Source organism: Tritonibacter mobilis, from assembly GCF_001681715.1.
Taxonomy (GTDB): Bacteria; Pseudomonadota; Alphaproteobacteria; order Rhodobacterales; family Rhodobacteraceae; genus Epibacterium; species Epibacterium mobile.
The window spans coordinates 284,586-397,546 of sequence record NZ_LNWY01000012.1 but is presented as its reverse complement, the minus strand read 5'-3'; the positions used below and the strand labels follow the sequence as shown (position 1 = coordinate 397,546).

The 112,961-nt window shown below is 60.8% G+C and carries 107 protein-coding genes and 1 tRNA gene (1 of these 108 only partly in view); 59 read left to right on the top strand and 49 right to left on the bottom strand.

Translation table 11 applies throughout. From position 1 onward, the window contains the following. The first annotated feature begins 78 nt into the window (after positions 1-78). Entirely contained in the window at positions 79-708 is a 630-nt protein-coding gene (locus UB90_RS13135) for a LysE/ArgO family amino acid transporter (RefSeq protein ID WP_081285581.1), read from the top strand. A gap of 93 nt (positions 709-801) precedes the next feature. Then, positions 802-1,743, top strand: a complete 942-nt coding sequence (locus tag UB90_RS13130) for a pirin family protein (RefSeq protein WP_065326090.1) — start codon at positions 802-804, stop codon at positions 1,741-1,743. Here the strand turns inward: UB90_RS13130 and UB90_RS13125 are convergent. After that, a complete protein-coding gene (locus UB90_RS13125; RefSeq protein ID WP_065326089.1) occupies positions 1,740-3,329 on the bottom strand; it encodes an ABC-F family ATP-binding cassette domain-containing protein in 1,590 nt (529 codons plus the stop codon). The two genes, UB90_RS13130 and UB90_RS13125, sit on opposite strands and share 4 nt — an antisense overlap. A 217-nt stretch (positions 3,330-3,546) precedes the next feature. Here UB90_RS13125 and UB90_RS13120 point away from each other — a divergent pair, with 217 nt between their 5' ends. The 3 genes from UB90_RS13120 (at position 3,547) to UB90_RS13110 (ending at position 6,233) form a co-directional block, all read left to right on the top strand. Then, positions 3,547-4,005 carry a DUF2267 domain-containing protein gene (locus UB90_RS13120; RefSeq protein WP_065326088.1) on the top strand — a complete coding sequence of 153 codons (459 nt, stop codon included), beginning with the start codon at positions 3,547-3,549 and terminating at the stop codon, positions 4,003-4,005. 113 nt (positions 4,006-4,118) lie between these two features. Continuing rightward, a complete protein-coding gene (locus UB90_RS13115; RefSeq protein ID WP_081285585.1) occupies positions 4,119-5,060 on the top strand; it encodes a DMT family transporter in 942 nt (313 codons plus the stop codon). Between the two features lie 165 nt (positions 5,061-5,225). Next, positions 5,226-6,233: a DUF1036 domain-containing protein gene (locus UB90_RS13110; RefSeq protein WP_065326087.1), complete on the top strand. Its 1,008-nt coding sequence runs from the start codon at positions 5,226-5,228 to the stop codon at positions 6,231-6,233. A 79-nt stretch (positions 6,234-6,312) separates the two neighbouring features. On the opposite strand, the gene betI is transcribed toward UB90_RS13110, so the two are convergent. After that, positions 6,313-6,903: a choline-binding transcriptional repressor BetI gene (betI, locus tag UB90_RS13105; protein WP_005615171.1), complete on the bottom strand. Its 591-nt coding sequence runs from the start codon at positions 6,901-6,903 to the stop codon at positions 6,313-6,315. Between the two features lie 194 nt (positions 6,904-7,097). Between betI and UB90_RS13100 the strand changes: the two genes are divergently transcribed. The 5 genes from UB90_RS13100 (at position 7,098) to UB90_RS13080 (ending at position 13,010) form a co-directional block, all read left to right on the top strand. Beyond that, positions 7,098-8,306, top strand: a complete 1,209-nt coding sequence (locus UB90_RS13100) for a BCCT family transporter (protein WP_065326086.1) — start codon at positions 7,098-7,100, stop codon at positions 8,304-8,306. Between the two features lie 199 nt (positions 8,307-8,505). Continuing rightward, positions 8,506-9,963: a betaine-aldehyde dehydrogenase gene (betB, locus tag UB90_RS13095; protein WP_065326117.1), complete on the top strand. Its 1,458-nt coding sequence runs from the start codon at positions 8,506-8,508 to the stop codon at positions 9,961-9,963. Between the two features lie 145 nt (positions 9,964-10,108). Next, the gene (betA, locus tag UB90_RS13090; RefSeq protein WP_065326116.1) at positions 10,109-11,764 is read left to right on the top strand and encodes a choline dehydrogenase; all 1,656 of its coding nucleotides are present in this window, start codon (positions 10,109-10,111) and stop codon (positions 11,762-11,764) included. A 162-nt stretch (positions 11,765-11,926) separates the two neighbouring features. Then, positions 11,927-12,406: a hypothetical protein gene (locus UB90_RS13085; RefSeq protein WP_065331981.1), complete on the top strand. Its 480-nt coding sequence runs from the start codon at positions 11,927-11,929 to the stop codon at positions 12,404-12,406. 364 nt (positions 12,407-12,770) lie between these two features. Next, on the top strand, positions 12,771-13,010 hold the full coding sequence (locus UB90_RS13080; protein ID WP_065326084.1) for a YdcH family protein: 240 nt from the start codon (positions 12,771-12,773) through the stop codon (positions 13,008-13,010). Between the two features lie 54 nt (positions 13,011-13,064). Here the strand turns inward: UB90_RS13080 and UB90_RS13075 are convergent, their stop codons facing one another. Then, positions 13,065-14,453, bottom strand: a complete 1,389-nt coding sequence (locus tag UB90_RS13075; RefSeq protein ID WP_009177268.1) for a helix-turn-helix domain-containing protein — start codon at positions 14,451-14,453, stop codon at positions 13,065-13,067. Between the two features lie 245 nt (positions 14,454-14,698). Continuing rightward, positions 14,699-15,892, bottom strand: coding sequence for a multidrug effflux MFS transporter (locus tag UB90_RS13070; RefSeq protein ID WP_065326083.1), 1,194 nt, complete (start codon positions 15,890-15,892; stop codon positions 14,699-14,701). 346 nt (positions 15,893-16,238) lie between these two features. Between UB90_RS13070 and UB90_RS13065 the strand changes: the two genes are divergently transcribed. The 9 genes from UB90_RS13065 to UB90_RS13020 all read left to right on the top strand — a co-directional run bounded on the left by UB90_RS13065 (position 16,239) and on the right by UB90_RS13020 (position 23,838). Continuing rightward, the gene (locus tag UB90_RS13065; protein WP_005619654.1) at positions 16,239-17,771 is read left to right on the top strand and encodes an acyl-CoA carboxylase subunit beta; all 1,533 of its coding nucleotides are present in this window, start codon (positions 16,239-16,241) and stop codon (positions 17,769-17,771) included. Continuing rightward, a complete protein-coding gene (locus tag UB90_RS13060) occupies positions 17,741-18,256 on the top strand; it encodes a hypothetical protein (RefSeq protein WP_157888766.1) in 516 nt (171 codons plus the stop codon). The genes UB90_RS13065 and UB90_RS13060 overlap by 31 nt, the downstream gene beginning before the upstream one ends. Continuing rightward, the gene (locus UB90_RS13055) at positions 18,253-18,606 is read left to right on the top strand and encodes a hypothetical protein (RefSeq protein WP_065326081.1); all 354 of its coding nucleotides are present in this window, start codon (positions 18,253-18,255) and stop codon (positions 18,604-18,606) included. Before UB90_RS13060 ends, UB90_RS13055 begins: the two co-directional genes overlap by 4 nt. Positions 18,607-18,878: 272 nt before the next feature. Continuing rightward, entirely contained in the window at positions 18,879-19,361 is a 483-nt protein-coding gene (locus tag UB90_RS13050; RefSeq protein WP_227512094.1) for a DUF6497 family protein, read from the top strand. A gap of 214 nt (positions 19,362-19,575) precedes the next feature. Next, the gene (locus UB90_RS22935) at positions 19,576-19,719 is read left to right on the top strand and encodes a hypothetical protein (RefSeq protein ID WP_005619648.1); all 144 of its coding nucleotides are present in this window, start codon (positions 19,576-19,578) and stop codon (positions 19,717-19,719) included. A 69-nt stretch (positions 19,720-19,788) separates the two neighbouring features. Continuing rightward, positions 19,789-20,136, top strand: coding sequence for a hypothetical protein (locus tag UB90_RS13045; protein WP_005619646.1), 348 nt, complete (start codon positions 19,789-19,791; stop codon positions 20,134-20,136). A gap of 572 nt (positions 20,137-20,708) precedes the next feature. After that, a complete protein-coding gene (locus UB90_RS13030) occupies positions 20,709-20,912 on the top strand; it encodes a hypothetical protein (RefSeq protein ID WP_009176242.1) in 204 nt (67 codons plus the stop codon). Between the two features lie 143 nt (positions 20,913-21,055). Further along, entirely contained in the window at positions 21,056-23,086 is a 2,031-nt protein-coding gene (locus UB90_RS13025) for an acetyl-CoA carboxylase biotin carboxylase subunit (protein ID WP_065326079.1), read from the top strand. Positions 23,087-23,310: 224 nt separating this feature from the next. After that, positions 23,311-23,838, top strand: a complete 528-nt coding sequence (locus UB90_RS13020) for a hypothetical protein (protein ID WP_227513962.1) — start codon at positions 23,311-23,313, stop codon at positions 23,836-23,838. A gap of 25 nt (positions 23,839-23,863) precedes the next feature. On the opposite strand, the gene UB90_RS13015 is transcribed toward UB90_RS13020, so the two are convergent. Next, complete coding sequence (locus UB90_RS13015; RefSeq protein ID WP_065326077.1) at positions 23,864-24,388, bottom strand: DUF4174 domain-containing protein; 525 nt, start codon at positions 24,386-24,388, stop codon at positions 23,864-23,866. Between the two features lie 157 nt (positions 24,389-24,545). Between UB90_RS13015 and UB90_RS13010 the strand changes: the two genes are divergently transcribed. The 3 genes from UB90_RS13010 to UB90_RS13000 are packed head-to-tail and all read left to right on the top strand — an operon-like array spanning position 24,546 to position 27,903. After that, positions 24,546-25,499, top strand: a complete 954-nt coding sequence (locus tag UB90_RS13010; protein WP_065326076.1) for a hypothetical protein — start codon at positions 24,546-24,548, stop codon at positions 25,497-25,499. Further along, positions 25,462-27,591, top strand: coding sequence for a methylmalonyl-CoA mutase (scpA, locus tag UB90_RS13005; protein WP_065326075.1), 2,130 nt, complete (start codon positions 25,462-25,464; stop codon positions 27,589-27,591). The genes UB90_RS13010 and scpA overlap by 38 nt, the downstream gene beginning before the upstream one ends. A gap of 15 nt (positions 27,592-27,606) precedes the next feature. Beyond that, a complete protein-coding gene (locus UB90_RS13000; RefSeq protein ID WP_065326074.1) occupies positions 27,607-27,903 on the top strand; it encodes a putative quinol monooxygenase in 297 nt (98 codons plus the stop codon). 156 nt (positions 27,904-28,059) lie between these two features. Here the strand turns inward: UB90_RS13000 and UB90_RS12995 are convergent, their stop codons facing one another. Continuing rightward, positions 28,060-28,548, bottom strand: a complete 489-nt coding sequence (locus UB90_RS12995; RefSeq protein ID WP_081285583.1) for a VOC family protein — start codon at positions 28,546-28,548, stop codon at positions 28,060-28,062. A 216-nt stretch (positions 28,549-28,764) separates the two neighbouring features. On the opposite strand from UB90_RS12995, the gene UB90_RS12990 reads away from it, so the two are divergent. The 4 genes from UB90_RS12990 to UB90_RS12975 are packed head-to-tail and all read left to right on the top strand — an operon-like array spanning position 28,765 to position 31,608. Beyond that, positions 28,765-29,367 carry a VOC family protein gene (locus tag UB90_RS12990; protein ID WP_065326073.1) on the top strand — a complete coding sequence of 201 codons (603 nt, stop codon included), beginning with the start codon at positions 28,765-28,767 and terminating at the stop codon, positions 29,365-29,367. After that, positions 29,364-29,909 (top strand): GNAT family N-acetyltransferase, encoded by a 546-nt coding sequence (locus tag UB90_RS12985; protein ID WP_065326072.1) that lies wholly within the window; start codon positions 29,364-29,366, stop codon positions 29,907-29,909. The genes UB90_RS12990 and UB90_RS12985 overlap by 4 nt, the downstream gene beginning before the upstream one ends. Positions 29,910-29,918: 9 nt before the next feature. After that, complete coding sequence (locus UB90_RS12980; RefSeq protein ID WP_065326071.1) at positions 29,919-30,626, top strand: molecular chaperone DjiA; 708 nt, start codon at positions 29,919-29,921, stop codon at positions 30,624-30,626. Continuing rightward, entirely contained in the window at positions 30,607-31,608 is a 1,002-nt protein-coding gene (locus UB90_RS12975) for an endonuclease/exonuclease/phosphatase family protein (protein ID WP_065326070.1), read from the top strand. Before UB90_RS12980 ends, UB90_RS12975 begins: the two co-directional genes overlap by 20 nt. Here UB90_RS12975 and UB90_RS12970 read toward each other — a convergent pair. Next, on the bottom strand, positions 31,605-32,504 hold the full coding sequence (locus UB90_RS12970) for a LysR family transcriptional regulator (protein ID WP_065331980.1): 900 nt from the start codon (positions 32,502-32,504) through the stop codon (positions 31,605-31,607). The two genes, UB90_RS12975 and UB90_RS12970, sit on opposite strands and share 4 nt — an antisense overlap. Positions 32,505-32,599: 95 nt before the next feature. Here UB90_RS12970 and UB90_RS12965 point away from each other — a divergent pair, with 95 nt between their 5' ends. Genes UB90_RS12965 through UB90_RS12955 form a run of 3 tightly spaced genes read left to right on the top strand, consistent with a single transcriptional unit; the run spans position 32,600 to position 33,711 of the window. Continuing rightward, positions 32,600-32,818 carry a DUF1127 domain-containing protein gene (locus UB90_RS12965; protein ID WP_065326068.1) on the top strand — a complete coding sequence of 73 codons (219 nt, stop codon included), beginning with the start codon at positions 32,600-32,602 and terminating at the stop codon, positions 32,816-32,818. Positions 32,819-32,873: 55 nt separating this feature from the next. Further along, on the top strand, positions 32,874-33,272 hold the full coding sequence (locus tag UB90_RS12960) for a hypothetical protein (RefSeq protein ID WP_227431679.1): 399 nt from the start codon (positions 32,874-32,876) through the stop codon (positions 33,270-33,272). A 22-nt stretch (positions 33,273-33,294) separates the two neighbouring features. Beyond that, positions 33,295-33,711, top strand: a complete 417-nt coding sequence (locus UB90_RS12955; RefSeq protein ID WP_009176244.1) for a VOC family protein — start codon at positions 33,295-33,297, stop codon at positions 33,709-33,711. A gap of 3 nt (positions 33,712-33,714) precedes the next feature. On the opposite strand, the gene UB90_RS12950 is transcribed toward UB90_RS12955, so the two are convergent. The 4 genes from UB90_RS12950 to UB90_RS12930 form a co-directional block, all read right to left on the bottom strand. After that, positions 33,715-35,361, bottom strand: coding sequence for a Ppx/GppA family phosphatase (locus UB90_RS12950; protein ID WP_065326067.1), 1,647 nt, complete (start codon positions 35,359-35,361; stop codon positions 33,715-33,717). A gap of 222 nt (positions 35,362-35,583) precedes the next feature. After that, positions 35,584-36,261, bottom strand: a complete 678-nt coding sequence (locus UB90_RS12940) for a P-loop NTPase family protein (RefSeq protein WP_009177103.1) — start codon at positions 36,259-36,261, stop codon at positions 35,584-35,586. 52 nt (positions 36,262-36,313) lie between these two features. Further along, complete coding sequence (locus UB90_RS12935) at positions 36,314-37,456, bottom strand: AI-2E family transporter (protein ID WP_065326065.1); 1,143 nt, start codon at positions 37,454-37,456, stop codon at positions 36,314-36,316. Between the two features lie 121 nt (positions 37,457-37,577). After that, entirely contained in the window at positions 37,578-39,275 is a 1,698-nt protein-coding gene (locus UB90_RS12930; protein ID WP_227512093.1) for a GAF domain-containing hybrid sensor histidine kinase/response regulator, read from the bottom strand. Between the two features lie 758 nt (positions 39,276-40,033). Between UB90_RS12930 and proS the strand changes: the two genes are divergently transcribed. Together proS and UB90_RS12920 are read left to right on the top strand one after the other, a co-directional pair. After that, positions 40,034-41,389 (top strand): proline--tRNA ligase, encoded by a 1,356-nt coding sequence (gene proS, locus UB90_RS12925; protein ID WP_005658481.1) that lies wholly within the window; start codon positions 40,034-40,036, stop codon positions 41,387-41,389. 254 nt (positions 41,390-41,643) lie between these two features. Further along, complete coding sequence (locus UB90_RS12920; protein ID WP_065326113.1) at positions 41,644-42,435, top strand: abortive infection family protein; 792 nt, start codon at positions 41,644-41,646, stop codon at positions 42,433-42,435. A gap of 286 nt (positions 42,436-42,721) precedes the next feature. Here UB90_RS12920 and UB90_RS12915 read toward each other — a convergent pair whose 3' ends face one another. Then, positions 42,722-43,993 carry a calcium-binding protein gene (locus UB90_RS12915; RefSeq protein WP_065326063.1) on the bottom strand — a complete coding sequence of 424 codons (1,272 nt, stop codon included), beginning with the start codon at positions 43,991-43,993 and terminating at the stop codon, positions 42,722-42,724. A 439-nt stretch (positions 43,994-44,432) separates the two neighbouring features. Here UB90_RS12915 and UB90_RS12910 point away from each other — a divergent pair, with 439 nt between their 5' ends. From UB90_RS12910 to UB90_RS12900, 3 genes are all read left to right on the top strand, one after another. Further along, positions 44,433-44,951, top strand: a complete 519-nt coding sequence (locus tag UB90_RS12910) for a DUF2937 family protein (protein WP_227512092.1) — start codon at positions 44,433-44,435, stop codon at positions 44,949-44,951. A gap of 88 nt (positions 44,952-45,039) precedes the next feature. After that, a complete protein-coding gene (locus tag UB90_RS12905) occupies positions 45,040-46,323 on the top strand; it encodes a lipoprotein-releasing ABC transporter permease subunit (RefSeq protein WP_065326062.1) in 1,284 nt (427 codons plus the stop codon). Then, a complete protein-coding gene (locus UB90_RS12900; RefSeq protein WP_065326061.1) occupies positions 46,316-46,999 on the top strand; it encodes an ABC transporter ATP-binding protein in 684 nt (227 codons plus the stop codon). The genes UB90_RS12905 and UB90_RS12900 overlap by 8 nt, the downstream gene beginning before the upstream one ends. A gap of 157 nt (positions 47,000-47,156) precedes the next feature. On the opposite strand, the gene UB90_RS12895 is transcribed toward UB90_RS12900, so the two are convergent. Further along, positions 47,157-47,903 carry a hypothetical protein gene (locus UB90_RS12895; RefSeq protein WP_406707386.1) on the bottom strand — a complete coding sequence of 249 codons (747 nt, stop codon included), beginning with the start codon at positions 47,901-47,903 and terminating at the stop codon, positions 47,157-47,159. A gap of 650 nt (positions 47,904-48,553) precedes the next feature. Between UB90_RS12895 and UB90_RS12890 the strand changes: the two genes are divergently transcribed. Next, positions 48,554-50,179: an ankyrin repeat domain-containing protein gene (locus UB90_RS12890; protein WP_065326059.1), complete on the top strand. Its 1,626-nt coding sequence runs from the start codon at positions 48,554-48,556 to the stop codon at positions 50,177-50,179. A 10-nt stretch (positions 50,180-50,189) separates the two neighbouring features. On the opposite strand, the gene prpB is transcribed toward UB90_RS12890, so the two are convergent. The 4 genes from prpB to UB90_RS12870 are packed head-to-tail and all read right to left on the bottom strand — an operon-like array spanning position 50,190 to position 54,176. Next, a complete protein-coding gene (gene prpB / locus UB90_RS12885) occupies positions 50,190-51,104 on the bottom strand; it encodes a methylisocitrate lyase (RefSeq protein ID WP_065326058.1) in 915 nt (304 codons plus the stop codon). 4 nt (positions 51,105-51,108) lie between these two features. Further along, on the bottom strand, positions 51,109-52,278 hold the full coding sequence (gene prpC / locus UB90_RS12880; protein WP_065326057.1) for a bifunctional 2-methylcitrate synthase/citrate synthase: 1,170 nt from the start codon (positions 52,276-52,278) through the stop codon (positions 51,109-51,111). Between the two features lie 12 nt (positions 52,279-52,290). After that, complete coding sequence (locus UB90_RS12875) at positions 52,291-53,802, bottom strand: MmgE/PrpD family protein (protein ID WP_065326056.1); 1,512 nt, start codon at positions 53,800-53,802, stop codon at positions 52,291-52,293. Next, positions 53,799-54,176 carry an acyl-CoA thioesterase gene (locus UB90_RS12870; protein WP_065326055.1) on the bottom strand — a complete coding sequence of 126 codons (378 nt, stop codon included), beginning with the start codon at positions 54,174-54,176 and terminating at the stop codon, positions 53,799-53,801. Before UB90_RS12870 ends, UB90_RS12875 begins: the two co-directional genes overlap by 4 nt. Before the next feature lie 128 nt (positions 54,177-54,304). Here UB90_RS12870 and UB90_RS12865 point away from each other — a divergent pair, with 128 nt between their 5' ends. The 3 genes from UB90_RS12865 (at position 54,305) to UB90_RS12855 (ending at position 57,745) form a co-directional block, all read left to right on the top strand. Continuing rightward, a complete protein-coding gene (locus tag UB90_RS12865) occupies positions 54,305-55,690 on the top strand; it encodes a short-chain fatty acyl-CoA regulator family protein (protein WP_074712551.1) in 1,386 nt (461 codons plus the stop codon). A 132-nt stretch (positions 55,691-55,822) separates the two neighbouring features. Continuing rightward, entirely contained in the window at positions 55,823-56,989 is a 1,167-nt protein-coding gene (locus UB90_RS12860; RefSeq protein WP_065326054.1) for an HPP family protein, read from the top strand. Between the two features lie 309 nt (positions 56,990-57,298). Further along, positions 57,299-57,745 carry a phasin family protein gene (locus tag UB90_RS12855; RefSeq protein ID WP_005638392.1) on the top strand — a complete coding sequence of 149 codons (447 nt, stop codon included), beginning with the start codon at positions 57,299-57,301 and terminating at the stop codon, positions 57,743-57,745. A 235-nt stretch (positions 57,746-57,980) separates the two neighbouring features. On the opposite strand, the gene UB90_RS12850 is transcribed toward UB90_RS12855, so the two are convergent. Then, positions 57,981-58,862 (bottom strand): LysR family transcriptional regulator, encoded by an 882-nt coding sequence (locus tag UB90_RS12850; RefSeq protein WP_065326053.1) that lies wholly within the window; start codon positions 58,860-58,862, stop codon positions 57,981-57,983. Between the two features lie 92 nt (positions 58,863-58,954). Between UB90_RS12850 and ampC the strand changes: the two genes are divergently transcribed. Beyond that, complete coding sequence (ampC, locus tag UB90_RS12845; protein WP_065326052.1) at positions 58,955-60,097, top strand: class C beta-lactamase; 1,143 nt, start codon at positions 58,955-58,957, stop codon at positions 60,095-60,097. A gap of 179 nt (positions 60,098-60,276) precedes the next feature. Here ampC and UB90_RS12840 read toward each other — a convergent pair whose 3' ends face one another. Further along, positions 60,277-60,567, bottom strand: coding sequence for a hypothetical protein (locus UB90_RS12840; protein WP_065326051.1), 291 nt, complete (start codon positions 60,565-60,567; stop codon positions 60,277-60,279). A gap of 64 nt (positions 60,568-60,631) precedes the next feature. Between UB90_RS12840 and phaR the strand changes: the two genes are divergently transcribed. After that, positions 60,632-61,183: a polyhydroxyalkanoate synthesis repressor PhaR gene (gene phaR / locus UB90_RS12835; RefSeq protein WP_009176322.1), complete on the top strand. Its 552-nt coding sequence runs from the start codon at positions 60,632-60,634 to the stop codon at positions 61,181-61,183. Positions 61,184-61,492: 309 nt separating this feature from the next. Here phaR and UB90_RS12830 read toward each other — a convergent pair whose 3' ends face one another. From UB90_RS12830 to UB90_RS12800, 8 genes are all read right to left on the bottom strand, one after another. Beyond that, a complete protein-coding gene (locus UB90_RS12830) occupies positions 61,493-62,734 on the bottom strand; it encodes a DegT/DnrJ/EryC1/StrS family aminotransferase (RefSeq protein ID WP_065331979.1) in 1,242 nt (413 codons plus the stop codon). 339 nt (positions 62,735-63,073) lie between these two features. Next, entirely contained in the window at positions 63,074-64,384 is a 1,311-nt protein-coding gene (locus UB90_RS12825; protein WP_065326111.1) for an NAD(P)/FAD-dependent oxidoreductase, read from the bottom strand. A gap of 114 nt (positions 64,385-64,498) precedes the next feature. Continuing rightward, positions 64,499-65,866, bottom strand: coding sequence for a glutamine synthetase family protein (locus UB90_RS12820; protein WP_065326049.1), 1,368 nt, complete (start codon positions 65,864-65,866; stop codon positions 64,499-64,501). Beyond that, the gene (locus tag UB90_RS12815; RefSeq protein WP_065326048.1) at positions 65,866-66,546 is read right to left on the bottom strand and encodes a type 1 glutamine amidotransferase; all 681 of its coding nucleotides are present in this window, start codon (positions 66,544-66,546) and stop codon (positions 65,866-65,868) included. Before UB90_RS12815 ends, UB90_RS12820 begins: the two co-directional genes overlap by 1 nt. Before the next feature lie 55 nt (positions 66,547-66,601). Then, positions 66,602-67,921, bottom strand: a complete 1,320-nt coding sequence (locus UB90_RS12810) for a glutamine synthetase family protein (RefSeq protein ID WP_009176278.1) — start codon at positions 67,919-67,921, stop codon at positions 66,602-66,604. A 66-nt stretch (positions 67,922-67,987) separates the two neighbouring features. Next, the gene (locus UB90_RS23260; RefSeq protein ID WP_264753307.1) at positions 67,988-68,122 is read right to left on the bottom strand and encodes a hypothetical protein; all 135 of its coding nucleotides are present in this window, start codon (positions 68,120-68,122) and stop codon (positions 67,988-67,990) included. A 160-nt stretch (positions 68,123-68,282) separates the two neighbouring features. Next, complete coding sequence (locus UB90_RS12805; protein ID WP_065326047.1) at positions 68,283-68,702, bottom strand: hypothetical protein; 420 nt, start codon at positions 68,700-68,702, stop codon at positions 68,283-68,285. Between the two features lie 213 nt (positions 68,703-68,915). Beyond that, positions 68,916-69,641: a sirohydrochlorin chelatase gene (locus UB90_RS12800; RefSeq protein WP_065326046.1), complete on the bottom strand. Its 726-nt coding sequence runs from the start codon at positions 69,639-69,641 to the stop codon at positions 68,916-68,918. Between the two features lie 206 nt (positions 69,642-69,847). On the opposite strand from UB90_RS12800, the gene UB90_RS12795 reads away from it, so the two are divergent. Beyond that, positions 69,848-69,921, top strand: a tRNA-Gly gene (locus UB90_RS12795). Positions 69,922-70,438: 517 nt separating this feature from the next. Here UB90_RS12795 and UB90_RS12790 read toward each other — a convergent pair. From UB90_RS12790 to UB90_RS12770, 5 genes are all read right to left on the bottom strand, one after another. Beyond that, complete coding sequence (locus UB90_RS12790; protein ID WP_065326045.1) at positions 70,439-70,654, bottom strand: hypothetical protein; 216 nt, start codon at positions 70,652-70,654, stop codon at positions 70,439-70,441. A 25-nt stretch (positions 70,655-70,679) separates the two neighbouring features. Beyond that, a complete protein-coding gene (locus UB90_RS12785; RefSeq protein ID WP_065326044.1) occupies positions 70,680-70,886 on the bottom strand; it encodes a cold-shock protein in 207 nt (68 codons plus the stop codon). Between the two features lie 259 nt (positions 70,887-71,145). Continuing rightward, a complete protein-coding gene (locus tag UB90_RS12780; RefSeq protein WP_065326043.1) occupies positions 71,146-71,778 on the bottom strand; it encodes an acyl-homoserine-lactone synthase in 633 nt (210 codons plus the stop codon). 183 nt (positions 71,779-71,961) lie between these two features. Then, positions 71,962-73,728, bottom strand: coding sequence for an ATP-binding protein (locus tag UB90_RS12775; protein WP_065326042.1), 1,767 nt, complete (start codon positions 73,726-73,728; stop codon positions 71,962-71,964). 254 nt (positions 73,729-73,982) lie between these two features. Then, positions 73,983-75,005, bottom strand: a complete 1,023-nt coding sequence (locus UB90_RS12770; protein WP_065326041.1) for a hypothetical protein — start codon at positions 75,003-75,005, stop codon at positions 73,983-73,985. 422 nt (positions 75,006-75,427) lie between these two features. Here UB90_RS12770 and UB90_RS12765 point away from each other — a divergent pair, with 422 nt between their 5' ends. From UB90_RS12765 to UB90_RS12745, 4 genes are all read left to right on the top strand, one after another. Beyond that, positions 75,428-77,230 (top strand): ABC transporter transmembrane domain-containing protein, encoded by a 1,803-nt coding sequence (locus UB90_RS12765; RefSeq protein WP_065326040.1) that lies wholly within the window; start codon positions 75,428-75,430, stop codon positions 77,228-77,230. 385 nt (positions 77,231-77,615) lie between these two features. Continuing rightward, positions 77,616-79,502, top strand: a complete 1,887-nt coding sequence (locus tag UB90_RS12755; protein WP_065326038.1) for an acyl-CoA synthetase — start codon at positions 77,616-77,618, stop codon at positions 79,500-79,502. Positions 79,503-79,631: 129 nt separating this feature from the next. Further along, positions 79,632-80,558, top strand: coding sequence for an alpha/beta hydrolase (locus UB90_RS12750; RefSeq protein WP_065326037.1), 927 nt, complete (start codon positions 79,632-79,634; stop codon positions 80,556-80,558). Positions 80,559-80,597: 39 nt separating this feature from the next. Further along, on the top strand, positions 80,598-81,509 hold the full coding sequence (locus UB90_RS12745) for a DMT family transporter (protein WP_065326036.1): 912 nt from the start codon (positions 80,598-80,600) through the stop codon (positions 81,507-81,509). A 5-nt stretch (positions 81,510-81,514) separates the two neighbouring features. Here UB90_RS12745 and UB90_RS12740 read toward each other — a convergent pair whose 3' ends face one another. The 10 genes from UB90_RS12740 to UB90_RS12695 all read right to left on the bottom strand — a co-directional run bounded on the left by UB90_RS12740 (position 81,515) and on the right by UB90_RS12695 (position 92,805). Further along, on the bottom strand, positions 81,515-82,075 hold the full coding sequence (locus UB90_RS12740) for a DUF4453 domain-containing protein (RefSeq protein WP_065326035.1): 561 nt from the start codon (positions 82,073-82,075) through the stop codon (positions 81,515-81,517). A gap of 43 nt (positions 82,076-82,118) precedes the next feature. Then, the gene (locus UB90_RS12735; RefSeq protein WP_009176541.1) at positions 82,119-82,955 is read right to left on the bottom strand and encodes an alkaline phosphatase family protein; all 837 of its coding nucleotides are present in this window, start codon (positions 82,953-82,955) and stop codon (positions 82,119-82,121) included. A gap of 156 nt (positions 82,956-83,111) precedes the next feature. Beyond that, the gene (locus tag UB90_RS12730) at positions 83,112-84,749 is read right to left on the bottom strand and encodes an ABC transporter ATP-binding protein (RefSeq protein WP_065326034.1); all 1,638 of its coding nucleotides are present in this window, start codon (positions 84,747-84,749) and stop codon (positions 83,112-83,114) included. Beyond that, on the bottom strand, positions 84,746-85,561 hold the full coding sequence (locus UB90_RS12725; RefSeq protein WP_005628639.1) for an ABC transporter permease: 816 nt from the start codon (positions 85,559-85,561) through the stop codon (positions 84,746-84,748). The genes UB90_RS12730 and UB90_RS12725 overlap by 4 nt, the downstream gene beginning before the upstream one ends. After that, positions 85,558-86,514, bottom strand: coding sequence for an ABC transporter permease (locus UB90_RS12720; RefSeq protein WP_005628642.1), 957 nt, complete (start codon positions 86,512-86,514; stop codon positions 85,558-85,560). The genes UB90_RS12725 and UB90_RS12720 overlap by 4 nt, the downstream gene beginning before the upstream one ends. Before the next feature lies 1 nt (position 86,515). Continuing rightward, a complete protein-coding gene (locus UB90_RS12715; protein ID WP_065331978.1) occupies positions 86,516-88,102 on the bottom strand; it encodes an ABC transporter substrate-binding protein in 1,587 nt (528 codons plus the stop codon). Positions 88,103-88,295: 193 nt separating this feature from the next. Next, complete coding sequence (dtd, locus tag UB90_RS12710) at positions 88,296-88,766, bottom strand: D-aminoacyl-tRNA deacylase (RefSeq protein WP_065326033.1); 471 nt, start codon at positions 88,764-88,766, stop codon at positions 88,296-88,298. 245 nt (positions 88,767-89,011) lie between these two features. Beyond that, positions 89,012-90,115 carry a TFIIB-type zinc finger domain-containing protein gene (locus UB90_RS12705; protein WP_065326032.1) on the bottom strand — a complete coding sequence of 368 codons (1,104 nt, stop codon included), beginning with the start codon at positions 90,113-90,115 and terminating at the stop codon, positions 89,012-89,014. 139 nt (positions 90,116-90,254) lie between these two features. Continuing rightward, a complete protein-coding gene (locus UB90_RS12700; protein WP_065326110.1) occupies positions 90,255-91,445 on the bottom strand; it encodes an SPFH domain-containing protein in 1,191 nt (396 codons plus the stop codon). A 172-nt stretch (positions 91,446-91,617) separates the two neighbouring features. Then, entirely contained in the window at positions 91,618-92,805 is a 1,188-nt protein-coding gene (locus tag UB90_RS12695) for a cytochrome P450 (protein ID WP_065326031.1), read from the bottom strand. Between the two features lie 61 nt (positions 92,806-92,866). Here UB90_RS12695 and UB90_RS12690 point away from each other — a divergent pair, with 61 nt between their 5' ends. The 5 genes from UB90_RS12690 (at position 92,867) to UB90_RS12670 (ending at position 99,304) form a co-directional block, all read left to right on the top strand. Beyond that, on the top strand, positions 92,867-94,618 hold the full coding sequence (locus tag UB90_RS12690; RefSeq protein WP_065326030.1) for a sensor histidine kinase: 1,752 nt from the start codon (positions 92,867-92,869) through the stop codon (positions 94,616-94,618). Continuing rightward, positions 94,615-95,868, top strand: coding sequence for a sigma-54-dependent transcriptional regulator (locus UB90_RS12685; RefSeq protein ID WP_065326029.1), 1,254 nt, complete (start codon positions 94,615-94,617; stop codon positions 95,866-95,868). The genes UB90_RS12690 and UB90_RS12685 overlap by 4 nt, the downstream gene beginning before the upstream one ends. A 245-nt stretch (positions 95,869-96,113) precedes the next feature. Continuing rightward, on the top strand, positions 96,114-97,118 hold the full coding sequence (locus UB90_RS12680; RefSeq protein ID WP_009176572.1) for a DctP family TRAP transporter solute-binding subunit: 1,005 nt from the start codon (positions 96,114-96,116) through the stop codon (positions 97,116-97,118). A 132-nt stretch (positions 97,119-97,250) separates the two neighbouring features. Then, a complete protein-coding gene (locus UB90_RS12675) occupies positions 97,251-97,928 on the top strand; it encodes a TRAP transporter small permease (RefSeq protein ID WP_065326109.1) in 678 nt (225 codons plus the stop codon). Next, positions 97,928-99,304 (top strand): TRAP transporter large permease, encoded by a 1,377-nt coding sequence (locus tag UB90_RS12670; protein ID WP_009176210.1) that lies wholly within the window; start codon positions 97,928-97,930, stop codon positions 99,302-99,304. Before UB90_RS12675 ends, UB90_RS12670 begins: the two co-directional genes overlap by 1 nt. Before the next feature lie 226 nt (positions 99,305-99,530). On the opposite strand, the gene UB90_RS22825 is transcribed toward UB90_RS12670, so the two are convergent. From UB90_RS22825 to UB90_RS12655, 4 genes are all read right to left on the bottom strand, one after another. Continuing rightward, positions 99,531-99,704 (bottom strand): RSP_7527 family protein, encoded by a 174-nt coding sequence (locus UB90_RS22825; protein WP_009176519.1) that lies wholly within the window; start codon positions 99,702-99,704, stop codon positions 99,531-99,533. A gap of 191 nt (positions 99,705-99,895) precedes the next feature. Beyond that, positions 99,896-101,368 carry a DEAD/DEAH box helicase gene (locus UB90_RS12665; protein WP_065326028.1) on the bottom strand — a complete coding sequence of 491 codons (1,473 nt, stop codon included), beginning with the start codon at positions 101,366-101,368 and terminating at the stop codon, positions 99,896-99,898. 197 nt (positions 101,369-101,565) lie between these two features. Then, entirely contained in the window at positions 101,566-102,516 is a 951-nt protein-coding gene (locus UB90_RS12660) for a glycosyltransferase family 2 protein (RefSeq protein ID WP_065326027.1), read from the bottom strand. A 55-nt stretch (positions 102,517-102,571) separates the two neighbouring features. Next, the gene (locus UB90_RS12655) at positions 102,572-104,179 is read right to left on the bottom strand and encodes a peptide chain release factor 3 (RefSeq protein ID WP_065326026.1); all 1,608 of its coding nucleotides are present in this window, start codon (positions 104,177-104,179) and stop codon (positions 102,572-102,574) included. Between the two features lie 335 nt (positions 104,180-104,514). Between UB90_RS12655 and UB90_RS12650 the strand changes: the two genes are divergently transcribed. Together UB90_RS12650 and UB90_RS12645 are read left to right on the top strand one after the other, a co-directional pair. Next, positions 104,515-104,808, top strand: a complete 294-nt coding sequence (locus tag UB90_RS12650; protein ID WP_009176234.1) for an ElaB/YgaM/YqjD family protein — start codon at positions 104,515-104,517, stop codon at positions 104,806-104,808. 4 nt (positions 104,809-104,812) lie between these two features. Beyond that, positions 104,813-105,193 (top strand): hypothetical protein, encoded by a 381-nt coding sequence (locus UB90_RS12645; RefSeq protein WP_065326025.1) that lies wholly within the window; start codon positions 104,813-104,815, stop codon positions 105,191-105,193. 74 nt (positions 105,194-105,267) lie between these two features. Here the strand turns inward: UB90_RS12645 and UB90_RS12640 are convergent, their stop codons facing one another. Then, a complete protein-coding gene (locus tag UB90_RS12640; protein ID WP_065326024.1) occupies positions 105,268-106,284 on the bottom strand; it encodes a Hint domain-containing protein in 1,017 nt (338 codons plus the stop codon). A gap of 202 nt (positions 106,285-106,486) precedes the next feature. Here UB90_RS12640 and UB90_RS12635 point away from each other — a divergent pair, with 202 nt between their 5' ends. From UB90_RS12635 to UB90_RS12620, 4 genes are all read left to right on the top strand, one after another. Then, complete coding sequence (locus tag UB90_RS12635; RefSeq protein WP_065326023.1) at positions 106,487-107,266, top strand: SDR family oxidoreductase; 780 nt, start codon at positions 106,487-106,489, stop codon at positions 107,264-107,266. 4 nt (positions 107,267-107,270) lie between these two features. After that, entirely contained in the window at positions 107,271-108,389 is a 1,119-nt protein-coding gene (locus UB90_RS12630; RefSeq protein WP_065326022.1) for a hypothetical protein, read from the top strand. Between the two features lie 79 nt (positions 108,390-108,468). After that, the gene (locus tag UB90_RS12625; RefSeq protein WP_046002028.1) at positions 108,469-109,584 is read left to right on the top strand and encodes an ABC transporter ATP-binding protein; all 1,116 of its coding nucleotides are present in this window, start codon (positions 108,469-108,471) and stop codon (positions 109,582-109,584) included. Positions 109,585-109,625: 41 nt separating this feature from the next. Beyond that, on the top strand, positions 109,626-110,477 hold the full coding sequence (locus UB90_RS12620) for a GNAT family N-acetyltransferase (RefSeq protein ID WP_065326021.1): 852 nt from the start codon (positions 109,626-109,628) through the stop codon (positions 110,475-110,477). A 3-nt stretch (positions 110,478-110,480) separates the two neighbouring features. Here the strand turns inward: UB90_RS12620 and UB90_RS12615 are convergent, their stop codons facing one another. Together UB90_RS12615 and UB90_RS12610 are read right to left on the bottom strand one after the other, a co-directional pair. Next, on the bottom strand, positions 110,481-111,170 hold the full coding sequence (locus tag UB90_RS12615; RefSeq protein ID WP_065326020.1) for a helix-turn-helix transcriptional regulator: 690 nt from the start codon (positions 111,168-111,170) through the stop codon (positions 110,481-110,483). A 33-nt stretch (positions 111,171-111,203) separates the two neighbouring features. Continuing rightward, positions 111,204-111,527: a hypothetical protein gene (locus tag UB90_RS12610; RefSeq protein ID WP_065326019.1), complete on the bottom strand. Its 324-nt coding sequence runs from the start codon at positions 111,525-111,527 to the stop codon at positions 111,204-111,206. A 246-nt stretch (positions 111,528-111,773) separates the two neighbouring features. On the opposite strand from UB90_RS12610, the gene UB90_RS12605 reads away from it, so the two are divergent. The 3 genes in view from UB90_RS12605 to tatC are tightly spaced (at most 7 nt apart) and all read left to right on the top strand, a layout consistent with a single transcriptional unit that may run on beyond the window. Further along, a complete protein-coding gene (locus UB90_RS12605; protein ID WP_005673018.1) occupies positions 111,774-111,989 on the top strand; it encodes a twin-arginine translocase TatA/TatE family subunit in 216 nt (71 codons plus the stop codon). 7 nt (positions 111,990-111,996) lie between these two features. Then, positions 111,997-112,485, top strand: coding sequence for a Sec-independent protein translocase protein TatB (gene tatB / locus UB90_RS12600; protein WP_065331977.1), 489 nt, complete (start codon positions 111,997-111,999; stop codon positions 112,483-112,485). Continuing rightward, on the top strand, positions 112,482-112,961 hold the 5' portion of the coding sequence (tatC, locus tag UB90_RS12595; RefSeq protein WP_065326018.1) for a twin-arginine translocase subunit TatC. The gene runs 411 nt beyond the window's last position; only the first 480 of its 891 coding nucleotides appear in the window; its start codon is at positions 112,482-112,484; its stop codon lies beyond the right edge, outside the window. Before tatB ends, tatC begins: the two co-directional genes overlap by 4 nt.

Sequence of the window (112,961 nt, the reverse complement as noted above, 5' to 3'; positions counted from 1 at the left end):
TGATTACGCCTCAGCCCGGCTTTAGTCAAAGGCAACCGCCCCCGGGCGTTGCGCAATGACACAAAAGGACAAAGCCCCATGCTGCCCCTCCCGATGACCGCAGACATGCTGCCGACCCTGATGGCAGGCTTTGGCCTTGGCTTTAGCCTGATCCTTGCGATCGGGGCGCAGAACGCCTTTGTGCTGCGCCAAGGCATCCGGGGCCAGCATGTGCTGCCCATCGTGTTGACCTGCGCGTTTTCGGACGCGTTGCTGATCACGGCCGGGGTGGCGGGGTTTGGCACGCTCACTGCCGCAGTGCCGTGGTTCGAAACCGCGATGCGCCTTGGCGGCGTGCTGTTTCTGACGTGGTACGGACTGCGCGCGCTCCGGGCGGCGTGGACGGGGGGCGCAGCACTCAGGACCGAAGGGCAGGGCGTGCAGACCGCGCTCCTGCCTGCGGTGCTGACCTGTCTGGCGTTTACCTGGCTCAACCCGCATGTCTATCTCGATACGGTGGTGCTGCTTGGGGCGATCTCGGCGCAATACACACCGGCGTGGATCTTTGGCCTTGGCGCGGTCATGGCCTCCTTCGTGTTCTTCTTCACGCTGGGCTATGGCGCGCGGCTCTTGGCGCCTGTGTTTGCGCGGCCCCGTGCATGGCAGGTGCTGGACGCGCTGATCGGCGTGGTGATGCTGGCGCTGGCGTTGAAACTCGCCCTGATGTGAGCGGGCGCGCAGGGTTTGTGCAAAACCAACAGGCTGTCAGAGCGGCGCCCGTGGCCTAGTTTAAAGGCAACGCGGCGAGGAAAGGACAGGCCCATGAGCTGGAACCCGACACTGGAACCAAAGTGCCCCGATGCAGGTAGCCTCGACGGTATCGAGACGCTGATCATCCCCCGCGCCCGCGACATCGGAGGGTTTGAGGTACGCCGCGCCTTGCCCGCGCCCCGGCGTCAGATGGTGGGCCCCTTCATCTTTTTCGATCAGATGGGCCCGGCAGAGTTCATCACCGGTGGCGGCATCGACGTACGCCCGCATCCGCACATCGGCCTTGGCACCGTCACCTATCTTTATCAGGGCGAGTTTGAACACCGCGACAGCCTCGGCACCCATCAGATGATCTACCCGGGCGAGGTCAACTGGATGGTCGCCGGCAATGGCGTCACCCATTCCGAGCGCACCTCTGAGGCCACCCGCAAGGGGCACAGCAACCTCTTTGGCATCCAGACATGGATCGCGCTGCCCGAAGACAAGGAAGACATGACACCGGTGTTTGAACACCACGGCAAAGAGGCGCTGCCGCACCTCTTGGGTGAGGGCAAGGACGTGCGGCTGATCCTCGGCTCCGCCTGGGGCGAGCGCGCGCCCGTGACCATGCTGTCAGAGACCTTCTATGCCGATGTCATTCTGGGCGCCGGGGCCAAGCTGCCGATGCCGGATAATCATGAGGATCGCGGCCTTTATATCACCCGCGGCGCGGTCGAGATTGCAGGCCAGACCTTTGAGGCGGGGCAGATGATGGTGTTTCGCCCCGGCGATGCGATCACCGTGACCGCCGGGCCGGAGGGCGCACGGCTGATGGCGCTGGGCGGCGAGACCATGGGTGGGCCGCGCCACATCTGGTGGAACTTCGTCGCCTCCTCCAAGGAAAAGATCGAAGAGGCCAAACAGGCCTGGGCGCGCGGCGATTTTGCCAATAACCCGCGCTTTCACCTACCGCCCGGCGATGACGCGGAATTCATCCCGTTACCAAACCATTAAGGCCCCAAGCTGATGTGCCGAGTCAGGTTGATCCGATCGAGAAAGGCGCTGTCGTGGCTCACCACAAGGAGCGCGCCGTCATAGTCCTGCAGCGCGGCCTCCAAGGCCTCAACCGCTTCTAGGTCGAGGTGGTTTGTCGGCTCGTCCAGCACCAATAGCTGTGGCGGCACCGGGCGGCCAAGGGTGCAGGCCAAACCCGCCCGCAACCGCTGCCCGCTGCTGAGTGCGCCCGCCACTTGCAGGCCGTCCTCGGCGCGAAACCGAAACCGCGCCAGCGCCGCGCGGGCCTCATTCAGGGTGGCTTTGGGGCTGAGGCGCTGGAAGTTCTCCACCAGCGTCTCGGAGGCCTCCAGCAGGCTCACATGCTGATCCAATAGCGCGGCACTTGCGTGGCGCTCCACAGATCCGGCGCGGGGCGTCAGTTGTCCGAGGATCACCGACACAAGCGTGGTCTTGCCGCAGCCATTGGGACCGTGCAGCGCAATCCGTTCCGGCCCGGTGATCTCCAGCGACAGATCCCGCAACACGTCGCGGGTGCCGTAGCCAGCAGTGATACTTTGCAGGGCTAGGATGCGCGTGCTGGGCTGCACGCCGGTTGTCGGGATGTCCATGCGGATCGGCTCAAGTATTTCGATACGGGCGCGGGCCTCCGCCAGCGCCTCATCCGCCGCCGCCTGCCGCGCCTCGCGCAGTCGTGCGCTTGCGCCTTTGGAGGCCTCGGCGCGCTCTTTTGCCTTGTCCATCAGGACTTTGGGCTGGCTTCCTGAGGCTCGCGCCGCCTTGCCCGCGCTGTCGCGTCGCGCCTTGCGCTCGGCGGCCTCCTGCGCGCGGCGGGCGGTGTCCTTGCGGGCTTTTTCGGCCTCGTTCAGATCATGATGCGCCGCCGCCAAGGCTGCGTGTTTTTCCGCCCGATACTGGCTGTAGGGCCCACCAAAGCGGCTGGCCCCAAGCGGGCTCAGCTCCACTATGGCATCCATGTCGTCGAGCAGTTCGCGATCATGGCTCACCACCAGCGCGGTGCCCCGCCAGTCGCGCAGAACCTGCCGCACCGTGGCGCGCCCTCCGGTGTCGAGGGTATTGGTCGGCTCGTCCAGCAGCAGGATATCCGGGTCCTGAAACAGCAGCGCCGCCAGAGCAAGCCGGGTGCGTTGTCCGCCCGACAGCTGCGCCAGCGTGGCCTCCGGGCGCAGCGACAGGCCGCAGCGCTGCATGGCGGCCTCCATCCGGGCGGGCAGGGTCCAATCGGCCTCGGCCAGATCGGCGGCACTCGCGCAGCCCGCCTCAGCACGCGTCAGCCGCGCCAGACCGGAGGCCGCGCCAAACAGCTCTGCGACCGTGAGGTGATCCTGCGCGGCCACGTCCTGTCGCATCCAACCGACCGTGCCGGTGGTCACGATACGACCGGATGCAGGCGGCAAATCCCCCGCAATCAGACGCAGCAGCGTCGTCTTGCCGGTGCCATTGCGGCCAACAACCCCGGTGCGACCGGGGTGAAAACTGAGAGTGATGTCCGAGAGAACAGGCCGCGTGTCAGCGGCGGACCAATGCAGGCTGTCGAGACGGACGGAGGCGATGGGAGAGGGCATGATAAAGAACCACGTGCAGCGACACAAACAGGGCGAGTGCGGCAAGGGTCTGGATCATGGATAGGGTCTTCCTCTGTTGCTCCTGCCAAGAAACATATGCGCCAGAACGCGAAAGGCAAGAGGTCTCGACAGGAACGATACGTCAGGCAAAACTGCGCGCATGCATTGCGTGCAGTGCCTTGGACACAGAAACCACCGGAGAAAGCAGAGACCCCCGATGCCCATGCCTTGGACATATCGACATTCTTCAAAAGAATTCAGCGCCTTCCTTGAGGATGTCAAAGAAGAGATGAGCCTTCAGTCCGACAATTCCGCTTATACGGCGGTGGAAGGCGTATTGCTGGTGTTTCGCCGCCGACTGACAGCGCAAGAAGGACTGGCCTTTGCTTCGGTGCTGCCATCGGTACTGCGCGCGATCTTTGTCAAAGACTGGGATATCAGCCAGCCGCCGGTGCCCTTTGGCGACCGCCCCAGCCTGACCCGCGAAGCACAGGCCTTGCGCCCGCATCACAACCTGACGCCAGAAAATGCCATTGAGGCCACCGCCCGCGCCCTGCGCCGCTCGATCCGACAGCAGGATCTGGACCGGGTGCTAGCGCGCCTGCCGGAGGGGGCAGAGGCATTCTGGCACGTAGCGGTCAGCGATCCGCGCGAACTGGAGCAGCGCATCATCTGAGGATCTGCGTGCAGGGCGCGGGCCGTGTACCCATAATGGCAGCGCAAAAAGAGGTACAATATTTCACAAGTGAAGGGTTGTCTTGCCCTCGCAATGGGTGTCTGCTTGCGCCCATGAGCGATGCAACCCTGACCAAAGAAATGGCAAGCCAGCCAGCCCAGCCAACCTCCAATCCCATGCGCGGCGTCTTCTGGATGCTGGTGACGGGGCTTAACTTCGTGGCGGTGACGGCGCTGGTGAAATACATGGGGCCGCGCATCCCTCCCGCCGAGAGCGCGTTTTTGCGCTATTTGCTGGGGCTGGTGTTCCTGATCCCGATGATCGGCTCGCTCAGGGCCGTGACCTGGACCCCGAAACTGCACGGTCTCTTCGCGTTGCGCGGTGGGGTACATGCGCTTGGGGTCATCATGTGGTTCTTTGCCATGACCCGCATTCCGCTGGCCGAGGTCACGGCGATGAACTACCTCTCGCCGGTCTATGTGACGCTGGGCGCTGCGATTTTTATGGGTGAAAAACTGGCCTTTCGCCGCATCGCCGCGGTTGCGGTGGCGCTGTTGGGGGTGGTGGTGATCCTGCGGCCCGGTTTCCGCGAGGTCTCTCCCGGACATCTGGCGATGCTGGTCACAGGGTTTGCCTTCGGGATCTCTTATCTTTTGGCCAAGACCATGGTGGGGCGCACAAACCCAACTGTGGTGGTGGCGATGCTGTCGCTCTGGGTGACCGTTGCGCTGGCTCCCTTTGCCTTGGCCAATTGGGTGACGCCCACGCTGTATGAACTCACGGTGCTCTTTGGGGTCGCTTGTTTCGCGACGGCAGGCCATTATACCATGACGCTGGCCTTTGCCTCGGCACCGCTGACGGTAACCCAGCCGGTGACCTTTCTGCAGTTGATCTGGGCCACGCTTCTTGGTGCATTGGCCTTTGGCGAAAGCGTCGATATCTGGGTGGTTCTGGGCGGCAGTATGATCCTCGCGGCGGTCACCTTCATCACCTGGCGCGAAGCCGTGCTGAAACGGCGCGCCATCACACCTGCGCCACATGCGGTGAAATCCTGACGCCAAAGCGCAGCATTTTACGCCCAAAACACCAGTGACACGGCGGGTTTGCAGAAACCAAACGTCATATCTTCAAAAAAGTTAACAACTTCCCGCACGCCGTGTCGTCAGCCCGTTACACTTCTGTCATAGATATCCGCGTCGAGATGTATGAAGTGTAGCGCTATGTCCTTGCCCGATCTTAGGCTTTTGTTGGTGCTGGCGATGTCGCTGGTGCTGCCGTCTGTGGCTCAGGCGGCGCTGGATCTGTGCAACGACACCAGCGATCCACAAAATGTCGCCATCGGATATAAGAGCGCTGACAGCTGGGTGTCCGAAGGCTGGTGGCAAGTCCCCGTCGGAGAATGCGCCGAGGTGGTGCCCGGCGTGCTGCCGCGCCGGTTTTACTACTTGCGGGTCGAAACCGAGGGCTGGGTCTTCACCGACGACAAGCTGGGGTTTTGCGTCGATGACGATGATTTCTCGATCAGTGGGGACGATTCCTGCGCCCGCCGAGGCTTTCGCCACGAGAATTTCGCACGCATAGACACCGGGCCGGAAACACCCGACTACAGCCATAGTCTGAGCCTCAATCTCAAACCCGCCGATCCCGACCGCGCGGCACGTATCGCAACACACCCTCAATTTGTCAGCGAGGCGGTGTTTCAGGGCTGTGAAACCGAGGTCGCGAGTTACTCCAGCTTTTGTACCTTCATCGGCACCGGACGGCGCTTTTTGGTCTATGATGACGGGCGCACCTCCAGCAAGCTCTGGCAACAAATGCAGGAGATCCCGCGCGGCCGACGGGTCGAACTCTATGGCCAGCGCGAGGATCTCTTCGACACCACATCGGAACTGGTCCTCACCGCCCTGGTCGTGCAGCCCGAAAACCGATTTGACCGGCTCCTGGCAAGCCTGCAGGGGCTGTGGCTCTCTACCATGGATCCCAACGACAGCTTCCGCGTCAGCGGCGCAGAGCGGATCAACTCCTACGCGGGCGCGGAAACCTCGGTGGAATATATCTCGTTGCAAGACAGCTGTGCTGACTACGATGGCGAAGGGGTGTTCCTCTATACGTGGGACAATAACGCAGGCACCAGCCTGTGTTATCAGATCACCCGTATCTCGGACGAAGAACTGGCTCTGACCTACCTGCCACGGGGCACCGAACTGGTGTATCGTCGCGAGGGCTGAGCCTCTCTTCTAACGCCAAATATCCCGGTGTCCGGGGCAGCGCCCCGGTCTTGCGCCTCATTCTGACCCTGGCCTGTCTCTAGGCGACCAATTCGCGCGAGGTGACCAGATCCACCACCCGATGCGCGGCGCGCCGTGCGGCTTGGGTATCCAGCGGCTGATCCGATTGGGCGGCCTGTAGCCAGACCCCATCCATATAGCTTTGCAGCGCCTGACGTGCGGTTTCCACCTGATCGGGGGCCACCAACTGGCTCAGCTCGGCGACAAAATGGCTGCGCACACGAGCGCGGTTGATCCGATGGAGCCGCGCCAGACTGGTGGAGTAGGGGGCATTGGCCCAGAACTGCATCCAGATGCTGCATTGCGGCACCGTGTAAAGCGAATCTGCAAAGTTCGCATCCATCACCGCATAGAGCCGCTCCAGCGGCGATTGCGCCTGCGCGTAGCCTGCGACCATCGCGTCTCTGAGCTTGCGCAACAGATGTCGCATCGTGGCTTCCATCAACCCTTCTTTGGAGCCGAAATAATAGCTGATAGAGGCGGCCGAAGCCCCCGCTTCACGCGCGATTTCCGCCATGGTTACAGTCCCGTAGCCACGTTTGTGGACGGTGATGATGGTTGCTTCAATAAGCTCTTCGTTGCGGATGTCGCGAATGCGTTTACGTGCCATAAAATCAGAGTGCGCCAGTGGGGCAGAAGTTTCAATAATTGACCTCAAAAAACCAAAACTTGAATGGCCATTCAAAATTTGGTTAGATTGTTCAGGCGCAGGCCACTCAGCCGACGCCACCAATAATAATAACATCGACCGAAGCGGGCGCCAGAGGGTGCCCCTGCGACTTATTCACTGGGAGGTGAAAACGAATGACGTATTTGATCTCTGCAGGTATTCTGCTGGCCTTCGCGCTGGTGGCATTCTGCGTCATCAAGTGGTGGAATCTGGAGGTGGTCGGCGTGACGCCTGTACCGCTGTTCACATTTATCGCAATCCTGTTCACATCAGGCCTCGACGTGGGCCTCGTGATGTTCCCGCTGGCGTGGGACTTCCCGCTCTATGCGGATACCGCAACAGAGCCCGCTTACGGGTTCACCAACCCGCTGGCGCTGGAGTTCGGATTCTGGGGCTTCTTGATCTGGGGCTTTTATTTCCTGACCACGTTCTACTTCTGCGTGATCGAACCGAAGGTCAAATTCTTCGAGATCCCGGTGGTCAAATGGATCAACAACATCGTCATTATCGGCACCTGTGCCTTTACCGGCGCATTGTTCCTGAACTATCTGCCCTATTACGCCACTTTCGTGGGCGACGGCGAGACGGTGATCCCGGCGTTTTATGCTGTGACCTTCCTCGTGGTGCTGTTTGCGGCGTTTTCGTCCACTGACATCAAATATGTGCGCATCCTGTCGCTCAGCTCGACCGGGCTTTTTGCGCTGTTGATCCTTGGCATGTGGGCCTATTCCGGCATGGGGCTGGGCGAGTTCGCCTCCACCGCCTCCAACATCGGCGGCTACTTTGCCAATATCCACAAATTCGTGCTGCCGCTCACCGACTACCATGAATTCTACCTGTTCTGGTGGTTTGCATGGTCGATCATGATCGGTCAGTTCACCTCGCGCTTTGTGGGTGGCCTCAAGACGTGGCAGGTGCTGGTCTCGCTTCTGGTGTTCCCGTCGATCCCGCTCGCGGTGTGGTTCTCGGTGCTTTATTACTATCACCTCAACGAGATCCCGACGACGCTGTTCATCAATATCTCCATGGTGGTTGTGGGCGTGATCTTTGTGATCAACTCCTTTGACTCGCTGATCCGTCTCTACACTGACAACCTCAACCTCAGCTCGCGCCGTCTGGGCCGCCCGGTCTATGTGATCGGCAATGCGGTGGTGCTTTTTGCGCTGACCGTCGCCTTCCAAAGCCAGTGGCTGCAGATTGAATGGATCGGTGCCGTGGTGATCGGTCTCTACGTGGCCTGCCTGGTCTATATCTTCGTCAACAAACGCGAAGAGGTCATGGCGATTGAGGCCAGCCCGGAAGAAAACGACCTCGATTTCACCAAGATCGAAACCGTTCACTAAACCTCTGACATCGCAGCGTCCCCGGCCGGGGGCGCTGCACCGCCGACTCATCCACGACAGACGCCCGCGCGCCCGTCCTGCATGTGCCGGTCCCCGAATGAAACCGCACAGCTTCGCGCGCCACCTGTTGGCCGCGAAGATCCACACATCACGCCCCGCACCTGCGCGGGGCACCTCGAACACGAAAGAGGCGAAAGACATGACACATCCGGCTCAGCCCAAAGCCAGCCATTTTATCAATGGCGCCTATGTTGAAGATACCTCCGGCACCCCGATCCCGGTGATCTATGCCGCCACCGGCGAAGAGATCGCCACCGTCTATGCTGCCACCCCGGCCATTATCGAGCAGGCCCTGACCTCGGCGCAGGCCGCGCAAAAGGAATGGGCCAAGAAAACCGGCACCGAGCGGGGCCGCGTCCTGCGCCGCGCCGCTGAGATCATGCGCGAACGCAATCATGAGCTTTCGGTGTTGGAAACCTATGACACTGGCAAGCCGCTGCAGGAAACGCTGGTCGCGGATGCCACCTCCGGCGCCGATGCGCTGGAGTATTTCGGCGGTCTGGCGGCAAGCCTGACGGGCGAGCACATCCCGCTGGGCGAGGATTGGGTCTATACCATCCGCGAACCGCTTGGCCTCTGTGTGGGGATCGGCGCATGGAACTACCCCACCCAGATCGCCTGCTGGAAGGGCGCGCCTGCATTGGCCTGTGGCAACTCCATGGTGTTCAAACCCTCCGAGACCACGCCGCTCTGCGCGCTCAAGGTGGCCGAAATCCTGATCGAGGCGGGCGCGCCTGCGGGGCTTTATAATGTCATCCAAGGTATGGGCGAGGTTGGCGGTGCGCTTGTGACCGACCCGCGCGTCGACAAGGTCTCGCTGACGGGCTCTGTGCCCACTGGCAAAAAGGTCTACGCGGCTGCGGCTTCCGGCATGAAGCATGTGACCATGGAACTTGGCGGCAAATCTCCGATGATCGTCTTTGAAGACGCCGACATCGAGAGCGCCATCTCTGGCGCGATCAACGGCAACTTCTACTCCTCCGGTCAGGTCTGCTCCAACGGCACGCGGGTGTTTGTGCACAAGGACATTAAGGAGAAATTCCTCGCCCGTCTGGCCGAGCGCACCGCGACAGCCAAACTGGGCGACCCGATGGATGAGAGCGTGAACTTCGGCCCGATGGTCAGCGCACGTCAGATGGAGATCGTCCTTGGCTATATCGAAAAGGGCAAATCCGAGGGTGCCCGGCTGATCTGCGGCGGCGGACGCGCCGAGATGGATGGCTATTATGTGCAGCCTACCGTCTTTGCCGATGTCACCGACGATATGGTGATTGCGCGCGAAGAGATCTTTGGCCCGGTCATGTGCGTGCTGGATTTTGACAGCGAAGACGAGGTGATCGCGCGCGCCAATGACACCGAGTTTGGCCTCTCTGCCGGGGTCTTCACCAAGGATTTCACCCGCGCCCACCGGGTGATCGGTCAGCTTGAGGCAGGCAGCTGCTTTATCAATTCCTACAATGACGCACCCGTTGAGGCGCCCTTTGGCGGCGTCAAAGCCTCTGGTGTGGGGCGTGAGAACTCTAAGGAGGCGATCAAGCACTTCAGCCAGGTGAAGTCGGTCTATGTGCGCATGGGCGATTGCGAAGCAGCCTTCTGAGGTCTGCACCTAAACGATAGGGCGCGTCCTTTTGGACGACGCCCACCCAACCGCCCCGTCGCCCAAAAGGACGCGGGCGAACTGAGAAGCTATGCCTTGTGGTCAGCCCCGGCGGGTGCGGCCCTGTGACAGGAGAATGGACGCGATGAACGCGGATTACGTGATTGTTGGGGCCGGCAGCGCAGGCTGCGCCATGGCTTACCGTCTGAGCGAGGCGGGGAAATCGGTGCTGGTGATCGAACATGGCGGCACCGATGCAGGCCCGTTCATCCAGATGCCGGGCGCATTGAGCTACCCGATGAATATGTCGATGTATGACTGGGGCTACAAATCCCAGCCCGAGCCGCATCTGGGCGGGCGCGAGCTGGTCACCCCGCGCGGCAAGGTCATTGGCGGGTCGTCCTCGATCAACGGCATGGTCTATGTGCGCGGCCACGCGGGCGATTATAACCATTGGGCCGAGAGCGGTGCCACCGGCTGGTCCTACGCCGATGTGCTGCCCTATTTTAAACGCATGGAGTGCTGGGACGACCGCGGCCATGGCGGCGATCCCGACTGGCGCGGCAGCGACGGCCCGCTGCATGTCACCCGTGGCCCGCGCGACAACCCGCTGCATGATGCCTTTGTGAAGGCCGGGCAGCAGGCGGGTTATCCGGTCACCAAGGACTACAACGGCGAGCAGCAAGAGGGCTTTGGCCCGATGGAGATGACGGTCTACAAGGGCCGCCGCTGGTCCGCCGCCAACGCCTATCTGAAGCCCGCCCTGAAACGCGACAACTGCACCATGATCCGCGCGCTGGCCCGCAAGGTGGTGATCGAAGACGGCCGCGCCGTTGGTGTCGAAGTCGAACGGGGTGGCCAGATCGAGGTGATCCGTGCGGGTGCAGAGGTGATCCTCGCAGCCTCCTCGCTCAACTCGCCGAAACTCCTGATGCTCTCGGGCATTGGCCCCGCCAAACATCTGGCTGAACACGGAATCGAGGTGGTCGCGGATCGCCCCGGCGTCGGCCAGAACCTGCAAGACCATCTGGAGTTCTACTTCCAGTTCGCCTCCAAATTGCCGATCACGCTCTATAAATACTGGAACCTCTTCGGCAAGGCTTTGGTCGGGGCGCAGTGGCTCTTTACCAAGACCGGGCTGGGGGCCTCAAACCAGTTCGAGAGCGCAGCCTTTATTCGCTCTGACAAGGGGATCGACTACCCCGACATCCAGTATCACTTCCTGCCAATTGCCGTGCGCTATGATGGGCAGGCGGCAGCCGAGGGCCATGGCTTTCAGGCCCATGTCGGCCCGATGCGCTCCGCCTCGCGCGGTGAGGTCACACTGGCCAGCGCCGATCCCAATGCCGCGCCGAAGATCCTGTTCAACTACATGTCGACCGAACAGGACTGGATCGATTTCCGCAAATGCGTGCGCCTCACGCGAGAGATCTTTGCCCAGGACGCGATGAAACCCTACCTGAAGCATGAGATCCAGCCGGGGAGCGACCTGCAAACAGACGAGGAGATCGACGGTTTCCTGCGCGAACATGTCGAAAGCGCCTATCACCCTTGCGGCACCTGCAAGATGGGCGCGGTGGATGACCCGATGGCGGTGGTTGACCCTGAATGCCGGGTGATCGGCGTCGAGGGGCTGCGGGTGGCGGATAGCTCCATCTTCCCGCGCATCACCAATGGCAACCTCAACGGGCCCTCGATCATGACCGGCGAGAAAGCCTCCGATCATATCCTGGGTCGCCGTCTGCCGTCCTCAAACGCGGAGCCTTGGTTCAACCCGGATTGGGAGACCTCGCAGCGCTGAGACCTGCACTGTTAGTCACGCCTAGCCGCCCCTTGCATCCGCAGTGGGGCGGTTTTTTTATCGACATGCCTGAGAGTCTTGTTGGTCGACAAGCGGACGAAGATGTCATTGATTTCCTGCCGGTTTCTGCGAAGACCGACTTAACAACCAATGGGAACTCGAATGAACTTTTCAAAAAGGATCTATTTAACAACCGCATTCGGCGTGTTTGTCACCTCTGTGGCATACGCTGCCGATCCAAGGGAAGCCGGGGGCTTCAAACTGGGAAGCTCATTTGAAGCAGCACAACAGCATGCGCTCGGACAGGGATGGGAACTCGTGCCTACTTCGGAAAACTTGCCGGGACAATGGGTTGTCGAAGGCACGAACCTATCCCTGTTTGTTTGCAACGGGGTAGTCTCTTCAGTCCATGAAAAATTGGAAGGCGACTTTGAAGAGTTCGTGACACTCGTTTTTTCGATGCAGCTTAAATTTGGCAAACCCGATATTCAGATCCTGAGCCTTAGTTCTGGCATTGGAGACATATCGACGATAGATGCGCGCTTCGACAAAGGTGATGGTGGAGCCACAGTTCAGCTTCAAAGTCTTGGCGGAGGACGAGCCTTTTCTGTAAATCACTGGATGGAAATCGAATGCCAATGATGACTTCAGCTTTCGTTTGCAATGCAAGGCAACGAGGGCTCAAAGCAGACTCCCCCGATTTGAAGGCTGTCCTGTATTCCTCTCCCTGTGCTCGATCAGATAGCCGCTCCGTATCGGAGTGGGGTGGAGCAAGTGCACGGCCTTTCACACGGTTCGAAACCTCTGCCACCACAGGGAATAAAATGTTGCAGCGCTTCAAATCGGGCGCTGGTGCGGCAGCTTGACTTGAGGTCCGGATTTTGCAGCGATGCCCGCCGCACACCATACAGGGTTTGGAATTCCGCTAAAACTTGATCCCGGTCAAAGTGTGCGTGCGAGTCATCTTCTAAGCTCTTGTCAAACAACACATTGAAGGAGCGAACAGATGTCCCATACCCCGCATGAACTGGCCGAAGAATTCCCTGAAAAAGCCGCTCTGATGAGTGATCTCAAACAGTCAGATGCGCATTTTGCAAAGCTTGCGGATGACTATCACGAGGTAAACCGCGCCGTACACCGCGCGGAGACCAATGTGGAGCCGGTGTCCGAGCAGGCCGAGAACGACATGCGCAAGAAACGTGCCGCCCTCAAGGATGAGATCTGGGGCATTCTGTCCAAGGCCTGAGCCTTCCTGATAAACACCAAGGGTCGCCCGGATTTGGGCGGCCCTTTTGCGTGACTAGTTGACCCGGTAGGGCAGCACGCTGCGCTCATTGGTATCGACCGACAGGCGTCGCTCCAGCGGCGGCACCGAACGCTGGTGGCAATGCTGGCGCTCGCAGATCCGGCAGGAAATGCCGATGGGTTCAAAGGCCGAGGCCTGCGTCACATCCAGCCCATCCGCAAAGACCAGCGCATCCGCGTGGCTGACCTCGCAGCCCAATGAGATCGCATAGCGCCGCACCGGCGCGCCAAAGGAGCCGCCCGGTTTTGACACATCGCGCGCCAGCGAGATATAGCGCACCCCGTCGGGGGTTTCGGCCAGTTGGCGCAAAAAACGCCCCGGTGTTTCAAACGCCCGGTGGACGTTCCACAAGGGGCAGGCACCGCCAAAACGGGCAAATTGCAGCCGCGTGGCAGAGTGGCGCTTGGTGATGGTGCCAGCCTGATCGACACGCACGAAGAAGAACGGAATGCCCTTGGCACCGGGGCGCTGCAAGGTCGACAGACGATGTGCCACCTGCTCGATCGAAGCGCCAAATCGGATCGCCAGCAGCTCCAGATCGTGGCGGCAGGATTGCGCGGCTTCCAGAAACCTTGTGTAGGGCATCAGGGCCGCTCCCGCGAAATAGTTGGCAAGGCCGATTTTTGCGATGGAGCGCGCTTCCTCGGTCTGAAACTTTGCAAAGTCCAGTGTTGCTTCCAGCAAATCCCCGTAGCGCAGCAACGCCAGTTGCAAGAGCATCTGAAACAGCCGCGTTTGCGGTGCGGAGCGATGAGAGAGCGCCAGCACCTTGGTCTCCGGATCATAGGCGCGCAGCCCCTCCATGTCGCGTAGGGTGAGGGTGACGCCGATCTGTTGCAGCGCGGCCTCGGCATTCATACGTGTGTCGCCGCTGCCTGAAAACCGCTCAGCTGCGCGGTCCACGGCGTCAATATAGTTGTCGCAGTAGTGAAAGAAGTCGCGGACCTCTTCCCAGGGGCTGGCCTGAATGCGCGCATCGGCGCGCCCCAGCGCCTCATCCAGCGAGGCAAGCCGTTCATGGGTTTGCCGGTAAGCGCGGTGCAGGCTGAGGAAAGCGCGCGCGAGCGCGGGCGCGTTTGAAGCGGTCAGACGCAGATCCGCAAGCGGCGGCACATCATCTGCAAAGACCGGATCGGCCATTGCCTCGCGCATGTCGGAAATCAGCCGCTCGCTATCCCCAGACGACAGCTCCGTCACATCCAGGCCGAACTCCTGTGCCAGCGCCAGAACCACGGTGGTGGACACGGGCCGGTTGTTGTTCTCCATCTGGTTCAGATAGGGCAGCGAGACGCCGAGCTTGGCGGCAAAGTCCTTCTGGGTGAGGCCGATCCGGTTGCGCATCTCGCGCAGTTTCGCCCCGGCATAGAGCTTTTGGGTGGCCATGTGGCGTGCCTTTGCAAATTGAGCTGAGTTGATTTGTATAACTGCAAACTCACTCTGGCAAGCTGCACTGGTTTTAACTGTGCCCATATTGAGCAACCCGAAAGGGCGAGGGGAGACCTCCCGCCCACTGACCTTGCTTTGAAAAAAACAAGGTCCGCAGTTGGGCCGAGCGCGCCGCTTCGGGCAAAGCCCGAAGCGAAACACCTCTGGTCAGGCAGAAATGTCAGGTGAAAATGTCAGAAGGATCAGGCCGCAAGGCCCAACTGCCGCTCGCGGCGCATCACATAGAGGATGGCGATCAGCCCGCAGACACCGCTGCCAAACATGATCTCCAGAAGCGGCGAAGCATCAGAGCCGGGCACCAGCAGCCAGCTGGCCGTGGCCGAAAGCGCCGCACCGGCGCCGATCATGATCGCCGATGACAGCCCCGCTGCGGTCCCTGCCAGATGCGGACGCACGCTGATCGCGCCGGTGGTGCCGTTCGGGATCGCCATACCGTTGCCGAGCCCGACAAAACACATCAGCCCAAAGAAGGTCCAGACCGAGTCCATCCCGACGAGGGTGATGGTCAGCGACAGCCCGACGCCAAAGATGTTGATGATCGCGCCCCAGAACACCATCGCATTGATCCCGAACCGCTCCGAATAGCGCCCGGATAGGAAGTTGCCGAGGAAATACCCCAGCGCAGGGGCCGAGAAATAGATCCCCAGTTGGGCGCTGTTCAGCCCGTAGACATTGGTGCCCACAAAGGGGCTGCCGCCGAGATAGGCGAAGAAGCTGCCCGACGACAGGCCCGCCGCCAAGGAGTAGCCCCAAAAGCGCGGCGAGCGCAGCAGCGCCGGATATTCGCGAAACTGTGCGATCAACGGCTTGCCGCTCGCGGTCGCGGTCTCGCCAAAATCGGCGTAGAAAATCGCCAGCGTCACCGCAGCGGCGGCAAACAGCAGCCAGAAATTCGCATGCCAGCCAAAGGCCTGATCCAAGATCCCGCCAAGCGCCGGACCGATCATCGGCACCACCGTCATCCCCATGGTGACATAGCCGATCATGCTCGCGGCCTTGGGTCCCTCATACATGTCGCGCACGGCGGCCCGGCTCAGCACCATGCAGGTGGCGACCACCGCCTGCGCCATGCGAAAGGCCAAAAACCCCTCGGCCGTTGTTGCAAAGATACAGCCCAATGTGGCCAGCAAGAACAATACCAATGACGCCATCATCACTGGACGCCGCCCCATCTTGTCCGAAATCGGCCCGACAACGATCTGGATCACCGTGCTTGCGGCCAGATAAAGCGGCACCGACAGTGCGATCAGCCGATATTCAACCCCGAAATAGGCGGCCATGCCGGGCAGTGAGGGCTGAAAGATGTTCATGCCAAGCGCGGAGAGGCCAGAAAGCAGGATCAGGGTCCAAATGGTCGGTGGGGTGCTGCGTGTCACTATACGTCTCGGTTTAGTTTGCGTGTTAACCGTTTACGGCGCGGAGCGGTGCTTGTCCAATAAACCCGCACTCAAGGGTACAATCTTGTGCGCCACGCCAAAGCCTGTCTGTGTCGCAGGTCACTTAGTGGCACGTTTGTTCTGTGGTGTGCGGTGCAGGCGGCACGATCCATTTCGAGCCTTGAATTAGCTAATTTGCCAGTTTGCATAATGGGTATGCATTGTATTTGCAAATTTGCGATATTTGCCTTGGGTGAGGGGCGGGGCCAAGCTAGGGTCGGCGCCAACGAACCCGGTTCAACTCTGTTCAAAACAGTGGGCCCAAACTGATCAGGGGGCATTTGCCATGAAGGATATCCTTGCCGAACTCGAAGAGCGCCGCGAAAACGCGCGGCTCGGCGGTGGACAAAAACGCATTGATGCACAGCACGCGCGCGGCAAGCTGACCGCCCGCGAACGCATCGAACTCCTGCTGGACGAAGGCAGCTTTGAAGAGTTCGATATGTTCATCAGCCATCGTTGCACCGATTTTGGCATGGAGAACAACAAGCCCGCAGGCGACGGTGTGATCACCGGCTGGGGCACCATCAATGGTCGTCAGGTCTATGTGTTCTCACAGGATTTCACCGTGCTGGGCGGCTCGGTGTCCGCAACCCACGCGCAAAAGATCTGCAAGATCCAGGATATGGCGATCCAGAACGGCGCGCCGATCATCGGTCTCAACGATTCCGGCGGTGCCCGTATTCAAGAAGGCGTCGATGCACTCGCGGGCTATGCGGAAATCTTCCAGCGCAACATCATGGCCTCTGGCGTGATCCCGCAGATTTCCGTCATCATGGGGCCCTGTGCCGGTGGTGCGGTCTATAGCCCTGCGATGACCGACTTCATCTTTATGGTGAAGGACACATCCTATATGTTCGTGACCGGGCCGGATGTTGTAAAAACCGTGACCAACGAACAGGTCACCGCCGAGGAGCTGGGCGGGGCCTCCACCCATACCAAGAAATCCTCCGTGGCCGATGGCGCCTTTGAAAACGACGTCGAAGCGCTGGCCGAAGTACGCCGTCTGGTGGATTTCCTGCCTGCAAACAATCGCGAAAAACCACCCGTGCGCCCCTTCTTTGACGACCCCGCGCGGATCGAGGACAGCCTTGATACGCTGATCCCGGAAAACGCCAACACACCTTATGATATGAAGGAACTCATCACCAAAGTGGCGGATGAGGGTGATTTCTACGAGATCCAGGAAGACTTCGCCAAGAACATCATCACCGGGTTCATTCGTCTTGAGGGGCAGAGTGTGGGCGTGGTGGCCAATCAGCCGATGGTGCTGGCGGGCTGTCTAGATATCGACTCCTCGCGCAAGGCGGCGCGCTTTGTGCGCTTCTGCGATGCCTTTGAAATTCCGATCCTGACCTTTGTAGACGTGCCGGGGTTCCTGCCGGGGACTGCACAGGAATATGGCGGAGTTATCAAACATGGTGCCAAGCTCCTGTTTGCCTATGGCGAGGCGACGGTGCCAAAGGTCACGGTCATTACCCGCAAGGCGTATGGTGGTGCCTATGACGTGATGGCGTCCAAACACCTGCGCGGCGATTTCAACTACGCATGGCCCACTGCCGAGATCGCGGTAATGGGCGCCAAGGGCGCAACCGAGATCATCCATCGCGCCGATCTGAACGACCCCGAGAAGATCGCGGCGCATACGGCTGACTATGAGGACCGCTTTGCCAATCCATTTGTGGCGGCAGAGCGGGGGTTCATTGATGAGGTGATCCAGCCCAAATCCACCCGCCGCCGCGTGGCGCGCGCCTTTGCCAGCCTGCGTGGCAAGAAGCTCGCGAACCCGTGGAAAAAGCACGACAATATTCCGCTCTGATGAACATGGAACGAGACGATTCAAACTATTTAGATGCTCTTAAGGAGGCTGTTGAACAGTCAAAAGCGTCAATTGGAATTTCGTCAGTGCCGCTAGGGATCATTTTACTTCAGCTCAAGTATTTGGCTGAGGTCTCTAGTTTGCTTCTAAAGTTGCTCGCAACAATGGGTGTATTCACTTTGTTCGCCGCAACTATTTTAGCGTGGTTTTTGGCCATCACATTCCAAAGCACCTACGCAATGGAGGTGTATAACAGAAATGGGGTGCGGTCGGAGAAGGGAAACAAGTATGCGGCGTGGATTGTTTCTTACGGAAGGGGCGGGAGCGCCTTTGGTGAAGAACATCTTATTAACGTAAGCCGGACGCTTGTAGGGCCGTTTTGGATTCTCTGCCTCATTGGGTACGCTTGCCTAATCATGTTTATCCTCGCGCTCATTTGGCAAACTCCTGCTGAAGCGGCGCAAGTTCCATTTTCTTCCTCATGACGCATGGACTTTGGCATATCACGCGCGAGGTGGGGGAGCTGACACTCTCCCGCCAACTGCCCGCGCGCTTTGACGTGGTGGCGTCCACCACTCTACCAGAGGGCGATCCGCTCCGGCTGGCCCACCAGATCCGACAGGATATGTGGCGGATGCTCAAACGGGTGCGGGGGTTTTCCCCTGTGGTTCAGCTCACCCGTGAGGGCGATATGATTCGAATCAAAGCGGGCGGACGCGTTGCCGCCCCGGTCGCGCCGGGTCTGAGCGCAAAGATTGCGGCTCTCTTGGCGTGCCCGGCGCATCGCGCACGTTGGGTGGCACAGGCAAAGCGCTCTCAGAGGAGGTTAAAATGATCTCCACTCTGCGTAGAAACCGGCCGGAATCACGCCAAATGGCAAGTGATATGCCCAATAAGCCCCTGAATTCTTGTAACATGTTTACAATCTGCGCGCAGATCGGGCGAGGCGGGGTGCTCTTGCACAAATTTGTAACAGTATTTGACACAGAGGCCGAATCGGTTGCATGCTCCGGCTCAGCCAGACTGAGTTTAGCGCGCGCCACCGGCGCTGCGCCCGCAGCCCCGGCAGGAGGAGCCCAATCTGATTGGGGTCGGGGCTGCGGCAATTTGGTAGGTAAATCCATACAGCGTTGGGTTGTGTTGCGCGGCGCGCGGCTGTCCGCAATTTGCCGCCTTGCCACCGTCGCTGCCTGTCTCACGCTTCCGCTCTCGGCGTCTTTTGCGGCGTCCGGTGCGGGGGGTGATACCACGGAACAGACGCCCGCATTGATACCGGTGCCTTCCGCGCAACCGGTGACACTGTCTGAAGTCTTGCTGGATGACGCGCCCGGTGCGCTTTGGGCGCGCTTTCGCTTTGTCGCGCCCGAGATCGCCAAAGACGGTGATCCGGACGCCAGAGCCGACGATATCGACTACCTCTGCACAGAGGTCGCGGTGCCTTATCTGCGCCTTTATGAGATCGCGCCGGAGCGCGTGGTCATCTCGCTCTCGGACCGTGTTCTGCCCTTCGGCAGCAGCGAGCCTGAGGCCACCCAGTTCTTTGAGACCTACCGCGTTGAGGACAACGCTTGCGTCTGGGAGGGGTTCTGATGACGGTTGAGACGCAATTTCGGCATTTTTCTGCGATTTTCGCGCCACAGGGCGGCGACACTGCAGAATTTACATATATCCTTGAAACCAATGGCGCTATGCTACGCGCAGGACGCAAATATGCGCCTCGGTCCACAGGTTTTTTGCCTGTCGGATTGTCAGAGGTGCGGGCATTCGCCCGCGCAGGTTTCAGCAATGATCTTAGGAGACAGACATGTCCAAGAGCATCAAACTCATCACCCTCGCAGGCCTGCTGGCCGCAGTTTCCGCATGCGCAGGTCAGCGCGAAGAAGAGTTCGTCGTGGTTGATCCCGAGCCGATCTCTCAAGAGCCGGTCTACACCGGTAAGTATAAGTAATCACTTCAGGGGTCCGGCCCTGTGGCCGGACCTTTCCGACCTGCGGGGTGCCGGACCGGAGGCACTCCCATGCTAAAACATCGCGGCTTTCCCGGCCGTCTTCCCGGCACCGATTTCCAATTTGTCATCCGTCGCCCCAACCCAAAGGGCATCACGCCGATCACCCGGCGTGAGCGGTTTCGCGACCGCAAACCCGCAGATCGGCGGGCGGATGCGGGCTTTATGAAAGCGCTCTGGGAAAACTTTGGCGACCAGCCCTTTGAACGTGGCAATCTGGACGCAGGACGGCTGAGCTGGCTGTTCGGACGCGAGGTGGTTGCGGTTGATGATCCCTTTGATCCTGAAAGCTATGAGTCGCTTCTGGTGATCGACGTTGACGTCGCGCGCCGCTCCTTCCCCGAGGCGTTTGGGGGCTGAGGAATGCAAAAGGGGCGTCATATCACCGAAATGGGTTCATTACGGCAGCGGAAATCCGCGTGTCGTATTACACCCCATGCGTGTATCGGCGTCTTTTTGCTACCAATTCTGGAATTTGCGCGGCCTGCTGCCAATAATCCCGCTGATTTAACGGCGCGGTTTTCAAGCCGTTCCGGCGCTGGCAGGGTGGATCTGCCTACGCAGCCTTTTCGTCCCTTCTGGCTGTTGTTCTGGCCCCAAAACCTGACTGGGCAGCTGTGCGCCCCCCCGCGCCAGCTGCCCGCTTTTGGGTCTCTCTCTCCCGCGTCTCAGCTGTCTTTGTGCCGACCCGGCAAAGACGCTGTGCGCGGCGAAAATCCGCATATTGATCAAAGCTCTGGCCTTGCCGCCGCGCAATCCCTGTGCATCTGCGCACGCGCGCCTCAAGAATGGGCGAAAGCCCGCCAATTGCGTGGTTATCGCGGGCGATCTGTCGCCCATGCGGCAAGATTGCGCGGAACTTATCTGGACGATATGCGTTGGACCGGCAAATTGGCTCTCAACCATGCAGAACGATCCAAAGGAGCATTTCGATGCGTAAATCACTCATTGCGGCCCTGCTCGCAGGCACCGCAGCCGTTGCGGCCTGCGGCGATACCACCGGTGAACAGGTGCTCTATGGTGCCGGTGCAGGGGCGGCAGGGGCCGCATTGCTCAACGGCAGCCTCGTCACTGGCGCAGCCGTCGGCGTTGCTGGCAACCTCATCTACTGCAAGGAAAATCCGGGCCGCTGCTAAACCGGCCTCGGGCGCGCGGGAACTCCGCGCCCTGCTGACATCTCGCTTTGACGCGGGCGCACCGCCGCCACGGGACATCCCCGTGCGCGGCGGTTTTTTGTGTGCGCGTCAGACCCATCAACACGGACCACAAGGGACAGCCCATGTTTGATAAGATCCTGATCGCCAACCGGGGGGAAATCGCCTGTCGCGTCATCAAGACCGCGCGCAAGATGGGCATTGAGACCGTCGCCATCTACTCTGATGCCGACCGTCAAGCGCTGCATGTGCAAATGGCGGATGAGGCGGTGCATGTGGGGCCAGCCCCCGCCAACCAATCCTATATCGTCATCGACAACGTCATGGCGGCGATCAAATCCTCGGGCGCGCAGGCGGTGCATCCGGGCTATGGCTTCCTGTCGGAAAACGCCAAATTCGCCGAGGCGCTGGAGGCCGCAGGCGTCGCCTTTGTCGGCCCGCCCAAAGGCGCGATCGAGGCGATGGGGGACAAGATCACCTCGAAAAAAATCGCCCAGGAAGCAGGCGTTTCCACCGTACCGGGCTACATGGGCCTGATCGCGGATGCCGATGAGGCAGTGAAGATCTCCAACGAGATCGGCTATCCGGTGATGATCAAAGCCTCTGCGGGCGGCGGCGGCAAGGGCATGCGGATTGCATGGAACGACGAAGAGGCGCGCGAAGGCTTCCAATCCTCCAAAAACGAGGCCGCGAACTCCTTTGGCGATGACCGGATTTTCATTGAGAAATTCGTCACCCAACCACGCCACATCGAAATTCAGGTGCTTTGTGATGCCCATGGCAACGGCGTTTACTTGGGTGAGCGTGAATGCTCGATCCAGCGCCGCAACCAGAAGGTCGTCGAAGAGGCGCCCAGCCCCTTCCTCGATGAAGAGACCCGCCGCGCCATGGGCGAGCAATCCGTCGCGCTGGCCAAGGCCGTGGGCTATGCCTCTGCGGGCACCGTGGAATTCATCGTTGATGGCAACAAGAACTTCTACTTCCTTGAGATGAACACTCGTTTGCAGGTCGAACACCCGGTGACCGAACTCATCACCGGTGTTGACCTTGTGGAGCAGATGATCCGCGTGGCTGCTGGCAAGGAGCTGTCGATCACCCAAGATGACGTCAAGCTCACCGGTTGGGCGATTGAAAACCGCCTTTATGCCGAAGATCCCTACCGCAACTTCCTGCCCTCCATCGGGCGTCTTACCCGCTATCGCCCCCCGGCGGAAACGGCGGCCTATACGCCCGGCGTGGCACCGGGGGATGCGGGCGATGTGGTCGTGCGCAATGACACCGGCGTCTATGAGGGCGGTGAGATTTCAATGTATTACGACCCGATGATCGCCAAGCTCTGCACTTGGGCGCCGACCCGTGAGGCGGCCATTGAGGCGATGCGCGTGGCGCTTGATAGTTTCGAGGTCGAAGGCATCGGTCACAACCTGCCGTTCCTGTCGGCGGTGATGGATCATCCGAAATTCGTCTCGGGCGATATGACCACCGCCTTTATTGCCGAGGAATACCCCGAGGGCTTTGACGGTGTGAACCTGCCCGAAAGCGACCTGCGCCGGATTGCGGCGTCTTGTGCGGCGATGCACCGTGTTGCCGAAATCCGCCGCACGCAGGTCTCAGGCCGCATGGACAACCACGAACGCCGGGTTGGCAACAACTGGGTGGTGGCCATTGGCGATCACTCTTATGCGCTGCGCATCTCTGCAGATCCCGAAGGCGCCACCGTGCGGTTTGAGGACAAAAGCGAAATCCGCGTCAGCTCCGACTGGACGCCGGGGGATAGCCTCGCGCATGTGCTGACCGATGGTGCGCCCTTGGTTCTGAAGGTCGACAAGATCACCCAAGGCTTCCGCGTGCGCAGCCGGGGGGCTGACCTCAAGGTGCATGTGCGCCGTCCGCGTCAGGCCGAACTGGCAGCTTTGATGCCGGAAAAACTGCCGCCGGATACCTCCAAGATGCTCCTGTGCCCGATGCCCGGTCTTGTTGTGAAAATCAACGTCGAGGTGGGCCAAGAAGTGCAGGAAGGGCAGGCGCTTTGCACCATCGAGGCGATGAAGATGGAAAACATCCTGCGCGCCGAGAAAAAATCCGTGGTCTCCAAGATCAACGCGGGCGCTGGCGACAGCCTCGCGGTGGATGATGTGATCATCGAATTCGAGTGATCCATTGACCCATTTGGCCCGCATATCCCCTGATCTCATCCCGCCGCATCCGCGCGCGGAACAGATCAGTGCGTGCGGGCCAAAATTTCCGCAAAAATCCAGCAACCAGGCCGGGGCGTTAAGCCTTTCTGAAGGGCGCGCGCCTATTTTTGACGCATATGCCCTGCCGCAGGTCTCTGCCTGCCGGTGTTTTCACCATGCCGATATTGCCGGAGATTTTGCTCGTGCCGCTTTCCCGTCCTCGCCGCCTTCTGCGTACCCTCACCGGGGTGCTGGTTGGCTCTGCTTTGATGGCGGCCTGCAGCCTCGATCAGGAGGAAAAGGTCCGCTCGCAAATTCAGGATTGGGTGAAGCTGGGCGAGACATATTACTTCTTCTCGCGGGTCAATTGCACCGCCGCCCTCTTCGAGGTGAAGGCGAGCCGGATCACCTCCATGGTGAAAAAGGTCCGCGACGTCGACACAGGCATGCGCGCCATCACCGAGGGCAAGCCGGTGGCCTTCGAAATCTCCGGCATGTCGCCCACTGTCGTGACCGAACAGATCATGACCCGCGATCTGCCACTAGGTCTTGGGGTGCTGTCCTCGGGCACCGGTGGCAAGGATTGTATGGCGGTCGAGATGGAAGATGCCTATTTCAACGCGCTTCTCGACCCCACATCGGTGCTGATCTTCGACCCGGAGGCCAAGTTCACCGCAGTCTTCGACCGGCGCAACATGCGTCTGTTTTATTCACGCGGCCGCACCCACTAGGCGCGCGCTTTGCACGAAACAGAGATTACCCGCCGCGCCGGGCCTCGATTTCGCGTTGCCGGGTGGGCATCTTGTCGATGCTGCGGCTCAATTCACGCACGCTCCACGGCAGCGGTTTGCGCAGTTTCACACCGCCATCCTTGCCAATCAGAACCAGCATGAACCCGCGCGGGCGCAGCTTTTTGCGCAGGGCAGAGCGCGCCTTTGGGTCAGTGTCCACAAACACCACCACATCGCGCGTCATCAACGCCGGGATGTCTTGTAACAGCTCGTCGATCTGCTCTTGGTATCGCGGGTCCGCCGGGCTGTCGGCAAAGACCACCACCGGACGATGGGTCCACTGGAATTCCTCGATATCCACGTCATACCCATCGCGGATCTCAAATGCGGGCGCGGCCTCTTCAACGCTCAGCTCTTCGGGGGCGGCGTCTTCGCTCAATCCGGCATCCGGTGCACGCGGCGGGGCGTCAGCCTCCTGCGCCGCAAGGGCCAGCGTGAAGGGCAGGGTGGTCAGGGCGGCAAGCAGCGCGAGGCTTTGCAATCTGTTCATAGGCTCTCCTCTAAGCGCAAATATATGTGTTCCCAGCGTAAAAGCGACCGCTGAAACCCCCAAGGACACAAAAAAATCATCTTCTGTTAAGCGTGAAGGAACCCCTTTCGCGCATGGTTTTCTGCAGAGCCCTCAGCCTGCGCAAGGAGAACCTGCGATGAAAGTCATTTTGCATATCGGTGCCCACCGCTGCGCCACCCGCAGCTTTCAGAACTATATGACCCGCAAAAGCGAAACCCTGTCGCAATACGGGATTGCGTTCATGGGACCGGAGCGCACGCGCAAGGGGCTGTTGCACGGGGTGCAGCCGGGGGCGATTTCTGTCACCGGACGCAACCCGGTTGAACGCGCGCGCGGGCGGATCTCCTTGCAGCTGGCGGGGTTGCATAACGCAGGCACTGCCGCTGTGGTAATCTCTGATGCGGCCATGCTGCAACCGCTGGAACAGTGCTTTGCATTGGGCGCGCTCTATCCCGGCGCGGGCGAACGTCTGTCGCGGCTGGATCATGCTTTTTCCGGCGTTGTCACGGATGTGATGCTCAATATCCGCAGCCCGGAGAGCTTCTGGGCCTCCGCCATGGCGGTGCGGCTTGAACAGTCCCTGCGTCTGCCCAACGCGCGGACACTGTCGCGCATCGCAGAGGCCACGCGCAGCTGGCGTGATGTTATTCAGGACATTTATTGCGCCATGCCCGGTGCCCGCATCCGGGTCTTCGCACATGAGGTTTTTGCAGCGCAGCCCGAAGCACAGCTTTCGGCGGTGACCGGCGTTGACTGCCCGCGGGTGCGCGGCAGCTTCCGTCTGAACGCCAGCCTGCGCTTGCCGGGACTGCGTGCAGAGCTGCCAAAGCGCATCACCAACCTCCTGCCCGAAGGGGAGGGCCGCTGGATGCCCTTTTCCGAGGCTGAGGCCGCGCGCCTGCGCGAGAGTTACTATGACGATATGATGTGGCTGGTCGGCGGGGCCGATGGCCTCGCTGAACTGGCCGAAGATCCGAATAAATCGGACACGACCACCAACACACCTGCGCCTGACCAAATCGCGCAGGAAGATCTGACAAGAGGACGATTGCATGACCCAGACACCGGACGATTGGCGGGCACTGGCTGAAAAAGAACTGCGCGGCCGCCCGCTCGAGGATCTCACCTGGCAGACCTTGGAGGGCATCGACGTAAAGCCAATCTATACGGCCGAGGATACCGCAAACCTTGGCCATATGGGGACTCTGCCAGGCTTTGGCCCTTTCACCCGAGGGGTAAAGGCCACCATGTACGCAGGCCGACCCTGGACCATCCGCCAATATGCGGGTTTTTCCACGGCCGAGGAATCGAACGCCTTTTACCGCCGCAACCTTGCCGCCGGTCAGCAGGGCGTCTCCGTCGCCTTCGATCTCGCCACCCACCGTGGCTATGACAGCGACCATGAACGGGTGATGGGCGATGTCGGTAAGGCCGGTGTCGCCATCGACAGCGTTGAGGATATGAAAATCCTCTTTGACGGCATCCCGCTTGATCAGGTTTCGGTCTCCATGACCATGAATGGCGCGGTGATCCCGATCCTGGCCTCCTTCATCGTTGCGGGCGAAGAGCAGGGCCACGACAAGGCGCTCCTCTCCGGGACCATTCAGAACGACATCCTCAAGGAGTTCATGGTCCGCAACACCTATATCTACCCGCCCGAACCCTCGATGCGGATCATTGCGGATATCATTGAATACACCTCAAACGAGATGCCGAAATTCAACTCCATCTCGATCTCCGGCTACCACATGCAGGAGGCGGGCGCGAACCTCGTTCAGGAACTCGCCTATACGCTGGCGGATGGGCGCGAATACGTCAAAGCCGCCATCGAGGCGGGCATGGACGTGGACAAATTTGCAGGCCGCCTTTCGTTCTTCTTTGCCATCGGCATGAACTTTTTCATGGAGGCCGCCAAACTGCGCGCCGCCCGCACGCTCTGGCATCGGGTGATGACGGAGTTTGACGCCAAATCCGACCGCTCCAAGATGCTGCGCACTCACTGTCAGACCTCGGGTGTGAGCCTGCAGGAACAGGACCCTTACAACAACGTGATCCGCACCGCCTACGAGGCGATGAGCGCGGTTCTGGGCGGCACGCAAAGTCTGCACACCAATGCGCTGGATGAGGCGATCGCGCTGCCCACTGATTTCTCGGCGCGCATTGCGCGCAATACCCAGTTGATCTTGCAGGAAGAAACCGGCGTCACCAATGTCGTCGACCCGCTCGCCGGCAGCTATTATGTCGAGAGCCTCACCGCCGAACTCGTGGATAAGGCCTGGGCGATGATGCAGGAAGTGGAGGAGATGGGCGGCATGACCAAGGCCGTGGCCTCGGGCATGCCAAAACTGCGCATCGAGGAAACCGCCGCCCGCCGTCAGGCGATGATCGACCGCGGCGAAGAGGTAATCGTCGGCGTCAACAAATACCGCAAGGACAAGGAAGACCCGATCGACATTCTTGATGTGGACAACGTCAAGGTGCGCGACAGCCAGATCGCCCGGCTCGAGCAGATCCGCGCCAGCCGTGATACGGCGGCCTGCGAGGCGGCTCTGGCCGAGCTGACCCGCCGCGCGTCTGAGGGCGGCAACCTGCTCGAAGCGGCAGTCGAGGCTGCCCGCGCCCGGGCCTCAGTCGGAGAAATCAGCATGGCAATGGAAAAAGAGTTTGGCCGCCACCGCGCCGAGGTGAAAACCCTCGCCGGTGTCTATGGCGCGGCCTATGAGGGCGACGAAGGCTTTGCTGCGATCCAGAAATCCATCGAGTCCTTTGCCGAAGAAGAGGGCCGCCGCCCGCGCCTTCTGGTGGTCAAGATGGGGCAGGACGGCCATGACCGGGGCGCAAAGGTGATCGCTACCGCTTTTGCCGACATCGGCTTTGATGTGGACGTGGGACCGCTGTTCCAGACCCCGGCCGAGGCCGCGCAGGACGCCATCGACAATGACGTGCATGTGATCGGCATCTCCTCTCAGGCGGCGGGGCACAAGACGCTGGCACCGCAGTTGATTGCAGAGCTGAAGGCACAAGGGGCCGAGGATATCATCGTGATCTGTGGCGGGGTGATCCCGCAGCAGGATTATGAGTTCCTGTATAAGGCAGGGGTGAAGGCCATTTTTGGCCCCGGCACCAATATCCCCACCGCCGCGCAAGACATTCTGGAGCTGATCCGCGATGCCCGCAGCTGACGCGAGGGCCGCGATATGAGCGATGCAACCCCCAAGGGCCGCTTGCACCTCTCGGGCCATCTCTTCTGCGCCTCGGCGCAGGAGCAGGCCCTGGTGGAGCAATATCTGCCGGAGCACATCCGCCTCACGCGGGCGGAGCCGGGGTGCCTGTCCTTTGAGGTGACGCAAACCGATGATCCATCCGTCTGGCGGGTGGAGGAGTGTTTTACGGATCGCGCGGCGTTTGACGCGCATCAACTGCGGGCAGGGGCCTCCCTCTGGGGTCAAAAAACGCAGGGCATACGTCGCGCGTATGAAATCACCGAAGATTAGGCGCTGGGTCTCATCCTGGCGGTGGCAGCCGACCCTCGACGAGAGGGTCGGCTGCGCGCGTCGCACCCAATGGGTGCGACGCGCCACGCCCAACGGGCGTGGTGGCATGGCACATGCCACCGGGACGGGCGGGAGCCGCCCCGGTTATCTCCTCGGTTACGCTCGGTTGAGCCAGTCGGAGTAGCTGCGTACGCCAAAACCGGCATCTGGCTCATCTTCCAGCATATGCAGCATCTCGATGGAATGGCCGTCAGGGTCCTTGAAATAGATCGACATTGCAGGCATCCAGCCAAACACCACCGGCTCTGTGACCGGTGTCCCACCAAAGCCAAGCGGCGTGATGCCCCGGCTCGGCAATACCTCGCAGGCGCTCAACACGGCGGATTTTGTCGCGCGAAACGCAAAATGCATCGTCATGCTCAGCGGCGCGCTGCCCGCCCCCCAGAGGCCCAGCATGCCCACCTCCTTGGGTCCGGCCCAGACAAAGGCGACATTGCGCGCGGGCAAACGATGCGCCAGCTTCAATCCCAGCTGGCCGGTATAAAACGCCAGCGAACGGTCCAGATCCCGCACCGGCAGATGCGTCTCATAGATGCCAAGGATGTTGTTTGCGGCCCAGTCTTCGGGCGTCATAGGGTCGTGCATATGTGAACTCCAGTCATCGTCGGTGCGCCCCATGGGGTGCAGAGCAGCACAACCGGGGCGGCGACTCAGACGGTAATTCCTCAAGCTCACTTTAGATCAAGCACAAAACAACAAGACCGCCATGCCTTTGCGACCCGCGCAATGCGGGTTTCCTTCCCCACCGGATTTGCTAGGCTGCCGCCCAGGACCACTCCGATCCAGCCAAGGGGCCTCACCATGGAACTCGACCATTTCGCCATTGCCGCCAACACGTTGGCCGAGGCCACCGCCCATGTCGAGGAGGCGCTTGGCGTGCCCCTGCAGCCGGGCGGGGAACATGCGGTCTTTGGCACCCACAACCGTCTCCTGGGGCTGGCAGACGGGCTTTATCTGGAGGCCATCGCCATCGACCCGGAGGCCACCCCGGAGCGTCAACCGCGCTGGTTTGATCTGGACCGGTTCGACGGTGCGGCCCGGATCGCCAACTGGATCTGCCGCAGCTCCGATCTGGACGGCACGCTGGCCGCGCTGCCGGTGGATGCGGGCGCGCCGGTCTCGCTCACCCGTGGGGATCTCAGCTGGCAGATGGCGGTGCCCAAAAGCGGCATCCTGCCCTATGACAACATTTTTCCCGCGCTGATCCAGTGGCAGGGGCCGCACCCTGCACCGCGCCTGACGCAACAGGGCTGTAGCCTGCGTCGTCTGGTGGTCTCCCACCCGGAGGCGCAGGCTCTGGCAGAGCTGCTGCCGCTTGATGATGCAAGGGTGGTGTTTGAACCCGGTCCCGCCGCGCTGCGGGCGGAAATCTACACGCCGCACGGGCTGCGCCATCTGTCATGACCGCCGCACAGACGACGCGGATCAGACCCGCCCGCGACCGCGATACCGAGGCGATCACGCATCTGCAGCGCCACATCGTTGACACCACGCTTATGACCTTCGCAACCGAGGCGCGCGCGCTCAGCGACTGGCAGGATGATATCCTCTATGGTGATCCGCCCATTCTGGTGGCCGAAGATAGGGATGGGGACTTCCTTGGCTACGCCACCTACACGGGCTTTCGCAGCAGCGAGGGCTATCGCCATACGGCAGAGCTGTCGATCTACCTCTCAGAGGCCGCCCGTGGACGAGGGGCAGGCCGTAAGCTCCTGACTGAACTGGAAAACCGAGCTATTGAAGGCGGCATCCACGTCATGGTCGCCGCCATCAGCAGCGCCAATCCTGCAGCCCAACAGTTCCACGCCGCCTGTGGCTACACAGAGGTGGGACGCCTGCCGCAGGTGGGGCGCAAATGGGATCAGTGGCTCGATCTTGTGCTGATGCAGAAAATTCTGCGTGAGGACGGCACTGCCCCGCCTGACAGCGCGGTCAATCCCGGCTAAACTGGCCTTATGTCACTCTGGACCCGCATAACCGAGGCGCTTGCGGCGCTGACGCAGGGCGAAAGCCTGGCCGAGGTGTTCGACCGCCTGCGCACGCCGCCGGAACGCTCCGTGGGCTTCACCATCGCGGTGATCGCGCTGGGGGCCAAGATGGCCAAGGCCGACGGGCAGGTGACCCGCGATGAGGTCGCCGCCTTTCGCGAGGTGTTCCAGATCGCTGCCGAAGATGAGGCGCAGGCCGCGCGGGTCTTCAACCTCGCCCGGCAGGATATCGCAGGCTACGACGATTATGCCCGCCGCATCCGGGCGATGTTCTCGGATGATCCCGAAACGCTTTGCGACCTGATGGAGGGGCTGTTTCACATCGCCATTGCCGACGGGTTCTACCACCCCAATGAGGACGTGTTCCTTGAGGAGGTGAGCCGCATCTTTGGCCAGTCCGAAGCACAGTTCCGCTCGCTTCGGGCGCGCTTTGTCGAAGATGCCCCCAAAGACCCGCATGAGGTGCTGGGCGTGGCCCCCGGCACCCCGATGGAAGACATTCGCCGCATCTGGCGTCGGCTGGTGCGCGACAACCACCCCGACGCGATGATCGCGCGCGGCGTCCCGCAAGAGGCGATCCGGCTGGCCGAAAAGCGCATGATCGACATCAACCGCGCGTGGGAAGACCTCGGTGGCAAGGCGCAAGCCCGCGATCATGCGCCTGAGCACGTATAATATCGAATGGTTCGAGGCGCTCTTTGACGAGAGCGATCACTTGCGTCTGGATGAGGCCCCCTCCGCCCGTCACGAGGTCAGCCGCCGCGCGCAGGCCGAGGCCATTGCCGATGTGCTGCGCGCCATCGACGCCGATGGCATCACCATCATTGAGGGCCCCAACACCGGCAAACGTCAAAGCACCGTGCGCGCGCTCACGCGGTTTGCCGAATGGGCCGATCTGCGCACAAGGGACGTGGTGATGGGCTTTGCCAATGACACCCGTCAGGAGATCGCATTCCTGTTTGATTCCAATGTGATGCAGGCGGAACATGCGCCCATCTCATCGCCCCGTGCGCCCCGGTTTGATGCGATGTTTGAAATTGACCTCGACGTGGATGCCAAGGCCGATATGGTGCGGTTTTCCAAACCCCCGATGGAGCTTATGGTGACCCCGGGGGATGGCATGTCCTTTCGCCTGATCGGCGCGCATCTGAAATCCAAGGCCCCCCATGGCGCGCGCACCCCGGAAGAAGCCCGCGCGATCTCCATTGCCAACCGCCGCAAGCAGCTGGCGCAGGCGGTCTGGCTCAGGGGGCGGGTGGAGGACCATCTGGAGGCGGGCGATCCGCTGGTGGTGATGGGGGATTTGAATGACGGCCCCGGCCTTGATGTCTACGAGGCGCTTTTTGGCCGCTCTTCGGTGGAAATCATCATGGGGGCAGAGCTGTTTGACCCCCACGCGCGCCATTTGCTTCGGCCCAATCAACAGGGGCTGCCGACCTCGGCGCGGTTCTATAACCACCTGGAAGGGCGGTATTTTCAGGCGTTGCTGGACTATATCATGATCTCGCCGCCCTTGCAGGCGCATCAGCCGAAATGGCGCATCTGGCACCCGTTTGAGGATGCCGCCTGCTATGGCACGCCCACGCTCTGTCAGGCGCTCCTGATGGCGTCGGACCATTTCCCGGTCACGCTGGATCTGGAGTTTGCCTCCGCCTAATCCTGCGCGTTTTCTTCGGCGACGCTGGCGCGCAGCCAGTCCAGCACCGCGCGCACCGCATGTTTGTGCTGGCCGCTGGTCTCACCCGCCGGGGTGACGATCGCCTGCAAGCCATTGGACACGTGCACAAACCCCAGCGGCGCAATCAGCCGCCCCGAGGCCAGATCATCCGCCACCAGCCGCCGCTCTGCCACCGCCACGCCAAGCCCCGCTGCCGCCGCCTCCAGCGCGAGGATGTGGTGCGGATAGGCGCTCTCACGCGTGGCGCGCAGGGCCACGCCGCTCAGACGGCACCACGCGTCCCAGGATTGCGGCGCGCCAGCGTGCACCAACCGTAGCTCCGCGCGCCAACCCTCGGGCGATTGCACCAGTGGATAACCCGGCGCGCAGACCGGACCATAAGAGGTATCGCCAAGGATTTCGGGCCTGCGCGTGTCCCGCAGAGGGCCGCGCAGACGATCATAGCTCAGGATCAGATCATAGGTGTCGCGCATGTCCCGGTGGGGGCCGGACATCAGCAAATCCACCTCCACATCCGGGTGCTGCGCATAAAACCGGGGCAGGCGCGGGGTCAGCCAGCGGGTGGCAAAGGTGGCGCTCACCGCCAGTCGCACCCGGCGCTGATCCTGCTGCTGTCGCAAAAGCTGCGCCACATGATCCAGCCGGTCCAGCATGGGCCGCAGCTCCGCCTGCAACTGTGCACCACGCTGGGTCAGCCGCAATCCGGTGCCGTCTTTTTCAAACAGCGCGCCGCCCAGATCCTCGCCCAGATGACGCAGTTGTTTGCTGATGGCGCTATGGGTCCGGCCCAGTTCGGCGGCCGCAGCGGTGACGGACCCAAGCCGGGCGGTGGCCTCGAATGCGGGCAGGGCGGAGAGGGGTGGCAGATGTCGCATATGTTCCTAAAAAGACCAAAGGGCGGGAAAAGAACTCAATTTTTCTGGGATAGATATAGGGCTAATCTGGCGGTATTGGAACAAAGGAACCTCTCATGTCCGCCGATATTCTGACCCTGCCGCACGTGCGCCCCTTGCGCCCGAACTGTTGCGCCCCGGATCAGCGGGGGCTGGCGCTCTGGCTTGCCCGGCGTCGCCTGCGCCTGATGCTGGCACGAGAGTTGCTCGGCGCGCCCGACAGCGCCTTGCAGGATGCAGGCTGGACCCGCGCCGCCCTTCGGCAAGAGATCGCCAAGCCGATGTGGCGGGGGTAAGCGGCGCAGATTTGTCCCCCTATGCCTGTTACAGAAGCGCGCTATAATCTGAGGCATGACACAGGATATTCGCCCCCGCATGTTTCGCCGCCTTGCCCTTGGGGCCGGGGTTGCGGCCCTGTTGGCCCTGCCGCTCGCCGCAGAAGACGCCCCGACGGACGAAGGCCCCACACTGATGGACCGCGGAATGGAGCTGTTCTTTGAGGGGCTGCGCCGCGAAATGGAGCCGACGCTCGAAGAGGCCGCGCGCCTCTTTGCGGAAATCGGCCCCTCCATGCGCAGCTTCCTCACCGAGATGGGGCCTGCGCTGGCGGATATCGCCGATCAGGTAGAGGACTGGAGCGTCTACGAGATGCCGGAAATCCTGCCCAACGGCGACATCATCATCCGCCGCAAGGACCCACAGCCCGAGACCACGCCAAAAGCGACTGAGGACGGCAGCATCGAGCTATGACCTGCCGCAGGGAAAGAAGGTCATGATCTCATATGTCACGGTCGGCGCGGATGACATCCCGCGCGCCAAAAGGTTCTATTCCGCCTTTATGCCCGCTCTTGGCTATACGCTAACCGAGGGGCCAGAGGGGCTGAGCTACGCTTTGCCGACAGCAACGGGGCAGTCACCGGTCGCGCCTGATTATTACGTGAAACCCACCTTTGACGGGCGGCCTGCCTCGGCGGGCAATGGCGCGATGGTGGCGTTTGAGGCGCAAAACCAAGCGCAGGTCCGCGACCTCCACGCCGCAGCGCTGCGCGCGGGCGGCAGTGACGAGGGGCAGCCGGGCTTTCGCGCGGCCTATGGTCCGCGGTTTTACGTAGGCTATTTGCGCGACCCGCAGGGCAACAAGATCGCCCTTTATGCCAGCAATCCAAACGAGCCGGGACGCGACGGATAGGCGCTAGTCCCGCGCGTCCTTTTCCAACAGCGCGCCGCGCGTGCCGGCAACGGTCACCCGCACCTCGGCCTTTAGCGTGTTGACCAGCGACATCAGCCGCGACTCTGCCACCTCGCCAAACAGCGCGGTGCTGGCGGCGGGCAATTCCACATGCAGGAGGCGTTTGCGGGGCTGCCAGCGCAGGCTCCCGATGTCCTGATCCTCGCCCACCATCAGCATCGCGCCAAAGCGCATCGCCTTGCCGAGGATTTCGGCCTCTTTCTGTTTTTCCGGCGGCAGCAGATCGTAGAGATGTTCGAAATGAGTGCCCTGCCGTTTGTTGCGATAGCGATGCAGCAGCGCCAGCCCAAGAAAGATCCGTTCGGAGTGTTTCAGCCCGCCGAGATTGGCGCGGGTGGCGTTGTCAAAACAGACCTCGGCGCGATAATCCGGGTGCGCGCGCCAGCTGACGTCATGCAGCACACAGGCCGCCTTAACAAGGCGCATCTTGGCGTAGGGCGCGCCGGAAAACAGCGGTTTTACAAAGGTGTATAGCGTCTTGCCAAAGCCCGGAACCCGCGCGTCCTTGGCCTCGGCAAAGCGCGCCGCCTCAATCAGCGGGTCGCGCTGGCGCAGACGGTCGGGCATTTGTTCATACAAGAGCCCCTCGCGAATCCCATAGCTGGAAATCGCGATATCCTTGGGCCGAAAGGTCTTGATAAGGCGCGAGAGCACATCAATCGCATAAGGCACCAATGCCATCCGCGCCGAGGACACGCCGCACTCGGAGCGCAGCTTTTCCAGATCGCCCTTCTCAATGAATTTGATCGTCTCGCGCACGTCCTTTGCGGTCATGCGATATTCGTGCTGCACCGTCAGCGGGTAGTTGCGCCGCAGCATATCCAGCCGCGCAATCGCCCGCCAGCTGCCGCCCACAAGGAACAGACGATCCCGCTGATCGCCAAGCTGGTCACGCAGCGAGGCCATCACCTCGTCGATATGCGCCTTGCGGCCCCGGCGACCGCCTTTGATGTCCTTGAGCTTCAGCGGCCCGAGGTTCGAGGTCACGCATTTGCCGACCTCACCGTCGTGGATTTCCGCCAACTCCATGGAGGAGCCGCCAATATCGCAGATCAGCCCATAGGCACCGGGCCAGCCCAAGAGCACGCCCTGTGCCGACAGCCGCGCCTCTTCTTCGCCGGTGATGACGCGGATGCGCAGACCCGTCGCGGCCTCAACCTCGGCGCAGAACTCCGGCCCATCGCTGGCGTCGCGCACCGCCGCCGTCGCCACCACAGTAAGCGGGTCCTTGAGCAGGCCCTTTGCCAGCATCTGAAACCGCTTGAGCGCTTCCAGCGCGCGGGCGCGGCCCTTGGGGTTGAGCTTGCCGGTGTCGGACAGACCCGCGCCAAGGCCACACATGATTTTCTCGTTGTAGAAATAGGCAGGGCTGCGCGCTGCGCCATCAAACACCACCAGCCGCACAGAGTTCGACCCCACATCGACCACGCCCACCCGGCTCAGCGCGCGGGCATCCGGGTCATTAAACAGAGGACGGCCATAGGGGCCCCAATCCTCTGCCGGTGCATCAGATCGCGCGGCCTCTGACGGGTCCGACCCGGAGGTCGCTGTATCGAGGTCACGGTGCGGGGCAGCGGGCTGAATGGTCATGCAGGCTCCGGGGCGTTTTGACTTTGGAAAGAATGGGGTATCAAGGCGATCAGGTCAATTCGCACATGCAGCATTGCGGCAATTTCCTTGCGTCTCGATATGAGCTGTCGCTGGCTGGACTGTCGCTGAGCGGGCTGGGGCACAGGCGCAGGTAAGACAGAGACAGGGGCAGGCAGGGCGCAAAACTCTCCTGTGTCGCTCTCCTGCGGCGTGCCCATAGCCTCAGCCCTCCTGATCGCTCGACATCATGCGGATCGCCAGCGCGCGGCTGAGGGTGCGCTGTTCTGCGAGCGCGAGACGGTCCAACTGATCCACCACCGCAGCCGCAGCGGCAAAGCTGCGATCCATCCGCCCGACCAGATAGGGGATCACGTCGGGCTTGGGGGTGATCTGTCGGTCATTAAAGAGTTTCGCCAGCACCACCGCCAGCAGCGCGTCATCCGGGGCTTCAAGGGCGGCATGGGTCGCCGCCTGCACCCGGCTTTGCAGATCCGCCAGCCCCAGACCCCAAAGGTTCGGGGCAGGGCGGCCCGTCAGCATCAGCCGGTGCCCATGGGTCAGCACCATATTATGCAGGTGAAACAGCGCCTTTTGCGCCCGCGCATCCTCGGCGATTGCCGGGACATCCTCGATGGCGACCGGACCGCTTGCCAGATCGGGCACATCGGCCTCGGTCAGGGCACGGGCTGGCACCACACGGGCGCCGCTCTCCTTGGCCCAGACATGGGCGAGGTGGGTTTTGCCGGACCCCTTTGGCCCGGTCAGGACCAGCTTGCCCGAAGGCCACGCAAAGGCCGGGTCGATCAGTGCGACCGCCATGGCGTTTGACGGTGCCACAAAGAAATCATCCCGCCCCAGCGCGGGTTTCGCCGGGAGATCAAAGCTCAGCTGTTCGGACATCGGCAGTCTGCTTGTTTTATGCGTATGGCTCGGGCGGGTCGAACCCTATGTTTCAGATGTCGGAGCGCTGGTCCTCAGGCGCGAGGGTGGCGGCATCCCGGTGAGAGAGCCCCTGATAGAGGCGACTGTGCAAATACTGATCCACGGCGAAACGTGCAACCACCCCGATGACCGCCGCCACCGGCACCGCGATCAACATGCCGACAAATCCGAACAATGCGCCAAACACCGACAGCGCCAGCAGCAGCCAGACCGGGTGCAGCCCGACTGAATTCCCCACCAGCTTGGGTGTCAGGAAATTGCCTTCGACCATCTGGCCGATCACAAAGATGCCCGCCACCAGCGCAATCCGCAGCCAGTCAGTGCCCTGCCGGATCATCTCGCCATCCGCGCCTTCCACGGCGCCCCAGAACTGGAACAGCGCCAGCCCAATGGCCAGCACGCCGCCGATAATGGCCCCGAGGTAGGGGATAAACGTAACCAGCCCCGCGACAAAGCCCACCGCCAGACCAAAGTTCAGCCCCACCAGCATCAGGGCCACCGCGTAATAGCTGCCAAGGATCACGCAGACCATGCCCATGCCGCGAATGAAAGACGACAGCACCCGGTCAATCTCGCGCGCCAGATGGCGCACCACCGGCGCATGGTCGCGCGGCAGCAGATCATCAATGCGCGCCACCATCCGGTCCCAATCCACCAAGAGATAGACAGCCACCACCGGCACGATCACCAAAAGCACCACGATATTCAAAAGCGACATCGCCGAGCCGACAAAGGTCTGCAGCAAGGTGACGCTCTTGTCCTGAACGATTTTCCAAAGTCCCGCCAGCGCCTCGCGGACCTGGCTGTTGTCTTCAAACAACGACGGGAAATGCTCCTGTGCAAAGGAACGCAGATTGGACATCGCCTGCGGCAGGGTCTGCACCAGATCGATCATCTGGTTGATCAGGGCTGGCACGATCAGCAGCAGCATGATGAGGAAAATCAGCACCGCCCCCACTGTGATCACCGCAGTGGCGCCTTCGCGGCTCAGTCCCGCCCGCTCCAGCCGGTCGGCGAGCGGGTCGATGATATAGGCAATCGCCCCACCAAGGATAAAGGGCATCAGCACATTGCCAAGCGCCCACATGATCACTGCGAATATGACTGCGGCAAGGCCCCAGTATTTCAATTGTTTGCGGGCGGGCAGAGCCATGATCCGGCATCCTCGCTATGGCTGTTCGCGGATGCGTCTGTGATCGCCCATGCTCTCTTCAGTTGCAAGAGAGAGTTGGCGTTTGCAGCGCCTCGGTTTCTATCTCTAGAGGGCTAGGCGTCTAGAGATCCGGGATCAGCGGGGAGAGCACCCGCAACAAGTCCGGCTGGCGCAGCGGCTTGCCGAGCCAAGCGTCAAAACCGGCGTCCAGATATTCCTCGACCTGATCGCCATAGGTATTGCCAGTGACGGCGATACATAGCGCGGAATGGGCAAGATGGCGGGGATGCGCGCGCAGTTTGCGCACCACTTCGGTGCCCTTGTGGCCCGGCATCTGTATGTCCAGCAACAGCACGTCATAGCGGGTGGTGACCGCGCGACCAAAGGCATCGCTGCCGTCATAGGCCTTGTCGACACTCGCCCCGAGGTTTTCCAGCATCTTCTGCAGGACCAAGCGGTTGGCCGGGCTGTCATCGGCCACCAAGACCCGTTTGCCCAGCAGCGGCAAGTCCTCAGCCCTGCGGGTGGGGACGTCGAAATTGAACTCTTCGATCACAGGCTCAATCTCGGCGTCGGTCACCGGCAACGGCAGGTAGAGGTGGAAGATGGTGCCCTCGCCGGGGGTGCTCTCGGCCCGGATGCGCCCTTGCATCAGCTCCACCATCTGATGCACGATCGTCAGCCCCAACCCGGTGCCACCCTTTTCATGGGCCACATGCGCGCTGGCCTGCGTGAAGGGGAGGAACAGCTTATCCAGCCGATCTGACGCGATCCCGCAGCCACTGTCCCTCAGGGTCAGATGCAGCGCGTCAGGGGTGCCATGCAGATGCAGGCTGACCGTACCCTGATCGGTAAATTTGATCGCATTGCTCAACAAGTTTCCAAGGATCTGCGACAGGCGGAACTGATCGCCATAGCGCCATTCCTTGGCATCGATCTCGCGGAAACTATGGGTCAGATCGACCCCTTTCTGGCTGGCCTGCGCCGAAAACAGTTTGACCGCATCATTCACCACCTCGCGCAGATCAAAGGCGGCCGGGGCCAGTTCCAGCTTGCCTGCGTCGATCTTGGCAATATCGAGCGCATCGTTCAGCAGGCGCTGAAGGCTCTGGGCAGAGCGGTTGATGGTGCGCAGCAGATCGTTTTGTTCCCTAAGATCCGCATTGAGGCTGGAGGCCCCGCGCATCAGCAGATCGACCGAGCCGATAATCCCATTGAGCGGCGTGCGGATTTCATGGCTCATATGGGCAAGATGGGTCTTGCGCGCCTCAGCATCCTGCTGCGCACGCGCCTCCGCATCCGCTGCAACATCACGCGCCCGTTTTAGCGCAATCAGATCATCCAGCGCACAGCCCAGCTGTTGCATGGTTTTCAGGTCATCATGGCTCCACTGCCGGGGCACCCGGTCGATCACGCAAAGCGCACCGATGGGTTTGCCATCCGGCAGGTGGATCGGCACGCCCAGATAGGCCACCATGCCCAGATCAATCACCGCCGCATTGTCGCGCAGTTGCGCATCCTTGCGACTGTCCGTGACCACCAAGGGCTGATTGGTATCCTGCACAAACTGACAGAAGGAATGCGACAGCGGCGTCTGGCGCAGTTCGCTCGACAGTTCCGGCAGACCGATGCAGCTTTTGAAAAACTGTCGGTCCAGACTGCGCTGCACCACCGACACCAATGCGGTCGGCACATTCAGGAGCCGCGCCGCAAGCGTGGTCAGATTGTCAATGTCGGCTTCACGTTCATGTTTCACAAGCCCCAGCTCGCGCAGCTGCACATCATAGGGATCAGGCGTCAATTTTGCAGCTTGGGTCATGAACAACACATCTATAACATCTGCGGATCGGGCATCAAAAAAATGGGGTAGCCCGAACATTGTGACTAAATTCCATTCCTTGAATACGCACAATCGGTGCGAATGTGTCAAAAAACTATATTGAATTGAATTTATTTTTTCGGGCGGGAATTTTTCTTTGCTGCAGCCTTGAAGTATTGCCTCGCCAAAAATGGCGAGGGGCCAATTGGTTAAACGCTTTAATGACAGCGAGGGGCGTGAAATATGAGTCGCCGTAAAATGTTATGTCTAGCCCGACTTGGCGCTCAGGCACGGGGAAAATTCTCTCAAAAGGTGCAGAATAGACCGACTCGTTCAGTTCTCAAAGGAGCGTGCGACATGCCGCATTCGGGGCTATCCGACCAGAACCGAGGAAAAGCGTCGCTGCCAGATCCTGTTGCGCAACACGCCCGGCACAGGGATGCTCTACTCATTCCGGCCGAGCGTAATTTGGCATTTCGTGAAATGAGCGCAAAATTGCGTAAGGGTCTACGTCAGATTGACGATGGCAGAACTGACAGATGTTCCGGGAAATGACGCCTGATAATTGGATGTATAATTTTCAAATATCAAATGTGAGATATTTTGATGTTAATTACTCTAGCGTGTGATCGCGCCTGTCAGGGTTGAGAACTGCCACAGCCCACAGGTGGCGGGCAGGGCGGTCTGATCTCAACTCTTGTCCACACCCGCCGCAGCCACTAAACCGGGCGAAACATCTTTCACCGCATGGAGCCATTATGCGCCTGTCTCGCTATTTCCTGCCTGTCCTCAAGGAGACCCCCTCCGAGGCGCAGGTCGTCAGCCACCGTTACATGCTGCGCGCCGGCATGATCAAACAGTCCGCCGCCGGGATCTACTCTTGGCTGCCGCTGGGCTATCGCGTGCTGAAAAAGATCGAAGGCATCGTGCACGAAGAGCAGATGCGCGCGGGCCACATCCCGATGCTGATGCCCACTATCCAGTCGGCTGATCTGTGGCGCGAGTCCGGGCGCTATGATGCTTACGGCGAGGAGATGCTGCGCATCCGCGACCGCCATGACCGCGACATGCTGTTCACCCCCACCGCCGAAGAGCTGATCACCGACATCTTCCGCTCTAATGTCTCCAGCTACAAAGATCTGCCGCTGACGATGTATCAGATCCAGTGGAAATTCCGCGACGAGATCCGCCCGCGCTTTGGCGTGATGCGGGGGCGTGAATTTTACATGAAGGACGGCTATAACTTCGACCTCACCAAAGAGGACGCGCTGCACGCTTACAACCGCCATCTGGTCACCTACCTGCGCACCTATGAACGCATGGGGCTGCAGGCGATCCCGATGCGCGCCGATGGCGGCCCGATTGGTGGTGACTACACCCACGAATTCCTCGTGCTGGCCGAAACCGGCGAGTCGGAGGTCTTTTATGACAGCGAGATCACCGATCTGAGCTTCGGCGCGCGCGAGATCGACTATGACAGTGTCGAACAATGTCAGGCCGTGCTCGAAGAGTTCACCTCGCGTTATGCCCGCACCGACGAGACCCACGACGAGGCGCTGTTCAACGCGGTGCCAGAAGAGCGCCGCCGTGTCGCCCGCGGTATCGAGGTTGGCCAGATCTTCTACTTCGGCACCAAATACTCCGAGGCGCTGGGCGCCACCGTGCAGACCGCCGAGGGCGACAGCGTGCCGGTTCACATGGGCTCGCACGGGATCGGTGTGTCGCGTCTTCTCGGCGCCATCATCGAGGCCAGCCACGACGACAAGGGCATCATCTGGCCCGAGGGTGTCACCCCCTTCCACTGTGGGATCGTGAACCTCAAGCAGGGCGACGATGAAGCGGATGCGGCCTGCGAGCAGCTCTATGCTGCGCTCACCGCCATTGGTCTGGAGCCGCTTTATGATGATCGCAAGGAGCGTGCGGGCGGCAAATTCGCCAGCATGGACCTCATCGGCCTGCCATGGCGCATCACCGTCGGCCCGCGCGGGCTGAAAAACGGCGTCGTTGAGGTGACCTCGCGCCGCACCGGCGAAAGCGAAGAGATGAGCCCGGAAGATGCGGTAAAGAAAATCGCCGCGATCTACGCCAACCACCCCACGCCCCGCGGCTTCTAAAGCCACCGGTACATACAGAATTGAGAACCCCGCCCGACAGGTCCGTCGGGCAGGGTTTTTCTATGTCGAATGTTGTGTTTGGCCAGCAATGCTGTGAACGCAAAGCATATCCGCAAAGGTCGGCTTCGAGCTCAGCGTTAGGGATGCTGCGGTTTCCTCGAATGCCCGGTGTCTCGATGGTTCAAACGTTTGAGACCTTGCAATTGGATCGCCACTTGGACCACATTCGGGAAGCCATTTTTCGAGGAAAGCTAATGACATATGGCAATTACGCTGAGCGTGAGATTCCTGACGACCTTTTTGAATGCGCACTATTTCTTAGAAACAACATCATTGGGCTAACGACCCAAGGGGGGGCGGAGGCCGCGTACAAACTAGCCAGACAAAGGCTAATGGAAGACCCGGCGAGCAAGCGGCTTCTACCGAGCTTTGTACGATACTCAAACGATGCAGATTCTGTGCGGTCGGCATTGTCGAGCGTTGCAAGTGGTTCTGGTTCTTGGGCCATTCGCCGAGGTCACGTCAATGAGGCCTTCATACCGTTGCTGAGCTTCCTCGAGTCTGGTGGCAGCGCGGCAGACGCCACGATCACAGACGGTCTTGACGTCTATGATGCTCCTGCTGTCCAAGCCTTTTGGGCGAAGGCTTTGGAGAGGCGAACAGCCGACCCTGACGGCGCTGTGACCGCCGCGAGCACGCTCCTTGAAGAGGTCTGCAAACACATCATCGAAGACAGCGGTGCGGATTGGGAGGCGAAGTGGAATGTGCCGAAACTATATTCTGAAGCCGCGAAAGTTCTAAAGCTCGCACCGTCGCAGCACCAAGAAGAAGTGTTCAAAACGATTCTGGGAAACTGCCAGAGCGTCGTTCAAAGTATTGGTTCTTTGCGCAACAAAGGTGGTGATGCACATGCTGGGGGGCGCTCACGAGTTCCATTCAAGCCGCGTCATGCCGCTTTAACGGTTAACCTCGCAGGGGCCATGGCCCTTTTTTTGATTGAAACATGGCAAGCGAGAGTTGAGGAGCAACGGATCAGCGATCAATAGCCATGGCAGAATCTTGAAACAGACATTCGCGCAGACTCAGTTAAGATCCGCGCCGTTCCACAAGTTGCTACGGCTGCGCGCGTTGGTTGATGCAGTTCGTGCGGACAGCCCCGCGACACCCGCGCAGCCGCATCCAGATCAGATGTCTTTGCTCAAGTGATGCGTGCAACGCAAGTAAAGGGCGCGCACCTCGAGGCGCGAGTGTGCCCACTGCGTGCCTGCCAATACTCATGTCTTCGCGGGCATCTAAAGGCGCGGCAGTCGTGGCCTCTGACAGACCCGAACGTCAGACCCTCAGATCGACACCATCGGCGGCTGCCGGCGGGATTTGCAGCGGTACCGGATCACCGCCGCGGGCATTGGCGAGGGAAATCTCTCCCGCCTGATCAATCCCGCTCAGGGTGAGGCTACCGCCATCGGCATAGCTCAGGAGCAGTTTGTCGCCCTCGCGGGTGATGCTGGTGGGCGCGGCAGAGGCAATTGTCAGCTTCGCCCCCGGTGCCAGCATGGCAATATCATCGCCGTCCCCGGTCTTGCGCGACAGGGTGACGGTGCCACCGCCGTTGCGCAGCTCGATCAGGTCATTGCCGCGTCCCCCGCTTACGGTCACCGCTTCGGCTGCGGAAATGCGGATCAGATCGTCGCCCTCACCGCCATCCACCGAGCCCCGCGCCGCCGTCACGTCAATCGCATCGGCCCCATCGCCGCCGCTGATGCGTTCGGCAATTGTGGCCTGTAAGCTAATAATATCATTGCCTGCACCGGCGTTGATGCCCTGCGCATAATCGGCTGAGATCCGCAGCCTGTCGTTCCCATCGCCAGCGGAAACACTGTAGAGGTTGTCCGCATCAATAGTGAGCCTGTCGTCACCGCCGCCGGTGCTGATGGACCCCGCAGTTCCGGCCTGAATGGTCAGACTGTCATTATTGGCAAAGGTTTGCGCGCTGTTCCAGGTTTTGGAGCCATTTTTGTCCGCAATCGTGACGGCAATGGTGGGTGTGGCATCGGTGCTGACGTCAAAGACCTGCGCGCCGCTGAGCGAGACCACATCAGCCCCGTCGCCAGTCTTGACGCCAAAGATCATACCCTCGGTGTCGACCGAAACCTCATCCGCGCCTGCGGTGCCCACCGCATCCGGCATGGCGAATTTGGCGCTGAGGAACGTGTCATCCGTCGCGTCACCGCCCACGATCGACATCAGGATCGTGTCCGCCATCGTGTCGCCGGTGCTGACCTGCCCGAGGACCTGCATAGCGATTGTGGTGGCATAATCTGCGTGGTCGGGATCTTCATTGCGCAGTTTTGCAATGGCAACGCGCATATCTGCGGCCTGCTGGCGGTAGCGCTGGGCGGTGAGGTTGATGTCACCGACGCCCATGCCTTCCTTGACGGTGAGACCGTCGTCTGCCCGCATCTGATATTCGGTGTGCATGGCCGCCCGGCCGCGTTTGCCCGCCTGTTCGACCTCATCAGCATCCTTGAGGGCGCGTTGGTTGCTGGCCATATCCTGAAAAATCTGTGCGACCCGAGGATCTTGTCCCGGCAAAATTGCGGTCATGATATCAGTCTCCTCATGGCGCTGATCGATATGGTGAAGGGGCCAATCTACCTATGAGAGTGTGCTCCCTGATCGCTTACCAAAAGGTTGCGCACCCCGGCATATCGGCCCATGGCCTATGGTTTTTGTGGAGCATTTTGCGAAAACTCATTTGAACCTCTGCAGGCCGGGGCAAGCTCCCGCCCGTCTTGCGGGCATGAAACATGCCCTGATCCGGTTGGGCCCTGCGGGTTGGGGGTAGCGCCGGGCCTTTGGCCCGGCGCTACCCCCAACGCCTTTTCGGCGTTTTGCGCATGCAAAACACCAAAAGGGGGCGGGAGCACCCCCCTTTCCCCCTTAACAGGCGGGGTTTTGGCCGATTTGATAGCGTGTTCAGGTCGAGGGTTGAAACCTTTGGGCCAGTGCCTGCCTATAGGCGTTGAGGGGTGAGAGAAGGACGATGACTATGATTGCGCGGATGGCGTCACTGCTGGGTGGGGCGGGCGCAGGTGTGGGCCTGTCACAGTTTCCCGCCTACGCGCAGGCCTATCTGCAACGGCTGGGTGGTCACGTGGACGCGCTGCGCCGCACGGTGGCAGAGTTTGATGCCGATGCGGCGGCGCTTGGGCTGGAGCGCAATGCCGCTTTGGTACAACTGGCCCAGGGGGGCGACATGGGGGCCGCGCGCGCCGAAACCATGGCGGCCACCATCGACCGCTATGGTCGCCTGTCGTCTGACTTGCGTGAGTTGAGCGCCATGGCCCCGGTGGAGCGCGCGCTGCATCTGGGGCGCTTTGCCGAAAGTGAGATCGCCTCAGCGACGCTTCAGGCGTTTGAGCCTGCGATGCCGGTCTCGCTTGATGCGATGATGCTGGCGGCGGTTGGGGTGCTTTTGGGCAGTGGTCTTACCTGGGGGCTGATGGCGGGGGTGCGGCGTCTCTTTGCCCGCAGTGCGCGCCGCCGCGACAGGCTTGCTTGACCGCACATCCTCGCGCCCCTAGGGTCTGCGCGACACGTGCTCTGCCTTGGCGGAGCCGCATTTTCATCGCAAGAGGAAGACCGCCTAAATGGCCGCACCTGCGCCTTTTTCCCGTTTCGAATGGATGATTGCCTGGCGCTATTTGCGCGCCCGCCGCAGCGAAGGCGGCGTTTCGGTAATGACCTGGATTTCCCTCATCGGCATCACGCTGGCGGTCTTTGCGCTGATCGCGACACTGGCGGTGCGCTCAGGCTTTCGGTCGGAATTCGTGGGTACCATTTTGGGCGCCAACGCCCATGCCACGGTCTACGCCCATGGTAAAGTCACCGACGCCGGCACGCTTGATCGACGCATCAGCGATTATGCCGCATTGGCGGATGCGGTAGGGCAGGTGCCCGGCGTGTTGCAGGCGGCCCCGCTGATCAAAGGTCAGGTGATGGCCAGCCGGGGCGACCGCAATGCCGGTGTGCAGGTCTATGGTATCCACGCCGCGGATCTGGCCGAGATCCCGGGTGTTGCCCAAAGCGACGCGGCCTATGGCGATCTCGGCCGTTTTGACGAAGGCATTGCGATTGGATCGGGTGTCGCGCGTGCCTTGGGCCTCAGCATCGGAGACAAGGTCAAGCTGATCTCGCCCAACGGCGTCAAGTCCGCCTTTGGCACCAGCCCACGCGTGAACGCCTATGAGGTGGTCTATGTCTTTACCGCCGGGCGCTATGATATCGACAACACCCGCGCCTATCTGCCCTTTGCCGAGGCGCAGAGCTATTTCAACCGCGAAGGTGCGGCAGATGAAATCGAGGTGATGGTTGATGATCCCGAGCGGGTGGATCAATACATCCTGCCGTTGCTGCAGGCAGCGGGGCAAAGCTATGGCGTCTGGAGTTGGCGTGACAGCTCTGGCGGCTTCTTGCGGGCGCTGGAGGTCGAGGACAATGTGATGTTTGTGATTCTGTCGATCCTGGTGCTGATCGCGACGATGAATATCGTCTCCGGTCTTATCATGCTGGTGAAGAACAAGGGCCGCGACATCGGCATCCTGCGCACCATTGGCCTGAGCGAAGGGTCGGTGATGCGGGTGTTTTTCATTTGTGGATCGATCACCGGGGTGATCGGCACCCTGCTTGGGGTGATCCTTGGCTGTCTCTTTGCGATCTATATCGATCCGATCTTCTCGTTTGTGAATTACGTCATGGGGGGCGGGGTCTGGGATCCGTCGATCCGGGGCATTTACGCGCTACCGGCTGAACTGCGGGTGGGCGATGTGATCAAGGCCGTGGGCCTGTCGCTGGGTCTGTCGTTTGTTGTCACCATTTTCCCGGCCCGCCGCGCGGCGCGGCTGAACCCTGTGGAGGCGCTGCGCTATGAGTGAGATCACCTTGCAGATCGAAGGGTTGAGCAAGACCTATCTGGCGGGCACGCCCGGGGAGGTCTCGGTCCTGCGCGGAGCAGACCTGACCCTGCGCGCGGGCGAAGTTGTGGCATTGGTTGCCCCTTCCGGTGCGGGCAAATCGACGCTGTTGCAGATCGCGGGGCTGTTGGATGTGGCCGATGCGGGCACGGTGCAGATCGGCGGGCAAGACATGACCGGAGCGGGAGAGCGCAAGCGCACGCGAGTGCGGCGGCAGGATGTGGGCTTTGTCTATCAGTTCCACCACCTGCTGCCGGAGTTCACGGCGCTGGAAAATATCGTTCTGCCGCAGCTCGCCAATGGGGTGTCCCAACGCGCAGCAGAGGCGCGCGGCGCCGAACTCTTGGCGCTTGTGGGGCTGAAAGACCGCGCCGCGCATCGACCGGCAGCGCTTTCTGGCGGCGAGCAGCAACGGGTGGCGTTTTGCCGGGCGCTGGCCAACAACCCGCGTATCCTGTTGGCGGATGAGCCGACAGGAAACCTCGATCCGGCGACCTCGGATCAGGTGTTTGAGGTGCTGATGCGGCTGGTCTCAGAAACCGGCCTGTCGGCGTTGATCGCGACCCATAATCTGGAGCTTGCGTCCCGCATGGACCGGGTGCTGCATCTGGAAGAGGGCGTTTTGCGCCAACGCTAAGTGGCCGAACCTGGCCCCGTGGGAGCGAGGCTCTGCCTCGCGCTCCGGGATATTGGTGGTTAGAAGAGGGGAAAGTGCTTCCTCTATTTTTCTTCTAACTGAAAATATCCCGGGGGAGGCCCAAGGGGCCGGGGGCAGCGCCCCCTAGTCTCAGGCCTTAATCACAAATGCCGTTGACTGTTGCGTCCTTCCACGGCAGGTACACATCCTGTTCGCGGCTTTGGGGTAGATCGGAGACCGGCATTACTTTTGCGAGCATATCGTGCAGGCGGCGGGTGCGGGCGGCTTTGGGGGCGAGGGCGCGGCAGCAGACGTATTCCTCGACGATGGTGCCTTGTTGCTCGTAGCCGTAGGCGAGGAAATCCGCAGGACCATTCACATCAAAGAGATAGGGATCTGGTGAGGTGCTGTGTTCGCGCAGCGCCTTGAGCGGCGTGTAGCCAGTCAATTTGCGGTTTTGCCATTGCCAGACATGGGTGGCTTCATGCGCCAGCAGCATGGCCTCTACCAGATGCAGAGCGTCGGGGTATTCCGGGGTGTAGTCGGGCAGGAACCACTCCCGCGTGAAAAAGATGCGATTGAACAGGGCCAGCGCTGCCGGAGAGGCCGTGACCATTTCGCCTGCAGGGCGCGGCGGGACAATGCGTTCGCGGCAGGTGACACGCGGGCGCTGGGGGCGGCGAAATGTGACCGCGCGCAAGGGGGCGCCCTCCACCAGTCGCATGCGGCTGTAGTCCAGACTGTCGCCATGGATGGTGCCCAGAAACATCTGTTCGCGCTCGGTCGGGCTGCGTCCGCAGGCCGTTAGAAACATGAGCGCCAGCAGAACAGAGGCCAGCGCGCCAGTCTGGATCATGCGTCGCCGAAGGGGAGGGCTGGGCAGCGAGGTCTGTTGGGCAGGCATTGGTGCTCCGGCGAAATACAGCGAAATACATATGGGGCGGCCATTCTCGGCATCTTAGCGGGCCGAAGACCGCAGCACTACGTCGGATTTCTGAAACAATCGTGAGCGCGCCTATGGCACGCCCAAAGCGCCCGACCTGCGAGAGCGCGGGGGCGTCATGTCCTGTAGGGGTCTATATAATGCTGCGGTCTGGCCAGCCTCTGCATGGCACAAAAGAGCGAATGGCGGCGCCGCCACCAGAGATATGATCCCCGGGGAGGCGGAGAGGTGGTGCGGCACTCACCGCATCAAGCCTGATCCCCTGCACCCAATGAAGGGGTGGTCTCTGGGGCCTGTTCTCCTGTGGCAGCGGGGTGTCAGCCCGCCGCCCGATGTCGCGACGCCTTCAGTATGACAGGCTGGGTTTAACCTCTGGTGAGAGGGGCGTGCGCGGCCTGCGCAACAGCGACCCCGTTCTTCCCTGTGCCTCTCCGTGCCGCACCGCACCTTGACAGCTCGCACCGATTGCGCGAAGGAACAGGCAGCGGGTCAAGCCGCTTCCGGACCCGCGGGAAGGGCTGAGCCCTCTTGAGAGATCTAACCTAAGGTTTTCAACCTTTGTGCAGCCGAATTTGCGGGTCATCGGCGTGATATGCGCACGGAGGTTTATTATGAACTCTCTTCCCGAGACTCCCAATCTTGATCATCTGAAACGTCAGGCCAAGGATCTGCTTGCGGCCTATCGCAGGCACCAGCCTGAGGCGATGGACCAGTTCCGGCGGCATCTGCCTGTGGTGCGTGGCGCAAGTGATGCGGATCTGAAGGCCGCAGGTTTGCGGCTGGCGGATGCGCAGTCCTGCATTGCGCGGGCGTATGGCTATGCCTCATGGGCGGATCTGCGCGCCATGGTGGAGCTGTTGCGGTTGCGGGCGAGCGATGTGCCTGCGTTGCGGTTGCTGTTTGCGCAGCGCGCCTATGGTGGGGATCTGAGCGGCCATATGGATGGCGCGCAGCCGCGCGCAGCGGCGCAGGTTCTTGAGCGTCACCCCGAGATCACCCAAGGCTGCGTGGTGACAGCAGCCGGTGCGGGGGCGGTGGAGCCGGTGCGGGCCGCCCTGCAGAGGGGCACCGATTGGATCAACCAGCCGGGTGGGCCCCTGATGCTGACGCCTTTGGTGGCGGCCTGTCATTCCGGTCTGCTTGGCCAACACGAACACCGCGCCGCTGTGCTGGAGGTGATCCGGCTGCTGCTGGAGGCCGGAGCGGACGTCAGCGCAAGCGTGGCAAGCCGCTGGCCCCCGGCGTCGTTGCACGCGCAGGATGAGACCACACCGCTGTCACCGCTTTATGGGGCTGCCGGGGTGATCCGCGACCCGGAGGCGGTGCGGCTGCTGTTGGCGGCGGGCGCTGATCCCAATGATGGCGAATCGCTTTATCACGCGGTGGAGAATGTGGACTGCCTGCGCCTGTTGCTGGAGGCCGGAGCGCGGGTTACTGGCACCAATGCGCTCTATCGCGTGTTGGATTTTCATGCACCCATTGCGCTGGCGCTGTTGTTGAAGGCTGCGCCGGGCGCGCCGGAGTTGCAGGGCGCAGGCTTGCTGGCATGGGCGATCCGGCGGCGGCGCGCACCGGAGATCTTTGCCGTATTGCTGGAGGGGGGATGCGACCCCGCTGCGCGCACGGCGCAAGGGCAGAGCCTGTGGGAGCTGGCGCTGCGCTATGGTCTGCGGGAGGTGGCGGAGATGCTGCGCGCACCGGGCAGTCCTACAGCAATGTCCGGTCAGGACCGGTTTCTTGCTGCCTGTGCTGCGGGCGAGGCTGCCGTTGCCCGTGATCTCCTTAGCCAAGAGCCGGGGCTGATTGCGGCGCTAAAGGAAGCGGAGCTGACATTGCTGCCGGAACTCGCGGCGGCGGGCGCATCAAAGGCGGTGCGGCTGATGGTGGAACTGGGCTGGCCGATAGAGGTGAAGGGTGGTGATTGGGGCGCAAGTGCGCTCAATCAGGCGGTGTTTCGCGGCGATGCGCAGATGGCGCGGTTCCTGTTGGAGCGGGGCGCGTCGTGGCAGGCGCAGCACGGGTTTGGCGACGATGTCTCTGGCACCCTGTGCTGGGCCTCGCAAAACCGCCCCGTCCCCGAGGGCGATTGGGTCGCCTGCGCCGAGGCATTGCTGGAGCACGGGCTGCCCGGCGTACGGCGTGACCCCAACCACCCCGGCGCAGTTCTGATGGCGGGACGACCGCGTCAGTTCTCTGATGCGGTTACTGAGTGTTTGCTGGATGGACCTGTGGGCTAGTCAGGTGCCGTCAGCCCGCCCAGTTGGGAGCTGCAGAGGCGATAATGCTTTTATCCAGCGCCTCAAATTCTCCCAGCCCAATGGTCTGGTAAAGCTCTGAGCGGGTTTGCATTTCGGGCAGCAGCGCGGTGGTGGCCCCGTCGCGCTGCAAAGCCTCATAGAGCCGTTGCTGGGCGCGGTTCGCCACGCGCAGCGAAGAGACCGGCCAGATCACCATGTCATATCCCAAATCCTCAAACTCCTGCGCGGTGAGGGTGGGGGTACGGCCGAACTCTGTCATATTGGCCAGCAGCCGCACACCCGGCAGGGCGGCGCGAATCTCGCGAAACATCTCGATCGAGGTGAGGGCTTCGGTAAAGATCGCATCGGCCCCCGCCTCGATATAGAGTTTGGCGCGCGCCACCGTGCCCTCAACCCCTTCGGAGGCGGCGGCATCGGTGCGGGCGATCACCACCAGATCACGCGCGGCACGGGTGGCGGCGGCGACCTTGGCGGCCATATCGGCGGCGGGCAGCAGGCGCTTGTCATTGAGATGGCCGCATTTTTTGGGCAGGATCTGATCTTCTAGGTGGACCGCGCCTGCGCCAGCTTCCTCAAAGCAGCGCACCATATGCATGGCGTTCAGGGCCTCTCCATAGCCGGTGTCGCCATCCACCAAGAGCGGCAGACCCGAGGCGCGCGCGATTTGGCGAATGAAGAAACTGACCTCATCCACCGTGATAATGCCAAGATCGGGCACCCCCATAGAGGCGGTCATTGCCGCTCCGGACAGATACAGCCCGTCAAACCCGGCGGCGCGGGCCTGTAGGGCGGCCTGCCCATTGTGGGCACCGGGCAGGCGCAGGATGCCCGGTTGATCCATCAAGGCGCGAAAACGGCGGCCTGCGCTCTGTTGGGGCAGGGTGTCGGCATTGAGATAGGTCATGGGTCTACTCCGCCGCTGCCGCGAGGATCTGGCCGCGCTGGGCAAGCGGCACAAACGCCCGATTGTCAGGCCCGGTGTAATGGGCAGAGGGGCGGATGATCTTATTGTCCTCGCGTTGTTCGATCACATGCGCGCCCCAGCCTGCGGTGCGTGAAATCACAAAGATCGGGGTGAACATCGCGGTGGGCACGCCAAGCAGGTGATAAGAGACCGCAGAATACCAATCGAGGTTTGGAAACATCTGTTTAACCTCCATCATCACGCGTTCGATCCGCTCGGCAATGGCGAACATCTTGAGCGACCCGGCCTCGCGCGCGAGCTGCTGCGCCACCCGTTTGATGACCACGTTGCGCGGATCGGAGATGGTATAGACCGGATGGCCAAAGCCGATGATGACCTCGCGCGCGGCGACGCGGGCGCGAATGTCGGCCTCGGCCGCGTCGGGGTCGCTGTATCGGCGCTGGGTTTCAAACGCCACCTCATTGGCGCCGCCGTGTTTGGGACCGCGCAAGGCTCCAATCGCGCCAGTCACAGCCGAATAGACGTCCGAGCCGGTTCCGGCGATGGAGCGCGCCGTAAAGGTGGAGGCGTTGAATTCATGCTCGGCATAGAGATTGAGCGTGGTGTCCATGGCGCGGATCTGCGCCTCGGTCGCCTGCGCCCCATGCAACAGATGCAGGAAGTGGGCGGCAATACTGTCGTCGTCGGTCTCTACCTCGATGCGGCGACCGTTCTGGGCGAAGTGATACCAATAGAGCAGCATGGAGCCCTGCGCTGCGATCAGCCGGTCGGTGATGTCGCGCGCCCCGGCAAGGTTGTGATCGCTGGCCTCTGGCAGCGCGCAGCCCAGCGCCGAGACGCCGGAGCGCAGCACGTCCATCGGATGCGCCGCTGCCGGGATGGCCTCCAGCGTGTCGCGCACCGCGCGCGGCAGGCCACGCAAGCCGCGCAGCTTGTGGCGATAGCTGGTCAGTTCGGCGTCCGAAGGCAAATGCCCGTGGATCAGCAGATGCGCCACTTCCTCAAAGCTGCAGGCCTCGGCCAGATCGAGAATGTCATAGCCGCGATAATGCAGGTCATTGCCACTTTGTCCGACAGAGCAGAGCGCGGTATTGCCTGCGGTGACGCCCGAAAGCGCCACGGATTTCTTTGGTTTTCTGGTGGGGGGTGTCATGGTCTGTCCTCCTCAGCTCCGGTCGAAAATGCCAGTCGGGCGCGGTGCGCCCAGGCGCGCGGCGTCGACCGTGAAATTGAGTGCGTCCAGCGCGCCTGCCTTGAGATCCGCCAGCCTTTCCGCTGCGTTCAGGAAGCGTTTTTGCGCGTCCACGCTCAGCACGCCTTCTGAGAGGGTCAGGAATTTCTTGACGTAGTGCTCGCGCTTGAAGGGGCGCGCACCATCGGGATGGGCATCCGCGAGCGCCAGTTCGTCCACCACGGTGGAGCCATCCTGCATCGTGATCGTGACCTTGCCACCAAAGGCTTTTTCCTTGGGATCGCGCGCGTGGTAGCGGCGGGTCCATTCGGGGTCTTCCTTGGTGGTGATCTTGTGCCAGAGCGTCTTGGTTTCCGAGCGCTGGGCGCGGGCGGGGGCGTAGCTGGCCTCATGGTGCCAACCGCCATCTTCGAGCGCGACCGCGAAGATATACATGATGGAGTGATCAAGCGTCTCGCGGCTTGCGTTGGGGTCCATCTTTTGCGGGTCATTGGCGCCGGTGCCGATCACATAGTGGGTGTGATGCGAGGTCTCGATCAGGATGGATTTGACCTGAGATAGATCACCGACCTTTGGCCCCATGCGGCGGGCCAAATCAATCAGCGCTTGCGACTGATACTCGGCGGAATGCTCTTTGGTGTAGGTGTCCAGTATGGCGCGTTTGGCCTCGCCAGAGGTGGGCAGGGGTACATGGTAGACCGCTTCGGGGCCGGAGAGGAGCCACGCGATAAAACCATCTTCGCCTTCCCAAGCCGGGCTTGGCGCGCCTTCGCCTCGCATCACGCGGTCCACCGCTTCGATCGCCATTTTGCCCGCAAAGGCCGGGGCGAAGGCTTTCCACGAGGAGATCTCTCCCTTGCGGCTCTGGCGGGTGGTGGTGGTCACATGCAGGGCCTGCTGCACCGCCTGATAGATCGTTTCTGTGGGCAGGTTCAGCAAGGTGCCGATGCCCGCCGCCGCCGAGGGGCCAAGATGGGCGATATGGTCGATCTTATGCTCATGCAGGCAGATGCCTTTGACGAGGTTCACCTGGATCTCATAGCCGGTGGCAAGCCCCCGGATCAGATCCGCGCCAGACAGACCGCAATGCTGGGCCACGGCGAGGATCGGCGGGATGTTGTCGCCGGGGTGGGAGTAGTCTGCGGCCAGAAACGTGTCGTGAAAGTCTAATTCGCGCACGGCGGTGCCATTGGCGTAGGCGGCCCATTCGGGGCTGACACGCTGCGCGCTGTCGACGCCAAAAACGGTTGCGCCGGGGGACATCGGATGGCTCAGGGCCTGGGCACGGGCGGATGCGACGGGGCGGCGCGCGACAGAGGCTGCGGCGACCGCGGCATTGTCGATCACCCGGTTGATAATCATGTCGGTCACATCAGCATCCACCGCGACCGGATCGGCGGCCACTTCGGCGATTTTCCAGGCCAGTTGGTTTTCGCGGGGCAAATCCTCGGCGGATTTATAGGTCCGAACTTCATGCGTCTTCATGACTGCGCTTCCTTTTTGGAGGGTGAAGGGATGTGGCGGGGGCGGCCCTCGGCATCGACGGCGACCATCACAAACCGTGCTGTCAGCACGTGTTCCGCGCCGAGCGTGCCGGTGACGGTGATGGTCATGGAGCTGTGCCTGATCTCAAGCACGTGGGCGGCGAGACCGAGCAGGCTGCCCACGGGCACCGGGCTGGCAAAATCCACCCGCTCCACCGCCGCCATGACCACCGCGCCCCCGGCTGTGGCGTAGGCCGCGGCAAAGGCGGCACTGGCCAAAAGCCGCAGCGCGTGGCCGCCAAACAGGGTTCCGTAGTGATTGGCCTGATCCGGCAGGATCAATTCCGAGGTGGTGATTGAGGGGGGCTGGGTCATGCCGTCCGGGCCTTCGCAAGTTTCGCAACACCACCTTTTCACAACCGCACACATAGGCTAAACTACTGAAAATGCGTAATCTTGCGAAGGGTTGCATTGAGTTTTGCGAAGTTTGCGAAGGTGGTGGTGTGAAGAAAGCCTATATGGGAGTACGCCTCAGACGGCTGCGCGAGGAGCGGGGCATGACCCAAGCCGCGCTGGCCCGGACGCTGGAGTTGAGCCCGAGCTATCTGAACCAGATGGAACGCAATCAGCGGCCATTGACGGTGCCGGTGTTGTTGCGGCTCAACGCGGTTTTTGGTCTGGATGTGCAGCTGTTCTCCGAGGCGGAAGAAGCCCGGCTGATCCCGGATTTGCGGGCCGCACTGGCGGATCAGGGCGCTGCGGCCTCGCTGGCGGAGGTGCGGGAGATTGCGGCCAATATGCCGGGCATCGCGCAGGCGATCATCAGCATGCAAAACCGGCTGCGGGACACATCTGAACAGGTCGATCTGATGGCCGGGCGTCTGAGTGGCGAGACGGGTGCGGAGCCTGCGCCTTTTGAGGCGGTGCGCGACTATTTTTATCACAACCGCAACTATATCGCCGCCCTTGATGAGGCGGGCGAGGCGCTGGGGCAGGGCATTCGCGCCGGGCGAATGGCAGAGGGGCTGAGCGAGCGGCTGGCGGGGCGGCATGGGATTCGGGTGTCGATGGATGACGACACCAGCGCCCTGCGTCGCTTTGACGATAGTGCCGGGGTGCTGCATCTGTCGTCGCGGCTGACACCGGGGCAGCGGGCGTTTCAGATGGCCACGCAACTGGCATTTCTGGAGCAGGGGGATGTGATCGCGCAGCTTGCGGATGGCGCGGGCCTTGCCGGAGAGGATGCCCGCACGCTGCTGCGCATCGGCCTTGCCAATTATTTCGCTGGTGCGGTGATCCTGCCCTATCGCAGCTTTCTGGAGGCGGCAGAGAGCGAAGGATATGACATCGAGCGGCTGGCGCATCGCTTTGGCGTGGGGTTTGAAACCACCTGCCACCGCCTGTCGACCCTGCAGCGGCCCGAGGCGCGGGGGGTGCCGTTCTTCTTTATCCGGGTGGACCGGGCGGGCAATATCTCCAAGCGGCAATCGGCCACCGATTTTCATTTCTCGCGCATTGGCGGCTCCTGTCCGCTGTGGAACGTCTATGAGGCGTTTTCCCGCCCCGGCGAGGTGCTGACGCAGGTGGCGCAGATGCCGGATGGGCGCAGCTATCTTTGGATCGCGCGCACGGTGAGCCATGGCACCGGTGGCTTTGGTGCGCCGGTCAAACGGTTCGCGGTGGCGCTGGGCTGCGATCTGGCCCATGCGGAGCGGCTGGTCTATGCGCGCGGTGTCGATCTGCGCAATCCGGATCTGGCGACCCCCATCGGAGCGGGGTGCAAGGTCTGTGACCGCCCGGCCTGCCCACAGCGGGCCTTTCCCATGTCGGGGCGTCCGGCGCGCACGGATGCGGATCGCACCAGCTTTGCGCCCTATTCGGGTCAATAGCGGCGGGTGATTGCATTTCACCTCCGAGGGTGAAACTTTGCGCCAAAGTATTGACCCCGCAGGCCTGCGGTGGGTCAGAGGGCCTGTGCCCCTCTGGCGGATGGCAGGCCGCGCGCCGCAGGAGCCAAGCCTATGCAGCAGTTTCTTCGATCCCTTGGTCCGGCGGTGGCGCGGGTGCCTGCGACAGAGGCGCTGCGGGCGGGGGCGGGCGCGGTGGTGGCGCTGGCGCTGATTGGTCTGTTGCTGCTGTCACCTGCGGTGGATCTGCAACTGGGGCTGTATCTGGTGGCCCCGTTTGGGGCCAGTTCGGTATTGCTGTTTGCGGTGCCCAACAGCCCGCTGGCACAGCCGTGGTCGGCCATTGTGGGCAATACGGTTGCCGCACTGGTGGGGGTTGCGGTCTGTCTGAGCGTGGCGGACCCGGCCTTGCGGGTGGCCTTGGCGGTGGGCCTGGCGATTGCGGCAACCATGCTGTGCCGCGCGGTGCATCCCCCTGCGGGCGCGGTTGCGATGACCGCCGCCATGAGCCCCGAGGCGGTGGAGCGGCTGGGCTTTGGGTTCGCGTTGGCGCCGGTGGCCGTGGGGACGGTCGCATTGGTGATCCTGGCTGCGGCCTATGCGCGGCTGACCGGGCGGCGCTACCCGTTTCGCCAGTTCGATGACCCAAGCCCGCAGGGCACCCGGGATCGTCCCGCACAAGAGCGGCTTGGCCTCTCGCAAGACGAGCTGAGCGCGCTTCTGGACCGTTATCGGCAGAGCTTTAACCTCGGGGTGGAGGATCTGGCGCGGCTGATCAGTGCGGCGGAATTGCAGGCCGCAACCCATGGCAGCGGCGCGATTGCGGCGCGGGATCTGATGTCGTGTGACCTGATCACAGTCTCCCCCGGCGCGCGGCTTTCTGAGGTGGCGGATCTGTTTGCACAGCACCGGATCACCTCGATCCCGGTGGTTGGCGAGGGGGAGCGGTATCTGGGAGTGATCTTTCAGTTGCATCTGATCACCCGAGCGCGGGGCGAGGCGCTGGCGCTGGAGGGCGGATATATCGCGGCGCTGCGGCATCTGCTGGCAGGGGGACGCACGGGGCGAACGGGGCGTTTGCGGGCGGCGGATATCATGGATGCTTCCAGCCCCTATGTAAGCCCGGATGCACCGGTTGCGCAGCTGTTGCCGATGATGGCGGACGGGGAGGTCGATGCGGTGCCGGTGCTGGACGAAGAGCGTCTGGTGGGCATTGTGACCGGCACCGATCTGATCGCCGCCTTGGCGCATAAATCGCTCTCGGACCAGAGTGCGGTCTGAGGGCAATCTGAGGACGCGGGCAGGGGCGCAATTGCGCACATGCGGCATCACGTGTGTTCGGGATAAGCCGCTCTGATTGGGGCCAAGACTGCAGATGGGTGCAGGCTGTCCCCTATGGGGACAGGTGGGGACAGAAGGCGGGCACTTCAGATGGCAGTTTCGTAAAAACAGGATGAATTTTCTGCAACGCAGCAAAAATCTCTTGAAATGCTGCGCTGCGGCATGCATATTGTGGGCAACGGCGGGAGTGGCCCGCTCGGGACCCCACCGGCTCGTGGCCGGGGACACGTAAATTAAGGAATGAGTACCATGGCCAAGACCCAAGATTTTTCCGCTATGATGAAAGACATGATGGCATCCTTCCCGGTTGACACATCCGCGATGGAAGATTTCTTCAAGAACACCGCAGCTTTGAACGAAAAACTGTCTTCCGTTGCGCTGCAAGCCGCTGAGAAGAACGCAGAAATCTCCTCCAAATGGACCAAAGACACCCTGACCAAAATGGGTGAAATCTCCAAAGCGAAGGCAGAGCCTGCGGATTACGCCAAAGCGGCAACCGACTTCGCATCCGCTTCTGCTGAAGTTGCGGCTGAGAACATGGCGGCCTTTGCTGAAGTTGCCAAAAAAGTTCAGATGGACACCGTTGAGCTGCTGATGGCGGCTGGCAAGGACATGTCCGAGGAAGCAACCGCTGCTGTGAAGAAGGCCACCGAAGAGGTCTCCACCGCTGCGAAAAAAGCTGCTGCTGCGAAATAATCGCCGCAAGGAAAGTCCGGGGGCTCACTTAGCTCTCCTCCCAAGAGATGAGACCCCGAAGAAAAGGGCAGGCCGCGCGCCTGCCCTTTTGTATGTGCGGCCTGTGTTTGCGGCCTGTATGTGCGGCCTGTGCGTATTGGGTGATTGGCTAGCCGTCTGACCTATGCCGGAGCGATATTGTCGGCCCATGTTCATGTGTCTCGCGACGAGGGGATTGAGGCCAAGCCGGATCTAATCATTCACTACTTTGGCGATCGCCCGCTTCATTTTGCATCCAATCCAGCAGCATCTTTGCAGCACTCGTTATCCGGCGATCCTTGGGCACGGTTAACCAGTAACTCCCGAGTGTCACGGTCGTTGCAAACGGGCGTACCAATCGACCTGAAAAAAGATGGTGTTGGAACATCGACACGGGCAACAGCGCGATGCCGAAGCCCTCGGCGGCAACATCCGCCAGCCCAAGCGAGCTGTCCAGAACCGGCCCTGTGAGGGAAGGACAGGCCTCTCCGGCCTGCGCGAACCAAGCGGACCATTCATCGGCTCGGTAGCTGCGCAACAGCGTGTGCTTGCGCATATCCGCCGGGGTCTGGATGTCCAGATTGGGGGAACAGAGCGGCGTCATGGGCGCATCCATGATGTGATAGGCTTCGACCCCCGGCCATTGGCCGTCGCCAAAGCGAATGGCGGCATCCAATCCCTCGCGGGCGATTTCCACGCGATTGTTGTGGGTGGACAGACGCAGCGTGATTCCGGGATGCGCCCGATCAAAGGCCTGAAGCCGGGGAATGAGCCACCCCACGGCGAAGGTTGTCACGGCGCCGATGTTGAGAATTTCGGTCGGCGGGCCACCGGCAACGCGGTCGAGCACGCGGGCAATGTCGTCCAACCCCCGCTCCATCACCGGGAACAGCGCCTGTCCGGCGTCGGTCATGACCAGTCCCGCCGGGGTGCGGTGGAACAGGGTCACGCGCAGCACATCCTCGAGCCGCGCGATCTGGTGACTGACCGCCGCTTGCGTCACGCGAAGTTCTATGGCGGCGCGGGTAAAGCTGCCCTGACGTGCGGCCACCTCAAAGGTGCGCAAGGCATTCAGGGGAATGTCGGGACGATCTGGCATGAGCTGAGCTTATATGCAGGTCAATATGTTGTCGTCTTCTTATTGCGCGCCGCTGCGGATATTTCAGCCTCGAAAACTGAAATGGACCAGACATGAAACGCAACTCCCTCCTCTCCACCCTGATCGTGACAGCTTCGTTTAGCCCAGTGTTTGCGCAAGACAGCCAGCAGAGGTTTGAAACTGACGCCGCCGCAAGCTTTGAGAATGTAATCGCGGACTACGATATCCCCGGCCTGATCGTCGGCGTAACCCATAATGGGCAGCACCAGTTCTATCAAACCGGGCTGGCCTCGCGCGAGGATCAGCGGCCTGTGACGCCTGATACGCTGTTCGAGCTTGGCTCCATCAGTAAGATTTTCAATGTCACGTTGGCGACCTTGGCCGAGGAGCGGGGACAGTTGTCGCTTGATGCGCCGGTCTCGACCTATCTTCCGGCCCTGCAAGGGGCACCGGCAGGGGAGCTGACGCTGATGGATCTTGCAACGCATCATTCCGGTGGCTTGCCCTTGCAGGTTCCAAGTGAGGTGGCAGATGTCGATCAACTGGTGGACTGGCTGGCGGACTGGCAGCCATCTGAACCGGGGGCGCGCAGCTACTCCAATATCAGTATTGGCCTTCTGGGGCGCATCACCTCCGACGCGATGGGCATAAGCTATACTGATGCCCTGCAGACGGATCTCCTCCCTGCGCTCGGGCTGACGAATACGTGGATCGATGTTCCCGAGGACGCGGCGGCCTCTTACGCATATGGTTACGACCGGAAAACGAATGCGCCAATCCGTGTCACGCCCGGCGTTCTTGACGATGAAGCCTATGGTGTAAAGTCCTCTGCGCGTGACATGCTGACACTTCTGGACGTGGAGCTTGCAAAGGGGGATGTCTCTCCCGAAATCCGAAATGCGGTGTCTCGCACTCAGAAGGGGCAGTTCCAGACGCGACTTTATACGCAGGCCATGATCTGGGAGGCTTATCCCTGGCCTGTCGCACCGGAACGTATGGTGGAGGGGAATGGCTATGATTTCATCCTCAATCCCCAACCGATGCATGAGGGGGCGGATCGGTCCGATGAGGATATCATCCTGAACAAGACGGGCGCCACGAACGGGTTCGGTGCATATATTGCTCTGGTCCCTCGCAAAGATCTGGGGGTCGTGGTCCTTGCCAACCGCAACTATCCCAACGAAGCGCGGGTCCGCGCGACCCTTGACCTGATCACACGCATTCTTGCTGAATGAGGCAATGTTACCGACGGCATCGGCATGCTCGCAAGGGCGTGGCGAAGGTCGGTTTTATCCCGCTCACCGGACTTTCGCTAGTGGGCGGTTCAATAATTTCGGCGGCAACACGGTCATTTGGGACACCAACGCAGAGTGTGGTGGTGCCCGATTGACTGTAAGGACAGGGGCACTGGGGGCTAGCCTCTGGCAAACGCACGCAGGTCCGAGGCCAGTTCACGCAAAAAGGCGGCACGATCCGGGTGGGCATCCACCGCGCCTGGCGGCGGGCTGTCCATATAGGTGAAATGGTCTGCACCGCTGTCGCAGCGAAAATCGACCGGGGCCTCGCCAATCGCTCGATCCCCGTGGCCTCGATTCGCGAGTTTTTTGTCGAGGAAGAGCTGCTGACCAAAGCGATATCGCAGACGCAGCACCGTCTGAGCAGCCAATGTGGTGGCAATGGTGGCATCTCCTTTTGCTTTCAGCACTTTCTTTTTGTGAGCGGCTCGCCTAGGATTTTCTGCAACGCGCAGAATTCCGGGGGAAAAGAGAATGGCGGAACAGGATAAGCCTCTGCTCATCAAACGCTATGCCAGCCGCAGGCTCTACAACACCGAGACCAGCGATTATGTGACGCTGGAAGATATCGCGGGCTTTATCCGCGACGGGCGCGAGGTGCAGATCCTCGACCTGAAGACCGGCGATGACCTGACCCGCCAATACCTGCTGCAGATTATTGCGGAACATGAGAGCCGGGGCGAAAACGTGCTGCCGGTCAATGTGCTCAATGATCTGGTGCGCAGCTATATGGTGCCCGGTGGCGGGGTGATGCCGCAGTTCCTGCAGGCCTCATTCGATATGCTGCGCGACAGCCAATCGAAGATGATGGAGAATATGAACGCCATGAACCCGATGGCGCAGATCCCGGGGTTCGAGGCGATGAAAGCTCAGCAAGAGGCGTTCCTCAAGGCGATGACAGGCGGCTTTGGCGGCGGCTGGACCGGTGGCGGCGAAGAAGGCGCAGGCACCGAAGGCGAAGAAGATCTCAGCGCCATCAAACGCCAGTTGGCGGAGTTGCAGGAAAAGCTCTCCAAACTGAGCTAAGCGGCAGAGTGCCACCAGCGATCAGAAGGCCCCGGATCATCCGGGGCTTTTTTGTGGTTCGGTGAAATCCGAGAGGAGGGCAGCGCGCCGCAGGCGCGCTGCCCGGCCCAAGGGGCTGCAGGACATCTTTGATGTCCTGCAGCTGCGCGGGAGCGCTCCCGTCCAGCGGCGCCACATCAAGATGTGGCGCCGCCAGTTGGGCCGGGCGCCGCGCTGACGCGCGGCGGGGGCAGGTGGCACAGGCAGATCAAAAAAGAAAGGGCCGCGTCTTCACGCGACCCTGAGGAATTTGAAAGGCTGACCGATCGGTCAGGCCGCTGCAGCGCGGGCCATGGTTTCCTCGACCGAGGACAAAATGATCTGCGCGATCACATCCAGCTCCTCATGCGTCAGCCGCACCGGCAGGCGCACGTCGCAGGCGCGCATCAGCATGGCGCGGGTTTCGGGCAGCTCCGGCAGATCCTTCAGAAACTGCCAGTTCCAGAACGCACGAGCATTGTCGGTGGAGCGGCCAAAGATCTGGACCTTCACACCTTTGTCTGCGGTGGCCTGCGCAAAGGCTTCGATCTGCGCATCATCCATGCCGACCAGATTGAACTGGATCGAATCCGGGGCGCGCCGCTCCGGCACCAAAGGCGCGGGGACGTGGAAATTGGCATGCGCATTCAGTTTTGCCGCCACGTAGTCGTGGTTCTTCAGCCCATCCGCGACCCGGCGCGCCAGCTCCGGGATCTGGGGGCGAATGACAGCGGCCGAGAGGTTGCTCATCCGCAGGTTATAAAGCGGCAGCAGGTTCTGCCAGCGGCCAAAAGCCTCTGCCAGCGCGGTGCCGTTGTCGCCGCGGGCGGGTTTGTGTTTCTGCCAGTTGTGTTCATAGGCGCCGGACATGATCACCGCGCGCGCCACCACATCGGCGTCATTGGTGACCAGAATACCGCCTTCGCCGGCGTTCAGCATCTTGTAGGATTGGAACGAAAAACACCCGACCTTGCCAAGCGTGCCAATATTGCGCCCATGCCATGTGGTGCCGAGCGAATGGGCCGCGTCCTCGACCACGGGGATGTCACGCGCCTCGCAGAGCGCCATGATCGCATCCATATCCGAGGTATGTCCGCGCATGTGCGAGATGATCACCGCCGCGATATCCTGATCGAGCTTGGCTTCGAAATCCGCCATATTGATGCGGTAGTTTTCGCCCACCTCACAGAGCACCGGCACGCAGTCTGCATGCACCACCGAGGATGGTACCGCCGCAAAGGTAAAGCCGGGGATCAAGACCCGCGCATCCCGGGGCAGGTCCAGCGCCTTCAGCGACAAAAACAGCGCCGCCGAGCAGGACGACACCGCCAACGCGTATTTGGAGCCCAAAAGCTCGGCAAACTCTGTCTCAAGCAGCGACACCGGCGCATCCTGCGGCGCGGTATAGCGAAACAGATCGCCCGATTGCATCAAAGCCTCGATCGCTTCGCGCGCAGCCTCAGGGATTGGCTCGCCCTGATGCACATTTGGAACCTCGGTGTTCGGGACTTGGGGGGAGGATGCCTGCTTCATATTTCAAAATCCTGAATTTACCTTTTCAAAATTATAAAACAACGACGCAAGGAAGCCAAGGATTCCCCTGTACTCAGGGGTTTAGTTGGCAGGAATTTCACGAAACTGTTGCCTTCAGGCGGGGGTTTTTGCCCTCAAAGTGCGGCAAGCGGCCCGTTGAGTAATAAACCAGATTCGCTGGATTTAGGTCTGCTTCATCTTTTCAGAAATACCTCGGGGGTCCCGGGGGCGGAGCCCCCGAACATATAAAACTGTGGGCAGAGCCCCCGAGCATACAAAACTGTGGGCTGAGCCCCTGGATATCTAAAACTGCGGGTAAGGCTCCCGCGACAGGCCGGATCAGATCCCAAGCCGGTCGCGCAATGAGAACCACGTCATTGCCAGCACCAGCAGCGGCGAGCGCATACGCGCACCGCCAGGAAAGGGCGTGGTGGGAATGCGGGCCATGGTGTTGAATCCGTCGCTTTGGCCTGCAACGGCCTCGGCCATCAGACGGCCCGCATGGGTGGCCGTGCCCACCCCATGCCCGGAATAGCCAGAGGCCGAAAGGATGCGCGGCGAGACCCGTGCCAGATAGGGCAGCCGTTTCATAGTGATCCCAAGAGTGCCGCCCCATGCGTAGTCGATCTTAACATCGCGAAGATGCGGGAAGATCTCGCTCATTGGGCCGCGCACCTTGGCGGCAATATCGCTGGGAAAGCGGTAGCCATAGCTTTCGCCGCCGCCAAACAATAGCCGCTTGTCATGGCTGAGGCGGAAGTAATTCACCACAAATTTGCTGTCCGCCACCGCCACGTCACGGGCCAGAACCTGCGCGGCGGCATCGCCCAGAGGCTCGGTTGCGGCGACAAAATTGTTGATCGGCATCACCCGTGCGGCGACCTGTTCGTTCAGGCCGCCAAGATAGCCATTACAGGCGAGGATCAGATGATCGGCGCGCACGGTGCCCTCGCCGGTGCGCACCTCGACCTGCGGGCCGTCCTCGATGGCAAAGACTTCGCTGCGTTCATAAATCTGCGCGCCTGCGGCAGTTGCTGCACGGGCGAGACCGAGAGCAAAATTTAACGGATGCAGATGCCCGGCACCATGGTCCAGAATGCCGCCTTTATAGGCGGGTGAGGGGCACATGGCATGACAGGCGTCTTGATCTAAAATCTCAATCTGATCATAGCCATAACGGTCTTGCAGGTGGTGGCCATAGTCATGCAGATGTCGCACGTCCCGCGCGCTCTCCGCAGTCCAAGCGACGCCCGGTTTCAGGTTGCAGTCGATCTGGTGCTTGGCGATCAGGGATTTCACCAGATCCTTGGCTTCTTCGCCCAAGGCCCAGAGATGGGTGGCATCCTGTTGCCCCACCATTTTTTCCAGCGCTTCCTGGTCCTGACGCTGGCCGGAGCCAAGCTGGCCACCGTTGCGCCCCGACGCCCCAAAGCCCACCCGCTGCGCATCCAACAGCACCACCGAGCGTCCTGCTTCGGCCAGATGCAGCGCTGCGGAAAGCCCCGTATAGCCCGCGCCCACAATGCAGACATCCGCCCGCACCCCGCCCGAAAGCGAGGGGTAATGTACCCCCGGCGTCGCGGTGGCGGCATACCAGCTTTGGGGGTATTTGCCGGGGCGGTCGTTTGCGTGCAGAAGGTTCAGCGCCATCGGGTCGGCCTCATGGGTCTGCCACCCCTGGAGTTTGATCGCAGGGGGCTGGTCTTTCAGCTTCTCATAAATATCCAATGCGCCGCGCCCGAGACTGGACGCAGCACCAATGGATCAGACGTTCAGCAGCAGGTGCTCGCGCTCCCACGGCGAGATCACTTGCAGGAACTCCTCGTATTCGGCGCGTTTCACCGTGCTGTAGACGCGGGCGAATTCGGGGCCGAGCACCTCATGCAGAGCATTTGACTCCTCAAAGAGATCAAGCGCCTGACCCATCACTTGTGGGAAATCGCCTTCGCCTTCATAGGCATCGCCCTTGAATTGGCGGGTGGGGCGGCGTTCTTCCATCAGGCCGAGATAGCCACAGGCCAATGATACCGCGATGCCGAGGTAGGGGTTGCAGTCCATCCCTGCGATGCGGTTTTCAACCCGGCGCGAGGCGGCACTGGACAGGGGCACCCGGATGCCGGTGGTGCGGTTATCCCGCGCCCATTCCAGATTTATCGGGGCTGCGTGGTTCTTCACATAGCGCCGATAAGAGTTCACATAAGGCGCCATCACCGCCAGTCCGGCGGGCAGGTGGTTCTGAAGCCCCGCGATAAAGTGATAAAACGCATCCGTTTCGCCACCTTGCGGTCCGGAAAAGATGTTTTCACCGCTCTCAATATCGATCACCGAATGGTGGATATGCATGGCAGAGCCCGGTTCATCCGCGATCGGTTTCGCCATGAAAGTTGCAAAGCAATCATGGCGCAGCGCCGCCTCACGGATCAGACGTTTGAAGTAAAACACCTCATCCGCGAGCTTCACCGGAGACCCGTGGCGCAGGTTGATTTCCAACTGGCCCGCGCCGCCCTCTTGGGTGATGCCGTCGATTTCAAAGCCTTGCGCCTCGGCAAAATCATAGATGTCGTCGATCACCGGGCCAAATTCATCCACGGCGGTCATGGAATAGGCCTGACGCGCCGCCGCCGGACGGCCAGAGCGGCCCATCATCGGCTGGATGTCACGGGCAGGATCGACGTTGCGGGCCACCAGATAGAATTCCATCTCAGGCGCCACCACGGGTTTCCAGCCCTGCGCCTCATAGAGGCCAACCACATGTTTCAGCACGTTGCGCGGGCTGAACGGGATCGGGTCACCGTCACGGTCATAGGCGTCGTGGATCACCTGAAGCGTCCAGTCGCCGGTCCATGGAGCCGCCGTGGCGGTGCTCATGTCCGGGCGCAGGATCATATCCTTTTCGATCCAGCCATCCTCGTCTGCGGCATCCGCCCAGTCGCCGGTGATGGTTTGGTAAAAGATGCTGTCGGGCAGGTGAAAATAGTCCTGCTTTTCGAATTTTGACGCTGGCACCGCCTTGCCTCGGGCGATGCCCGGCAGGTCTGAGATAACGCATTCAACCTCGTCGAGACGACGGCCCTCCAGATAGGTCTTGGCTGCTTCGGGCAGTTGCTCTTGCCAGCGCGTCGGGGTGGGCATCAGGTCCTCACTTTCTTGAAGAAGTCGGCAATCTCGTTGGCTATCAGGTTGGAATCGGTCGGGCGGTCGAGGGAGGCCCCGGCCGCGTTGAGTTGTTCATCAGGCACCACGCCCTTGCCACGGGTGCGCAACAGCCCGTCGACAAAGCTGTTCTCGAACTCCGGGTGCGGCTGCGAGGTCCAGATGTGGTCGCCATAAGCCAGAAAGGCATTGGCGCAGAAATCGCTCTTGCCGATCACGCGGGCCTCGGCGGGGAGATCCACCACCTGATCCTGATGCCAGGCATTCAGTTGCACCGGCGCGCCATGCAGGCGGTATTCGGTATGGCCGACGCTCCAGCCGCCGTCATATTTCACGACCTTGCCGCCAAGGGCCTGCGCGATGATTTGATGGCCAAAGCAGACCCCCACCAAGGGCATCTTGCGCGCGTGAATCTCGCGGATCAGGTCTTCGAGCGGGGGAATCCAGTCGTGATCCTCGTAAGCGCCGTGTTTTGATCCGGTGATAAGCCAGCCATCCGCCGCCTCCGCGCCATCGGGGAACACACCATCCAGCACCGGATAGGTGTCAAAGCTGAACCCATGCCCATCAAGGAGCGTGCGGAACATTTCATCGTAGTTCCCGGAGGCGGATTTCAGTTCGTCTGGGGCGTGGCCGGTTTGCAGGATGCCGATCTTCATAGGTCACCAAATATGATCAAAATACAAGGGCAGGACACAGAGGTCTCTCCCTGCCTCATACGGCCTCCAGCCACGAGAGCCAATGACTCTCTGCCGGGCGCTCGGCAAAGCCAAGGAGTTCCTGGCGTTTGGTCATCACCAGATTGCGGATCGCCATTGGCGGCAGGATGCGCGCGATGAGGGGGCTGTTTTCAAACAGATCAATCGCCTCGGCCCAGCTGCCGGCCAACTGCGGCAGACCTTCGATGTCGTAGATATTGCCCTCGGAGGGGGGCGGGGGTGTCGCGCCATCTTCCATGCCGATGAGGGCCGCGCCAAGGACGGTTGCCAGCATCAGATAGGGGTTGATGTCGCCGCCCGAGACCCGGTGTTCGATGCGCCGCGCCTTGGGGCTGCCACCGGGAATACGAATGGCGGCAGTGCGGTTCTCATAGGCCCAGGCGGCAGAGGTCGGGGCATGGGCGCCCGGCACCAGACGGTCGTAGGAATTGCCATGCGGAGCAAAAACCAGTGTGCTGTCGCGCATGGCGTTGATGCAGCCCGCCACGGCGGCGTGCAGCGCAGGCGTGCCCTCGGGGCCGCCATTGTCAAAGATGTTGTTGCCGTCGCGATCCACAACCGAGAAATGCACATGCATGCCGTTGCCGGATTCCTCGGCGTAGGGCTTGGCCATAAAGGTTGCGGCAAAGCCATGTTTGCGCGCGACCCCTTTGACCAGCGCCTTAAAGAGCCATGTGTCATCGGCGGCGCGCATGGCGTCCTGATGGGTCAGGTTGATTTCAAACTGGCCCAGACCGGCCTCGGAAATCGCATCCTGTGCCGGGATGCCCATCGCCTCAGCGCCGTCATAGAGATCGGTAAAGAAGTCGTCATAGGCGTCCAGTTCCGCAATCGAAAGCACCGATTGCTGATCGAGCGCCCGCCCCGTGAGAGGGTCAATCGGCGGCAGCGGTTCGGTGCCCGCGTCGTCGATCAGGATGAATTCGAGTTCCGTTGCGGCGGCCACCTGCCAGCCTTTTTCGGTGTAGCGGTCCAGCACATGCGCCAGCACCTGACGCGGATCGCCAAGGAAGGGGCGACCGTCTTCATGCACCATTTTCATCGGCACCAGCGCCGAAGGGGTCGCAAGCCAGGGCATCGGCACCGCGCCGCGTTTGGTGGGCAACAGGATGCCATCGGCATCGCCGGTTTCAAACACCAGTGGGCTGTCTTCGATGTCGCGGCCCCAGATGTCGACGTTCAGGACCGAGAACGGCATCCGGGCCGAGCCTTCGCCCAGTTTTGCCGCCATACCAGCGGGAAGTCGTTTGCCGCGCATCTGTCCATTGAGGTCACAGGCGGCGATGCGGATTGTTCTGAGCGCAGAGAGGTCCATGCGCGTGCTCCTTGTCTTGCTAAAGACACATTGGCGCGGCCAGATGGCTCTGGCAAGAGAATTTGATCAAAAATTATCGACAGTGCGGGCAAAGGCTGCGGGCGAGAGGCTGTTGAATGTCAGATGGAACTGACTGTCGCGTACGCGAGAGGCGGCAAAGCCATGCCAATTGAAAGGTGGCGCAGCGGGAGTGATGGACATAACCCGATTTCACACAGCAGAAGCGGCAGGGCCGACACCCACCTCCGTGTTGTGGTCATTCAATTTTGAAAACTGAATTCACAGGTCGCGGGGCGGAGCTGATTTTAGAGGTTGGCCCTCAAAGGCATGATCTTGGAAATGGAACTCACGTTAAGTGTGCTCAATCAGTTGCGCTAGCACAGGAAGTAGAGACCTCCCAAATCGTGCCAGCACGTTTTCTTGTGTCCTTCCAAAGCACGGGACCAGGTGAAGATCCGCTGCGAAGACAGATGATGTCGGTCGCCAATACTGCAATCAAAAAATTCCCATGCTCGGAATGTGTCGGAGCATCAATCGCGAGGGTAAAGCCTTGCTTTGAGTCAACGTCAATCACTCGCCCTGAAAACTTCTCTCCGAGCATTTCTCCAGTGAAATCAGTGGGAAGCGATCCATCTGAATGGATGGGGAACGCGAAATTCAGGGTCGACATCACCGCATCGAGGTTCACCGTTCCATCGGATAGCAGGGGCACCTCAACAACATCGGCGTACGCGGGCTGTAGCAAAAAGAGGCTTGCAATAAGGGATTTAATAATGCGCACGTTTCTATAGCCTCTGATCGGCACCAACTATGACAGCCATTACAGCGCTGTCTAAGTCGACACAAGTTATACGCAGTTCTGACATCTCTGGTAGCGGCCGTTCGAGGCAGAATTGCAAGGTTCTGCAGTAACATAACTGCATGATATTGCCACCGATTGAGACACAGGTTGTGACGGCCGATAGGGGCGCAGCACTTGGAAGATGCGCAATCTCTAGTCGATATCGACCGGTGACATCTCGTCCCCTTGCGCCCGTTCGATGGCGTTGGCGATCAGGCGTGGCACATCGGGCAGGGCACCGAGGACCGGCAGCAGGTCGCCTTGAAAACCGGCCTCAGCGAGGGCCTCGGGAATGTCGTGGCGCACATGGGCACCTGATTGCGCAAAGAAAGGCAGGCAGAGGGTTTGGGGGCCACAGTCCCGCGCAGCCTCTGCGATAAAGGGCGGTTGCTCGACAAACCCGGTGACTAGGCGCAGGCCGGGCAGGGCTGGGCGGAGCTTGGCGGCAAAAGCCTCGGCGGCCTCGGCGGCTTTTGGACCGCGCGCAGAACCATGGGCGGCCAGCAAAATCTCGGAGGCCTCGGGCTGCCAGCCCCGGCGTGCCAGTTCTGCGCGGATTGCCGCCACTGTGAGATCAGGGAGCGCAGGGTCCAGTCCAAAGGGCGTCGCCATACGGTAGCGCCAGCCGGAGAGCCTGCCGGGCAGCACCTTGCCGGTGAACCAGCCGCGCGCCATAAAAAACGGGTAGATCACCGCGCCATCCTCGCGCATGGCGGCCTCAAGAAAGCCTTTGGACGAGAGGGTTGCGGACCGCACATCCCACCCCGGCAGATGATCCTGCACCGCTGCGGCCACCGCAGCGAGATGGATTTCCGGCGGCGGCGGCGCAGACGGCTGGCCGTGCGACGTGAGAATGGCAATGCGGGGGCGCGCGCTCATGTGGGTCCTAAAACTGCTTTGAGACCCAGAACTTAGATCGCAGCCTGCGCTTGGGAAAGGGCCAGCGGCGGAAATAGTGCGGTTTGATCTGTGTCGCGCAGCTGGCGCAAGCCCGTGTGGCTGGCGCTCTGATGGCCGCAAGGTGCAAAAATCCCGGATATGTGGTTGACGGCCAAAAATCCTTCACATACATCACGGTCTACGAAGCGGGTATGGTGAAATGGTATCATAAGAGCCTTCCAAGCTTAAGGTGCGGGTTCGATTCCCGCTACCCGCTCCAAATCCTCTCTCAAGTGCTAGACATATCAGCCTCTTAAGGGGGTGCTTGTCCCACACTCAAAAGCCCCGTGGGACAGATCTTTCAATCCAGTTCCTCGCGTTTGGCTATGGCATCCTGAGCCCGAGCCACCGCTCCGCGACTTTCTCCATGCCTTTTGTGTGGACCTCCGCCTTGGCCTGCGTGGCCGTGGATGGTCTGCTATGCAGCGAGCGGATGTGTTTGACGTGATGGCGGGTAGATTGAGATGACGCTCATTTGCGGCCAAGGAACACGCCAAGCAATCTCATCGGTGGGAGGTCGCAGGCTCGCGCCACGCGATGAACGCGCTGCCGAGCGTCAGGGTGGGGAACTGCAAGTCTTGCAAGCACCTGTGGCGAGGCGGGCCTCGCCACAGGTTCTCCAAGCGAGGTGCGGAGCGATCACCTTGTTCAAGGTGGGGCCACTCAACGCATTTGCTTGGAGGGATTTGCACGTTGCACATGCTCTCACAGTGCAAGGAAGCAATAGAGGGAGCGGATCACTCCCCCGATTTTTGAACACTCTTTTTCCGAAACGCTCTGAGACGTGCGGTCTTTTCTGCGTTTGCTTTGGCTTCCTCGTCCTGCAGTCGCTTGACGATTTGAGTTGTTCGATCAGCCGAAGACAGTGCACCCGCAGTTTTTGATTTCGCTGCAGATACAGATAGATACCCGAAGATATCCGCGCTGTCTTTGTTTGCTGGGGCGTCGGTCATCTGTCCTTCTCCCCAGCGATGGCTATCAAGCGAGTGCCAGATTGCTGGCTGACGTGCGACCGTCACGACCAGTTTCGAGGTCGTAAGTCACTTTCTGACCGTCATCGATGCGGTTAATCCCAGCGCGCTCAACTGCGGACACGTGCAGGAACACGTCCTGAGTGCCATCTTCAGGCTGAATGAATCCGAAGCCTTTGGTAGAGTTGAACCATTTCACGGTGCCATTGGCCATATCCGTAATCTCCTAAAAAATCTGTCCGCGGAATTGCGACAGGTCGGCAAAAGTCGATCCAAGTCGACCAACCGATACCGTTTTCACGGGAGCAGAAATTCGAAGAGAAGAAACGTTAGCCCGTCGCAGATGGTCGTTTTGTCGCGACAATGCAAGGATTCTTTTCATGGTCGGGCGGCGGAGCATCCGTCACCGAGACGGCAGAGGCGAGGGGCTTGCGAGAGAAACACGACTGAATAGCCCCCGATCGGTTCATTGCTCAGCCCGCGTTGCGAATGCCCTCATCCCGCATCTGAGGCAATCCTTCGGGAGTGCGGCTGCGTACCTTCAGGTGGTAGGCTTGGCAGATCTCTCCTGCCGCGTCAAAGCGAGGACCGGCTGGCGTCAGTTCGAGGCCAGAGCGCCGGGTCAACAGCGCGGATGTCACGGAGGTCAGGCAGAGAAAAGCGTTGATGCGCCATTTCTGTGAAAGCTGCGCAAAGCTGCGGCCCATGGCGTGGCGTACAAGCATGCGCTCACGGCTCTTTAGGCGGTCGGAGACAAAGACTCGGCTGACCTCCCAGATATGGGGATCTTGCGGTGCCTCTGTGTCGAGCACATCCCGCGGTAGATCTGGCAGTAGGCCACGCTGTGCGTCGCGCAGCATGTAGGTGGAGTTCATGCATCGCGCAGTGGTTGGTGTTATGCGAAAGCCACCTTGCACCGAGGCCTCATCATGGATGGCGCAATAGACGCTTTCCGGTGTGTCGTATTGGTCGAACTCCAGACCTCGCACATTCGGCATCGGCCAGCCGCGCACCATAATGAAATGGTGATAGCGCGCGCGCAGAAGGGCGGTGAACAAGTCGCCAGTTTCGCCCAAGTTATCAAAAGTGATTTCAGTTGACTGCATGGATCGCCACGCCTTTTCCCGCAGCGCCCAAGGTCAGCTGCGGCAGTTTCAATAATTTTAATCAACTTTTAGGTGAGTCGGTAAATTAACCGTTAATGACGAAGAGTTGGCGGCCAAGAGGCAGGCCTTGGCACCTTTTTGGGCGGGTATGATCCGCCTGAGTGGCTGGCGTGAGCGCGGCGTCTAGGTGCCTGTGCGCGGGCTCTGTCTGGTCTCGATTGGTTTATGACCATGGGCGGCGGCGACGCGTTGGATTTCCGTGAGCAGCTGCGCCTTGCGGACCGGTTTGGCGATATAGCCGACCGCGCCCAAGCTCAGAAACAGTTCGCGATCCTCGGGCGCAGCATTTGCGGTCAACATCACCACCGGAGTCGCGGCAATCCGCCCGCCGCGCGCGGTCATGGCCAACAGGGTGTCCTGCCCATCCATCACAGGCATCTTCATGTCCAGCAGAACCAGATCCACGGAGGAATGATCGAGAATGGCGAGCGCATCGGCACCGTTGCAGGCCTCTATGAGGTCAAGATCAAAGTCCTTCAGGAAGGAGCGTACCACCAGTCGGTTGGAGGCGGTGTCATCCACCAGCAGGATGGACCGCACCCCGAGGTCAGTGAAGATCGTATCTTGGGTGGGCGGATTGGTGCCAGAGAGTGCCGTCACCTCCAGAACCTGCACGCGGCACGTAAAGGTGAAACAGCTGCCCTTAGCCGGGCTGGTGGTCAAGGTAATGTCACCGTTCATCATCCGGGCGAACTGTCGGGCAATCGACAGGCCCAGCCCTGTGCCGGGTACCGTGGGCGCATTCTTGTCGACCGCCCGGTAAAAGTCCTGAAACAGCCGCTCGGTCTGTTCCGGCGTCATCCCGCGCCCGGTGTCTGCGACCTTGACCTCAATGATCGCGTGATCGCCCTCTGTCGCGGCGCTGGCGTGCACGGTTACCTGACCCTTGTCGGTATATTTGACGGCGTTTGACAACAGGTTGCCGATGACCTGGCGCAGCCGGAGGGCATCGCATTCGGCGTAGGCCGGCAGGCTCTCGTCTATGGTGAACTCGAGCCGCAACCCTTTTTCTTCGGCCGAGGCACGGAACATCTCTATGGCGCTTCGGATCTCTACCGCTGGTGCCGCCGCCGCCAGGCTCAACTCCATCAACCCGGCCTCGATCTTCGCATGGTCCAGCACGTCATCGAGAATGCCCGCCAATGCCAGCGCCGATGTGCGCAACAGCTTGCTGCGCTCCTGCAGCAGCGGGCGATCCTTGTTTTCCTCGTCGATGAGTTCCGACATGCCGCAGATCGCGTTGAGGGGCGTTCGGATCTCATGGCTCATGGCGGCAAGGAACCGGCTCTTGGCGCGGCTACCGGCTTCTGCTTCCTCCAGCGCCCCACGCAGGCGTGCGGTCAACCGATGCTGGGTCCACAGGGCATGGAGCATGTAGGCGGCACCGATCACAGTGATGATCGCCGTGGTCACCATCTCAGCCGGAGTCGCGAACTCTCTGAGGAAACTGACGATGATGAACCCGACCACGCAAATGATCGGGATTGTGGTCAAAAAACCGAAGAATATCCACGTCGCGCGGGCCACCACGCAATGATTGAGCGCGATGATCAGCAACATTGCACCGATCATTTTGAGGAAGGGGTCTTGCTCAAGGAACAACAGCAACGGGATCAGATTGAAGATCCAGACCCCAAGGAAGGCAGAGGTGCTAAACAGCACAATCCCGCGCCAGGTCACTTCCCTTGCCAGCATGCGATATACCAACACACCGACAATCTCAGTCACCGCATAGGCGAGATAGACCGCCCCAAGCACTGTCGCGGGCAGAAAAAACAGCGATAACAGAGAGACGATGGTGATCGAGGCAAAGCGAGTAGGGAGATCCGCGCGCACCAGATCATTCTGAGCGGCCACGGATATCGCAAGTTCAGGCGAGATCTTCAGCATTCGCTCTCTCCTTACGCTGAACGTCCTGACACTCCTCACGCAGGCCTACATACAGCAAATTTCGAATCTCTCCTTGCGTGAAAATATGGCTAAATCATGATTTTGGGATTAATAACGGCGTTTAGACCGCCCACGCAAAGCGAACTTCACTTAACATTTTAAACGTGTCAATTTTTTAGGCAGCGTCTGGTGTTGAGCTTTCCGGTCTCCGGGATGGCGTATGGGATGAAACGGGCAGGGAACGCCGCACTGGCTTAGCGCTCGTTTAATCGCGCATCCCGCACGATCAGCGCCTGGCTCTTGCCATTGCGATGTGACTTCTCGATTAAGATGAACGTCCCCTCAGGACTGAGCGCCGGGAACAGATCCGTGCCCTTTCTGCCGATGTATTCGCGATCATTGTTGAGCTTAAAGCGCAGCACAGGTTTGTCGTCGATGAATACTGTGTAATACCCTGTGCCAATCCATTGCGCCCGGCGCCCTTGACCCGTCGGACTACCAAAAGCTGCACCTCGACGCGGCAGGAATTCATTCTGGTCGAAATGCGTGAGTTCCACACGAAACCGCAGGCGTTCGATATCCTCGATACGGGGTTCGTAGCCAGACCGATAAACGCCATATGTTTGAATAAGGCCCGGAAAATCTGTCCCTTTCCAATTTGCGAGCTGCGGCTCCGGGGTGGTGAACCGCTTCCAGACGCCATCATGGAGCATGACATGCATCTCGCGATTGATCCCCTTTGCAAGGTCATTTCCCGGCAAATCTGAATGTGAGAAGGAGCGGTAGTGGGTGCTTTGCTCGACCATTGCCTTGAGGTCTGCGGCAGAGGGCGCTTCGACATCAACATATGGAAGACGCTCAGTCACGCTCTGGGATGAAACGACATAATACCCATCCAGCGTCACGATGTATCGACCCAGCGAAAATGCCTGAGGCTGATCGATGATTTCACCGATCTCCTGTCCCTGTGCGTTGAGGAATATATAGCGTTTTTTGCCCTCGGCGGTCGAGAGGATCAGGTAAGTGACTCCCAGATCTGGGATGGTGTAATACTCACGAAAGCCCATATCGCTGGAGAGGACCCGGACATCTGCATCCTCGGTCGATACCACAGCGTCCATGTCCTGATATGCAGCGGCATCAAATCCCGCTGGAGCGGGTGTTCGGGCAGGTGGAATATTGGGTGCCGGGGAGCCGCTTAGGACCCACAAGCCCCACTGCACCACCAGTATGGCAACGACCAAAACCCCTGCAAGGATGCCGAGAAATACCTTCATCTTTGTGTAATCCTTTTGCAGGCCAGCGATGGCTGTTAGGGAATTGAATAATATATATATTTTGAACGATTTGGGGGCTTTTACACGAAACTGAGCCTGAGCGCATCCCTTTAGGTCTCGGGTGGGGACGTCCCCCGCTGGCTCTGTCCCGGCTGGGCTGGAAATATAGCGCGTGGTGCATTCCCAAAGGCGCAGTCGCGCAAGATCTGTGATTGAGAGTTAGCTGTAAAACAGGGGATAAGCCGTTGCCAATCGGGCACTTTTCCCTTGGGTGAGTCCTGGTTGTTATCCTGCGGCTGCGTCGATTGTTCCCAGCCTTGCGGAGAATGCAGCCTTGACCTGCCAGTGGTGCGGGGCCATGACACGCACGAAACGGGTGCGCCTTGCGTGCCAGACTTCAGGCGGCGAACAAAGGAGCGCTCATGGCACGACGTGCAGTGCAAAATGCGGGCAGCAACGAGGAACGCGAAACCTCGCGCCGAATTGGAGTTCTAAAGGCGCTCTGGCCGTTTATGCGCCCGTATCGCGGCATGATTTTTGCCGCACTTGGCGCGCTGACGCTGACCGCGGGCGTGTCGCTGTCGCTGCCGCTGGCCGTGCGGCGGGTGGTTGATAACTTTCGCATCACCGATGCCGCATTGTTGAACCAGTATTTCACGGCGGCGATGATTATGGCCGCGCTGTTGGCCTTTGGCACGGGCCTGCGCTACGCGCTGGTGACGAAACTGGGCGAGCGGGTGGTCGCGGACATCCGCAAGGCGGTGTTTGACCGGATCATCGGCATGAGTCCGGCGTTTTTTGAGCGCATCATGACCGGCGAGGTGCTCAGCCGCATCACCACCGACACCACGCTTATTCAATCGGTGCTGGGCTCTTCTGCCTCTGTTGCGTTGCGCAACCTGTTGATTTTCCTCGGTGGTCTGGTTTTGATGCTGCTGACCTCGGCCAAGCTCACGGCGCTGGTGCTGTTGATCGTGCCTGCGGTGATCGTGCCGATCCTGTTTCTGGGCCGTCGTCTTCGGGCAATTTCAAAGGAAAATCAGGACTGGATCGCCGCCTCTTCGGGCAATGCGGGCGAGGCCCTTGGCGCGGTGCAGACGGTGCAGGCCTTTACCCATGAGGATCTGAGCCGCCAGCATTTCTCTGAGATGACCGAGACCTCTTATGAGGTGTCCAAACGGCGCATCCAGACGCGGGCGTGGCTCACTGTGATTGTGATCTTTCTGGTGTTTTCCGGCGTTGTCGGCGTGTTGTGGATCGGGGCCAATGATGTGCGCTTTGGCTCCATGAGCGAGGGCGCCTTGGTGCAATTTGTGATCTACGCGGTGATGGTGGCAGGCTCTGTCGCGGCGCTCTCGGAAATCTGGAGCGAGCTGCAACGTGCCGCAGGCGCAACCGAGCGTTTGGTGGAGCTGTTGCAGGCCGACGATAGCGTGCGCGACCCGGTGCAGGCGCAGACCTTGGCGGAACCTGTGCGCGGTGAGTTGACGTTTGATAATGTCTCTTTCACCTATCCGTCGCGGCCGGATACATCGGCGCTGGATCAGGTGAACCTGACCATTCAGCCGGGTGAAACGGTTGCTTTTGTCGGCCCGTCGGGGGCGGGCAAGACAACGATCATCCAGATGATCCAGCGGTTTTACGATCCGCAATCGGGCGAAGTGCGTCTGGACGGTGTGCCGCTGACAGCGCTGATGCGGGATGCCTTCCGTCGCCATATCGCGCTGGTGCCGCAGGACCCGATCATCTTTGCCGCCACCGCGCGTGACAACATCCGCTTTGGTCGCCCCGATGCGACGGATGCAGAGGTTGAAGCTGCCGCCAAAGCCGCTGCCGCGCATGAATTCATCATGAACCTGCCAGAAGGCTATGACGCCTATGTGGGCGAGCGGGGCGTAATGCTGTCGGGGGGGCAAAAGCAGCGCATCGCTATTGCGCGTGCGATCCTGCGCGACGCGCCTGTGCTTTTGCTGGATGAGGCGACCTCGGCGCTGGATGCCGAGAGCGAGCGTCTGGTGCAGGCGGCATTCGATGACCTGAGCCGGGACCGCACGACCATTGTGGTGGCGCACCGTTTGGCGACGGTCAAAAAGGCGGATCGCATCGTGGTGATGGATCAGGGGCGCATTGTTGCCGTGGGCAGCCATGAGAGCCTTGTGGCAGAGGGCGGGCTTTATGCGCGTCTGGCGCGTCTGCAGTTTACCGACGGGCAGGCGCAGGCTTGACGCTGGTCGCGCAATGGCGGCGATGAGCATATGAGCGCGCTGCATCTGTTTCTTTGAGATAGACAGGCATGTGCTCGACTACTTGCTGTCGGATCCAGAAATTTGTGGCTGCAATTTGCATTGCCTCTGTCTTCGACAACACCATTGTGGCTGCTACATCAAAATAGCGCAGCGTCACTTTGAGCGTTCCCTTACGTGAATTTACGGTCTCGCTTGCGTGGTCTTCAAATTCCAATCATCTTGGCTCAGAGGAACAAATTAGGCTCAGATGCACGGGCTGCGATTGCGTTGAAAACGGCAGGGTCGCCCGGTGTGCCTGTGACTTGCGAAATTGACGATTGGGGGCGCTTGGCCTATGCCGATCCGCCCCAGGGGAGGAACTTGAATGACTTTTGCAACGGTGGCGGATGTCGCGGCGATCGAACAGGAATGCACCTGGGCGGAGCGCGACGTTCCACGTACGCTCTATGGTCTGCTGTCACGCACGGCTGAGCGTTTTCCGAACAACGACGCGGTCAGCTATCAGATCTTTTCCGGCCCCACCGACAAGGCGGAAACCCTGACGTGGCGGGAGCTTAAGGCAAAGACTTGCCAGGCCGCCAATCTGTTTCGCTCGCTCGGGATCGGCGAAAAGGACGTTGTGGCCTATGTGCTGCCTAACGCCAATGAGACGCTGATCACCCTCTTGGGCGGTGCGGTGGCGGGGATTGTGAACCCGATCAACCCGCTGCTGGAGCCGGAACAGATCGCATCCATCCTGCGCGAAACCGGGGCTAAGGTGGTGGTGACGCTCAAGGGCTTTCCCAAGACCGACGTGCCACAAAAAGTGGCCGAGGCGGTGGCGCATGCGCCCAACGTCAAAACCGTGTTGGAGGTGGATCTCAACCGCTATCTGACGCCGCCGAAATCATGGATTGTGCCGCTCATTCGCCCCAAGGTGAACAAGGCCCATGCCCATGCGGATTATAAGAACTTCAACCGTGAGTTGGCCAAGCAGCCCACCGAGCTGACATTTGCCGACAGCGATGGCGACCGGGTGGCGTGTTATTTCCACACCGGCGGCACCACCGGCATGCCCAAGGTTGCGCAGCACACCTATGAGGGGCTGATTTACAATGGCTGGCTGGGGCATACGCTGTTGTTCACCGAAGAAGACAACATCATGTGCCCGCTGCCGCTGTTTCACGTCTTTGCCTGCCATGTGATCGTGATGGCGGCGGTGGCCTCTGGCGCGCATGTGGTGTTCCCGACGCCGCAGGGCTATCGCGGCGACGGCGTTTTTGACAACTTCTGGAAGCTCTGCGAGCGTTGGAAGATCACCTTTATCATCACCGTACCGACGGCGATTTCGGCCAAGATGCAGCGGCCTGTGAATGCGGATGTCTCAACCGTAAAAACCGCGTTTTCGGGCTCTGCGCCCTTGCCGCTGGAACTGTTCCGCCGTTTTGAAAAAGCTACGGGCATCACGATTGTCGAAGGCTACGGCCTGACCGAGGCGACCTGTCTGGTGTCCTGCAACCCGGTCGAGGGGGAAAAGAAGGTGGGCTCCATCGGGATTCCCTTCCCCTATTGCGATGTGAAGATCGTCAAGGGCACCCCCGATGGCATGCAGGAATGCGGCGCGGATGAAATCGGTGAGATTTGCGTCTCCACCCCCGGCGTGTTTACGGGCCACACCTATACCGAGGTCGACAAGAACATCGACCTCTACTATCAGGAGAAATACCTGCGCACCGGCGATCTGGGGCGGGTCGATCCCGATGGCTACCTCTGGATCACCGGGCGGGCCAAGGATCTGATCATTCGCGGCGGTCACAATATTGATCCCGCCGATATCGAAGAAGCGCTGCTGGGTCATGATGCGGTGGCCTTTGCGGGGGCTATTGGCCAGCCCGACGCGCATTCGGGAGAGCTGCCTTGTGCCTTTGTCGAACTGGTGGATGGCGCAACAGCCACCGAAGAGGAGCTGCTGGAATACTGCAAGCGCCACGTCCGGGAACGCGCTGCAATCCCGAAACACATGACAATCATGCCTGAACTGCCCAAGACCGCAGTGGGCAAGATTTTCAAACCCGACCTGCGCCGCCATGCGATCACCCGTATCTATGATGGGGCGCTGGAGAGCGCGGGCCTCAATGCGCGCGTGGGGTCTGTGATTGATGACAAGAAACGCGGTCTGGTGGCGCAGGTTGTCCTGAACGGCAGCAGCGCCGAGGATGTGGGCAATGTTCTGTCGGTCTACACCCGCCCGTGGGAAGAGGCCAAAGCCTGAACCCAACCGAGCCAGCCTAATGAGATTGAAAAGCACGCCACGTTTGGCGTGCTTTTTGCATTTTGCCGTTTTCAACAGGGTTTTGCGGTCCTAGGCTCCATCTGAGTGACACCAGCGACGGTGAGTGTGATGGACTATGAAAAGCTGATCGACGAAGAGACCTGGGCCTTTATCCGGGAGACAGGCCGGCATTACCCGGAGGACTCTGTGGGCCTCACCATCGATGAGCAGCGCGAGGTCTATAACAAAATGGCCGCAGCGTTTCGCAAACCGCGCTCTGCCGTGGTCGAGGTGAGCGAGCACATCGTCGGCACCGTTTCCGTGCGTATCTATGAGGCAGGCGATCCAACCCGCACCGTGATGTACTGTCATGGCGGCGGTTTTGTGGTGGGCGACCTCAACAGCCACGATGATGTGTGTTCTGAAATTTGCGAGCAGACCGGGTATCGCGTGGTCTCGGTGGATTATCGGCTGGCCCCAGAACATGAGCACCCGGCGCAGTTTGATGACGCATGGGCGGTTCTGGAATGGATTGCCAAGACCTATGAAGGCGGAGTGGTGCTGGCAGGCGACAGTGCGGGCGGCATGCTCAGTGCCTGTGTCGCGCAGCACGCGCGGGGCCGCATTGATGACGTTCTGGGGCAGGTGCTGATCTATCCGGGGCTTGGCGGCGATCATGCTTTGCCCTCGTATAGAGAACATGCGCAGGCGCCGATGCTGACGCTTGAGGATGTCAAATTCTATGCAGGCATTCGCAGCGGCGGCACCGAGGTGCAAAATGACCCCACCTATGCGCCGTTGCAGGACAGCGATTTTGCAGGGCTGCCGCCAACGGTGATGTTTTCAGCCGATTGCGACCCGCTGCGCGATGATTGCCGCGCTTATCGCGATGCAATCCACGCCGCAGGGGGCTTGGCAGAGTGGATCAATGAGGCGGGGCTGGTACACGGATACCTGCGCGCCCGTCACAGCGTGGGCCGCGCACGCGACAGTTTTGAGCGGATCGTGCTGGCGATTGAGGGGCTTGGCCAAGAAATCTGGCCCTACGAGGATTAAGCCCTCCGGGGTCATTCATTTTAGGTCTGGATTTGCAATGTGACCAATGCCGCGATCTCTGGGGTAACGTCTTCATTACATTATGGATTCGGGTTGAGGATATTGGCGGTGTTTTTGATCACCGCAATGTCAGCGCTGATCCATGCGGTTGGGCAACAGGCTGAACTGGGACAGATCATATTCTGGCGCTCGGCGGTGGCCTTGGTGCCGATTACCATCTATGCGGCGCTTCGGCGCGGAGCGCAGGCGGGCCTTAGAGCACAACTCAGCACTCGCAATCCGCGCGGGCATATCCTGCGCAGCCTTTTTGGGGCCTTTGCGATGCTATGTTCATTCGCCTCCCTGATCTGGTTGCCGGTGGCGAATGCTCAGGCGCTGAGTTACCTCGCGCCGGTTCTGACGTTGCCACTGGCGGCGCATTTTCTCGGAGAACGTCTGAGCATTCCGGTCATTTTGGGCGCGATTCTGGGGCTGCTGGGTGCTGTTGCTTTTTTGTGGGACGCGCTTGAGACACCGGGACAGGGGGCTCTTTGGGGGATCGGGGCAGGGCTTGCCTATGCGCTGACGATGGCGGTGGTGCGGGTGCATGTCAAAGCGCTGACCCGTAATGAGACCCCGGCGGCGATTGCGTTTTACTTTGCCCTGACCTGTAGCGTGATCGGTCTGGCGACGCTGCCGTTTGGCTGGCTGGCGCTGACGCCATCGGTCTGGGCATTGCTGATCGGGGCGGGGCTGCTTGGCGGTCTTGCGCATATTGCCTCGACCGAGGCGGTGGCGCGCAGTCCGATATCTGCGCTGGCGGTGTTTGACTACACGGGGTTGATCTGGGCGATGCTGTTTGACCTCTTGTTGTTTAGCCATGTGCCGACGCCACTGTCATGGCTTGGGATCATTGCAATCGCGGCGGCGGCCTTGTTTGGCGCATGGAGGCCCAAGCCCGTAGCGGTATGAGCGCGTTAGCCTGCGTATTGCGCGCAGGTTTCCTGATAGGCCTCAAAGTGATACCAGCCCGCGCTTTTGATCTGCCAGTCACCGCTTGAGATCGTGACATAGGTCCAGCCGCCTGCCGGAATGTGGCCATAGCTGATGGTATCGCCGGGAAGGATTTCTCCGATGACGTTCGTATTCTGGCTGTGTCCTGCGCGCAGGGGCACCGGATCGCCCAGCCAGCCGATACAGGCTCTCTCAAACCCATGGCTCAAAGGGAGATCAATGAGCCGCCTGCGGGTGGCGATATCCGGCAAATCCAGCGCTGTGCGACTGGTGTCGATGCGACAGGCCGCATCTTCTTCCTGTTGCTGAATAAGGGCCACCTTGGCCTTATCCGCATCAGAGAGGCTCACGGATTTTCCGATACAGTCACCATTGTCAAACAGCCGCTGCCCCAATGTCGAGCCAAAGCAATATCCGGCACGATCGATAATGGCGTTTCGCGTGAACCACAGATCCTCGCAGTAATCCCCCGCCACAGCCGGGGCGGCTGCGGCGAGTGCGAGGAGGGGAACAATGAGCTTCATATCGGACCTCATGAAAGGCTGGGCGAGGCCGAAATGCGTGACCTCAGCGCAAGAATGCCCCAGCTTTCATGCTCTGTGCAACTGGCGCGCCCAGGCGATTGAGGATCGTCGGGGCCAGCTGTAGCTGGTCGATCACGTCATCCTCAGCCGGACCTTCGGCATCGCCAAAGTAATAAAGCGCAGTTTCCTGTTGCAGGGGATGGCGTCCGCCGTGGTGGCCGCGGTCGTCCTGACCGTGGTCTGCAGTCACGATCACCTCATAGCCCATGGCGCGCCAGCGCGGAATAAAAGGCGCGAGCATCTCGTCCATGACAAAGCAGGCTTTGTCCATCTCGGCGCTTTCGTGAAAGAACCGATGCCCCATGCTGTCCAGCGTGCAGGTGTGCAACATGCCGTAGTTCAGATCAAAGCGACCGCAGAGGTTGGTCAGCGTGGCAAACAGATCCACATCCGAGGGTGTCATCTGGTTGTCGTGGCCATAGCCGGTCATGGAGTGAAACCGGCCATGGTTGATGGTGGCGCTTTGAGGTTCGTCATACTCAATGTCGCGCACGTAATCGAAGGGGGAGCGATTGAAGAACTCCGACCAGAAGCTATGCGCAACAGCACCCGTGGTGCCGCCCCCTTTGCGCACCTGAGAGAACACATCGTCGTGGCTGAGGCGAAAGACATTGCCGTTACCGGTGCAGCCATGTTCCTGCGGGCTGACCCCGGTGTGGATCGAGGCATAGCAGCTCGCGGAGATCGAGGGCAGCACCGCGCGGTGTTTCCAGATGCGCGCGTCGCCAGATGCAACCCAGCCTTCGAGGTTGCCAAACAGGCGACGGAAATTGCGGTAGGGCACGCCGTCAAGGATGATGAGCAGAAGTTTGCGGTCCATGTGAGAGGTCCTGGGCTGGGGTTTGATCTATGGGTGCTCAGGTCAGCGCCCTCCCTGGGGGGAGGGTCGGGCGCTGTCCGGCCTTGCGGCCGAACAGGGCTTCTATTGTCTTGCGCCCGCATCGAGCGGGCGCTGCCGGTTGGCAGGAGGCGGGCATCAGTTGCCCGCGCTCTCCATCTTGCGATTGGCGATGACCTCTTCGAGCCAGCCCAGTTTCATCTCTGGTACGGAACTCAGCAGAAGGTCGGTGTAATCATCAAAGGGCGGGCTCAGCACCTGCGTTTTGCCGCCGTAGCGCTGGACCTTTCCCTTATACATCACCGCGATATTGTCCGAAATCGCGCGCACCGTCGCCAGATCGTGGGTGATAAAGAGATAGGCCACATCCTCGATCTTTTGCAAGTTGAGCAACAGCTTCAGGATGCCATCGGCGACCAGAGGATCAAGCGCCGAGGTGACCTCGTCGCAGATGATCATCTTGGGCTTTGCCGCCAATGCGCGGGCGATACAGACACGCTGTTTCTGCCCGCCCGACAGCTCTGCCGGGTAGCGGTCCATAAAGCTCTCGCCAAGTTCAATCTCATCGAGCAACTCGATGATCCGCTTGCGCTTTTCACTGCCCCGGAGGCCGAAGTAGAACTCCAGCGGGCGGCCGATGATGGTGCCCACAGTCTGGCGTGGGTTCATCGCCACATCCGCCATCTGGTAGATCATCTGCAATTCGCGCAGATCCTCGCGGCTGCGGTGTTTGAAGTCCGGAGTGAGAGTGCGCCCGTTGAAGTAGATCTCCCCCTCGCGCGGCGGCAACAGCCCGGTGATGACCCGCGCGAGCGTCGATTTGCCCGAACCAGACTCGCCCACCACAGCCAGTGTCTGACCGGGGTAGAGATCCACGTTCACATTGTGCAGCACATCGAATTTGGTGCCCTGATAGCGCGCGGTGATATTGCGCACCGACAGGACCGGCTCCTCGGTGGGGGCCTTTTCCTCATGCTCGATGGAGCGCACGGAAACCAGCGCCTGCGTGTACTCTTCTTGTGGGTTGTTGATGATCTGATCGACCGTGCCGTATTCCACGGTTTCGCCGTGGCGCAGCACCATGATGTCATCAGAGACCTGCGCCACCACCGCGAGATCGTGGGTGATATAAAGCGCGGCCACGCCGGTGTCGCGGATCGCTTCCTTGATGGCCATCAAAACATCGATCTGCGTGGTCACATCAAGCGCCGTCGTGGGCTCGTCAAAGACCACCAGATCTGGTTCAGGACAGAGCGCAAGTGCTGTCATGCAGCGCTGCAACTGGCCGCCGGAGACCTGATGCGGATAGCGAGCACCGATGTTGTCGGGATCGGGCAGGCCGAGCTTGGCAAAGAGGTTGCGAGCGCGATCTTCGGCCACTTTGCGCGAAAATTTACCCTGCTCGACCGAGGCCTCAATCACCTGTTCCATGATGGTCTTGGCCGGGTTGAACGACGCGGCTGCGGATTGCGACACATAGGTCACCTCGCCACCGCGCAGTTTGCGGATGTCGCTCAGTTTGGATTTGAGGATATCGCGCCCGTTGACCCAAACCTCGCCGCCGGTGATCTTCACGCCGCCCCGACCGTAAGCCATGGACGACAGACCGATGGTGGATTTGCCCGCGCCGGACTCCCCGATCAGACCGAGCACCTTGCCGGGCATCAGATCAAAACTGACGCCGTGCACGATCTCGATATCATGGGGTTTTTCGCCGGGCGGATAGACCGTGGCGCCAATTTTTAGGTCGCGGACCTTCAGGAGTGGTTCGCTCATCCCCGGCCTCCTTTCAGCGATGTGGTTCGGTTCAGAACCCAATCCGCCACGAGGTTCACCGAGATCGCAAGGGTTGCGATGGCGAAGGCGGGGATCAGGGCGGCGGGGATGCCATAGACGATGCCGTCCTTGTTTTCCTTCACGATGCCGCCCCAGTCTGCCTCGGGGGGCTGTACGCCCAGGCCAAGGAACGAGAGGGTGGAGACAAAGAGCACCATGAAGATAAAGCGCAGACCCATCTCTGCCACCAGCGGCGACAGCGCGTTGGGCAGGATTTCGCGGAAGATGATCCATGCGGTTTTCTCGCCGCGCAGACGGGCGGCCTCCACATAGTCCATCACCTCGATATCGACGGCAACGGCGCGGGCCAGACGGAACACGCGGGTGGAGTCCAAAAGACCCATCACGAGGATCAGCATGGGCACGGTCACCGGTGTGACCGACAGCACCACCAGCGCAAAGATCAGCGTCGGGATCGACATGATCAGATCGACAAAGCGCGACAGCAGCTGGTCAACCCAACCACCGGACACCGCAGCAAATATGCCGAGGATCGCACCGGTGGTGAAGGAGATCACCGTCGCCATTGTGGCGATAAATATGGTGGTGCGCCCGCCGTAGATCATGCGGCTCAGGAGATCGCGGCCGATATTGTCGGTGCCCAGCCAGTAGTCGGCGCTGGAAGGTTCCCAGACGTCACCGACCACTTCGGCCATGCCATAGGGGGCCAAGAGCGGCGCAAAGATCGCGCCGAGGAAGTAAAGGGCCGTGAAAAACAGCCCGATCAATGCGGATACGGGGATATTCTTCATTTCGGATGCCTCAGACGCGGGTTCGACAGGATCGACACGATATCGGCAACCATGTTGAGGCCGATATAGACGGCGGCAAAGATCAGACCACAGGCCTGCACCACCGGCACGTCACGTTTGGAGACATGATCCACCAGATATTGCCCCATGCCGGGATAGACGAAGACCACTTCGATCACCACGACACCGACGACCAGATAAGCAAGGTTCAGCATCACCACATTCACAATCGGTGCAACCGAGTTGGGAAAGGCGTGGCGCCAGATGACCTTGAAGGTCGAAAGCCCTTTCAGTTCAGCGGTCTCGATATAGGCGGACTGCATCACGTTGAGGATCGCCGCACGGGTCATCCGCATCATGTGGGCAAGCACCACAAGCGTCAGCACCGCAACGGGCAGGGCGATGGAATTGAGCTTCTGCCACAGGCTCATACTGTCGTTGATCATGGCGACAGAGGGAAACCAGCGCAGTTTCACGGCGATCAGATACATCAGGACGTAGCCGATCAGGAATTCAGGAATGGAGATCGACGCCAAAGTGACGCCTGAGATCAACTTATCGGGCCAACGATCTTTGTAGCGTACCGCCAACAGACCGAGGAAAATGGCCAGAGGCACCGCAATGATGGCGGCCCAGAAGGCGAGGAACAGCGTGTTGGAGAGGCGCGAGCCAATCGCAGAAGTGATGTCCTGTCCAGAGGTCAAGGCAGTGCCAAGATCACCCTGTAACGCACCGAAAAGCCATTCAAAATAGCGAGTAAGCGGAGGGTCGTTCAGGCCAAGATCTGCGCGCAGGTTGGCGAGCGCTTCGGGGGTTGCGGATTGTCCGAGGATGGACTGGGCGACGTCACCGGGCAGGATCATGGTGCCCGCAAAGATCAGTGCCGAGATCATCAACAGGAGGAAGAGGCTCAGCGCAATGCGCTGAGCCAGTAGCTTTAAAACCGGATTCATATCAGGCTTTGACCCACATTTTCATGGGCGCATAGAAGTTGTTCAGCTCAAAGCCTGTCTTGGCATCGACCCAGCCGTCCACTTCGGTGCTGACACCGTCAATGAAGCTGTTGAACATCGGGCAGACCAAGCCACCCTCGTCGCGGACCATGGTGGACATATCCGCATACATCTGCGTCCGCTTGGCCTCATCCAGTTCTGCGCGTGCCGCATAGAGCAACTGGTCGAATTGCTCGTTGTTGAAACGGGTGTCGTTCCAGTCTGCGGTGGACAGATAGGCGGTTGAGAACATCGAATCCTGCGTCGGACGGCCACCCCAGTAGGAGGTACAGAAGGGCTGTTTGTTCCAGACCTCGGACCAGTAGCCATCGTTTGGCTCACGCTTGATTTCGAGGTTGATGCCCGCTGCCGAAAGCGATTGCTGGAACAGCGCAGCCGCATCCGGCGCACCCGGGAAGGAGTTATCGGAGGTCCGCAGCAAAATGGAGCCGTCATAGCCCGATTTCTGCATGTGGAACTTCGCCTTGTCGGGATCGTAGGTGCGCTGCTCCAGTTCAGTGAACAGCGGATAGGACGAGTTGATCGGCGTGTCGTTACCAATAGAGCCATAGCCGTTCAGGATCTTGTCGACCATTTCCTGACGGTTGATGCCGTATTTCAGCGCAATGCGCACATCGTTGTTGGCAAAGGGATCTTTGTCGCAATGGGCGATGAACACATAGTGACCCGGACCTGCGGTTTCACGCACGTCGATAGTCGGGGCGCGGTCCACAAGGCGTGCGGTGCGCGGCGGAACGCGGTTGATCATATGCACCTGACCGGACTGCAGGGCAGCAACACGCGCGGTATCGTCGTTGATGACGATAAACTCGATGGTGTCGGCATGACCCAGCGAGTCGTCCCAGTAGTTGGGGTTCTTTTCCGCAACAAAGCGCACGCCGGGCTCGACCGATTTCAGGATGTAGGGGCCAGTACCGATCCCTGCCGCCGGATCGTCCTTGCCACCACCCGGCTGGATCAGCAGGTGATAGTCGGTCAGCAGATAGGGCAGGTCGGCGTTGGGTTCGTCCAGTTCGATGATGAAATCAGACCCCTCGGCGCGCATGGATTTGATCCCGCGCATAATGCCGAGCGCGCCGGATTTACTTTCCTCGCCGGAGTGACGCTCCATCGTGGCAAGCACGTCTTCGGCAGTCAGTTCCTTGCCGTTGGAGAAGGTCACACCCTGGCGGATCTTGAAGGTCCAGACGCGGGCGTCGGCAGAGGCGTCATAGCTTTCGGCCAGACGGTGCCAGATGCCGCCCATCGGGTCGAGTTCGACCAGCGGTTCGCCCCAGAGACGGGAAACTGAGGTTGCGGTGGCATTTGCGGCCAGTGCCGGATCAAGGCTGTCAGCAGAGCTGCCGCCCTGAATACCAATCCGGATGGTGCCGCCCTTTTGCGGACCTGCGGCCTTGGCAGCAGTGGCCAACAGCGTGTTGGCCCCCAGTGCGGCCACACCCAGCGCCGCAGCGCGGCCGAGGAATTCGCGTCGGCCCATACGGCCCAGAGCGGCTTCCTGTGCGAGGTGCTTGAGATAATCGTTCATTCGTTGTCTCCCTGTCGAGGTTACGGGTAGGCCCCGGCTTTTTTCTTGAATGGTGAATCAAGATTTGCCGATTTGGCACACTGGGGCAAGGAATAATGCCAGAAAATTGCGTGAGCCTTGCTGGGGGTGCCGGGAAAACCGGCCATTATCGCGCCCATGTCAGCCCGCACATCCTCTGGCTCGAGCGGGGGTGTTACCCCGGTCTTGCGGGTTTGTTTGGACGGTCATCGGTGTCGAGCGAGATTGTAACAGGACCGTCGTTGACAAGTGAAACTTTCATGTCAGCGCCAAACTCTCCGGTCTCAACCGGCAGCCCGATCGCACGCATTTTGTCGCAAAAACAATGATAAAGGTGCTTTCCTTCATCTGGAGGGGCCGCTTTGGAAAAGCCGGGCCGCGTGCCGCTCCGGGTGTCGGCACCCAGCGTGAACTGGCTAACCACCAGCACGGCGCCACCAATGTCGCTGACGGAGCGGTTCATCTTGCCTGCGTCATCGCGAAAGATCCGCAGGCGAGAAATTTTATGCACCAGTTGCGCGGCCTCATCTTCCGAGTCGCCCTGCATGGCGCAGACCAAAACCAGAAGACCGGGACCGATTTCGCCGATGACATTTGTATTGACGGTGACGCTGGCGGTGCTCACACGTTGCAGGAGGGCACGCATGCCTGTCCTTTCATCTTGGGATTACGGGAGAGGGCTGAGCGCGCCTTGTCGCCGATAGAGCAGCGCCTGTCAGCATCAGCCAGAGTGACCGCGACCGCCTGAGGTCGGGTCCGTCTTGGGTGGCTGTGACGCCTGCGTGGCCGTTGGTCGAACTCGCTCAAAGCGCTGTCGGACAATGTGTCGTCTCCCCGGATTTGGCGCGAACATGCCGGGGGTGTCGCGAAAACGCAAGCAGATGTCGGAATTTAACTCTGTGACGCGAGGTAGGCCACACCCGCCGCGACAATCAGACCCAGCACCACGGCACCGGCGATCTTCCACGCGGAATAGGGGCGTTCGCCCTGCACGCGGCCGGACTGGCCATTGACCACAAAGCGATAGCTTTGGCCGCGGTATTTATAGGCCGCCAGCCAGACCGGCAGCAGCACATGTTTGAAGGTCACCGCGCTGACATCCGTATCGACCGAACTGATGCGCTGGCGGTCGCCGCCGATGTCGAATTTAATGTCGCGTTCGATGACCCGGTCCATTTTCTGGCGTGCATCGGCAAAGCCTGTCTCAAGGTCGACTGTATAGGCTTCGGCCCGGAACCCGGCCAGATACTTGGGTTGATAGGGCGCAAGCTGCGACAGATCCCAAGGCTCCAGCCCTTCGGTATATTTGCGCGGCAGGCTTTTGGAGGCCAGCACCAACACGTCATCAAAGAACCGCTGCACGCGCCCGCGCACATTCGACCAGCGCACGCGGATTTCGGTGCGCACCTGCGGCTTGCCATCGACCATCACGGTGCGGCTGACGGTATATTCCGTGCCGCGCTGGCCAGTGTATTGGCTGTGGGTCTGGGCGTCATAGGTCCAGTACGGAACGTAAATCCCATCGAGCTTGCGCCCTTTCTGGGCGTAGTCCTTGAGGCCATTGGGGGCGAACCACAGCCCGCCGAGCCAGTCTTCCATCGCCTGACGCGCGGCGCGTTCGTCAAACTGAAAGGGCAGCACGCCCTTGGGTTTGATATGGCGATTCTCGCCGGTGTCTGCCACCACCGGGGTCGCGCAGAAGGGGCATTCCAGCGCATGCACCGAGGGGTCAAACTCCACTTGTGCTGCGCAATTGGGGCAGGAGGAGACGCGCGTCACTTCCATCTCGGCAGCGGGAAGCTGTTCGCGCAGGGCCTTGAGGAAATCAAGCTCCTTCAGCGCAGCGCCGCCCCATGGGCTTTCAGTGAGGTCTTTCTTGTGACCGCAGTGATCGCAGATCAGCGCGCCCTCGGCGGGGGCAAAGCGGTAGTCCGCGCCGCATTGCTCGCAGGGAAAACGATGGGTTTCCTCGGCCTGTTGCGGGGCTGCGTCCATTGTGGGCGGGGGCGGCGGTGTCTGGGTCACGTCAAGCGGGCTCTTTGAACACAAGTCTGGTCGCGGGAAGGGGGCGGGGCGCAGATATAAGAGGGTCGGGCGTCAGCGCGCCCGACCTTTGGACCTCGCGGCGTGAGGTTCAGCTGCCTGCGGGTGGTGGTGGTGGTGGCGGAGGGGGCAGGATGGTGAAAAGCTGAGCCAGCTCTGTCACGTCGCCTGCGCGCATCCAGCCGTCCTGACCCGGTGTCCAGACATGGGTGTCGCGGGTAAGCTGGCCTTCTTGGGCCATGCGTCCCATGCGGGCCTTGGAGTAGGGACCAGAGGTCTGACCGTTTTCTGCAATGTGCCAGACATGTTCCACCGGCGGTGGTGGCGGGGCCATCGGTGCGGCTTGGGGCGACGGGTGCGACGCAGCGGGTGCGGGCCGTGCGCCCCATGGCCCGGTGGTCTGACCCGCTGCCTGAGACGGTGCGCCTCCTTGCATCGCCTGACCCATCTGCTGTGCCATGGACATCCCCATCCCCATGCCGAGACCGGCGCCCATGCCGCTGTTGGGGGTCTTGGCGGCGGCTTCCATCGCTTCGGCGGCCTTGAACTGCGTATAGCGGCCCAGATCGCCGATGATGCCCATCTGGGTGCGCTTGTCCATCGCCTGCTCCACCGCCGGCGGCAGGGAGATATTCTCAACATAAAGCTCAGGGATCGAGAGGCCGTATTCTGCCACAACGGGGCCGATTTCGGCCGCGACCAGCTTGCCCAGATCGGCAGTGTTGGCAGCCATATCGAGCACCGGAATGCCGGAGCTTGCGATTGCGCGAGAGAACTCCTGCACGATGATATTGCGGATCTGGTAAGAGATCTCGTCCATGGTGAACTCACCATCGGTGCCGACAATCTCGGTGAGGAACCGCGCCGGGTCCACCACCCGCACCGAATAGGTGCCAAAGGCGCGCAGGCGCACCGGGCCGAACTCTGGGTCGCGGCACATGATCGGGTTCTTGGTGCCCCATTTGAGGTCATTGAACCGCGTCGTCGCGACAAAGTAGATCTCGGACTTAAAAGGCGACTGGAAACCGTGGTCCCAGTGCTGCAGCGTCGTCATCACCGGCATGTTGTTGGTTTCGAGCATATAAAGCCCGGGCGTAAACACATCCGCCAGCTGGCCTTCATGCACAAATACCGCCGCCTGACCTTCGCGGACCGTCAGCTTGGCACCGTATTTGATTGCATGGCCTTCGCGCTCAAAACGCATGACCATCGTGTCGCGGGTATCATCGGTCCAATGGATGACGTCGATGAATTCGCCTTTGAGAAAATCGAAAATGCCCAAGGTGTTCCCTCCCACGGCTGTTTCCCAAGATGTAGCAATCCATTGGTCCTGAAACCAGAGGGCAGCCCGCTTGGGGGGCGTTTTTGCCAATTTGAAGCGGAGTTTCCCCGCAAAACCGGGCAGCGGATCGCAGGGCTGCCCGGTTTTTTCACGCAAATGCGCGCGACTGAGGTTAGCTTTGCTGGACCCAAAGGCGGGTCAGCCCGTGGAAATGATAGCTGTTGGAATACTGCGGTGCCTCCGCCAGCTTCAGCTCTGGGCAGCGCGCAAAGAGGATCGGCAGGGCAATCTCCATCTCCAACCGCGCCAGCGGCGCGCCAACACAGAAATGCAAGCCGCCGCCAAAGCTCTTGTTCACCTTGGGCGGTCGGGTCGGGTCAAACTGATCTGCGCGCGCCAGCGCCTCCGGGTCGCGGTTGGCTGCCGCCAGCATCAGCGCCACCAAATCTCCGCGCTGGAAGGTATGGCCGAGCATCTCGACCTCCTCATAGGCGTAGCGGGTGAACATATGCAGCGGCGGATCATAGCGCAGGATCTCCTCCACCAGCCCGCTGATGCCCTCGGGGGCCAGCCACTCGGGCGACCAGCCCTGTTCCAGCATCGTCTTCACCCCGTTGCCGAGCGAATGCACCGTCGCCTCGTGCCCGGCATTGAGCAGCAGGATGCAGGTCCCGATCAGCTCATCGGTGGAGAGGCTCTCGCCATCTTCTTCGGCCTGAATGAGGCGGGTAATCAGATCATCGCCCGGTGTCTTGCGGCGCTCGTCCACATAGTCTGTGAGAAAGGCGATGAACTCTTCGCTCGCTTTGGCGGCGGCATGTTCGGTCTCGATGGTTTTGGAGGCCTGATACATTGCCACCATCTTGTGCGACCAGTCCAAAAGCTTCGGGGCCATGTCTTCTGGTACGCCGAGCAGGCGACAGATCGCGATCACCGGCACCTGCGTGCAATAGGCGGTCAGCAGATCAAAGGGCGCATCATTGGGAAAGGCATCAATCAGATCATGGCACAGCGTCTCCAGCCCCGGTGCGAGCGCTTTGATCTCGCGGCTGGTAAAGGCGCGCAGCACCAGTTTGCGAAGGCGTGTATGCCGGGGCGGTTCTGCATCCAGCAAGGAATGTGCTTCGACCTGCAAGAAGGGCGCGAGATGGGCCGGGCCCTCGGTGGCCATCTCGGCGGGGATTTCGCGGCCAAAGCGGCGGTCGCGCAGCAGCATATGCACCGCATCATGGCCAAAGGCGGCCACCATTTTATAGTCCTGCCAGTACCCGAGTTTCCCAGTTGCGCGCGCGGCGTCGTAAAAGGGATAGGGGTCCTGGACAAAGTCTGGGTCAGTCGGGGATTGGGTCAGTGTTTTCATGTATATGGCTTTTTGCGGAGGTCTCTGGCCTTGGCAAGGGGGGCTTTGCTACTGTGGCGCAATGTTGGATACACGTCACCCCCGTCTCGCCCTGATATTCGGCGTTGTTCTGGTCATCGTGGTGCTGTCTGTCGCGGTTTGGTCATCGGCCTACCGGCAGGCGCTCACGGCGCTGGGAGAGCGCACCGCGTCCGATCTGGCGCTGGCCTCTGATCGGGTCAGCACGCAATTGCAGATTTTTCGCGAACAAGCGGTGCTGGTGGTGGAGCATCCGGGGCTTCAGACGCTCGACAATGCAGCAGGGCGGGAGTTGGCGACAAATTTGCTGCGCCGCTTTGCCGATAAATCCGGAGCGCTGGATGTGTTTTATGCGGATGCCAGCGGGCAGGTGCTGGCGGCAGCCGAAGGGGTCGCGGGAGCGGATGTCTCGCAAAACCGCTATTTTCGTCGCGCCATGCAAGGCGCCATGGGGGCAGAGCCGATGGTGCTACCCGGTGGCAAACGCCGCGCCTATTTCTTCGCGGCGCCTGATTACGGCCCCGATGGGCGGGTGCGCGGGACATTGGTGGTGGTGGCCGATATTGAGGTGGTCGAACAGACGTGGCGTGGCTCGCTGCCGGCGGTGTATTTCACCATCGAGGATGGCCGGGTTTTTATGTCGAACCGGTTTGAGCTGCTGTTCTGGCAGTTGGATGATGACAAGACCGGGCTGATGACCGCCGATGGGGGCGATCTGCCGCTGAAGGTGCGTCATGTGGGGGAACATGAAATCTGGCAACAGGGCTGGAGTCCCTATTTGCCCAATCAGGCTCTGCATCTTGGCATTGATCTGCCCGCCATTGGGATGCGCGGCGAAATTCTGGTGGATGTAACGCCAGCGCAGCGGATCGCCACATTGCAGGCCATGGCGATGGCTGCGGTCTGTCTGGCCTTTGGCACGATCCTGTTCTGGGTGGCAGAGCGCCGCCGCACCTTGGCAAAGGCCAATGCCGAACTGGAGGTGCGGGTTGAGACCCGCACGCGCGCCCTGTCGGATGCCAACGTGCAGCTGCGCCGGGAGGTCCGCGAACGCAAGGAGGCAGAGGCGGCACTGAAACAGGCGCAGGCCGAATTGGTGCAGGCCGACAAACTCTCGGCGCTGGGGCGGATGTCGGCAGGGATCAGCCACGAGTTGAACCAGCCGCTGATGGCGATTCAGCAGTTTGCCGAAAATGGTCAGGCCTTTCTGGAGCGTGGCAAATCGGAACGCGCAGGCGAGAACCTTACGCGGATTGCGCAGATGTCGGCGCGGATGGCCCGGATCATCAAGAACCTGCGCGCCTTTGCCCGCAATGAGAGCGAGCCGGTGGGCCGTGTCGATCTGGTGCAGGTGATCACTGCGGCGGTGGAGCTGACCGAAACCCGCCTGCGCGACCATGACGTGATGCTTGACTGGCGGCCCCCCGAAGCGGGCGCGATCTGGGTGCGCGGCGGCGAGGTGCGTCTGACGCAGGTGTTTGTGAACCTCATCAACAATGCGGTGGATGCGATGATGGGACAGGACGACCGCCTTGTTCGGATTGTCGTCAACGATGGCGAGCGGCTTACGGTAACTGTGCGCGACATCGGCCCCGGCCTGAAGCAGCCCGAAAAGGTGTTTGAGCCGTTTTACTCCACCAAGGCGGTGGGCAGTTCGGAAGGCATGGGGCTGGGGCTGTCCATTTCCTACGGTCTGGTGCAAAGCTTTGGCGGCAACATCCGAGGCACCAATACCGAACATGGCGCCCTGTTCACGGTTGAGCTGGACTACTGGAAAGAGGAAACCGCCGCATGACGCGCTCTCTGTCACCGCTGCCCACCCGCAAAGTCTTACTGGTAGATGATGACGCCGCCGTGCGCGAGGCGTTGGGCCAGACGTTGGAACTGGCGGATCTGGATGCGGTGACGGCAGGGTCGTTTGTCGCGGCCAAGGATCACATCGCGCCAGAGTTCGACGGGGTGATCCTGTCGGATATGCGGATGCCGGGGCGCGATGGGTTTCATCTTCTGGCCTATGCGCAGGAGGTGGATGCGGAACTGCCGGTGGTGCTGCTGACGGGCGAGGGCGATATCCCGATGGCGGTGCGGGCCATGTCCGAAGGCGCGTTCGATTTCCTCGAAAAACCCTGCGAGACGGCAAAGTTGATGACGGTGCTGGAGCGGGCGCTGAAAACCCGCGCTCTGGTGCTGGAAAACCGCCGTTTGCAACGGCAACTGGAGCGGGGCGACCCGGCGGCACGGATGATCTTTGGCACCTCGCCGCAGGTGCAGGAGTTGCGCGCGCGGGTGCGCGCCGCCGCCGTCACCGAGGCAGAGGTGCTGGTGAGTGGCGCGCCGGGCAGTGGCATTCCCAAAGTTGCCGAGGTGGTGCATCTGATGTCGCGGCGCGGGCAGGGTGCGTTTGTCAAACGCCCGGCGGCGGGGCTGACGCCTGAAACCTTTGAGGAGCTGTGCCACAGCGCCGAGGGAGGATCGCTGTTCCTTGATGAGCTGTCCGCCATGCCGCAAGAGACGCAATACGCGGTGCTGGCGCGGCTGGAGCAGGGCAGCGATGCGCGCATCATCGGCGGCTCTTCCGTTGATCTGTCTGAGAGGGTTGCGGGGGGCAGCTTTAATGCCGATCTCTATTACCGGCTTGATGTGATGCGGGTGCGTATTCCGTCGCTCGCCGAGCGGCGCGACGATATCCCGGTGCTGTTTCGCCATTACGTGTCGCAGGCGGCAGAGCAAGCCGGGATTGATGCGCCCGAAATCAGCCCCGAGACCCTCGCCAGCCTGATGGCGCAGGATTGGCCCGGCAATGCGCGGTCCTTGATGTCGGCGGCGATGCGCTTTGTGCTGGGGATGCCGGAGGAGGTCTCCAAAGCTGCCGACCTGGGGTTGGCAGAGCAGATGGCGCAGGTGGAGCGCTCCCTGTTGATTGCGGCCTTGGGACGGCAAAACGGCAAGGCGGCTGCGGCTGCCGAAGCGCTGAAGCTGCCGCGCAAAACCTTTTACGACAAGCTTGCCCGCTATGGGATTCGCCCGGAAGACTATCGGCGCTAACGCCTGTGCGGATTTTCGCACAACCCGCAACAGCCCTGTGTGAAATCCCGCACAGGGCGGCAAGGCGCGCATCACTTGCGCCTTCACACTTTGCGATACCTTATTGAAAATAGGTGAAAATAGTTAATTTGTCGTGATTCTCGAATCGCGACTTGAGCGAAACTCCGCCTTTGCCAATTCTAGCTCCCAAGCCTCGGGTCCGATCCGGGGTCAGAGGAAGACATCGATTCTTAGGGAGGATCTCCATGAAGTTTCTGACTGCTGCCGCAACCGCGCTGGCACTGAGCGTCACCGCAGGTGCCGCACAAGCCGAAGCCTGTGATGACGGCGAAATCGTCGTAAAGTTCAGCCACGTCACCAACACCGACAAGCACCCCAAGGGGATCGCGGCCTCACTGCTGGAAAAGCGCGTGAACGAAGAGATGAACGGCACCATGTGCATGGTCGTCTATCCGAACTCCACGCTTTATGACGACAACAAGGTGCTTGAGGCGATGCTGCAAGGCGACGTGCAACTGGCCGCGCCGTCGCTCTCGAAGTTTGAGAAATTCACCAAACAGTTCCGCCTCTTTGATCTGCCGTTCATGTTCAAGAACATCGACGCGGTCGACGCATTCCAAGCCTCCGACAATGGTCAGGCCATGCTCGACAGCATGCAGCGCCGTGGTCTGCAAGGTCTGGGTTACTGGCACAATGGCATGAAGCAGATGTCGGCCAACAAGCCGCTATTGCTGCCCGAAGATGCCAATGGTCTGAAGTTCCGCGTGCAGTCCTCTGACGTGCTGGTTGCGCAGATGGAAGCGATCGGCGGCAGCCCGCAGAAAATGGCCTTCTCCGAAGTCTATGGCGCGCTGCAGCAGGGTGTTGTGGACGGTCAGGAAAACACCTGGTCCAACATCTACGGCAAGAAGTTCTTTGAGGTTCAGGACGGTATCACCGAAACCAACCACGGTGTGCTCGACTATCTGGTTGTGGCCTCGGTTGACTGGCTCGACAGCCTTGAGCCCGAAGTGCGTGACCAGTTCATGACCATCATGCATGAGGTCACCGCAACCCGGAACGCCGAATCCACCCGCGTGAACAACGAAGCCAAAGAGTCTATTATCGCCGCAGGCGGTGTGGTGCGTGAGCTTTCCGCTGATCAGCGTCAGGCGTGGGTCGATGTGATGAAACCCGTCTGGGAGCAGTTCGCAGGCGACGTGGGTCAGGATATGATCGACGCGGCGCAGTCCATCAACGCGGGCTTCTAAGTCAGATCTGCGGTCCCGTGCGGGCCGCGATCATCTGAAATACTGGTCAGAGCGCAGGGAAAATGCGCTCTGACACCTGAGCGGCACAGAGGCTGTGTCCGCACCCATTTCCCAAAAACTGGAGAGACAATGATGTCGGGGGCAAGAACCGGCCCGTCCGGGTTCATCCATACACTTGAGGAATCGTTGATCGCGCTGATCCTCGGAGCAATGACATTGCTCACCTTTGCCAACGTGATTGCGCGCTACGTCTTCAATTCCAATATTCTCTGGGCGCTTGAGGTCACTGTGTTCCTCTTTGCCTGGTTGGTGCTTTTGGGCGCGTCCTATGCGGTCAAAGTGCATGCCCATCTGGGCGTTGATGCGGTGATCAACATGCTGCCCGAAGGCGTGCGTCGCACGCTGGGTCTGATTGCGGCGGCGGCCTGCATTATCTTTTCGCTTCTGATGCTGAAAGGTGCCTATGACTACTGGGCGGTTTTTGCCGATCTGCCACCAACCTCCGGGCGCTGGTTTCCCACCGGTCTGGATCTGAAAGCGCGGAGCCAGAGTTTCTATGAAGTTCAGGATGTGCCGATGATCGGTGCGCTGCGCTTTCTTGAGGATCTGATCAACTACGGCGATTCCTACGAAAAACTGCCCAAGGTCGTGCCCTATCTGGTGTTGCCGCTGTCGATGCTGTTGCTGGTGATCCGTTTTGTTCAGGCGGCATTTCAGATCCTGCGCGGTCAAACTGACCGTCTGGTTGCAAGTCACGAAGTCGAAGACGAACTCGAAGCGGTTCGCGCTCAACAAGGAGAGCATGGCTGATGGAAGTGGTTCTTCTCTTTACCCTCGTGATCGGATTGCTGCTGATCGGTGTGCCGATTGCGGTGGCTCTTGGTCTGTCGTCCACCGTGTTCCTGCTGATCTATTCCGACAGCTCGCTGGGCTCGGTTGCGGGGACGCTGTTTCAGGCCTTTGAAGGGCATTTCACCCTGCTGGCAATTCCGTTCTTTATTCTGGCGTCCAGTTTTATGACCACAGGCGGCGTGGCGCGGCGGATCATCCGTTTCTCCATCGCCTGTGTCGGTCACCTGCCGGGCGGTCTGGCGATTGCGGGCGTCTTTGCCTGTATGCTGTTTGCAGCGCTGTCCGGGTCGTCGCCAGCAACCGTGGTGGCCATCGGGACGATCGTGATCGCGGGCATGCGTCAGGTCGGCTATTCCAAGGAGTTTGCCGCCGGGGTGATCTGTAACGCAGGTACGCTCGGCATCCTGATCCCGCCTTCCATCGTGATGGTGGTTTACGCCGCAGCGGTTGAGGTCTCGGTCGGGCGGATGTTCCTTGCCGGTGTCATCCCGGGCCTTATGGCGGGCATCATGCTGATGATCACAATCTATGTGATGGCCAAGGTCAAAAACCTGCCGCAGGGCGAGTGGAACGGCTGGGGGGAGGTTTTTGCCTCTGCACGTGAAGCAGGCTGGGGTCTGTTCCTGATCGTGATTATTCTGGGCGGCATCTACGGCGGTATCTTTACCCCGACCGAAGCGGCTGCAGTGGCGGCGGTCTACGCCTTCTTTATTGCGTGTTTCGTCTACAAGGACATGGGACCGCTTTCCAATGGAGAGGGGCAGCCCAAGGACTCGCTGTTGAAAAAGCCCTATGCGCTGATCACCGCGTTTTTCCACAGCGATACCAAACACACGCTGTTTGAGGCTGGCAAGCTCACCGTGACACTGTTGTTTGTGATCGCTAACGCGCTGATCCTGAAGCATGTTCTGACCGACGAGCAGGTGCCGCAGCATATCGCCAATGCGATGCTCTCGGCAGGGTTTGGCCCCGTGATGTTCCTGATCGTGGTCAATGTGATCCTGCTGATCGGCGGGCAGTTCATGGAGCCATCGGGACTTCTGGTGATTGTGGCGCCCTTGGTGTTCCCGATCGCCATTGAGCTGGGGATTGACCCAATTCACCTTGGTATCATCATGGTTGTGAACATGGAGATCGGGATGATTACACCGCCGGTGGGGCTGAACCTTTTTGTGACCTCCGGGGTTGCGGGGATGCCGATGATGGCGGTGGTGCGGGCTGCGCTGCCGTTCCTCGCGGTGCTCTTTGTTTTCCTGATTATGGTGACATATATCCCGGCGATCTCGACCTTCCTGCCCAATATGATCATGGGACCTGAGATCATAACCAACTGATCTGACGGATAGATGGGAAATGATGCGCCCGGAGAGTTGCCTCTTCGGGCGTATTTTTATCGGCAGGGGCGTTGCCCCTCTGCGCTGACGCGCATTCACCCCAGGATATTTGCGGTTAGAAGAAGGGGGAGCGGTCGGCGCTTTGGCAAAGAAAACGCCCGGACCGTGAAGTCCGGGCGTTTTTCATCAGGCTGACGCGGGAGGGAGGCCGCGGCGGCCAGAATTATCAGGCCGTACGCGGGCGTGACAGCAGCAGGGCAGGTGCTTTGATCGCACGTACCAGCGCAGCGCCGATGCTGGAGAGGATGACGCCCATCATCTCGGCGCGCATTTTGCGGGCACGCAGTTCGATGTCTTTCATCTCTTCGCTGAGCAGCGGGGCGGTTGAATTCAGGTCCATAACTTCACCTTGGGGTCTTCGTTTGATGCCCTTCATCTAGTGTATCCTTCAGCTTTGCACATCGCATAGCTTGGCAATCCCGCTATGCCTCTGCTGCAATGCGGCATCCGGGAGGTGGATCGTTTCGCCATGAAAAAACCGCCCGTGCTGATGCAGGGCGGTTTCTTTTCTTGGGCTGCAGCTGTTGGTGATCAGCTGGCGCGGCGCTCATCAAAGCTGAGCGCGATGAAGCTTGGCATATGGTCACCCATGCCCACGACCTTGTCATCACGGCGGTCATCGCGGCGTCCGCGAGAGCGGGATTTACCGGATTTGTTGGTATCGTCCGCGGGTTTCTCGGCCTGACGCTGGGGTTTTTCCTGCGCCTGTTGTGGCTGCTGCTCAGTCGTTTGTGCAGCGGCTTTGACTGGCGGCTCTTCGGATTTGGCAGCGGTGGTTTTGCTGCGGCTGCGACGGGCCGGTTTGGGCTTATCGCTTGTCGCGTCTTCCTTGGTCGCGGTTTTGCGCGGCGTCGGCTTTACCGGGTTGTCCAAGCGGGTGATTTCTTTTTGAACCAGACCTTCGACGGCATCCAGCGCCTTTTCATCGCGCGGGCTGCACAGGGTGATGGCTTTACCGTTGCGCCCTGCGCGACCGGTGCGCCCGATGCGGTGCACATAGTCCTCTGCATGGCCGGGCACGTCGAAGTTGAACACATGGCTCACCGAGGGGACATCCAGACCACGCGCCGCCACGTCGGAGGCCACGAGGATCTTGAGCGTTCCGTCACGGAAGCCATCAAGCGTCTTTGTCCGCTGGCTCTGATCCAGATCGCCATGGATCGGCGCCGCGTCATAACCGTATTTCTTCAGCGATTTGGCGACGATATCCACGTCGGTTTTGCGGTTGCAGAAGATGATGGCGTTTTTGACCGCCTCGCCTTCCTGATTGATCAGCTCGCGCAGAACGCGGCGTTTCTCGCTGCCTTCGCGATCCTTGCGGGAGGCTTTGAACATCACCACCGCCTGTTCGATCGTCTCGGAGGTGGTCGCTTGCCGCGCGATCTCCACCCGTTCGGGGCCGGAGAGGAACGTGTTGGTGATGCGCTCGATCTCCGGTGCCATGGTGGCGGAGAAGAACAGCGTCTGGCGGGTGAAGGGCGTCAGCGAGAAGATGCGTTCGATATCGGGAATAAAGCCCATATCGAGCATCCGGTCGGCCTCATCCACCACCATGATCTCGATGCCGGTCAAGAGCAGCTTGCCGCGCTCGAAATGGTCCAGCAGGCGGCCCGGTGTGGCGATCAGCACGTCAACACCGCGGTCGATGGCTGCGTCCTGTTCCTTGAAGGAGACGCCGCCGATCAGCAGGGCCTTCGTCAGTTTGACGTGTTTGGCGTAGGTGTCGAAGTTTTCCGCCACCTGTGCGGCCAATTCGCGCGTCGGGCAGAGCACCAGCGAGCGCGGCATGCGCGCCCGGGCGCGGCCACGGGCAAGGCGGGTGATCATCGGCAGGGTGAAGGAGGCGGTCTTGCCGGTGCCGGTCTGAGCGATCCCGAGGACATCGCGTCCTTCCAAGGCGGCGGGAATCGCGCCTGCCTGAATCGGGGTCGGGCTTTCATATCCTGCTTCCTCAATGGCTTTGAGGACCTTCGGATTAAGGTTCAGATCGGTGAATTTTGTCATATGCGTCCGTTTTTGCGGACACTGACCTGGCCCGCGCGTGTGTCTCTATCCCGGTATCAGTCGGACGCCTGAGCAGTCAGGTGTCCCCGGATGTGGCGGCACATAGCAAAATTGCGAGATACGGTCAAATGATCGCGAAATTCCGCCGGCGTTCTTTTGGAGATTGGGGGTATTTGCAGTATTTCTGAAACAGTTCGTCAAAATTCCGGGAAATGTTTCCGCCGCAATTGTGCAAGTGGCAAGCTCCGTTGGCGCAAAAGCCCCTCTGTCGTCAATTTTTGCCGTAAACCGGGGCTGTCGGCGCAAACTTCGTCGAAAAAGGCCCTGAGGCCGGATTCGCCCTCTTCTGATTCCAAGGAGGACAGCAATTCGTGCAAGGTGACACCGCCGGTTTCGCGGGGCTGAGCCGGGCGCAGGTCTGCCCGGTAGGAGCCTTTTTGCAGCCGGTAGCCATAGTGGTTCAGCCAATGATCCCAGTCGCTCGCGTGGAAATGGCACAGGTCCATATCATCGAACTCTGTTTTGGCAGGGTTTTCGGCGCCATCCACAAAGACATTGTGAATGCGCAATTCCACATCACTCAGGCCACAGCGTACAAAGATCTTGCCCTGTATGTGGCTGACAAAGCCGCCTTTCAGGTAGCCGCCGAAACGGGGGTAGAGCCGGGCGCTGGTGGCGCTGGCGCTTGATCCCTGCGGCACGCGCGCCTTGAATTGATCGTTACTGCCAGCGAGTACCTCCAGCGGGCGCACACGGGCGCAGATGGTGTCGTCTGTGAGGGATGCCAGATGTGTTTCAATCGGTGAGGTGGGCCACAAAAACTCATCAACGTCGATATGGATCAGCCAATCCAGGTCGCGGGCCTGACGGCGATAGGCGCGGGTGGCGTTAAGGCTCTGGCGGACCTGATGTTTTACCGGCACACGGCTCCGGCGTTTTTGCCAATGGGCCTCGGTGGTTTCAATGACGCGGATGTACGGGTGGTTTTCAAGGTGTGGCAGCGCCTCGGGGCAGGGGGCATCCAGGTAAAGAAACAGGCGATGCGCACCTTGTTCCAGATGCCATGCGGCAAAGTTCAGGATCTCGTGCGCGTCGGCCTTGAGGGTGGCAACGAGGCCCCATTTTCCCGTAATTGCGGGATCTTTCATCTGTCCACCTGCCTGCGTGATTGAAAACGGGCACCCGGTAAGGGGTGCCCGCGTTTCAGACCATCATTTCCTTGGTGGAGGAGAGTTTCAAGTCAGGATAATCCCGTTCCACCCGGTCGATGTCCCATTGCAGGCGCGTCAGATAGACCACGTCGCCATCGTTATCATGGGCGATATGCTGTTTGTTGGCGTTGGTGAATTTGTCCACCGCCGCCTTATCGCCATGCACCCAGCGCGCCGAGGTAAACTGCGAGGCCTCAAATCGCACCGGCAGGCCGTATTCCATCTCGATCCGGCTGGCGAGCACTTCGAACTGCAACTGGCCGACGACGCCGACGATAAAGCCCGAGCCAATCGAGGGTTTGAACACTTTGGCAGCGCCTTCTTCGGCGAATTGCATCAGCGCTTTTTCCAGATGCTTGGCTTTCATCGGATCGCCCGCGCGCACCCCTTGCAAAAGTTCCGGCGCAAAGGACGGAATACCTGTGACGCGCAAGGCCTCGCCCTCGGTCAACGTGTCGCCGATGCGCAACTGGCCGTGGTTGGGGATGCCGATGATGTCACCACCCCAGGCCTCTTCGGCAAGCTCGCGGTCAGAGGCGAGGAACAACACCGGGTTGGAGATCGCCATGGGTTTCTTACTACGCACATGCGTCAGCTTCATGCCGCGTTTGAAGTGGCCGGAGGCCAGTCGCACAAAGGCCACGCGGTCCCGGTGCTTGGGGTCCATATTGGCCTGCACCTTGAAGACAAAGCCTGCGACTTTTTTCTCTTCAGGGGCGATTTGGCGGGGTTCGGCGGATTGGATCTGTGGCACCGGGCCATATTGGCCAATGCCGTCCATCAGCTCACGCACGCCAAAGGAATTGATCGCAGAGCCGAACCAGATCGGGGTCATATGCCCCTCAAGTACGGCCTGCGGGTCGAGTTTGGGCAGCAGTTCGCGCGCCATTTCGACCTCTTCGAGCAGCTTTTCCAAGAGATGCTCGGGCACATGTTCGGCCAGTTTGGGATCATCGAGGCCTTGGATCGAGATGCTCTCGGCAACCTTGTTGCGGTCGGCGCGGTCCATTAGCTCCAGCCGGTCACGCAAGAGGTCGTAACAGCCGATGAAATCGCGCCCCACACCGATGGGCCAGCTGGCGGGCGTCACATCGATGGCGAGGTTTTCCTGAATCTCATCAATGATTTCAAAGGTGTCGCGGCTTTCGCGGTCCATCTTGTTACAGAAGGTCAGGATCGGCAGATCGCGCAGGCGGCAAACCTCAAAGAGCTTCTGGGTCTGGCTCTCGACGCCCTTGGCACCGTCGATCACCATGACGGCTGCATCCACCGCCGTCAGCGTGCGGTAGGTGTCCTCGGAAAAATCCGAGTGGCCGGGGGTGTCGACGAGATTGTAGCGGAAATTGCCGTAGTCAAAGGACATCGCGGAGGCCGAAACAGAAATGCCACGGTCTTTTTCCATCTGCATGAAGTCAGAGCGCGTGCGCCGGGCTTCGCCCTTGGCGCGCACCTGTCCGGCCATCTGGATGGCGCCACCATAGAGGAGGAATTTCTCGGTCAGAGTGGTCTTGCCCGCATCCGGGTGCGAGATGATCGCAAAGGTGCGGCGCCGCGCGATTTCCGGCGGCAGATCGGGGCGGTTATGAGCGGTGTCCAACATGAGGCTGGCCTTAGCCAGAAAGCGGGGATGAGGCAAGGAAAAGCGGTTTCATCGCTCGAGGAGCGCGGGAGACCTCCCGCCCATCCATCGTTGCGCCCCTTCGGGGCACCCCGCGTCCGGTTGGGCCGGGCGCCGGGCCATTCGGCCCGGCGAGGCTCAGAGCACCGGATCGGTGCTCTGAGCCTTCCCCAGCATTATGTGAGGCGTTGTGGTCTGGACCGTGGCGATAGCGGCGGGCCAGGAGGGGGGCGCGATTTTTGGGAAATTTGCGGAACAATTTGCGTGGTCTCACGTTGTCTGTCCGAACGCGAAACAAAACCGGAAAGGACATTCCCATGCCGAAGGATCAAACCGCACCGTCCACCGAAGATATTGCAACGCAGATGGAAGTCCTGCGTTCTGACATTTCCGCGCTTACCAAATCCGTTTCCGATCTGGCCAAGGATCGCGCGGGCAAAGCCCGTGATGCGGCGCGCGATACTGCGCGTGAGCAAGGCCAAGCGGTCGCGGATGGAGCTGCCCAGATGACTCGCCAAGCTGAGGATGCGGTGCGCGCGCAACCGCTTGCGGCAACGGCAATTGCAGCCGGGCTTGGCTTTGCGCTGGGTTATCTGAGCAATCGTCGCTAACGCGATGCTGAGCCTCATTAAATCCAAGGCCCGGCGTGGTGTGCGCCGGGCGCGCTACGCGGCACTTTGTGCGGTGAGTGCAGCCATTGGTGCGGGGTTTGCGACGACGGCGCTTTATGCGGCGCTTTTGCAGGCCGGGCAGTCGCACGCGATGGCATCGCTTATTCTTGGCTGTATCTGGTTTGGCCTGTCGGGGGTCTTCCTGCTGGCCAAAGGTGCGGTCGGTGAGGATCGCGAAGACTATGGTTCAGAGCCGCGAGTCGGCTCACCTCATGTGGCGCATCCCAACGGTCATGCAGCAACAGCACCGAGCGTGGCTGAGGCCTTTATGAATGGTGTAAACGAGGGCGCGGGCTTTGCCCGTATGCAACAGCGCGGCAGCTGACGGGGCCGCGCTGTTGTCGTGCTTGGAGCCGGGCACGTATGGGTGCTGGTGGGCTGATGGCGTTGGCGCGATCCTTAGCGCAGGGATGCGCGCTTCAGCAATTCAACAGCATCGGGGCGCTGTAGTAGCGGGCGGCGAATTTCCAGCCCGTGATCCCCGCGTGTGCCGTGGCGGCGCGGTGTTGCAACCTTACGCCGAATATCCTCTGGCAGGGCTGGGCGCGTGACCGCATCCACCAGCATCGATTCAGCTGCGATTCCCTCAGCGTAGATAATGTGGTGATGGTCAAACAGGATCTGGTAGTAATCGATAAAGCCGCCGTCCTGCACCACGACACTGTCGCCATTGACCAGATCCCGCGCGCGGATCATCAATTCGTGCCGCCCGGTGCCCAATACATCCGAGCGCTGATAGATCATCAACCGGTGATCTGGGCTGACCAGCAGGTCACGAGCGTTGTTAAGCGCACCCTCCCGGATCAGGATCGGGGCCATCTCGCCGACGGCGCGCACGGTGGTCTGCCCAACCCAAGTGATTGTGCGTGCACCGCTGTTGCGGGTCAGAACCCGGTCACCGGGTTGCAGGGTTTCAATCGCGCGCTGCTCACCGGTGCCCATGGTGATGTGCGTTCCGCGTGAGAACGCAACACAGCTGAGCTGTGCAAGCCGTTCCCAGACGCGGGCACGATCCGCGCGGACCAAGCGATAGCCTGTTCCAGCGGACAGTGGCGCCTGCGGGATCAAATATACTGCGGTGATTACTCCGGCCTTGTCGACCTCAACCGCGATCAAGGCTTCGATCGCGCTGCCAAGATCTGGCATCAGGGTGATGGCGCAATCCAGATAGAGCGCAGCCTCAGGCTGGCCCATTTCGCTGTCGGAGTGCAGGGAAATTGCGCCCTCGGCGGAGACGGTGAATGCCAGCCGCTGCAGCCTTGCAGGGCTGCTCAGCTCATAGATGTCATCCATTACCAACTCATCCAACAGCCCAACCGGATCGCCCGAATTGGCGCCGATATCCACGCAGAACTGTTCTGCCGGATAGGCCGGGAGGGCGTAGAGGGAGAAGGTGTCGTCTGTCACGTCGATCACTGTCTTTCGGTCTAAGGAGGCGTCGGGAATGCCTCGATTGCGGAACAACTTTGCACCCCGCGTAGTAAAGACTAGGTTCACACTTGGGCGAGAAACGGGCACTCAGGGGAAAATTTCTGGCCCGTGCCCGGTTTGTCATCTGGAAAACCCGTCACTGCGCTGGCAGGGTCACGCCGGAACACGCAGCAGCAGGGAGAGTTTCATGGATCTGGGCATTCGCGGAAAGCGCGCATTGGTATGTGCATCGAGCAAAGGGTTAGGTCTGGGCTGTGCAGAAGCATTGGCGCAGGCGGGTGTGGATCTGTTGATGAATGCGCGCGGCACCGAGGCGCTGGAAGCATCGGCTCAGGACATTTGCGACCGGTTCGGGGTGCGTGTGGATACGCTTGCGTGTGATGTGACCGATGAGGGCGCGCGTGCAGAGTTGATCGAACGCGCCAAAGGTGTCGACATCCTTGTCACCAACGCAGGTGGGCCGCCTCCGGGTGTCTGGAGCGATTGGGACCGCGAAGATTTCATCAAGGCGATTGACGCCAATATGCTCACCCCGATTGCGCTGATGAAAGCGCTGCTGCCGCAGATGATGGACGCAGGCTGGGGCCGGGTGGTCAATATCACCTCGCAGTCGGTAAAAGCGCCAATTGCGGCGCTGGGGCTTTCCAATTCCGCGCGCGCGGGGCTGACGGGCTATGTGGCGGGCACCTCGCGGCAGGTGGCCGGCAAGGGCGTGACCATCAACAATCTGCTGCCGGGCATTCATGCCACCGACCGGGCGATCTCGCTGGATACCGGGGTGGCGAAGGCGCAGGGCATCAGCATGGATGAGGCCCGCGATCAGCGCGCCGCTACGATCCCAACCGGGCGCTATGGGACGCGGCAGGAGTTTGGTGCGACCTGCGCGTTCTTGTGTTCACAGCATGCAGGTTTCATCGTCGGGCAGAATATCCTGCTGGACGGTGGTGCCACCAATATGACGATCTGACCCGATGGCAGAGGCATTCTCGCTGAAGGATCAGCTATTTAATATCGGAAAGACCCGCTATCTGGCGGGGCTTTTTGCTGCGGCGTCCCCGAGTTTCGATGCAAAAGCCTTTGAGACGGATGTGATGGCGCGGTTGCTTGATCTGGAACTCAAGGAACGCATCAACTGGATTGCCGAGCAATTGTCGCTGCATGTGCCGGGACCCTTGGAGAAAGTGGCACCGGTGATCATCGCCGCTCTGCCGCCGCCGCTGGACCCGAGCCTGAGGGACGATGATTTTGGCGATTTCATTTTTGCACCCCTTGGTGAGTGGGTGACGGCCCTCACGCAGGATGACGATGACCTGCCGCTTGCACTGGATGTGCTGGAGGTCCTGACGCAGCGGTTCTCCATGGAGTTTGCCATCCGGCCCCTGTTGAAACGCTGGCCGGATCAGGTGCTGGCGCGCATGGCGGACTGGGCAGCGCATGGGCATTATCATGTGCGTCGTCTGGCCAGCGAGGGCACCCGGCCGCGCCTGCCGTGGGGGCTGGCGGTGAACCTGCCGCTGACCGCGCCATTGCCGATTTTGGACCGGCTGCATGGGGATCCGACCCGTTTTGTCACGCGGTCTGTGGCGAACCATTTGAATGATATTGCCAAGAAAGATCCGCAGATCGTCATTGACCGGCTGACCGATTGGCAAGGGCAGGGGAAACAAGCACCCAAAGAACTGGACTGGATCACCTCCCACGCGTTGCGCGGGCTGGTAAAGGCGGGGGATCCACGGGCGCTGCGGCTGTTGGGCTATGATCCCGATCTTGAGCTGACCGCGCAACTGGATCTGCCTGCGCGCGTGCGTATCGGTGAAAAGCTCATGCTGGGCTGTACGCTAAAAGGCGCAAACGGCGCGCGGGTGCTGGTTGATTATGCGCTGACCTTTCAGCGTGCGGGCGGCAAGACGTCGACCAAAGTGTTCAAGTGGAAAACCGGTGCGCTGGGCGGCGATGGTCTTGCGCTGCAAAAATCTCATGCGCTCAAAGCGCAGGCTTCGACCTTTACGCTGATGCCGGGGGCGCATCGCGTCACGTTGATGGTCAACGGCCAGCCCCGCGCGAGTGGTGAAGTGGAGTTCCTTGCCTGAGGCAGGGCAGCTTGATATCAGCGCGCAATCTCCGATTGCCAGCAATCCAGACATAAAGGGCCAGACCATGCCAGAGCAGATGACCAAATCCGCACTGCCCTCCGTGCAGGCGGAAGGGCACGAGGTGACGCCCCGGCTGGAAATCCGCAACATCCGCCGTTTCTTTGAGGGCCGTGCGGTGGTGGATGATGTCTCGCTCACGGTGTTGCCGGGGCAGGTGACCTGTCTGCTCGGCCCCTCGGGATGCGGGAAGTCCACCACCCTGCGCATGATTGCGGGCGTGGAGATGCAGGATGAGGGCGAGATCTATGTCGATGGCAAGCTGATCTGCGACACGCTGTTTCGGGTGCCCCCAGAACGGCGCGAAATTGGCCTGATGTTTCAAGACTTTGCTCTGTTTCCGCATCTGAGCGTTGGCGACAATGTCGCCTTCGGTCTGAAAGGGCCCAAAGACCAGAAACGGGCCCGCGCGCATGAGCTGTTGGATCGGGTGTCGCTGGCGCAGTATATTGATGACTACCCGCATCAGCTCTCTGGTGGGGAGCAGCAGCGGGTGGCGCTGGCGCGTGCGTTGGCCCCGCGCCCCAAGATCATGCTGATGGACGAGCCATTCTCCGGGCTTGATAACCGTCTGCGTGATGGCATCCGTGATGAGACGCTGAGCGTTCTGAAAGAAGAAGACACAGCCGTGTTGCTGGTCACGCATGAGCCCGAAGAAGCCATGCGGATGGCGGATGAGATTGCCCTGATGCGGGACGGGCGCATCGTGCAGCAGGGCGCGCCCTACAACGTCTATACCCGCCCCGTGGATAAGGCGGCGGTGGCGTTTTTCTCTGACGTCAACACGCTTCCCGCGCAGGTCAATGGCGCGCTGGCCGAAACGCCGTTTGGTCAGTTTCTTGCGCCGGGGGTGCCGGATGGCACCGATGTGGAGATTGTGTTCCGCCCGCAGCATCTGCGCATCGACTTTGACCGAAATGGCCGTGGTCCCGAAGCGACCGCGCGGGATGGGGTGCCAGCGCGTGGCATCGTGCAGCGCGCGCGTTTCTTGGGCAATGAGAGCCTTGTGGAGTTCCGCATGGACTTTGACGGCTCTATCCTGAAAGCGACGGTGCCCAATGTGTTCCTGCCCGCCGAGGGCCGTGCGATGTGGCTGACAGTTCCGCGTGATCGGTGTTTCGTCTTTCCACGGTGATTATTGATCGTCATGGTGGGATCAGGAAACCGGAGGCCACCATGCAGCAGAGCTATGAAATCCGACCGCTCACTCGCGGCGAAATCGACACCGCCGTGGCATGGGCCGCGCAAGAGGGCTGGAACCCCGGACCGCAGGACGCTGCATGCTTTGCCGCGCAAGATCCAAGCGGCTTTTGGGGCGGCTTTCTGGCCGGAGAAATGATCGCCTGCATCTCCGTTGTCACCTATGGTGAGGCTTTTGCTTTTCTTGGATTCTACATCGTAGATTCCGCCCATCGGGGGCAGGGCTATGGCTATGCCCTGTGGCAACGGGCGCTGGAACACGCCGGGCAACGCACTGTTGGTCTGGATGGGGTGGTGGACCAGCAGGGCAACTACCGCCGCTCGGGCTTTGATCTGGCGTGGCGCAATATTCGCTTTGGCGGCGTGCCCAAGGCCGCGCTCAAAGTGTCGGACGCTTATACGCTGACGTGGCTGGAGGGGCTGACTGGTGATGTCGCAGCGCTTGATGCGCGGGTTTTTCCAGCTGCGCGCCCGGACTTTTGGCAGCAGTGGTTGTGCGCGCCGGGGCATGTGAGCATTGCGGCATATGACGAGGGTGGCATATGCGCTTTTGGCACGCTCCGGCGTTGTCAGACGGGGGCAAAGATTGCGCCCCTTGTTGCGACCTCTCGCGCGGCGGCGCTTGCGGTTCTGGCCGGGTTGCTGCGCGATTGGCCCGCAGATCAGGAGATTTTTCTCGATGTGCCGGAACCCAACACGGTGGCGGTTGATCTGGCGCAGGATTTGGGCCTTCAACCCGTATTTGAAACCGCGCGCATGTATCGGGGGCGCAAGCCCGAAGTGGCGCAGGATCTGATTTATGGCGTGACCAGTTTTGAGTTGGGTTAACTCCTAAGTGCGATACCGCGCCTCTTCGCAGGCTTGATAATCCTGCAAGCGTTTGCCGGGCTCATCCACGAAGAGTTCCGGCAGCGCCTCGGCGCCTTCAATGAGATCGACGCGGAACACCCGGAAATCCCCCCGCGTCTCGCACCATGCGGTCAGGGTCCAGACCCGGCCCCAATATTCCATATGCAAAGGGCGGATCACCCGTTCGGTGAGGGTCTCGTCGATGCGGCGATAGCGCAGGGCGAGTTTCTGGCGGGCCTTGATCGCCGCCCGCAGGGTCGGCATCCACGTAAACCCCCGCGCCGCATCGGCAAAGGGGTAGACCGCGAATTTCCAGGCGTCCGCCTCTGTCACCGTCTCGACGGGCAGCACTGCGTCGACCTTTGCGGCGAGGCTCTCTGCTGCGGCCTTCAGCTCCGGATCGGCGGCTTCGGCCACGATCGCCATGCCGAGGTTAAGCGCTTCTAACTCTGACGGGGTCAGGGTCAGCGGCGGCAGGGTGATCGCCTCGCGCACCATATAGCCGACACCGCGCTCGCCTTCGACCGGCACGCCCGAGGCCACCAGCGTGTCCATATCGCGATAGATGGTGCGGGTGGAGACCTCCAGCCGTGCGGCAATATCCTGCGCCCGGTGCAATTTCCCATCGCGCAGGATCTGGATAATTTCAAAAAGGCGGTCGGTGCGGCGCATGGAGAGATCTTTCACCTGCGCCGCACCTCAAGGTCAACCCATCGCAGGGGCAGGGGCCATCGTCCACATCTGTGTCTCATGCCGCATCACGAGGCTGCTCTGGTCGATCATGCGCATGATGTCGGCGGTGCAGTCGGCCTGCGGGAACTTGGCGCTGGCTTCCTGCGCCGCCGCCAGATCGGCCCAGATCACATAGTCCATCCATGTGCCATCCTCGCCTTTGGACAGGCGCCGGTCAATAAAGCCGCGCATATTGCCGATGAAGCTCTCGGTCTTTTGGGTGGCAGCCACATAGTCCGCGTCGCTGACGCCCGGGTTCAGTTTGAAGGTTACCACTTCCACCACGGTCTTGGTCATCTGTCGTCATCCTTGTCTTGACGGTTTCGATGATCCTGTCCTAAGGCAGGGCAACTGACACAAACCTGTCAGTTGAGTGATGGCGGATTGAAAAAACCGTATATGTGAGGGCAATGGGCGCTCCGATCTGCCAGCCTGCGCTTTGCTCCGGCGCGTGCAGCGCCTATCACTCAGGACAGGACAACCTATTTTGGCGCTTTGGGCTGTAGCCCGATCCCGCGCCCCGCATAACGAAAGGCAACACCCATGCTCAACAACATCGGCCTTCCCGGCATTCTCCTCATCGCCGTCGTGGTTCTGGTTCTCTTTGGCCGCGGCAAGATCTCTTCGCTGATGGGCGAAGTGGGCAAAGGCATCACCTCCTTCAAAAAAGGCATCAGCGAGGGCAGCAAAGAGCTGGAAGACGACGCCGCCGATCAAGCGCGCGACGTCACTCCCGAAGCTGACAAAGACAAGGCGTAACTCCTAGATGTTCGATCTTGGCTGGACAGAGCTTCTGGTCATTGGCGTTGTTGCCCTGATCGTGGTCGGGCCCAAGGATCTGCCCATGTTGTTCCGCATTGTGGGCCGGTTTGTGGGCAAGGCACGCGGCATGGCCCGTGAATTCAGCCGTGCGATGGAAGACGCGGCGGATGAGGCGGGCGTCAGTGACATCCAGAAGAGTTTTAAAACAGCGACGAATCCGATGGGATCGGCGATGGACAGCGTCAAACAGGCGACACGCGATCTGACAGATTCCATCGATCCCACGAAATTCGACCCCGACAGCGAGACCGGCAAGCTGGCCGCCGACCGGGCCGAAAGCGCCAAGAAGATACAGGCCGCCACCGCGCGTGCTGCAGCAGAGCGCAAGGCCAAGGAGGCCGCCGAGGCCATGGCCAAGGCAGAAGAGGCCGAGGCGGCACTGGCAGCAACATCAAGCGGCGCGCCGTCTTCTGACAGTGAGACTAAGGCATGAGCCAAACAGACGATCTAGACGATTCCACAGCGCCGCTGATCGAGCATCTGGCGGAACTGCGCAGCCGCCTCATCCGGGCGGTGCTTGCCTTTGCTGTTGGTATCGTGCTGGCCTTTATGGTGGCCGAGCCGATCTTGCAGTTCCTTGTATCCCCGATCGAGCAGACCCTGCGCGAATTGGGCGATCCCTCCCCGACGCTGCAATATACCTCACCGCAGGAATATCTGTTCACGCTGTTCCGGATCTCCATGGTGTTCGGCTTTGCGCTGTCCTTCCCGGTGATCGGGTTCCAGCTGTGGCGGTTCGTGGCACCGGGGCTCTACAAGAGCGAAAAGGGCGCGTTTTTGCCGTTCCTGATTGCCTCGCCCTTTATGTTCCTGCTGGGCGCGAGTTTTGCGCAATTTGTGGTGACCCCGCTGGCGATGCAGTTCTTTCTGGGCTTTGCGGACGTGAGTTCGATTTTTGCGGGCCTGTTG

Bases quoted from the DNA above. Each gene is read 5' to 3' on its own strand.
- UB90_RS12660 (WP_065326027.1), bottom strand. From the start codon at position 102,516: ATGAAAGATCCCGCAATTACGGGAAAATGGGGCCTCGTTGCCACCCTC.
- UB90_RS12905 (WP_065326062.1), top strand. From the start codon at position 45,040: ATGGCCGCACCTGCGCCTTTTTCCCGTTTCGAATGGATGATTGCCTGG.
- UB90_RS12915 (WP_065326063.1), bottom strand. From the start codon at position 43,993: ATGACCGCAATTTTGCCGGGACAAGATCCTCGGGTCGCACAGATTTTT.
- UB90_RS12830 (WP_065331979.1), bottom strand. From the start codon at position 62,734: ATGAAGCAGGCATCCTCCCCCCAAGTCCCGAACACCGAGGTTCCAAAT.
- UB90_RS12780 (WP_065326043.1), bottom strand. From the start codon at position 71,778: ATGCAGTCAACTGAAATCACTTTTGATAACTTGGGCGAAACTGGCGAC.
- UB90_RS12955 (WP_009176244.1), top strand. From the start codon at position 33,295: ATGATCTCATATGTCACGGTCGGCGCGGATGACATCCCGCGCGCCAAA.
- UB90_RS13125 (WP_065326089.1), bottom strand. From the start codon at position 3,329: ATGCCCTCTCCCATCGCCTCCGTCCGTCTCGACAGCCTGCATTGGTCC.
- UB90_RS23260 (WP_264753307.1), bottom strand. From the start codon at position 68,122: ATGTCCATCACTCCCGCTGCGCCACCTTTCAATTGGCATGGCTTTGCC.
- UB90_RS12965 (WP_065326068.1), top strand. From the start codon at position 32,600: ATGTCCGCCGATATTCTGACCCTGCCGCACGTGCGCCCCTTGCGCCCG.
- UB90_RS13000 (WP_065326074.1), top strand. From the start codon at position 27,607: ATGAGCGATGCAACCCCCAAGGGCCGCTTGCACCTCTCGGGCCATCTC.
- UB90_RS13080 (WP_065326084.1), top strand. From the start codon at position 12,771: ATGTCCCATACCCCGCATGAACTGGCCGAAGAATTCCCTGAAAAAGCC.
- UB90_RS12750 (WP_065326037.1), top strand. From the start codon at position 79,632: ATGGACTATGAAAAGCTGATCGACGAAGAGACCTGGGCCTTTATCCGG.
- UB90_RS12960 (WP_227431679.1), top strand. From the start codon at position 32,874: ATGACACAGGATATTCGCCCCCGCATGTTTCGCCGCCTTGCCCTTGGG.
- UB90_RS12610 (WP_065326019.1), bottom strand. From the start codon at position 111,527: ATGACCAAGACCGTGGTGGAAGTGGTAACCTTCAAACTGAACCCGGGC.
- UB90_RS12785 (WP_065326044.1), bottom strand. From the start codon at position 70,886: ATGGCCAATGGCACCGTGAAATGGTTCAACTCTACCAAAGGCTTCGGA.
- UB90_RS12740 (WP_065326035.1), bottom strand. From the start codon at position 82,075: ATGAAGCTCATTGTTCCCCTCCTCGCACTCGCCGCAGCCGCCCCGGCT.
- UB90_RS12815 (WP_065326048.1), bottom strand. From the start codon at position 66,546: ATGAAGATCGGCATCCTGCAAACCGGCCACGCCCCAGACGAACTGAAA.
- UB90_RS13075 (WP_009177268.1), bottom strand. From the start codon at position 14,453: ATGGCCACCCAAAAGCTCTATGCCGGGGCGAAACTGCGCGAGATGCGC.
- UB90_RS12940 (WP_009177103.1), bottom strand. From the start codon at position 36,261: ATGTCCGAACAGCTGAGCTTTGATCTCCCGGCGAAACCCGCGCTGGGG.
- UB90_RS12810 (WP_009176278.1), bottom strand. From the start codon at position 67,921: ATGGACCTCTCTGCGCTCAGAACAATCCGCATCGCCGCCTGTGACCTC.
- UB90_RS13025 (WP_065326079.1), top strand. From the start codon at position 21,056: ATGTTTGATAAGATCCTGATCGCCAACCGGGGGGAAATCGCCTGTCGC.
- UB90_RS12790 (WP_065326045.1), bottom strand. From the start codon at position 70,654: ATGACCGACGCCCCAGCAAACAAAGACAGCGCGGATATCTTCGGGTAT.
- UB90_RS22825 (WP_009176519.1), bottom strand. From the start codon at position 99,704: ATGGACCTGAATTCAACCGCCCCGCTGCTCAGCGAAGAGATGAAAGAC.
- UB90_RS12680 (WP_009176572.1), top strand. From the start codon at position 96,114: ATGAAGTTTCTGACTGCTGCCGCAACCGCGCTGGCACTGAGCGTCACC.
- dtd (WP_065326033.1), bottom strand. From the start codon at position 88,766: ATGCGTGCCCTCCTGCAACGTGTGAGCACCGCCAGCGTCACCGTCAAT.
- UB90_RS13110 (WP_065326087.1), top strand. From the start codon at position 5,226: ATGTCCTTGCCCGATCTTAGGCTTTTGTTGGTGCTGGCGATGTCGCTG.
- UB90_RS12625 (WP_046002028.1), top strand. From the start codon at position 108,469: ATGACCAAATCCGCACTGCCCTCCGTGCAGGCGGAAGGGCACGAGGTG.
- UB90_RS13085 (WP_065331981.1), top strand. From the start codon at position 11,927: ATGAACTTTTCAAAAAGGATCTATTTAACAACCGCATTCGGCGTGTTT.
- UB90_RS12615 (WP_065326020.1), bottom strand. From the start codon at position 111,170: ATGCGCCGCACCGACCGCCTTTTTGAAATTATCCAGATCCTGCGCGAT.
- prpC (WP_065326057.1), bottom strand. From the start codon at position 52,278: ATGACACCCCCCACCAGAAAACCAAAGAAATCCGTGGCGCTTTCGGGC.
- UB90_RS12770 (WP_065326041.1), bottom strand. From the start codon at position 75,005: ATGAAGGTATTTCTCGGCATCCTTGCAGGGGTTTTGGTCGTTGCCATA.
- UB90_RS12990 (WP_065326073.1), top strand. From the start codon at position 28,765: ATGGAACTCGACCATTTCGCCATTGCCGCCAACACGTTGGCCGAGGCC.
- UB90_RS13055 (WP_065326081.1), top strand. From the start codon at position 18,253: ATGACGCATGGACTTTGGCATATCACGCGCGAGGTGGGGGAGCTGACA.
- UB90_RS12765 (WP_065326040.1), top strand. From the start codon at position 75,428: ATGGCACGACGTGCAGTGCAAAATGCGGGCAGCAACGAGGAACGCGAA.
- UB90_RS12690 (WP_065326030.1), top strand. From the start codon at position 92,867: ATGTTGGATACACGTCACCCCCGTCTCGCCCTGATATTCGGCGTTGTT.
- UB90_RS12800 (WP_065326046.1), bottom strand. From the start codon at position 69,641: ATGAGCGCGCGCCCCCGCATTGCCATTCTCACGTCGCACGGCCAGCCG.
- UB90_RS12900 (WP_065326061.1), top strand. From the start codon at position 46,316: ATGAGTGAGATCACCTTGCAGATCGAAGGGTTGAGCAAGACCTATCTG.
- proS (WP_005658481.1), top strand. From the start codon at position 40,034: ATGCGCCTGTCTCGCTATTTCCTGCCTGTCCTCAAGGAGACCCCCTCC.
- tatB (WP_065331977.1), top strand. From the start codon at position 111,997: ATGTTCGATCTTGGCTGGACAGAGCTTCTGGTCATTGGCGTTGTTGCC.
- UB90_RS12890 (WP_065326059.1), top strand. From the start codon at position 48,554: ATGAACTCTCTTCCCGAGACTCCCAATCTTGATCATCTGAAACGTCAG.
- UB90_RS12875 (WP_065326056.1), bottom strand. From the start codon at position 53,802: ATGAAGACGCATGAAGTTCGGACCTATAAATCCGCCGAGGATTTGCCC.
- UB90_RS12950 (WP_065326067.1), bottom strand. From the start codon at position 35,361: ATGACCATTCAGCCCGCTGCCCCGCACCGTGACCTCGATACAGCGACC.
- UB90_RS12635 (WP_065326023.1), top strand. From the start codon at position 106,487: ATGGATCTGGGCATTCGCGGAAAGCGCGCATTGGTATGTGCATCGAGC.
- UB90_RS13120 (WP_065326088.1), top strand. From the start codon at position 3,547: ATGCCCATGCCTTGGACATATCGACATTCTTCAAAAGAATTCAGCGCC.
- UB90_RS12645 (WP_065326025.1), top strand. From the start codon at position 104,813: ATGCTGAGCCTCATTAAATCCAAGGCCCGGCGTGGTGTGCGCCGGGCG.
- UB90_RS12930 (WP_227512093.1), bottom strand. From the start codon at position 39,275: ATGACCCAAGCTGCAAAATTGACGCCTGATCCCTATGATGTGCAGCTG.
- UB90_RS12850 (WP_065326053.1), bottom strand. From the start codon at position 58,862: ATGCCAGATCGTCCCGACATTCCCCTGAATGCCTTGCGCACCTTTGAG.
- UB90_RS12685 (WP_065326029.1), top strand. From the start codon at position 94,615: ATGACGCGCTCTCTGTCACCGCTGCCCACCCGCAAAGTCTTACTGGTA.
- UB90_RS12860 (WP_065326054.1), top strand. From the start codon at position 55,823: ATGCAGCAGTTTCTTCGATCCCTTGGTCCGGCGGTGGCGCGGGTGCCT.
- UB90_RS12970 (WP_065331980.1), bottom strand. From the start codon at position 32,504: ATGCGACATCTGCCACCCCTCTCCGCCCTGCCCGCATTCGAGGCCACC.
- phaR (WP_009176322.1), top strand. From the start codon at position 60,632: ATGGCGGAACAGGATAAGCCTCTGCTCATCAAACGCTATGCCAGCCGC.
- UB90_RS13015 (WP_065326077.1), bottom strand. From the start codon at position 24,388: ATGAACAGATTGCAAAGCCTCGCGCTGCTTGCCGCCCTGACCACCCTG.
- UB90_RS13065 (WP_005619654.1), top strand. From the start codon at position 16,239: ATGAAGGATATCCTTGCCGAACTCGAAGAGCGCCGCGAAAACGCGCGG.
- UB90_RS12755 (WP_065326038.1), top strand. From the start codon at position 77,616: ATGACTTTTGCAACGGTGGCGGATGTCGCGGCGATCGAACAGGAATGC.
- UB90_RS22935 (WP_005619648.1), top strand. From the start codon at position 19,576: ATGTCCAAGAGCATCAAACTCATCACCCTCGCAGGCCTGCTGGCCGCA.
- UB90_RS12975 (WP_065326070.1), top strand. From the start codon at position 30,607: ATGCGCCTGAGCACGTATAATATCGAATGGTTCGAGGCGCTCTTTGAC.
- UB90_RS13010 (WP_065326076.1), top strand. From the start codon at position 24,546: ATGAAAGTCATTTTGCATATCGGTGCCCACCGCTGCGCCACCCGCAGC.
- prpB (WP_065326058.1), bottom strand. From the start codon at position 51,104: ATGACCTATCTCAATGCCGACACCCTGCCCCAACAGAGCGCAGGCCGC.
- UB90_RS12620 (WP_065326021.1), top strand. From the start codon at position 109,626: ATGCAGCAGAGCTATGAAATCCGACCGCTCACTCGCGGCGAAATCGAC.
- UB90_RS12920 (WP_065326113.1), top strand. From the start codon at position 41,644: ATGACATATGGCAATTACGCTGAGCGTGAGATTCCTGACGACCTTTTT.
- UB90_RS13100 (WP_065326086.1), top strand. From the start codon at position 7,098: ATGACGTATTTGATCTCTGCAGGTATTCTGCTGGCCTTCGCGCTGGTG.
- UB90_RS12935 (WP_065326065.1), bottom strand. From the start codon at position 37,456: ATGGCTCTGCCCGCCCGCAAACAATTGAAATACTGGGGCCTTGCCGCA.
- UB90_RS12775 (WP_065326042.1), bottom strand. From the start codon at position 73,728: ATGCTGAAGATCTCGCCTGAACTTGCGATATCCGTGGCCGCTCAGAAT.
- betB (WP_065326117.1), top strand. From the start codon at position 8,506: ATGACACATCCGGCTCAGCCCAAAGCCAGCCATTTTATCAATGGCGCC.
- UB90_RS12720 (WP_005628642.1), bottom strand. From the start codon at position 86,514: ATGAATCCGGTTTTAAAGCTACTGGCTCAGCGCATTGCGCTGAGCCTC.
- UB90_RS13115 (WP_081285585.1), top strand. From the start codon at position 4,119: ATGAGCGATGCAACCCTGACCAAAGAAATGGCAAGCCAGCCAGCCCAG.
- betI (WP_005615171.1), bottom strand. From the start codon at position 6,903: ATGGCACGTAAACGCATTCGCGACATCCGCAACGAAGAGCTTATTGAA.
- UB90_RS13030 (WP_009176242.1), top strand. From the start codon at position 20,709: ATGCGTAAATCACTCATTGCGGCCCTGCTCGCAGGCACCGCAGCCGTT.
- UB90_RS12705 (WP_065326032.1), bottom strand. From the start codon at position 90,115: ATGGACGCAGCCCCGCAACAGGCCGAGGAAACCCATCGTTTTCCCTGC.
- UB90_RS12675 (WP_065326109.1), top strand. From the start codon at position 97,251: ATGTCGGGGGCAAGAACCGGCCCGTCCGGGTTCATCCATACACTTGAG.
- UB90_RS13135 (WP_081285581.1), top strand. From the start codon at position 79: ATGCTGCCCCTCCCGATGACCGCAGACATGCTGCCGACCCTGATGGCA.
- ampC (WP_065326052.1), top strand. From the start codon at position 58,955: ATGAAACGCAACTCCCTCCTCTCCACCCTGATCGTGACAGCTTCGTTT.
- betA (WP_065326116.1), top strand. From the start codon at position 10,109: ATGAACGCGGATTACGTGATTGTTGGGGCCGGCAGCGCAGGCTGCGCC.
- UB90_RS12825 (WP_065326111.1), bottom strand. From the start codon at position 64,384: ATGGCGCTGAACCTTCTGCACGCAAACGACCGCCCCGGCAAATACCCC.
- UB90_RS12985 (WP_065326072.1), top strand. From the start codon at position 29,364: ATGACCGCCGCACAGACGACGCGGATCAGACCCGCCCGCGACCGCGAT.
- UB90_RS12910 (WP_227512092.1), top strand. From the start codon at position 44,433: ATGACTATGATTGCGCGGATGGCGTCACTGCTGGGTGGGGCGGGCGCA.
- UB90_RS12820 (WP_065326049.1), bottom strand. From the start codon at position 65,866: ATGCCCACCCCGACGCGCTGGCAAGAGCAACTGCCCGAAGCAGCCAAG.
- UB90_RS12730 (WP_065326034.1), bottom strand. From the start codon at position 84,749: ATGAGCGAACCACTCCTGAAGGTCCGCGACCTAAAAATTGGCGCCACG.
- UB90_RS12895 (WP_406707386.1), bottom strand. From the start codon at position 47,903: ATGCCTGCCCAACAGACCTCGCTGCCCAGCCCTCCCCTTCGGCGACGC.
- UB90_RS12665 (WP_065326028.1), bottom strand. From the start codon at position 101,368: ATGACAAAATTCACCGATCTGAACCTTAATCCGAAGGTCCTCAAAGCC.
- UB90_RS12995 (WP_081285583.1), bottom strand. From the start codon at position 28,548: ATGCACGACCCTATGACGCCCGAAGACTGGGCCGCAAACAACATCCTT.
- UB90_RS13130 (WP_065326090.1), top strand. From the start codon at position 802: ATGAGCTGGAACCCGACACTGGAACCAAAGTGCCCCGATGCAGGTAGC.
- UB90_RS12630 (WP_065326022.1), top strand. From the start codon at position 107,271: ATGGCAGAGGCATTCTCGCTGAAGGATCAGCTATTTAATATCGGAAAG.
- scpA (WP_065326075.1), top strand. From the start codon at position 25,462: ATGACCCAGACACCGGACGATTGGCGGGCACTGGCTGAAAAAGAACTG.
- UB90_RS12980 (WP_065326071.1), top strand. From the start codon at position 29,919: ATGTCACTCTGGACCCGCATAACCGAGGCGCTTGCGGCGCTGACGCAG.
- UB90_RS12855 (WP_005638392.1), top strand. From the start codon at position 57,299: ATGGCCAAGACCCAAGATTTTTCCGCTATGATGAAAGACATGATGGCA.
- UB90_RS12670 (WP_009176210.1), top strand. From the start codon at position 97,928: ATGGAAGTGGTTCTTCTCTTTACCCTCGTGATCGGATTGCTGCTGATC.
- UB90_RS13045 (WP_005619646.1), top strand. From the start codon at position 19,789: ATGCTAAAACATCGCGGCTTTCCCGGCCGTCTTCCCGGCACCGATTTC.
- UB90_RS12650 (WP_009176234.1), top strand. From the start codon at position 104,515: ATGCCGAAGGATCAAACCGCACCGTCCACCGAAGATATTGCAACGCAG.
- UB90_RS12870 (WP_065326055.1), bottom strand. From the start codon at position 54,176: ATGACCCAGCCCCCCTCAATCACCACCTCGGAATTGATCCTGCCGGAT.
- UB90_RS12695 (WP_065326031.1), bottom strand. From the start codon at position 92,805: ATGAAAACACTGACCCAATCCCCGACTGACCCAGACTTTGTCCAGGAC.
- UB90_RS12715 (WP_065331978.1), bottom strand. From the start codon at position 88,102: ATGAACGATTATCTCAAGCACCTCGCACAGGAAGCCGCTCTGGGCCGT.
- UB90_RS12605 (WP_005673018.1), top strand. From the start codon at position 111,774: ATGCTCAACAACATCGGCCTTCCCGGCATTCTCCTCATCGCCGTCGTG.
- UB90_RS12725 (WP_005628639.1), bottom strand. From the start codon at position 85,561: ATGAAGAATATCCCCGTATCCGCATTGATCGGGCTGTTTTTCACGGCC.
- UB90_RS12735 (WP_009176541.1), bottom strand. From the start codon at position 82,955: ATGGACCGCAAACTTCTGCTCATCATCCTTGACGGCGTGCCCTACCGC.
- UB90_RS12655 (WP_065326026.1), bottom strand. From the start codon at position 104,179: ATGTTGGACACCGCTCATAACCGCCCCGATCTGCCGCCGGAAATCGCG.